Genomic DNA, 111249 nt, shown 5'->3' on the forward strand with positions numbered 1-111249 from the left:
CTTCGGCCTGCCTGTCATCGTCACGGGGATATTGGTCGATGCCTTGGGGCATGGCGTGGCGCTGACGCTTTTCGGCCTGACACTGCTCGCCGGGGCCGGCATCACCCTCGGCCTCCTCCACCGTGGTCAGCGCTTGGCCGAAGGGTGAGCCGGTGCGAGAACTTCAACCGGTCAGACCGTTACTTCGTACCACACCCACAGCCCGAACAGCACCAAACCCAGTATGCCAATGGTGCGGGCATGGCGTTTCCACAACCGCAGGGCGGCATCTCCCATCAGGGCCACCAGCACGGCAAGCCCGAAGTAGCGAATGCCGCGCCCCAGCATGGCCGCCAGTAGAAAGAGCGGATAGGGATAGTCGCTCGCCCCGGCCGCCAGCATGGCGATCTGAAAGGGAACCGGCACGATGCCGATGGTCAGCACGGCCATGAACCCCTCCTCCTGAAGCTGGGCGCGAAAGGCCTCGAAGGCCTCCTGACTGCCCGAAGAAGCCAATCAGCTGATCGCCCCACTGCTCCATGACGGAAACGCCCAGTGCATAGCCAAGCGAGGCCGCCGCCAGGTTGCCGGCCAGCGCCACGCCGGCAATCGTGCACTTGCGCTCCGGGTGGCACAGCATCCAGGGAATGAGGATGACCTCGATGGGAATAGGCACCAGCAAGGTCTCGAGCATCGAGGCCCCGAACAGCCACCACAGCGCGTGGCGGGAGTGATTCAATCGATCGAGCCAATCCCTGGCGGAAGTGAGATGAAGGCGTGACATGACCAATCCGCGTCCTTGCGAGTGGAAAGAGCTTGAGCATATACCACCGGGTAGGGCATGAAGCAGCGGATACGTGGCTAAATCGCCGAGGCATGGCTGTATCAAGAGGAGGGGCAATGCGTACAGAAAACAGTCCCGGCTCGCTTCTCTTGCGGCTGAAGCTGAGTGTAAGCAAAAAAACAGCTTTTGTTGAAGGTCCGCTTCTGGCCCGACAGGCGCCTCCATGCTGGCCATAGCCATCCATCCGTTTGACTCCCCCCGGTACGGTTACTAGTTTGAATCGTACCCCGATAACAGCAAGAACAACTCGATGGAGGCATGTCATGAATATCTTCCTCCGGCGGCATGGCCAGTACCGTGGTCGGTTTCTGACAGGCGCCATCCCCCTTGCCTTATTCATTGCACCTTCATTCGCTCATGCACAATCCACGGATACGGAGCCAACTCCGCGCCTGGAGTCCGCGGAGTGTGGTACCGAAGCGCTCACCGCGCTGGGCGCTGATTGCTACACCTTTCACGGACGCGAGAACTGGAACGAAACTGGCGGTAATCGGATCCAGTTGCCGGTGGCTGTGATTGAGCCGGAATCGGGGGAGACGGACGAAGTGCCGGTGTTCTTCTTCCCGGGCGGGCCAGGCTATTCTTCGCTAGACAACCGTGATTACTTGGAACAATTGCGAAAGGATATCGGCAACCGCACGCTGGTGACGATGGATCACCGTGGCTTCATCCATGCCGAACCGGCACTGGAATGCCCCGATTATGCGGCCGTGTCTCCCTACCACAACATCATCCACACCCCGGCGATCACCGCCTCGCTTAAGCCGATGGAACGCCTGGAGACGATTACCAGTGCTGTGGAAGCTTGCTACCAGAAGCTCACCGACGAGGACATCGATGTTGCACAGTACAACCAGTATGCCGTAGCGCGTGATGTCGACGAGATACGCCAACTGCTGGAATACGACGTCATCGACGCCTTTGGCTCCTCGACGGGGAGCGGCACAGTACTCTCCTTCATCCAGTACCACCCGGACAGCATACGCGCCGCGATCCTCGGCTGGCCCTGGTTCAACCATCTGCGCAACCGACCACCCGTCGATGAATTCTATACCGCCAAGCAAACGTTCACCGATACGCTGGCACAGTGTGTCGCCGAAGATGAGGCATGCCGTGAGATGTTGCCCAACTGGTTGCTGGCGATCGATCGGGCGCGCCGCACCCTGGACAGCAGGCCCTATGTGGCGGACGTTGAGGATGCAACCGACAATGCCGACACGCTCTACTTCGATGGGGCCGCCTTCCTCAATACACTCTATCTGATGCTACCCACAGCCTATGCGGAATTGCCGAGTCTCATCGCCGACATCGAGGCGGGAGACTATACGCGCCTCGAGGATTTCTTCTTGATCGGAGACTACGACTCCGAGCCGGCAGCCCCCAATTACGCACTCGGCTACTTCCTCGCTCATGTCTGCAGTGACATGGGCACTAACCGGCCCACTCAGAAAGACTCGATCGCCGCCGTGCAGCGCGAGCCAGCTATTCTGGGCTTCGAGCCTCCCTGGGTATGTGGCTGGTGGGGAGAAGACGGTGACGTGCCCAGTGAACACAATGACCCGCCGGCATCGGATACGCCGGCCCTGGCCATCCATGGCCAGCTGGATCCTTGCTGCGGGACACGCTGGAGTGAGCATGTCCGTGAGACCATGCCCAACCTGCAATTTGTCGAGTATCAGGGGTTGGGTCACAACCCTGTCAACGAGTGTCGCTCGACCATGATCGGTGCCTTTCTCGACGACCCATACGAGCCCGTAGATGATAGTTGCAAGAATGAAGTGGCACTGGAACCCTGGGTGATCGATCCACCACAATAGCGGAGCCCGAGTGGCTTTAGCTGAAGATCAGGCGAGAGGGAGCGAGCCGATGAAGCTGTGTGCAGTACGCCTCGGTAAAGGGCAAGCTACTTCTACTCGGCACATTTAAATGGTGAGAGAACTACTAAGCATTTCAAGCCGCAACGGTGCGTCATCTTGAAGGGATTTTCATCGGCGTGCTACACGCTGGTTGCGGCTACCTTGCAGTGTTCTTTGGACAACAGAACATGCAGGCACCACTGAAGGCAGAGGAAAAGATATTCACGCGACTCCTTGAGTTGAGCACAAAACCATCATCCGCGTTTTCCTCCGCTTCATCGCAAACCTCTGACGACGTGAGCGAGTAATGAAATTCTGCCTAACCAATCATTCCACCGGACCTGCGCGAAAAGCCGCGCAGGTCCGGTGAATTCAGACGTTAGGGCGAGAGGGGACTCCCGGACAATATGGCAAACACAGAGATTCCATATGAAGCAAGGCAGGCACAGTCAGTCGTTGAAAGTGTGCTTGGTGAGTCGATCGTCGGTATTTATCTTTTCGGCTCTGCTGTCGTTGGTGGTTTAAAGCGTGACAGCGACGTAGATGTCTTGGTCGTAGTCACTAACCCGCCTACCTTTTTGCAAAGGAAGGCCCTGGTTGCCCAGTTGATGAGCGTATCCGGAGCGATTGGGAATCCACAAGCCATCAGACCGGTAGAGCTGACGGTGATAACGGTTTCTGATGTTGTTCCCTGGCAATTTCCGCCTCGGGCTGAGTTTGTATACGGTGAGTGGTTACGAGAGCAATTCGAGGCCGGAAGCGTCCCGGCACCAGTCCATGATCCTGATCTTGCAATTGTTCTGAAAAAGGTGATCGATAACAGCCTCCTGTTGTATGGAAAAAATGCTGCTGAGGTTTTCGAGTCGGTGCCAATGGCTGATATCCGAAGGGCAATTCTTGATTCTTTGCCCAATCTCCTGGCGGAGGCAGCAGGTGATGAACGCAATGTGATTTTGACCTTGTCAAGGATGTGGCTGACCGCTGCTACTGGTGAGATTGCTCCAAAAGATGCTGCGGCGGAGTGGGCTGAGAAGCAAGCGCCTCCTAACCACGCGGCGTTATTGAAATACGCTCGTGAAGGCTATCTCGAAAAGATCGAAGACCGATGGGAAGGGAAGAAAAAGGAGGGGTTCGAGGCGCTTGTTTCTTATATGGAAAAATCAATTGAGGCGTGCCTTGATGTTTAGCAGTGAGAAACGCCCTAACAAGTTGCTGCACGCGGAAAAATTACTCGCTGCACTCACAATTTTCCGGTGAGCAAGGCGTTAGCTAGTTGGCAGACAAGGACATGAATAGTGGCAGAAAAGTATACTTTGATCACATCAACGAGAAGACTGACAGCTACTTACTCGAATATCCCCCGCCCGTTGGTTCAGTCCCCTTTGCCTCTCTCGCCGTGACATATATTGCCGACGTCACAAGTGAGAGGGTGGCCACAGACTTGGAAAATCTAACCAAGGAGTGTATCGCTCGCTATCCAGTGCCTGTCTGTCGCTGTGCCTGTGACTATTGCGATGATTGAGTTCTTTAGTCCCGTATGGCTATCGGTAATTGCTCTGGCTTATAGTTTTTGGAAAGCCTATCAGCAGTGGTTGAAATTGACAGGCAGGAAGGAAATATCAGATAGAGAAATCGAAAAGGAAGAGGACTCTCGTTTGAAAGAGCACCACCACTATCACTGCAAGTTGAATCCGGATGGTTTTTTGAAACTGGAAACCGATAACTTCAGTAAAATGGAAGAAGAGCAAATACAGCAGAAATATGACTCAATCTCCACCAGCAATTAATTAGTGCAGGGTGTCGGACAGGTACTCCGTTCGCTCTTGGCCGGGAGCTGATAGTCAAAAGTGCGCCATAAACTCGTCCGCCCAGAGTTCCTCTATTACGTAAGGCCCCAGAAATGCGCTATGTGGCGGGTCGATGAAATGCCAACTTCCAGCATATACTTGCCTTCTTCCCCGAGGCCCTTGTCCCCCCCGGCCATGATCGGCGTGCCGTGGCCCATTCCCTTGATGATGTATTCTTCGATCACCTCCTGCCCGTCCGCGTTGCACCAGACCTGTCGGGGAAAACCGTCGACCTTCTCTACTCGTGTCGGTGGTCCTTCGACCTTGTGGATCTTCTGCCACTGCCGGACGATGGAATCGGCGTTGGAATTGTCGACGGTCGAGTCGCTGTCGCCATGCCAGACCGAGATCGTTGGCCAAGGGCCGTCGAATGTCGAGGCTCCGCGCACAAGCGCGTCGAGCTCGCGATCCGACGGGCCGCCATACCCCTTCATGCGAGCCATCGCCTGCATCAGGGTGTGGGCGCTACGGTAGGGTAGTCCGGCGATGATCGCGCCTCCCGCGAACACCTCCGGATAGGTCGCCAGCATCACAGATGCCATAGCACCACCCGAGGACATCCCCGTGATGAAGACGCGCGATGGGTCGATGGCGTGATCATCAACGACCTGCTTGATCATATGACGAATAGATAGCGGTTCGCCGCCGCCGCGGCGGGTGTCGCCAGACTTGAACCAGTTGAAGCTGCTAAGTGGGTTGTTGGTTTTTCTTTGCTCCGGATACAGAAGCGCTATCCCGCATTCGTCGGCGAGAGCAGACCAGCCTGATCCGCGATTATAGCTCTCCGCCGATTGGATGCTGCCGTGTAGCACGACGACGAGCGGTCCGTTCTTTGGAAAATTCTTCGGGATATAGGTGTCCGCGTGCAACGATCCGGGGTCAGTTCCGAATTTTTTCAAGACGGTCAGACGATCGTGGCTCTCTGAAGAAGTCGGCATATAGCCTCCTTACCTTTAGTAGGGCGCATGATGCTGTCCGCAGCGAAAGTCAGCACAGCGGACTGAAGTGGGCAGTCGGGGCCGTTGGCCTCCTTGCCAGTCTAGTATGGCGGAACTTTTGCGAAGCCGCCGCGCTGCGTGAACGCTGGCGGCTTCCCCTCACGCCAATAAAAGTGCTGCGCGCTACGCCAAGCGCCCCATTCGCGACGAGAGTGCATACCAGAAGAAGCTCGCCATCACCCCAGTACCTGCGCCCGGATAGCAGCGTGCTGGAGTTCGGCTGCGGTACGGGGAGTACGGCGATACTCCCTGCACCCCATGTCAGGGAGATATCGCCGCGATCGAAGCAGCGGTTCGTGGTTAGAAGCCGGTGGTCTAGCAACACCATGCAGCGACGGCGCTGCGTCCGCCTTCAGTTCGTTCCTGTCCTGGCATAAGACGGTCAAATACCGGGCCCGCGCCGCTGCGCTTTCTGTTCACCTTTGCTGAAAACCGGCCCACGTAAGAGACTGCTTACATGGCGTAAGCATTTGCCCTCATCGACACGACCAAGGTCAAAAATGGAGTATCAATGCGAACCTGCATCGTACTTTTCCTCAAGATGCGGTTACGCATGCCGATGGTTCATTTAGTTAGCTGCATGTAATCACATGTCTCTAAGCAGGTTCTCATCCCGATGGAGGCATGTCGGCGGCCTATGACCGCCATGGAGGGGGCTGGTGACCGGCATCCCCTGGCGGTAGCGTGCCCGAATGTCTCGATATTTCCTTACCCCAGCTTCAGCGCCTGGTTCTGCGTGGCAGCTGCCACTTGGCGTTCCACTGCAAGGTGCTCCAGAAAGCTGCGTACCTCGGAGCCTCCCATGCTGGCAGGGTGGCGCACGCCATGGAAGCGAATGAAGTAGCGAATCCAGTAGCAGTAGGTTTTCTCGGTACGTGGGCTGTAGCGCTTCACTCGCATGGTGGCCTTCACCCGGTCCATCAGCTTCGGCGGTCTGATGTGCGTATCCATACGGCAGCTCCCTCATAATATGGATATAAATACAAAGTTATTGGCCGGCAAAACGCGCAACCGCGCGAATTCTGCTTAGGTGGCCGAACTATACTTAGGTGCATGAAAAATCAATGAATTGGAAGAAATGAAGTGCGTCGGATAATATTGTTGAACGCGCAGGGGTGTTCATCCAATATCAGGACGCGCAGTCCAATCACTGTTATGAAGAGATTCCAACTTAAGAGGTTTATATATGGTCTTTGGAAGGCTTTCAGGAAGGAACAAAAAAGACGAATCTATTTTTCTGGGTGCCCCCGAGGCCGAAGCGGAAGCATTGCCAAACTCTAGGATGCCTCTTGAAAAGGTGTACAAGGATTATTCAAACTTAATTGATGGGCTGTCTAACGAACGTTTTATTGTAGTTGGCCGGAAAGGTTCTGGCAAGAGCGCATTTGCAGAGCATATATGCCAAATCTCTCAGGGTGACTCGAATATCCACGCAAAGTTTATTCGGCAAGGAGAGTCAAATTTAGAGAAGATTGTTCAGTTTGGCGTTGAGGCCGGTCACGATATTGAGAAAGAAAACTTATATAAATGGTTGATATTAACTAACATACTTAAGCTATTTTCAGAAAACAAGGCAGTAGAGAATAGCAAAGATTATAATCTTTTGCGACAATTTATATCTAGGAATTCTGGCTACATAGATATCCGGGAGTCAGAAACAAAAGAATTGATAAGGCGACAAGGGTTTTCCGTAGATATAAATTATCTCCGGAGATTCTTTTCCAGCAAGATGAATAAAAGCATTGAAATAAAGCAGGAGCGTGCGCCGTTTTATAAGCTAATTCCTCACCTAAGGGAAGTTGTTTTAAAAGTTTTGAATAGTGATATAGAAAGGGAGAATGGAAATAGCTATGTTTTATTCTTTGATGATCTAGATATAAATTTTGATGCTAAAGATGAAGCGACGATTAATTCTCTTATTTCGTTGCTCAGGGTTTCTAAAGACATAAATAACGAGTTCTTCGCAAAAAATAATTTAGATTCGAAGGTGGTTGTACTGCTTCGAGACGATATGAGCAAGGCGCTTTCCGTGTATAGCTCAGACACAGCAAAGATCTTTTCTTCATATGCGATTCCTATCAAGTGGTATCAAGATGAGTATCATATGGGAGATGACGAAAAGACTCTCAATATTAGGAAGTTTATTAATGATAGAGTTAAATATGCTTTTGAAATTGAGACTCTAAATTTTGACTCGTCTGATCCTTGGCTATCATTGGTTGAAGATCCGTTTAGAGGCAATGAAGAGGCGCCCAAATCTAGCTTTAAATACATTCTTGATCATACATTTTTTCGGCCTCGGGACCTCCTCCTTTTCTTCAAGCCTCTTTCAAGTCATAGCTACAAACTTCCTCTCTCCAAGCGTGACGTTAATCATTTAATAGGTCGTTATTGTGATGAGGTTGTGAATGAACTAAAGAATGAGCTTTCTAGTTTTTATTCATCCGATCAAGTTGCAATGATATTTAACTCTTTTGGTGAAATGAGCAGCTTTTTGAAGAGCCCTAATCAAAGATCTATTCCGTTTAATGATGCGAGCAAGATAATATCTTCTAATTGTAGCGGAGTGAATGCATTATCTCTTTTGGAAGATATGTATTACCGATCTTTGATCGGTGGCATGGGCGACAATGGATTTGTTTATTTCAAGCACAGGGAGCCAAGTACTGATACCTATGAATTTGATAGGAGTCAAGGCGTTATAATGCACAGTGCCTTAAAGATTTACTGCTCGAACCGAGGCTATTCATAACAAATTGCTGCACACGGAAAAATCACTCGCTCCGCTCGCAATTTTCCGGTGAGCACGGCGTTAGGTAAGGCATGAAAATAACTTACAGCTCAGTCAGAGAGCCGCGATGGGCTAACCGCGAAAAGACGGCGATAGACTGCCTGGTGTATTTCGAACACCTGAAGTCTGAAGTGCCTCTCACAGCTTCTGCAACTGACGTTGAGCCGCACGGCCGAGAGATATTCGGCCGTTGTATACAGGGGGAGTTTGGAGAAATTGCTCCACCGATAGCCAGCACTAAGTCCCCCTCAAACTTTGAGGCTCCGCAGCTCCCTGCTGGATGGCATTGTAACCCTCCCCTAAAATAGCGGCATTCGCAATTAGAGTTCTCCGGCTTACACTAGCGCAAGATTCGAACAGGGGACCCCATCATTATGAGTGATGTGCTCTAACCAGCTGAGCTACGTAGCCAACGGGTGCGAATCATACCGATAAGCGCATGAAGCGTCAATGCTCCCAGGCGAGCTGGTCAACGCGAGTGATCCGCCTGCCAAGCCCGACGAAGCTCTGGCAGGCGGCGCGCCAATGGGGGCAGGCGCAGCAGCAACAGCAGGCCACCCGTGGCGGCATACAGACTCCACTGGCCGAGATCGGCGCGAACCACCCAAAGGTAGTGCAGCAGCACCAGGGCGAGGATGACGTAGCTCAATCGGTGCAACGGCTTCCAGCGCTTGCCGAGCTTGCGCATGGCATGGCGGTTCGAGGTGGCACCAAGAAGGGCGAGTCCCAAAAGTGCAAGGGCACCTACTACCATATAGGGGCGCTGGATTAGCTCGCTTCCCAGGCGGTGCCAGTCGAGGCCGAGAATGAAGAGTGCATAGCACAGCAGGTGCAGTGCGGCATAGGCGAGGGACCATAGCCCGAGTTGGCGGCGAATCAGTGTGAAACCCCGCCAACGGGTCAGGCGCGTGAGCGGCGTCAGTGCGAGCGTTGCCAGCAGCAGGCAGAGCCCTCCTTGTCCGGTGTTGAGTAGCAGATAATGACCAGGGTCGGGACCAGCCGCAGACTGGACGACCTGCCACGACCACCAGGCCAGCGGGGCGAGCGCGGCCAAGAATACCGCTATGCGCCACAGGCGCAGTGTGGTGCTGGTGCTCAAAAGTATCTCGCCAGGTCCATGCCGCGATACAGGTCGGCCACTGCATCGCCATAGCCGTTGAATGGCTGTGTATCGATGATGTTGGGATTGAATAGATTGTTGGGCAGGCGCCGCTCGGTGGCCTGGCTCCAACGGGGGTGATCCACGTCGGGGTTGACGTTGGCATAGAAGCCGTACTCTCGCGGTGCGATCCCCATCCACGAGGTGGTGAAGGGCTCCTCGGTCAGAGTGATGCGCACGATCGACTTGATGCTCTTGAAGCCGTATTTCCAAGGCACCACCAGGCGCAGCGGCGCGCCGTTCTGGTTGGGCAGCACGCGACCGTACATTCCCACTGCAAGCAGCGACAGCGGATGCATCGCTTCGTCGAGACGCAGCCCCTCAGTGTAGGGCCATTGAATCAGGCCGAAGCGTGAGCGCTGCGCCGGCATCTGCTCTGGATCGACCAGTGTTTCGAAGCGCACGTAGCGGGCGTTGCCGGTGGGGTCGGCACGCCGTATCACCTCAGCCAGAGGAATACCCATCCAGGGGATCACCATAGACCACCCCTCGACGCAGCGCAGCCGATAGATGCGCTCCTCGAAACGGTGGGGCTGCAGTAGATCCTCGAGGTCGTATTCGCCGGCGTGATGCACCTCGCCATCGAGCATGACGCGCCAGGGCGAGGTGACCAGGCTGCCGGCGCGGCGCGCGGGATCGCGCTTGTCGCTGCCAAACTCATAGAAGTTGTTGTAGTTCGTGGCGTCGCGGAAGGGAGTCAGAGCATCCTGCCTAGGATTCTCGGGAATCACCGCCCCCCACTCGGTACGCTCACGCTTGGCCTCGAACCACTCCGGTCCGGTGGCAGCCTGTATGTCATCGTACTCCTGTGCCAGCACGTGACGCGGCAGACTAGCGGCGAGGCCGATGCCGGCCAGCGTCCCGATGAACTTGCGGCGCGAAAGATAGACCGTTTCCGGGGTCACGTCGGCCTCGGTCAGCGCATGGGGCGGCGCGATCTTGATCAACATGGTGGTATCTCGTGATTGGCTCGGGCGGCGTCGGCACAAGTTCGGCGCCGAGACCGATGCGCGGGAGCGCGCTATTGAGAGTATAGTCATGCAAGTTGCGGCGAAGTTCCCGGCGTGCTGGCACATACACGAAGGCCGCCAATAGGCGGCCTTGAGCGGGGAGAGTGGAGATACGGGTGTCAGACGTTGAAGCGGAAGTGGATGACGTCGCCATCCTTGACCACGTACTCCTTACCCTCCAGGCGCCACTTGCCGGCATCCTTGGCGCCCTGTTCGCCGCCGAGCGAGACATAGTCGTCATAGCCGATCACTTCGGCGCGAATGAAGCCCTTCTGGAAGTCGGTGTGGATCACCCCGGCGGCCTCCGGCGCGGTGGCACCCACCTTGACGGTCCAGGCGCGCACCTCCTTCACTCCTGCGGTGAAGTAGGTCTGCAGGCCGAGCAGGGCGTAGCCGGCGCGAATCACCCGGTCCAGCCCTGGTTCCTCCATGCCCATCTCGTCGAGGAACATGGAGCGCTCCTCGTCGTCGAGCTCGGCGATCTCGGCCTCGATCTGATTGCAGACCGGCACCATCACGGCACCTTCCTCGGCGGCGATCTCGCTGACCACGTCGAGATAGGCGTTGTTCTCGAAGCCATCCTCGTTGACGTTGGCGATATACATCGTCGGTTTGAGGGTCAGGAAGCCGAAGCTCTTGAGCTGGTGCTTATCATCGTTGGAGAGACCGAAGCTGCGCAGCGGCATCCCTTCGGCAAGGTGAGGCTGGATACGCTCGAGGATCGCCTTGGAGGCGATGGCATCCTTGTCGCCGCCCTTGGCGACCCGGGTCAGACGCTGGATGGCGCGCTCGACGGTATCGAGATCGGCCAGCGCAAGCTCCATGTTGATGATCTCGATATCGGCGCGCGGGTCGACCTGGTTGGCGACATGGATCACATTGTCGTTATCGAAGCAGCGCACCACATGTGCGATGGCGTCGGTCTCGCGGATGTTGGCGAGAAACTTGTTGCCCAATCCCTCGCCCTTGGAGGCGCCGGCAACGAGCCCGGCGATATCGACGAACTCCATGGTGGTGGGCAGTACCTTCTGCGGACCCACGATATCGGCCAGGGCGTTCAGGCGCGGGTCGGGCATCGGCACGATCCCGACATTGGGCTCGATGGTGCAGAACGGGAAGTTCTCGGCATCGATACCGGACTTGGTCAGTGCATTGAATAGCGTGGACTTGCCGACGTTGGGTAGGCCGACGATACCGCAATTGAAACCCATGGTGTGATCCTGAAGGCAAAAGTCGAAAATCAATGGCGAGCATTCTACGTCAAAACGGCAGGGGCGACGAGTTGGGGTCAGGCTTCACTCTTGAAGCTGTGCAGCCGATTCATCGCTCGAGCCCAATCGCCGCGGATGGCATCGGGCAGGGTGGCCTGGATCTCGTCGAGGGAGGCATCGATGGCAGCGAGCTCGGCCTTGCCGGGACGTCCCAGCACGTAGTTGACCACCCGCCGAGAATCGCCGGGGTGACCGATGCCGATGCGCAGGCGGTGGAACGACTTGTCGTTGCCAAGCGCACTGATGATGTCGCGCAACCCATTGTGACCGCCATGGCCGCCGCCCTGCTTGTAGCGCGCGGTGCCCGGAGCGATATCCAGCTCGTCATGGGCGACGAGCAGCTCGTCGGGGGCGATCTTGTAGAACTGGCAAAGAGCGGCAACGGCGCCACCGCTGCGGTTCATGAAGGTCTGGGGATTGAGCAGGTGGACCTCCTGCCCGGCCAGCGAGACCTTGGCATAGTGGCCCAGGAACTTGCGCTCGGCACGTAGCGGCGCGTTGCCTTGCCTTGCCAGCGCCTCGACCAGCCAGGCGCCAGCGTTGTGGCGGGTCTGCTCGTAATCGGGCCCGGGGTTGCCAAGGCCGATGATCGCTTTTATCTCACTCATGCCAGGCTCCTATGCCGGTGTGACAAGCCTATCGCAGGCAAAAAAAATCAAGCGCCGAGGCGCTTGATCATTAGCATGAGGGCATTCCATCCATGATGGAATGCCCTTGGCGCTTGCGATTACTCGCTATCGCCGCTTTCCGCCGCTTCGCCGTCACCCGCGTCAGTGTCGTCAGTACGCACTTTGGCCTTGGTGATGCTCAGCACGGCATTGTCGTGATCGGCACCGTGGGTCAGCGCGACCAGGGTCACGCCGGCCGGCAGGCTCAGGTCGGAGAGGTGCAGGGTGATGCCCACTTCGAGGGCGCTGATATCGACTTCCAGATACTCCGGAAGATCCTTCGGCAGGCAGCTGAGCTCGATCTCGGTGGAGAGCACGTGCAGCTCGCCATCCTGATCCTTGATGCCGATGCACTTGTCTTCACCCACGACGTGCAGCGGAACGCTAAGCTTCATCTCATGGCTCGCATCGACGCGCATGAAGTCGGCATGTGTCACCAGCGGCTTGAACGGGTGGCGCTGCAGATCGCGAACGACCACTTGCTCCTTCTTGCCGCCCACGTCCAGCGTGATCAGCGAGGAGAAGAAGGCTTCGTCTTCGATGGCCTTGTAGAACGGGGCCTTGTCGATGGAGATCGACTGCGGTTCGGCGTTACCACCATAAATGATGGCGGGGATCTGAAGGTCCGCACGACGCAGGCGGCGGCTCGCACCTTTCCCCAGGTCGTTACGAACGCTGGCATTGAGAGTGAAATCTGACATAGGTGTGTAACCTCATGGTTAATCAAGGAGATGACACCGCCCGCGACCAAGCGATGTCCGCCCCGAAGCCCCGGACATGGCCGGGGCGCGTATCCGCGCGCTGTGCACTATACCCGGTAGGGACTTAGTGGAACATCGCGCTGACGGATTCTTCATTGCTGACCCGACGGATCGCCTCGGCGATCAGGCCGGCCACCGACAGCTGGCGGATCTTGCCACAGCGGCGTGCGGTCTCGGACAGCGGAATGGTATCGGCGACGACGACCTCGTCGAGCACCGAGCCCATGATGTTGTCGACGGCGGGGCCGGACAGGATCGGGTGGGTTGCGTAGGCCACCACGCGGCGAGCGCCGTGATCCTTGAGTGCCTCGCCGGCCTTGCACAGGGTGCCAGCGGTGTCGATCATGTCATCCACCACCACACAGGTGCGGCCTTCGATCTCGCCGATGATGTGCATCACCTGGGCCTGATTGGCCTGGGGGCGACGCTTGTCGATGATCGCAAGATCGGCATTGAGCTGCTTGGCGATGGCCCGGGCGCGTACCACGCCGCCCACATCGGGGGAGACCACCACCAGATCTTCGTAATTCTGGCGCTCGATATCGTCGAGCAGGATCGGCGATCCGTAGACGTTATCCACCGGCACGTCGAAGAAGCCCTGGATCTGGTCGGCATGCAGATCCATGGTCATGACGCGGTCGACACCGGCCTTGACCATCATGTCGGCGACCACCTTGGCCGAGATCGGCACGCGGGCCGAACGCACGCGGCGATCCTGGCGAGCGTAGCCGAAGTAGGGCACCACGGCCGTGATGCGTGCAGCGGAAGCCCGGCGCAGCGCATCGACCATGAGGATCAGCTCCATCAGGTTGTCATTGGTCGGTGCGCAGGTCGATTGCAGGATGAAGACATCCTTGCCGCGCACGTTCTCATTGATCTCGACTGCGATCTCGCCATCGCTGAACTGGCCGACAGTGGCATGGCCGAGGCGGTTGTCCAGCCCTTCGGCAATCTTGCGAGCGAGTTCGGGATTGGCATTCCCGGCGAAAACCATCAATTTTGACACGCGCAGCCACCTTTGGAGTCTGGGAATATCTGAGCGGGATATCGGCAGCCTGGTACAGCCTGATGGCGGTCGCCCGTGGCTAGCCGCCGCATCCCAGAGCCACATGGAGGGGGGAGATGTTGCAGCCGCGAGCCTTGAACGCCTGCCACTCCTGGGCAAGTTGGCTCAAGATCTCGTCGGCCTGCGCCTCGCTATCCACCTGTGCGAACAGGCAGGCGCCGGTGCCGGTCAGCATGGTCGGCGCAAGGCGCGATAGCCGATCGAGGGCATGGGCGACTCGTGGATAGAGCACGCATACCGTCGCTTCGCAATCGTTGCGCCAGGCCGGCGCGTCCCCCTGCAGTGCGCGCGCCATACTAATGGGGGGGGTGTCGCGTGTCAATTGCGGGGCCTGGAACACCGCGGCGGTGGCGACCTTCATGCCGGGATGGAGGACCACGAACCAGGGGGTGTCGAGAGTGACCGGCGTGAGGCGCTCGCCGACGCCCTCGGCCCAAGCGGCACGACCGCGAACGAAGACCGGCACATCGGCGCCGAGGCGCAGCCCAAGCTCGGCCAGCTGTTGCTCATCCAGGCCGAGCTGCCAGAGCCGGTTGAGAGCGAGTAGGACAGTGGCGGCATTGGAGCTGCCGCCACCCAGGCCGCCGCCCATGGGGAGCCGCTTGTCGAGACGGATGTCAGCACCAAGCGTCGCGCCGGTTTCGTGCTGAAGCAACCGTGCGGCACGCAGCGCCAGATTGTCCTCCATGGCGACTCCCGCAATATCACTGGCCAGGCTCAACTGGCCATCGTCACGCAGGCGGAGATGCAGGGTGTCGCCGATATCGAGAAACTGGAACAGCGTCTGCAGTTCATGATAACCGTCGGTACGCCGGCCAGTGATATGCAGCATTCGGTTGAGCTTGGCCGGGGAGGGCAGGCTGAGCCAGGCGTGATCGGGGCAATCGCGGTGAAGCCCCCGTTCACTCATCGACGGCCTCCGTCTGCCACTCATTGACCACCAGCGTGGCGCGAATCTCATCGTAGGTCATGACCAGACGCCGCGGTAACCATAGGTTGGATGTCTGGGTCCAGTCGAGGTAGTTGATCTCCCAGCCATCCTGATGCAGGGAGACCGGAAAGCCTCCGTTGTCGCGGGCGACTTCGTGCTCGCGACCAGGGGCCGGGAGGCCGCGTATCCAGTAATCGAGAGAGGAGACCGGCAGCGACCAACCGAGCTGGGCTTCCATCAGCGCCTCGGCGTTTTCGGCTTCGAAGCGCCCCTGGTTGCTGGTCATGCTGACGCGCCCCTCGCGCCCCTCGAGCACGCTGCGTCCGGCCCCGAAGGGGCCGCTGATCAACATCCGGAAATGATAGGGGCGTTGGTTCCAGTCGAGATTGGCACTGGTGGACTCCTGCGGCGTGCGCAATCCGACCTTGCCGGCCAGGCGCCACTCATCGAGGGCTTCGATGCGATCGGCCTGGGCATTCCATTGGCCTCGGCCCGTGGTGTCCGGGCCCGGCGAGGGAGTGGCACAACCGGCCAGCAGTAACAGAGTAAACAGGCAGAGTAAGAGTCGTCGCATGGGATCACGGGAATTGAAGGGTGGGTTCGGGCGCCAGTTCTGGCGTGCGGTATAGAAGGTCATCGATTACCGGGCGTTCGTCGTAACGCTCGAGGGCCTGCTCGATCAGCGCACGTGCCTGCGCTTCGTGGCCGAGTTCCCAGAGAACTTCGGCGAGGTGGGCTGCGACCTCCTGGTCGGGCATCATGGCATAGGCGCGCTCCAGATATTCGAGCGCACGCTGGTTGTTGCCGAGCTTGTAGTATCCCCAGCCCATGCTGTCGAGAATGGCCGGATTGGCGGGCTCCAGTCGATAGGCGCGCTCAATCAGCTCCATGCCCTCCTGGTGGCGATCGGTCATGTCGACCAGGGTATAACCCAGGGCATTGAGGGCCATGGCATGGTCGGGCTGCCGCTCGATCAGGCGCTGCAGATCCTCCTCCATGGCTGCCAGGTCGCCCATGGAGAAAGCGCGCATGGCGCGAAGATAGAGCAGCTCCTCGGCACCTGGCGAGCGGCGTAGCTCACGTTCGAGCAACTCATCCGCCTCATCTCCGAGCCCCTGCTGGTCGAGCAGTTCGGCCTCCAGGGCGGCAAGGCTAGCTGCCTGCTCGTCATGGCGAAGGCGCTCGGTATGCAGGAAGCTGCGAGCATCCTCGAGCCGATCGTCATTGATCAGCATGCGCGCCGCCAGCAGCCGAGCCTGGAGGAACTGGTCGCCGGCTGGCACCTGGCGGTAATAGAGCAAGGCATTGTCGACCTGGCCTTCCTGCTCGGCGATTGCGCCGAGCAGCGTATAGGCCATTGCCGGGGTATCGACTTCGCTGACCAGGGGGAGCAGTAGCCGACGGGCGGGGGCGGTATGGCCCTCTTCCAGATAGAGTTGTGCCAGGATCAGGCGAAGCTCGTGGCCGCCGACATGTCGCTCGATCAGAGCGTCGGTCTGGTTTTCCGCGGCGCTTATATTGCCCAGCAGCAGCTCGCTCTGAGCCAGCATCAGAATGAAGCGTCCATCCTCCGGGGCCACTTCACGTCCGCGCCTTGCCGCCTGGCGGGCGCTGGTGGGGTCGTCGGCGTCCAGCGCGATGCGCGCTTGGGCAAGCCACAGTTCCGGCAGTTCGGCATGGCTTTCGCCCAGGCGCGCCAGACGCGCCTGGGCCTGGGTGACATTCCCGATTGCCGCTTCGATGAGAGCGGTGGCGAGAACCGCATCGTGACGCTGCGGGTGAGCGGCGTCGGTCTCCACTAGGTATTGCGTGAGTCGCTCGAGCAGAACGGGCAGTGGCCCCCCCTCTTCAATGGCAAGCTCGGAGAAGCTGGCCAGTTCGCCATGTTCGCCGCGCTCGGCGAGCGCCAGGCGGTAGTCGAGGCTGGCCAGCCAGTCGCCGCGCTGCAACGCCAGGCTCGAGAGCAGGCGGGTCGGTGCCTCGGCTTGCGGCGCCAGGTCGTACCAGCGCATCGCCGTGGTTTCGAGCAGCGCCTGGTCGCCGCTGAAGCGTGCTGCCAGCGCGGCACGCTCGATCAAGGCCACCGAGCGGTAGCGCTCGCCGGTCTCCAGATAGCCACGCGTGGCACTGGCGTAGTCGCCGCGCTGGCCGGCGATCTCGGCGGTCAGGAGCGTGGCGAGGCCGACAGCATCCAGGCCGCGCCTGATGGGCGGCGCCGAGGCGATCGGGTCGGCCTGCTCGGCAATAGGTGACACCGCGGCGCTCTGGCAGGCAGCGAGCGGAAGCGCGGTGGCTACCGTCAGGGCGATGTGGATCAAGCGTGGGGCCATGGTTGTCTCGTTTACGGTGCCGAAGGTCCAGCATAACGACTTGGCTGGTCCGGGCAAAGCCATGTCGGGGCGTGCCCGTCTGTCATGCTGTGATAGAATCCTGTCTCTCGATGGACATAGACCACGTGTCTCCTACTAAGTCCCCTAGCGAAGACGCAGACTGCATGACGCTTCTGGCCCTTGGAATCAACCACAAGACCGCCGCCGTTGAGGTGCGCGAGCAGGTGGCATTTACCCCGACCCAACTGGAATCGGCACTGGCCGAGTTGCGCGCGCTGCCCGACGTGCAGGAAGCGGCGGTGCTATCGACGTGTAATCGTACCGAACTCTATTGCGTCACCGGCACGAATGGCGAGCGCGCCATCCTCGAGTGGCTGGGGCGATTCCATGGCCTCGAGAGTATCGATCTTTCCCGCTGTGCCTACCACTACCTGGATGGCGATGCGGCGCGCCACCTGATGCGTGTGGCGGCCGGACTCGACTCGATGGTGCTGGGCGAGCCGCAGATTCTGGGGCAGCTCAAGGAGGCCTACCAGATTGCGCGGCAGCACAAGGGGCTCGGGGGCGAACTCGAACGGCTCTTCCAGCACACCTTTGCCGTGGCCAAGCAGGTGCGCACCGAAACCGGCATCGGCGAGAATCCGGTGTCGGTGGCCTATGCCGCGGTCAGCATGGCCAGCCATATCTTCGATGACTTCTCGCGAGCCCGGGCCCTGCTGATCGGTGCCGGGGAGACCATCGAGCTGGTGGCCAGGCACCTACATGATGCGGGGGTCAAGGAGCTGATCGTCGCCAACCGCACCCTCGAGCGCGCCGCGCGCCTTGCCGAGCAGTTCAATGGCGAGGCGATCGTGCTCACCGATATTCCTCATGCCTTGGAGCGCGCCGACATCGTGATCTCCTCGACCGCCGCACCGCTGCCGATCCTCGGCAAGGGGATGGTCGAGCGGGCGTTGAAAAAAAGGCGTCATCGGCCGATCTTCATGGTCGACATTGCCGTCCCCCGCGACATCGAGCCGCAAGTGGGCGAACTCAGCGACGTGTTCCTGTACACCGTCGACGACCTGCATGAGGTCATCGAGGAGAATCGCCGCCACCGCCAGGTGGCCGCCAACCAGGCCGAAGCGCTGATCGAGCATGGCTTGGGCAGCTGGCAACATGAACGGAGGGTGCGTGGCGCCGGCGATCTGATTCGCCGCTACCGCGAGCAGGGCGAGGGGATTCGTGCCGAGGCCGAGGCTCAGGCGCTGGCTCAGCTAGCCCGCGGCGAGGATCCGCAGCGGGTCATTTCTCGATTGGCAAGCCAACTGGCCAATCGCCTAATGCATGGCCCCACGCTGCGCCTGCGTGAGGCCTCCGGGGCGGAGCGTCATGAGATAATCGCCGCTGCCGAAGCGCTGCTGTTCGACGCCTCGGCGCCCTCCCAGGACCCTTGATGTCCGTTTCACTCTCACAGGATCCTCAATGAAAGATACGTTGCGCCAGCGTCTGGACTCCTTCCATGAGCGTTTCGAAGAGCTCTCGGCCCTGCTCTCGGAGCCGGAGGTGATCGCCGACCAGAAAACGTTTCGCGACTATTCGCGTGAATACTCCGAACTCGAGGATCTGGTGGTGGCCTGGCGCGACTATCTCGCCACCGAGGGCGACATCGCTTCCGCCGAGCAGCTCACCGGCGACAGCGATGCCGAGATGCGCGAACTGGCCGAGATGGAGGTGGAGGAAGGGCGCGAGCGCCTCGCCGTTCTGGAGGAGGAACTCAAGCGGCTGCTGGTGCCGCGCGATCCCGACGATGGTCGCGACGTGTTCCTCGAGGTGCGCGCCGGGACGGGGGGCGACGAAGCGGCCCTGTTCGCCGGCGATCTGTTTCGCATGTACTCTCGCTACGCCGAAAAGCGCGGCTGGAAAGTCGAGATCGTCAGTGCCAACCATGGCGAGCAGGGCGGCTACAAGGAGCTGATCTCGCGGGTCAAGGGCGATGGGGTCTATGCGCGGCTCAAGTTCGAGTCCGGCGCGCACCGCGTGCAGCGGGTGCCGGCCACCGAGTCCCAGGGACGCATCCATACCTCGGCCTGTACCGTGGCGATCATGCCCGAGGCGGACGAGGTGGGGGATATCGACATCAACCCAGGCGACCTGCGAGTGGATACCTTCCGCTCCAGCGGAGCCGGCGGTCAGCACGTCAATACCACCGATTCGGCGATTCGCATCACCCACCTGCCCAGCGGCGTGGTGGTGGAGTGCCAGGAGGAGCGCAGCCAGCACAAGAATCGCGCCAAGGCGATGTCGCTGCTGGCGGCGCGCCTCAAGCAGAGTGCGCTGGACAGCCGGCACCAGCAGCAGGCCGATACGCGGCGCTCACTGGTGGGCTCCGGCGATCGCAGCGAGCGCATCCGTACCTACAACTTTCCTCAGGGGCGGCTGACCGATCATCGCATCAACCTGACGCTCTACAAGCTTGGCGAAGTGCTGGCCGGCGAGCTCGACGAGGTGGTCGAGCCGCTGATACACGAGTACCAGGCCGAGCAGTTGGCTGCCCTTCAGGAGGCGTGATGCGGCTCGATACGCTGCTTGCGCGGGCCAGTCAGCGGCTCGCCGAGAGCGGCTCGCCCAGCGCGCGCATGGACACCGAAGTGCTGCTCTGTCATGTGCTGGGCGTCGATCGTGCCTGGCTCTACACCTGGGGCGATCGTGACATCGGGCCTTGGGAGCGCGCCAGGTTCGAGGCGCTGGTGGCCGCCCGGGCCGCCGGCCAGCCGGTGGCCTATCTCACCGGCGAGCGGGAGTTCTGGGGAATGTGCCTGAAGACCTCCTCTGCGACGCTGATTCCGCGGCCGGATACCGAAACCCTGGTGGCGCATGCGTTGCACCTGGCCGGCAGGGAGCGGGGGGGGCTGCTCGATCTTGGCACCGGTACCGGCGCCATTGCTCTGGCGTTTGGTCGCGAGCGGCCCGGCTGGCACGTACTGGGCGTCGATCTGTCAGCCGAGGCAGTTGCACTGGCGCGCGACAATGCCCAGCGTCTGGCCATCGGCAATGTCGAATTTCTCATAAGCGACTGGTTCGCTGCGCTGGGCGAGCAGCGCTTCGAACTGATCGTCTCAAACCCGCCCTATCTGGCCGATGACGACCCACATCTCGCCCAGGGCGATGTGCGTTTCGAGCCACGTTCGGCGCTGGTGGCCGGAGAGGGCGGCATGGCCGACCTGATCGAGTTGGTGCATGCCGCTCGTCATTATCTGACTGACGGAGGCTGGTTACTGCTGGAGCATGGTCATGAGCAGGGGGCGGCGGTGCGACGAGCCTTCGCCTCTGCCGGTTACACTCACGTGGAGACGCTGCAGGATCTTGCCGGTCACGATCGGGTGACGCTTGGGTGCTGCGTTGAAGCCTGAGCGTTTTCAGCGCTGGAGCGGGGCTGGTGGAGTGTGGTATTAATTTCCTGTGTGCTTTTATTTGCGCTCTATTACTGTGAGAGCGTCCAGTTTTGAATTTTTCGACCAAAACAATCACCTGTTTTAGGTAAAAATCCTGGACCGTCTTTGACTCACCTGCCATTGGCCCGGACTGATTACTATAATGAAAGCCAAGACTCGTTCCCTGGACCGTATCGACCTCAAGATCTTGCGCTGCCTGCAGGAGAATGCCCGTATTTCCTACGTTGACCTGGCCGCCGAGGTGGGGCTCTCGACGACCCCCTGCCTTGAGCGAGTCAAGCGGCTCGAGCGCTCGGGCATCATCCGCGGCTACAAGGCACAGCTCGACCCCAAGGCGCTCAAGGCCAATTTGCTGGTATTCGTCGAGATCAGCCTGGAGACCCAGTCGCCCGCGGTATTCGATGAGTTCCGGCGTGCGGTCAGCAAGCTTCCCCAGATTCAGGAGTGCCATCTGGTCTCGGGGCAGTTCGACTACATTCTCAAGTGCCGGATTCCTGAGATGGCGGCCTATCGCCAGCTGCTTGGTGACGTGGTGCTGACGCTGCCAGGGGTCAAGGAGTCGAAGAGCTATGTGGTCATGGAGGAGGTCAAGGAGGAATTCTCGCTGCATATCCCTACTATCGATGAGATCAATGAGAAGTAGCTGCTCACAAGGTGCTGCATGCCGATGAACGACGAGGCGCTGCTGCGCTATAGTCGCCAGATCATGCTCGAGCCGATCGAGATCGCCGGCCAGGAGCGCTTGCTGGCCAGCCATGTGCTGGTGATCGGCGCCGGTGGGCTGGGCTCGCCGGTGGTGCTCTATCTGGCCGCCGCTGGAGTCGGACGCCTGACCATCGCTGATGCCGATGAGGTGGAGCTCTCCAATCTGCAGCGCCAGATAGCCCATGGCCAGGCCGACCTGGGCCGCAACAAGGCGCACTCCGCAGCTGCTAGTGCCCAGGAGCTGAACCCCGGGTGTGACGTCGTGGCGCTGCAGACTCATCTCGACGGCGAGGCGCTGCAGGCAGCCATCGAGGCGAGCGATCTGGTGATCGACTGCACCGACCGCTTCTCCAGCCGCTACGCGATCAATCGCGCCTGCCTGGCGGCCGACAGGCCGCTCGTTTCCGGGGCGGCGATCCGCTTCTCGGGGCAGCTGGCGGTGTTCGACCCGCGAGACGCCGAGAGCCCCTGCTACGCTTGCCTCTACCCCCCGGGCGAGGCAGGGGAGTCTGACGAGGAGCTGAGCTGCGCCGAGAACGGGGTGGTGGCGCCCCTTGTGGGAGTTATCGGTACCTTTCAGGCGCTGGAGGCGGTCAAGCTGCTCAGTGGCGCTGGAACGCCTCACCAGGGGCTTTCGACCTTCGATGGATTGCGCGGCGAGTGGCGCCGCTTCCGGGTGCCGCGGGATCTGCAGTGTCCTGCCTGCCGCCACCGCTGAGGCTTGCGCCGGAGACTCCCCATGGCTGATCGTCATCCCCCCCTGCCTGGCCGGGTCAGCGATTTCGACATCCGCCTGATCCGAGTCTTCAAGGCCGTCGCCGAATGCGGCGGCTTTACTGCGGCTGAGGTGGAGCTGGGCATCAGTCGCTCGGCGATCAGCCTGCATATGAGCGATCTCGAGAAACGCCTGGGGTTGCGTCTCTGCCAGCGCGGCCGCAGCGGCTTTGCCCTCACCGAAGAGGGGCGTCAGGTCTATGACGCTGGGCTGACGATGCTCGCTTCGCTTGAGACCTTCCGTACCGAGATCAACGGGCTGCACCGCACGCTGCGTGGTGAACTCAATATCGGCATTACTGACAATCTGGTAAGTATGCCGCAGATGCATATCACCCACTCGCTGGCGGAACTCAAGGTGCAGGGACCGGAGGTGCGCATCAATATCCATATGGATACGCCCGATGCCATCGCCCAGGGTGTACTCGATGCGCGACTGCATGTTGGTGTCGTGCCGGAGGTCAATCTGCTGGCCAGCCTGCAGCCTCTTCCCCTCTACAGCGAACGATCGCTGCTCTATTGCGCCAGTACGCACCCACTCCATGCACAGGATGGTGCGTCGCTCGAGGATGAGGCGCTGCAAGCCCACGAAGCGGTGGTGCCGGCCTATCCGTTGCCGGAAACGGCGCGCGAGCCGCACGCCCGTCTCAATGGCACGGCCACCGCTTCCGACCGCGAGGGGGCAGCGTTTCTCATTCTCACCGGCAGCTATATCGGCTATCTACCTGATCATCTTGCCGCGTCCTGGGTAGCGGCGGGGCGGTTGAAAGCGCTCAAGGGGGAGGCTTGGCAATACTTGACTCCCTTCGTCGCCATCACGCGGCGCGATCGGCGCCCTCATCGCGTGCTGGAAGCCTTCCTGGATGCATTGAAGCGCCATGCCTGACTCCCCTGATAAACCAGAGGCGGTACGTGCGTTATTGAATTCTTGACAGTGATCGGTACTGCAGTGGCAGACTGATGGATGAACATTCAATGATGATGGCAGGGTAGTGGTGCCACTGCCGATTAAGGAAATATGCATGGCTGCTTCCTCCCCGGAGAGCGTGAACTCCTACTACCGTGACTCCGTTGCGGTCACTCTCTCCCCCTGCGATGAGCTTGCGGGCGAGACGCGTGCAGATGTCTGTGTCATCGGGGGAGGCATCACCGGATGTTCGGCTGCGCTGCATTTGGCTGAGCGAGGCTACTCGGTGGTGGTGCTGGAGGCCGGTGAAGTGGGTCATGGCGCCTCGGGCCGCAGCGGCGGCCAGATCCTGCCTGGGCTTGGCACGGACATCGCCACCGTGGAGCGAGCACTGGGAATCGAGCGAGCGCGCGATATCTGGGAGATGAGTCGTGAGGCGGTACGCCTGACCGCCTCGCTCGTCGAGCGTCATACAATTCCCTGCGACCTCTCCTGGGGGTATCTGCATGCAGCGGTCAAGCCACGCCATGTACGTGAGCTCAAGGCGCTGCAGGAGCGGATGGCGGCCCGCTACGATTACATGGCGCTCGAGTGGCTCGAGGGCAATGCCCTGCACGAACGTGTCGCCACCCATGCTTACCCGGGGGCACTCTATGAGTCCGAAGGTGGCCACCTCCATCCTCTCAACTATACATTGGGCCTGGCCCGGGCGGCCCAGGCCGCGGGAGTGACGATTCACGAGCACTCACCTGCGCTGCGCATCCAGCGTGGCGAGCCGGTGAGGGTCGAGACGCCGCGGGGGTGTGTCACGGCGGATTACCTGGTGGTCGCCGCCAATGCGTACCTGAATGGGCTGGTACCGGAGCTCGAGGGGCGCATCATGCGCGCCGCCAATTATATGATCGCCACCGGCCCGCTAAGCGAGGCCCAGGTGGCGGAGGTGCTGCCCCGCAACGATGCCGTGTCGGATGCCAACTTCGTGCTCGACTACTACCGTCTCTCCGGCGACCGGCGCCTGATCTATGGCGGCGAGGTGAGCTACGACGGACGTGAACCGCCTCGGCTTCAGGCACGCATGGATGCCAAGATCGCGCAGCTGTTCCCGGTGCTTGAAGGCGTCCGAGTCGACTATCGCTGGGGGGGGGATGTGGCCATCACCGTCAACCGTGCGCCTGATTTCGGGCGTGTCACGTCCAATGTCTATTATGCGCAGGGGTACTCGGGGCATGGCATGGCGCTGGCCGGGCTTGCGGGAGAGGTGATGGCCCAGACCATTGCCGGACAGGCCGAGCGCTTCGACATCTTCGCCGCCATGCCACATCGCAACTTCCCCGGAGGGCGGCGAATGCGTATGCCGCTGCTGGTGCTGGCGACTCAATTCTACAAGTTGCGCGACAGGCTCTGACATGTGCCCGCTTGGCCATGGCGGATGCCTACCGACGCGAGGGCTGCATCGGCAGCGCCCCGACTGGAGGTTCCCATGAAGGATCTAGAGAGCTGGCTGAAGGAGAGGCACATCACCGAGGTGGAGTGCCTGGTCAGCGATATCACCGGCATTGCGCGAGGCAAGATCGCGCCGGTGTCCAAGTTCGTCGCCGAGAAGGGCATGCGCCTGCCGGAAAGCGTACTTTTGCAGACCGTGACAGGTGACTACGTCGAGGATGATATCTATTATTCGCTGCTCGACCCGGCGGATATCGACATGATCTGCAAGCCGGACATCACGGCGGCCTATTCGGTGCCGTGGGCGCTGGAGCCGACAGCCCAGGTGATTCACGACTGTTTCGACAAGCAGGGCAACCCTATCGAGCTCTCGCCGCGCAACCAGCTCAAGCGGATTCTCAAGCTCTATGCCGATCAGGGCTGGAAGCCGCTGGTCGCGCCCGAGATGGAGTTCTACCTGACCAAGCGCTGCGAGGATCCGGACCTGCCGTTGCAGCCGCCGATCGGGCGTAGCGGGCGCCAGGAGACTGGCCGACAGTCCTTCTCCATCGATGCTGCCAACGAATTCGATCCACTGTTCGAGGACATGTACGACTGGTGCGAGGCGCAGGGGCTGGATATCGATACCCTGATCCATGAGGAGGGGACCGCCCAGATGGAGATCAACTTCCGTCATGGTGATCCTCTGATGCTTGCCGACCAGGTGTTCCTGTTCAAGCGTACTCTGCGCGAGGCGGCGCTCAAGCATGACGTGGCGGCGACCTTCATGGCCAAGCCGGTCACCAACGAGCCGGGCAGCGCCATGCATCTCCACCAGAGCGTGCTGGATGGCGCCAGTGGCAAGAGCGTGTTCGCCAACACCGACGGTAGCCATAGCGAGCTATTCCTGTGGCACGTCGGTGGCCTGCAGAAGTACATTCCCGAGGCGCTGCCGCTGTTGGCGCCCAACGTCAACTCCTTCCGGCGTTTTCTGCCCGATACCTCGGCGCCGGTCAATGTCGAGTGGGGAGAGGAGAACCGTACCTGCGGCTTGCGTGTGCCGGACTCCAGCGCCCAGAACCGGCGGATCGAGAACCGCCTGCCGGGTGCCGATGCCAACGTCTACCTGGCGATCGCCGCCAGCCTGCTGTGCGGCTATATCGGCATGATACGCAAGATCGAACCCAGCGCACCGGTGCAGGGGCGGGCGTTCGAGCGACGCAATCTGCGTTTGCCCTTCACCCTCGAGCAGGCACTGGAGCGCATGGAGCAGTGCCCGGAGCTCGAGGAGTACATGGGGCGCAAGTTCGTGCAGGGGTATGTCGCGGTCAAGCGGGTGGAGAACGAGAACTTCAAGCGCGTGATCAGCTCCTGGGAGCGTGAATTCCTGCTGCTCAGCGTATGACGCCTGTGGCACGATACGACTTTTTTCACCGCGCTGATGCCTGGGGTGACGAGGCGTTTGCGCTAGCCGCTTGCCAGCCGTCGGGCTGACAATAACAACCCAAGAAGAGGTGCCACATGTTTCGTCAACACAAGCTTTCGGCAGCCATCGCGGCGGTCGCACTGGGTCTTGGCGCCGCCGCGGCGCAAGCCAACGAGGTGCGTGTCTACAACTGGTCGGACTATATTGCCGAGGATACACTCGAGAATTTCACGCGCGAGACCGGCATCCGCGTCATCTACGATGTCTTCGACAGCAACGAGGTGCTCGAGGCCGCGCTGCTCTCCGGGCGCTCGGGCTATGACGTGGTGGTCCCGTCGAACCACTACCTGACGCGCCAGATCAGCGCTGGGGTCTATCGGGAGCTCGATCACGACAAGCTGCCCAACATGGTCAACCTCGATCCGGAGCTGATGGACGATCTCGAGGCCGTGGATCCCGGCAGCCGCTACTCGATCCCCTATATGTGGGGCACCAACGGCATCGGCTACAATGTCGAGCGGGTCACCGAGATCCTCGGCGACGATGCACCGACCGACTCCTGGGCGCTGATCTTCGACCCCGAGGTGACCGGTGCCTTGAACGCTGGCGGTTGCGGCATCGCGATGCTCGATACTGGCGACGACATGCTCTCCGCCGGAATGGCTTATCTGGGACTTTCACCGCTCTCCGAGAAGACTGCCGACATAGAGGCGGCAGGCGAGCTGATCAGTGCGGTGCGCAACAACATCACCTATTTCCACTCCTCGCGTTACATCTCGGATCTCGCCAACGGCGACATCTGCGTGGCGGCGGGCTACTCCGGCGACATCTTTCAGGCCGCCGACCGTGCCGAGGAGGCCGGGCGCAACTTCACCATCGCCTACACCATTCCCAAGGAGGGGGCGGCGCTGTGGTTCGACATGATGGCGATTCCCGCCGACGCCCCGAATCCTGACAATGCCCACGCCTTCATCAACTACATCCTCAAGCCCGAGGTGGCCGCGGCGATCACCGAGTACGTGGTATACGCCAACCCCAACCTGGCAGCGAATGAATTTCTAGATTCGGAGATTCTCGAGGATACCGCGATCTACCCGGATCGCGAGGTGATGGAGAACCTCTTCATCCAGGAGGAGAAGACACTGTCCGTGCAGCGTGTGCGCACCCGTACCTGGAACCGCGTGAAGTCCGGTCGCTGAGCGTGCTGGCCTGTCGCTGCGAAACCTTTCACGGCGTAGCCTCTAGTTAGTGGCAAAGCCTACTGTTAGCGAAGCCCTGTCGTCGCTAAGTCCAGTCGCGACTTAGTCCCATGGTGAGATGGCCGGCCCGTTCGGGCCGGTCGGGAGAGGTCTTGATGAATGAAGGCCAGGCCAAGAGCCCCGGCAAATCCTCGCGTGTCGGCCACGATGTGCTGGTCGAGATCAAGCGTGTCAGCAAGCGCTTCGATGGCGTGCTTGCAGTGGATGATGTCAATCTGTCGATCCGGCGCGGCGAGATATTCGCCCTGTTGGGCGGCTCCGGCTCGGGCAAGTCGACGCTGCTGCGCATGCTGGCGGGGTTCGAGAAGCTCAGCGAGGGACAGATCCTGCTCGATGGCCAGGATATCGCACCACTGGCGCCCTACGATCGACCGATCAACATGATGTTCCAGTCTTATGCGCTGTTTCCGCACATGAGCGTGGAGCAGAACATCGCCTTCGGGCTCAAGCAGGACAAGCTGCCCAAGGCCGAGATCGCCACGCGTGTCGCCGAGATGCTCAAGCTGGTGCATATGCAAGCGTTTGCCAAGCGCAAGCCGCATCAGCTCTCCGGTGGCCAGCGCCAGCGTGTGGCGCTGGCACGCTCGCTTGCCAAGCGTCCCAAGCTGTTGCTGCTCGACGAACCGATGGGGGCGCTGGATAAGAAGCTGCGCACCGAGATGCAGCTCGAGGTGGTGGAGATCATCGAGCGGGTCGGGGTGACCTGCATCATGGTCACCCACGACCAGGAGGAGGCGATGACCATGGCCGACCGCGTGGCGATCATGAGCGATGGCTGGATCGCCCAGGTGGGCACGCCGATGGATGTCTACGAGAGCCCCGCAAGCCGCAAGGTGGCCGAGTTCGTCGGTACCGTGAACCTGTTCGAGGGCGATATCGTCGCCGACGAGACCGATCACTGCATCATCCAGTGCCCTTCGCTGGCCCAGGGCGTCTATATCAGCCACGGCGTGACCACCGAGGCGCACAATCGGCGGGTATGGGCGGCGATCCGCCCGGAGAAGACCTGCCTGAGCCGCGAGCGGCCCGAAGGCGACTACAACTGGGCGCCCGGCAAGGTCGAGGATATCGCCTACCTGGGCGGCTTCTCGACCTATTACGTGCGTATCGAGAGCGGCGCCCTGGTCAAGGTCAGTCTGGCCAATACCGAGCGGCGCGGCGAGCGTCCGAGCTGGGACGACGAGGTGTACGTCTTCTGGGACGACAGCAGCATCGTGGTGCTGCGCGACTGAGGAGCCGACTCATGAAGTCATCGTTACTGGCACGCCTGCCGCGTGCGCTGCGCCTCGGCCGCGGCTGGGTCATCGCCATCCCGCTGCTGTGGCTGACGCTATTCTTTCTGCTGCCGTTCGCCATCGTGCTCAAGATCAGCCTGTCGGAGGCGGCCATTGCCATGCCGCCGTTCTCGGCGATCTTCGACTACAGTGCCGATACGCTCAATATCGCGGTGAACCTCGGCAATTACCTGTTCCTGATCAGCGACTCGCTCTATGTAGCGGCCTACTGGGGCTCGGTCAAGATCGCGCTGCTCGCCACTGCGCTGTGCCTGCTGGTCGGCTATCCGATGGCCTACGCCATGGCGCGCGCGCCGGCGCGCTGGCAACTGGTACTGCTGCTGCTGGTGATGCTGCCTTCATGGACCTCGTTTCTGATCCGCGTCTACGCCTGGATGGGCATTCTTGGCAACAATGGGCTGCTCAACAACCTGCTGCTGTGGCTTGGCCTGATCGACTCACCACTGCGCATGATGAATACCAATTTCGCGGTCATCCTCGGCATCGTCTATGCCTATCTGCCGTTCATGATCCTGCCGCTCTACGCCAACCTTACCCGCCTCGACGGCTCGCTGCTGGAGGCTGCCTCGGATCTCGGCTCGCGCCGGTTCAACACCTTCCTCAAGGTGACCCTGCCGCTGTCGATGGGCGGCATCATCGCAGGCTCGATGCTGGTCTTCATTCCGGCGGTGGGGGAGTACGTGATTCCCGAGCTGCTCGGCGGGCCCAATACGGTGATGATCGGCAAGGTGCTGTGGGAGGAGTTCTTCAACAATCGCGACTGGCCGGTAGCCTCGGCACTGGCCATGGTGATGCTGGCGCTGTTGCTGATCCCGATCGCGCTGTTCCATCGCTATCAGTCACGTCAACTCGAGGAGTGAGTATGCGCAAGCCCAGTTTTACCACCCTCGTGCTGATCCTCGGCCTGGTATTTCTCTACCTGCCGATGGCGATTCTGGTCTTCTACTCCTTCAACTCGTCACGCCTGGTGACGGTGTGGGCGGGCTTCTCGGGGCGCTGGTATGTTGAGCTGCTTCGCGATCGTCAGATCCTCTCGGCGGTCTGGACCAGTCTGCGCATCGCCTTCTTCTCGGCCACCGCGGCGGTGGTGCTCGGCACCCTTGCCGCCTTCGTCATGACGCGCTTCCATCGCTTCCGTGGCAAGACCGCACTCTCCAGCATGGTGACTGCACCGCTGGTAATGCCCGAGGTAATCACCGGCCTGTCGCTACTGCTGCTGTTCGTGCACATGGCGCAGTTCATTGGCTGGCCCACCGACCGGGGCATGGTCACCATCTGGATCGCCCATACCACCTTCTGCAGTGCCTACGTGGCGGTAGTGGTGGCGTCAAGGCTGCGTGAAGTCGATCTCTCCATCGAGGAGGCGGCGATGGATCTTGGCTCCACGCCAGTCAAGACCTTCTTTCAGATCACACTGCCGATCATTTCGCCGGCCCTGGCCGCTGGCTGGCTGCTGGCCTTCACCCTGTCGCTGGACGACCTGGTGATCGCCAGCTTCGTTTCGGGGCCGGGCGCCACGACGCTGCCCATGGTGGTGTTTTCCTCGGTACGCATGGGCGTCTCGCCAAAGATCAATGCGCTGGCCACCCTGATCATTCTGATCGTGTCGCTGGCGACCTTCCTGATCTGGTACTTCATGCGGCGCAGCGAGGCCAAGCGCCAGCTTGCCATGAACGCCGCGATGGAGGAGCGTCACTAGCGCTCGATCAATTCCGTTAGTTATGTTGGAGACTGTTATGAGCCGCGAGCATGTGGCGTCCTATTATGCCGCCTCGGCCAATCCCGTGCCGCTCCGCCCAGCGCTGGAAGGGGAGGTCGAGTGCGACGTATGCGTGGTCGGGGCCGGCTTCACCGGCATCTCTTCGGCGCTGCACCTAGCCGAGCAGGGGCTGCGGGTGGTGGTGCTGGAGAGCGTAAAAGTGGGCTTCGGAGCGTCCGGGCGCAATGGCGGCCAGATCGTCAACAGTTACAGCCGCGACATGGATGTGATCGAGGCCAAGTGCGGCGCCGATACCGCCCGGGCACTCGGCGACATGGCCTTCGAGGGCAATCGCATCATTCGCAGCCGCATCGCCAAGTACGCCATCGATTGCGATCTCAAGGAGGGCAACCTGTTTGCTGCCTGCAACGCCAGGCAGCTCGAGGGGCTGGTTGAACACAAGGCGCTGTGGGAGCGTTTCGGCAACGACCAGCTGGAGCTGCTCGAGGGGCAGGCCTGCCGGCGCGAGGTGGCAAGCGAGCGCTATGTCGGTGCCTTGGTCGATCACTCTGGCGGCCATCTGCATCCGCTCAACCTAGTGCTCGGCGAGGCGGCCGCCTTCGAGTCGCTGGGTGGCCGCATCTATGAGCAAAGCCCGGTGCTCGAGATCGTGCATGGTGAACCGGTGCGGCTGCGCACGCACCGGGGGAGTGTGGTCGCCGAGCGCGTGGTGCTCGCCGGCAATGCCTACATGGAGAAGCTGATACCCTCGCTTGAGAGCAAGTCGATGCCGTGCGGCACTCAGGTGGTCGCCACCGAGCCGCTGGGCGAGCGTGGCCGCGAACTGCTGCCCAACGACATGGCGGTCGAGGATGGCAACTACCTGCTCGACTACTATCGGCTCTCTGCGGATGGCCGACTGCTCTATGGAGGCGGGGTCAACTATGGCGGCCAGGATCCGGCGAGCATCGAGGGAGTGATACGTCCCAAGCTGGAGAAGACCTTTCCCCAGCTCAAGGGAGTGAAGATCGATTACGCCTGGAGCGGGAACTTCCTGCTCACGCTCAATCGTCTGCCGCAGTTCGGTCGGCTCAATGCCAATGTCTACTACGCCCAAGGTTACTCCGGCCACGGGGTGACTTGCAGTCATCTTGCTGGACGGCTGATCGCCGAGGTGATCAGCGGCAACGGTGAACGTTTCGATGCCTTCGCTGGGCTGCCGCACCTGTCCTTTCCCGGTGGGCGCCTGCTGCGGGTACCGGCAAGTGCGGTCGGCGCGTGGTACTACCGTATGCGCGACGCTCTCGGGGTATAGCGGGCGGGACAGTGTCGGAAAGCGGCGACATGTAGAACCAAATTGGGAAACAGTGTTCAAGACCTCGCTCAACGCCTCTATTCCACGCATATAAGCATATACTTTTACTCTCTCATCGCGAGCCTGTCGGCACAGGAGGTGCCGGCGGAATCGCCATCGTCTGGAGTCGACTCAAAGAAAGATCCACGCTTGACGTGCATCTTCACTAATCAAGAAAAGTCGATACAAGACTTCAGGAGACGACGAATGAACAAGTCGATTGTGATTGGCGCCACACTGGCCGTATTCGGTCTCGGCGGTCTGGCGGTGGGGGCCTACCAAGTGCAGAACTACGCTGCGGCTCCGCAATATGCCGATATCCTGCGTGTCGATACGGTCTCTCGCACCGTCGAGACGCCCCGCGAGGTGTGTGAAAATGTCGTGGTCAGCCAGCGCGCGCCAGTGCAGGATCACCACCGCATTGCCGGCACGGCGGCCGGCGCGGTCGTGGGCGGTCTGCTTGGCAACCAGATCGGTGGCGGCAGCGGCAAGAAGCTGGCGACCGTTGCCGGTGCGGTGGGCGGTGGCTTTGCCGGTCGCGAAGTGCAGGGCCGAATGCAGAACGGCAACGTGACCACCACTACCCAGCGCCAGTGTCATACCGTGGTGGATAGCCAGGAGGAGTTCCAGGGCTACGATGTCGAATACCGCTACGAGGATCGTGTTTATAGCGTACGACTCGATGAGGCCCCGCAGGGCAGCCGGGTATTGATGGACAATGGGCGGCCGCAGTGGGGGCGTCTGGACGGCTGAGTCGTTTTGCCGGCACACTCAAACCCCGTTCCCGTCAAGGGAATCGGGGTTTTTCATTGAGGAAGATTGCCTACACCTGGCGCAGGTACCAGTCGTACTCCATCTGGCTGACGGCCTGCATGGCCTGATCGCGTTCGGCCTGACGGTTGGTCAGGTAGACGTGATGGAACTGCTCACCTAATGCCTTAGCCAGCACCTCGCTTTCGGCGAAGAGTTCCAGCGCCTGCTGCCAGCTATTGGTCAGGCTGGGTTCGCACTGATCGTAGGCGTTGCCGGTGATGGGCGCCGAGGGGATCAGTTCGTGTTCGAGCCCGTGATGGATCGACGTCAGCAGTGTGGCCATCAGCAGGTAGGGATTGACGTCGGCGCCAGCGACGCGGTGTTCTATGCGACGCGCCGCATTGGGCCCGGAGGGGATGCGCACGGCCACCGAGCGGTTATCGTAACCCCAGGTCGGCGCCATCGGCACGTAGAGCCCCGGCTGGAAGCGCCGAAACGAGTTGATGTTGGGAGCGAAGATCGCCATCGAGGCGGGCATCAATTCGAGTAGCCCGGCGATGGCGTGACGCAGCGCTGGCGTGCCCAGCGGCTCCTCGTCATCGGCGGCGAAGACATTGCGCCCCTGGCTGTCATTGAGGCTGATATGCACATGGGTACCGTTGCCGGCCTCGTCGCCATAGGGCTTGGCCATGAAGGTGGCCTCGAAGCCGTGCTGGATCGCCACCCCCTTGATCAGACGCTTGAGCAGCACGGCGCTGTCGCAGGCCTTGCGGGCGTCGTTGCAATGGGTCAGGTTGATCTCGAACTGGCCCGGCGCGCACTCCTTGAGTGCGGTATCCAGCGGCAGCCGTTGCGCCTCGGCAGCGGCCTGGATGTCCTCGAGGAAATCCACGTACTCGTCGAGTTCGTTGATCGAAAAGAGCTGACTCTGGGAAGCGCGCTCGCCGGTGGCAGGCGAGCAAGGCGGCTGGGCATAGCCGTGCGAATCGCGGCTGCGGTCGACCAGATAGAATTCGAGCTCCAGGGCGACGACCGGTGTCAGGCCAGCACGATCGAAATCCTCGAGTACGCGCCCGAGCACTTGGCGGGGGTCGGCGAAGAAGGGCGCGTCGTCGTCCTCGAACATGGTCATCAGAAGCTGTCCCTGGCGTCCCTTGCGCAGCCAGGGGCAGGGCATCAGCGTGCCGGGTACCGGCCGACAGACGCGGTCGCCATCGCCGCTGGAGAGCCCAAGGCCGGTCTCCTCGATGGTATTGCCGTTGATGTCGAGGGCGAACAGCGATGCAGGCAGATGAATGCCGTCGCGATAGGCCTTGAGCAGGTTGTCGCGAGGAATGCGCTTGCCACGCATCACCCCGTTGAGATCGCTGATCAGCAGGTCGATGCTGTCGATATCGGGATGCTGGTCGAGGAAAGCCTCGGCTTCTGCCATCGTCGCGGACGCCGACATAGGAGCACCTGTAAACCTATTGTTCATGATGATCATCTTTCCGACTGTGAAAATTGTTGTCAAATTATTTACGATTAGCGCGAGAGCCCGATGCCGAAGGGGGCGAATCCCGGCAGGGCCAGGATAGAGGAGTCTGTTGTGAAGGGAGTGCGGGAGAGTGGTGAGACGAAATTGGCATAAGGTTGGCGGGCAGGATATGTTGAGGAAATCATAACACCCTTCATCGGCGCTGTACCGGGGAGCTACGCATGACACTCTCTGGACTTGTCCATACGGACGATGCATAGCTTGCCCATAACGATACATGGATAGAAAGGAGAGACGCTCATGAGCGCATCCGGGAAACTCTCGGAGTGGCAGCGCATGGCCGCCGAGCTGAGTGTCGAGACGCACGCCTTTATCGACGACGACTTCGTCGAGGCGATAAGTGGCGAGCGTTTCGAAACGATCAACCCCGCCACCGGCGAGGTGTTGGCGCGCGTGGCAAGCTGTGATGCCGCCGATGCCGAGCTTGCCGTGACACATGCTCGCGCCGCCTTCGAACGTGGCGAGTGGTCGCGTCTCCCCCCCGGCAGACGCAAGCAGACGCTGCTACGCCTGGCCGAGCTGATGGAGACGCACAAGGCGCAGCTTGCGCTGCTCGATACGCTGGACATGGGTAAGCCCATCGCAAGCTCGCTTGGCGACATGAGCGGTGCGATTGCCTGTATACGCTACAACGCTGAATCGATCGACAAGCTCTATGGCGAGGTGGCACCCACCGGCGAGGAGGCACTTGCGCTGGTGCTGCGCGAGCCGCTAGGCGTGGTCGCCTCCATCGTGCCGTGGAACTTCCCGCTGATGATGACCGCCTGGAAGATCGGGCCGGCGCTGGCCGCCGGCAACAGCGTGATTCTCAAGCCTTCCGAGAAGTCGCCGCTCTCGGCACTGCGCCTGGCGCAACTGGCTCGCGAGGCCGGTATTCCACGCGGCGTGTTCCAGGTGCTGCCGGGCTTCGGCCATACCGTGGGCAAGGCGCTTGCCCTCTCCATGGAGGTCGATTGCCTGGCGTTCACCGGCTCCACCGCGGTGGGCAAGCAGCTGATGCAGTACGCCGGCCAGTCCAACCTCAAGCGCGTCTATCTGGAGTGCGGCGGCAAGAGCCCGAACCTCGTCTTCGCCGACTGTGCCGATCTCGATGCGGTGGCCAGGAGCGCTGCCGAGGCGATTTTCCACAACCAGGGCGAGGTGTGCATCGCCGGCTCGCGCCTGCTGGTCGAAAATTCGATTCGCGAGGCGTTCATCGAGCGCGTCCTCAAGGCCGCGCAGAACATGCAGCCCGGCGATCCGCTGGATCCTGGCAGCTTCATGGGCGCGATCGTCGACGAGGCGCAGCATCGGCGCATTCTCGACTATATCCATCTGGGCGTGGAGGAGGGGGCGCGATTGCGTGCCGGGGGCGAGGCGCAGCAGGGCAAGGGGCTATTCATCGGGCCCACGGTATTCGATGGCGTGACCGCCGAGATGCGGATCGGTCGCGAGGAGATCTTCGGCCCGGTGCTCGCGGTTTTCGGCTTCGACAGCGAGGAGGAGGCCATTCGCCTGGCCAACGACAGTGACTACGGACTCGCCGCCGGGCTATGGAGCCAGGACATCGACCGCATCATGCGCGTCACGCGGCGCCTGCACTCCGGCCAGGTGTTCGTCAACAACTGGGCCGGTGGCGACCAGACCGTGCCGTTCGGCGGTGTCAAGCAGTCCGGCAATGGCCGCGACAAGTCGCACCACTCGCTGGAGAAGTACTCGGAGCTGAAGATGGTGTGGATGTCGTTGAGGGCTGAGTGACTTGGCGCGCTGAGCACTGAACCGGCATCTGCCGGGTTCTTGCCGCTTAGTCCCGTGAAGGTCTCAAAAGGACTTGGCAGGCGTGCAGCAGCTCACCAGGCGGCAGTCGCTGTCGCCTGGGTTGCGAAAGCGATGGGGAACGTTGGTATCGAAATAGTAGGCCTCGCCGGGGCCAAGCAAGCGGATTTCGGCGCCGATGGTGATCTCGATGGCACCCTCAAGTACCACGCCCGCCTCTTCACCCTGATGAGCGATCATCTCGCGGCCGGTATCGCTGCCGGCGGGGTAGGTCTCGATCATGAACGAGAGTGCACGGCGCGCCCGGTTGGCGCCGACCAGCTTGTAGATCACATCGCTGCTGCCCATGTCGGTGAGTTCGGCGGCCGAATAGAAGACCTGATCGCGTGCCTGCAGCTCCATGGTGAAGAAATCGCCGACGCTGATGGGGATGGCATCGAGAATCTTCTTCAGCGAGCTGACCGAGGGGCTGACCTTGCCCTGCTCGATCAGCGACAGGCTGGAGTGGGTGACGCCGCAACGCTTGGCCAGCTCGCGCTGGGATATGCCACGCAGCGTGCGCAGGGCACGCAGACGGATACCGACTTCATCCGACATCGCACCACCTCCTTGCAAGCGACTAATAACGCCCCGAGGAGCGTTGGTCACCGGGTCAGGCCTGGTCCAGCTTCTCCTTGAGAAGCGCATTGACCTGCTGCGGATTGGCGGTACCGCGCGAGGCCTTCATCACCTGTCCGACGAAATAGCCGATCATCTTGTCGCGCTTGTCGGGCTCGGCATCCTGGTACTGGGCGACCTGGACCGGGCTGTCGGCGATCACCTGGTCGATCATCGCCTCGATGGCGCCACTGTCGGTAACCTGCTTGAGGCCCTTGGCCTCAATGATGGCATCGGCGGCGTTCTCGTCACTCCCGCCTTCACCATTCCACAGCGCCTGGAATACCTGCTTGGCTGCCTTGCCATTGATGGTGTCGTCGATCACGCGGCTGATCAATCCACCGAGCTGGGCGGCGTCCACCGGGCTCTGCTCGATGCCGAGGTTCTCGCGGTTGAGCGCACCGGCAAGTTCGCCCTGGACCCAGTTGGCGGCCAGCTTGGCATCCCCGCAGACCTCTTTCACCTCCTCGAAGTACTCGGCCATGGCGCGGCTCGAGGAGAGTACGGCGGCGTCGTAGGCGGAGAGCCCAAGCTCGGCGGTAAAGCGTGCGCGCTTCTCGGCGGGCAGTTCCGGCAGCGCCTTGCGGATATGATCGACATAGGCCTGGTCGAGCACCACCGGGAGCAAGTCAGGGCAAGGGAAGTAACGATAGTCGTTGGCCTCCTCCTTGGTGCGCATGCTGCGCGTCTCGTCCGCGTCGGGATCAAAGAGACGGGTCTCCTGCACCACCTTGCCGCCATCCTCGATCAGTTCGATCTGACGCTCGACCTCGTAGGCAATGGCGCGTTCGACGAAGCGGAAGGAGTTGACGTTCTTGATCTCGGCGCGGGTGCCGTACGCCTCCTGCCCCAGGGGGCGCACCGAGACGTTGACGTCACAACGCATCGAGCCCTCGGCCATGTTGCCGTCGGAGATGCCCAGGTAGGTGACGATCGAGTGGATCGCCTTGAGATAGGCAGCGGCCTCCTTGGCACTGCGCATGTCGGGCTCGGAAACGATCTCCAGTAGCGGCGTGCCGGCGCGGTTGAGGTCGATGCCGGTCATGCCCTGGCCTCTCGCATTGGAGAAGAGCTCATGCAATGACTTGCCGGCGTCCTCCTCGAGGTGGGCGTGATGCACACGGATGCGCTTGGTGGTGCCATCGTCGAGAGTGATCTCGACCGCGCCCGGGCCGACGATGGGGTGATACATCTGGCTGGTCTGGTAGCCCTTGGGCAGGTCCGGGTAGAAGTAGTTCTTGCGATCGAACACCGAGACTTCGGGGATCTCGGCGTTGATGCCCAGGCCGAACTTGACCGCCATGGCCACAGCGGCCTCGTTGAGTACCGGCAGCACGCCGGGCAATCCTAGGTCGACGGCGCACGCCTGGGTGTTGGGTTCGGCACCAAAAGCGGTGGAGGCGCCGGAGAAGATCTTCGAGCGCGTCGCCAGCTGCACGTGAACCTCAAGTCCGATCACGGTTTCCCATTGCATCATGCATTCTCCTCGGCGAAGGCGGGGCGGCGCTGGTGCCAGTCGGTTGCCTGCTGGAACTGATGGGCGACGTTGAGCAGCTGCGATTCGGCGAAGTGCGGGCCGAGTATCTGCAAACCCACGGGGCGGCCGCCGACCAGGCCGGCCGGCACGCTGATACCGGGAATGCCCGCGAGGTTGATGGCGATGGTGTAGATATCCTGCAGGTACATCGAGACCGGATCCTTGTTGGCGCCGAGATCGAAGGCCGGGGTCGGCGAGGCCGGCCCCATCAATACGTCGACATCCTCGAAGGCGTCCAGAAAATCCTGGCGGATCAGCCGGCGGATCTGCTGGGCCTTCTTGTAGTAGGCGTCGAAGAAGCCTTCCGAGAGCGTATGGGTGCCGATCAGGATGCGCCGCTTGACCTCGTCGCCGAAGCCCTCCGCCCGAGAGCGCTTGTAGAGGTCGATCAGGTCGGTCGGGTTGTCGCAGCGATGACCGAAGCGTACGCCATCGAAGCGCGACAGGTTGGAGGAGGCCTCCGCCGGGGCGATCACATAGTAGGCGGGGATCGCATAGTGAGTATGCGGCAGGCTCACCTCGCGTACGCAGGCGCCAAACGATTCGAAGACCTTCACCGCCTCGCGTACGGCGGCCTCGACCTCGGGCGCCAGGCCGTCGCCGAAGTACTCCTTGGGCAGACCGATCTTGAGCCCTGACAGCGACTCGCCGAGCTCGGCGGTGTAGTCGGGAACGCCGCGGGCGACGCTGGTGGAGTCATGCACGTCATGACCGGCGATGGCGCCGAGCAGCAGGGCACAGTCCTCTGCGGTGCGGGCCATGGGGCCGGCCTGGTCGAGGCTGGAGGCGTAGGCGATCATGCCGTAGCGCGACACGCGCCCATAGGTGGGCTTGAGTCCGGTGATGCCGCAGAAGGCCGCCGGTTGGCGAATCGAGCCCCCAGTGTCGGTGCCCAGGGCGGCGGGCACCAACCCCGCAGCAACAGCCGCCGCACTGCCGCCGGAGCTGCCTCCGGGCACCGCGGAGAGATCCCAGGGGTTCTTCACCGGCCCGTAATAGCTGTTCTCGTTGGAGGAGCCCATGGCGAACTCATCCATGTTGGTCTTGCCCAGGCTGATCATGCCCGAGGCGTTGAGCTTGTCGACCACGGTGGCGTTGTAGGGGGCAATGAAGTTGTCGAGCATCCTCGAGCCGGCAGTGGTCTTGATGCCCTGGGTGCAGAAGATATCCTTCAGCGCCAGCGGCAGGCCGGCAAGCGGTCCCGCATTGCCCTTGGCCCGGGCATCGTCGGCGGCGCTGGCGGCGGCCAGCGCGTGCTCGCGGGTCACGCTGATGAAGCTGTTGAGCTCGCCATCCAGGCGATCGATGCGCGAGAGCAGCGATTGGGTGATCTCGCGGCTGGAGTAGTCGCCAGCGGCAAGTCCCGCGGCGAGTTGAGTCAGTGTCTTGTCATGCATGGCGACGATCCTGAAGCGTTCCGTTGAGTCGTGAGCGCGTATCGTGATGAGCGAGAGGCGAGGGAGTCGCGGCAATAATGCCAGTCGCCTCGGTCGAGAGGGGCGTCACTCCACGACCCGGGGCACCAGATAGAGTCCGTTCTCGACGGCGGGTGCGCCCTGTTGGAAGTGGTCCCGCTGATCGCTCTCGGTGACTTCATCGGCGCGGAGCCGCTGAGTGGCATCCAGAGGGTGGGCTAGCGGGGCGACGCCTTGGGTGTCGACGGCCTGAAGCTGATCGACCATTTCGAGAATGCGGCCCAGGTCGTCGACGTAGCGGGCCGCATCGGCATCGTCCAGGGCGAGCCGGGCAAGGTGAGCCGCACGCTGGACGTCGGTTTGTTCGAGCGCCATGGTAAATTCCCCTGAGCAATGGTTCCCGGTGTCGGACTCGCTGGTCGACACCACTGCGAAATAGCCGCAGAAGGTACCATATATTGTCGTCCATGGCAGGTACTGCGGCTTGCTGCTTAGCGGTGGCGATGATACCGTTTGCATCCGCATAGGGTTCCGGTCTGCACTAGGTGAAAGACGTCCATGTTTAAACGTTTGAGGGGGCTGTTCTCCAGCGATCTATCGATCGATCTGGGAACCGCCAATACGCTGATCTACGTTCGCGGCCGGGGCATCGTGCTCGACGAGCCTTCCGTCGTAGCGATTCGCCAGTCCGGCAACATGCGCACCGTTGCTGCCGTGGGTGTCGACGCCAAGCGCATGCTGGGGCGCACGCCCGGCAACATCACGGCCATCCGTCCCATGAAGGATGGGGTGATTGCCGACTTCACCGTTACCGAACAGATGCTCCAGCATTTCATTCGCAAGGTGCACCAGAGCACGTTCCTGACGCCGAGTCCGCGCGTGCTGGTCTGCGTGCCGTGCATGTCGACCCAGGTCGAGCGGCGGGCCATCAAGGAATCCGCCGAGGGAGCTGGCGCCCGGGAAGTCTTTTTGATCGAGGAGCCCATGGCAGCTGCCATCGGCGCCGGGCTGCCGGTTGAGGAGGCACAGGGCTCGATGGTGGTGGATATCGGTGGAGGCACCAGCGAGATCGCCATCATCTCGCTCAACGGTGTGGTCTACTCCGAATCGATCCGCGTCGGTGGCGACCGCTTCGACGAAGCGATCACCGCCTACGTGCGCCGCCACTACGGTAGCCTGATCGGCGAAGCCACCGCCGAGCGTATCAAGGAGGAGATCGGTTGCGCCTACCCGGGAGCCGAGCTGCGCGAGATCGACGTGCGCGGACGCAACCTGGCCGAAGGCATTCCACGCAGTTTCACGCTGAACTCCCATGAGATCCTCGATGCCCTGCAGGAGACGCTGGCCTCGATCGTCACGGCGGTGAAGAGCGCACTCGAGCAGTCGCCGCCGGAGCTCGCCTCGGATATCGCCGAGCGTGGCCTGGTGCTGACCGGGGGCGGAGCGTTGCTGCGCGATATCGACAAGCTGATCGCCGAGGAGACCGGATTGCCGGTGATCGTTGCCGAGGATCCGCTGACCTGCGTGGCACGCGGTGGCGGCAAAGCCCTGGAGATGATCGACCAGCATACCTTCGAGCTGCTCTCTAGCGACTAGTCCCCCGGGGACATCTGGGCTGTCTTCGGGGAGAATGCCTATCAAACCGCTGTTCTTGCACGGGTCGGTGCCGGGATATCGCATGCTGCTATGTGCGATAGCCGCGTTCGCACTGATGTTCGCGGAACACCGCTTCTCGCGGATGGAAGATCTGCGTGCCCAGCTCTCCACGGTCGTGGCCCCCATTCAGTGGGTGGTCAGTGTGCCAAGCGATGTCCTTACCTGGGGCTCGCTTGCGCTCTCCGACCAGCGAGCCCTGGTGGAGGAGAACCGTCGCTTGCGCGAGCAGCTTCTGACCCTCTCCCATCGGGTGCAGCGCATGGCCAGCCTGACCGCTGAAAACGTTCGTCTTCGCGAGCTCCTCAACTCCGCCGAGAGTAGCGACATCCCCTATATTACCGCCGAGCTGTTATCGCTGGATTCCGATCCCTTTACCCATCAGATGGTCATCGATCGCGGCCGCCGAGACGGTGCCTTTGTCGGCCAGCCGGTGATGGACGCCTCCGGGCTGGTGGGACAGGTCACGGCGGTGTCCGCCTACTCCAGCCGCGTGCTGATGGTGGCGGATGCCAATCACGCCATGCCGGTGCAGGTGAACCGCAATGGGCTGCGCTTCATCGTCCAGGGGTCGGGGCGCTACGACACGCTCAATGTCATGCATGTCCCCGATACCGCCGATATCCGCGAGGGCGATCTACTGATCACCTCGGGCTTGGCTGGGCGTTTTCCGTTGGGCTACCCGGTCGCGCGGGTCAACGAGGTGGTGCACGATCCGGGACAACCATTTGCTCGGGTGACCGCCACGCCAGTGGCGCAGTTGCAGCGCTCCCGCCACTTCCTGCTGCTGTTCCCGCCTGCGCCGGATGAGTCGCCGCCCGATGAGCTGTTGTGGGACGAGACCTTCAACGTCATGCAGCCACCTTATGAGATCGTCAACTGATGACCATGGGATTGCGCGGTACGCTGCTGATCTGGCTGAGCCTGTTGCTGGCACTCTGCCTGCAGGTGATGCCGCTGGCCGATGTCTGGCTGATCTGGCGACCCGACTGGCTGGGACTGATCCTGATCTACTGGTGCGTGGCCACGCCACAGCGGGTAGGGGTGCTGCATGGCTTTGTACTGGGTATCCTGCTCGACTTGATCGAGGGGTCGCCACTGGGGCTCAACGCGCTGACGCTCTCGTTGCTGGCCTTCCTGAGTGCGCTGGTCTACCAGCGCATGCGCGCCTACTCGCTGTTTCAGCAGGCCATCCTGGTCTTCGTGCTGCTCGGCATCATCCAGCTGATCGAGCAGTGGCTGCGTACCCTCATGGGGCCCTTCTCCATCTATCTGGCCTTTCTGTTACCGTCGTTCATCGGGGCTCTGCTGTGGCCATGGCTCTTCACCATGCTCCAGGTGCTGCGTCGTCGGCTGGGGATTTCCTGACAATCTGGTTGCCCAGGGAGGAGTGATGGCTGCCTCGTTGTGTCTTGCATCGGCTTCGCCACGTCGCCGCGAACTGCTGGCCTCGATCGGAGTCGAGATAGAGGTGCGAGCGGTGGACATCGATGAAACACCACACCCGGACGAAGCCCCCCGCGACTACGTCTTGCGTCTGGCCCGTGACAAGGCGCGCGCTGTCTCCGATGCGACTCATCTGCCAGTGCTGGGCTCGGATACCGCTGTGATCCTCGACGGCCGGGTGCTGGGTAAACCTCGTGACCGAGCCCACGCCAGCGAGATGCTTGCGGCACTCTCGGGTACCACCCATGAGGTGCTGACCGGAGTGGCCGTCGAGGGGCCGGCAGGCCTGCTCGAGGTGTGCGTCGTCACCCGTGTCACGCTGAGGAAGATCGTCGCTGAGGAGATCGCGGCCTACTGGGAGACGGGCGAACCCGTCGACAAGGCGGGCGGCTATGCCATCCAGGGGTTGGCGGCGATTTTCGTCGAGCGCATCGAAGGCAGTTACTCCGCCGTGGTGGGATTGCCGCTGTTCGAAACCGCCGACCTGCTCATTCGCCAGGGGGTGCCGCTGTGGTCGGGGCGCGGTGCGGCTGTGTCATAATGACGAAATGAATTATCGATAAGGAAGCCTGCATGAGCGGTGAAGTACTGATCAATCTGACGCCGATGGAGACGCGTGTGGCAGTGGTCGAGAACGGCGTGCTGCAGGAGGCCTTCATCGAGCGTAGCCGGCGCCGCGGTATCGTCGGCAATATCTATAAGGGCAAGGTGGTCCGGGTGCTGCCAGGCATGCAGGCGGCCTTTATCGATATCGGCCTGGATCGGGCCGCCTTCATCCACGCTCAGGAGGTCTTGCCGGCCAACTCACCCAGTGACGAACAGGTCTCCATCAGCCAGTTGCTGCACGAAGGGCAATCGCTGGTGGTCCAGGTCACCAAGGATCCCATCGCCTCGAAGGGGGCACGTCTGACTACCCACCTCTCGGTACCCTCGCGATTTCTGGTCTACATGCCCGATTCGCCGCACAACGGCGTCTCCCAGCGTATCGAGGATGAGCGCGAGCGTGAGCGGCTGCGTGCGCTGACCGACGAGTGCCAGGCCGAGCAGACGCTCGAGGTTATCGGTGGTTTCATCATTCGTACCGCCGCCGAGGGAGTCGGCAAGGAGGAGCTGTTCGCCGACATGCACTTCCTACTGCGGCTGTGGCGCAAGGTCAGCGAGCGCCGAAGCAGCGCACCGGCGCCAAGCGTGATCTATGACGATCTGCCACTGTTCATCCGCACCCTGCGCGACGTGATGCGCGACGATATCGAGAAGGTACGCATCGATTCGCGCGAAAACTTCCTCAAGCTGGTCGAGTTTGCCAGCGAGTTCATGCCGGGCACCGAGTCGCGCATCGAGTACTATCCCGGCGAGCGACCGATCTTCGATCTCTACAGCGTCGAGGATGAAATCCAGAAGGCCCTGGGGCGCAAGGTGCAGCTCAAGTCCGGCGGCTATCTGGTGATCGACCCCACTGAGGCGATGACCACCATCGATGTCAACACCGGCGGCTACGTGGGGCATCGCAACCTCGAAGAGACCATCTTCAAGACCAATCTCGAGGCGGCTACCGCCATTGCCCGCCAGCTGCGCCTGCGCAATCTGGGGGGCATCGTGATCATCGACTTCATCGACATGGAGGATCCCGAGCATCAGCGCCAGGTGCTGCGAGTGCTGGAGAAGTCGCTCGAGCGCGATCACGCCAAGACCAAGTGCACCGGCGTCACCGAGCTTGGACTGGTGCAGCTGACCCGCAAGCGCACCCGGGAGAGCCTCGAACAGACCCTTTGCGAGCACTGCCCCACCTGCCAGGGGCGCGGCTCGCTCAAGACGCCGGAAACCGTCTGCTACGAGATCTTTCGTGAGATTCTGCGCGAAGAGCGCGCCTACAGCCCGGAGACCTACATGGTGCTGGCGTCGCAGGCGGTGGTGGACCGTCTGCTGGACGAGGAGTCCTCAGCGGTGGCCGATCTGGAGATATTCATTGGCAAGACGATTCGCTTTCAGGTCGAGGCGCACTACTCGCAGGAGCAGTACGACATCGTGCTGATGTAAGGTGATGACCCCAACCCGATTGGTGCTGCGCTGGACCTTGACGATCGTCGCCATTGCACTTCTTCTGCTGGCGTTGCTGCTGCTTGGGGTTCGCCTGGCGGCGAGCCAGATCGACGGCTGGCGAACTCAGGCGGAGTCGCTACTCTCGGCGCGTTTCAATGCCGAGGTCACGATCGGGCAGCTCGAGGCGGGGGTGAGTGGCCTTGACCCCTCGGCCAGCCTGCAGGGGTTGCGTATCGTTTCCGGCTCCCGGCCGCTGCTCGAAGTCGAGCGTGCCCAGCTGCGCCTGAACAGCCTGGCCTCCCTGCGCGACGGCTTTGCGGTGATAGAGGGCGCCCATGTGCGTGGCGTCACCCTGCATCTCTACCAGACCTCCGAGCGCACCTGGCACTGGCCGGAGCCTGCCGAACTGCCCCCCGAGCTGCAGGCCGATACGGAGTTCGATCTCGAAGATCTGGACTTCTGGGTAGGTGCGCTACTGCGCCAGCGTGTCGAGCTGCAGCACTTGCGCCTGGTGCTGCACGGCCTCGATCGTCAGGTCACGCTGGAGGCGCCTAGCCTGTTGATGACCGGCGATACCGACCATACCCATGTCGAGGGCTGGTTGCATGTCGAGGGACATGAAGAGGTTGCGCTCGAGGCGGCGCTCGAGATCCGCCCCGGTCGGCGTGGCCTGGCCGATTTCAATGCCGCGCTGCAGGCACGGATGGAACTCTCGAGCCTGGTCGGCTTGGCCGAAGTGCTGAGCCGCAACGATCCGGTGCGTATCGATGAAGCCGAGGGCTTGGCCCAGGTGTGGGGGCGCTGGCATCAGGGTGCGCTCGAGGACGTCCGTCTCGATCTCGATGTACAGCGCTTGGCGCTCAGCAATGCGCAGGCGCTTCTCGAGCTCGAGGAGATACACGCCCAGGGGCAGTGGCTTCGTGAGGAGCAGGGTTGGCAAGCCTGGTTGAGTCGCGAGCGAGCTGCCGATGACGATCTGCCGATGGGGCCGGCGATTCCCCAGCACTGGCATCTGCGGGGCGATGGCGAGGAGTGGTGGTTGAATACCAGTGGATTCGAGCTGGAAGCCTTGGCGGCCTGGCGAGACCGCATTCCCATGCCCGAAGGTCTGCTACGTGTGCTCGATGCTCTCGATCCCCGCGGGCATGTGGGTGGATTCGGTCTTGGCCGGCAGGCGGGCCAGTGGCGGGCGCGCGGCGCCTTTCACGATGTGGCGGTCTCCCCCTGGCAGAACGCCCCGGGTGGCGGGCCGCTGGATGCCTGGGTCGAAGCCAGCGATCTGAGCGGAGAGGTCACCTTCGTCGGACGTGAGGGGGCCACCCTCGAGTTCCCGCGGCTGTTTAACGGTCCCATGGAGCTGAACTCGTCGCGGGGCCGAGTCTACTGGGATTACCGCAACGAACGGGTCAGCGTGCGTGGCGAGGATATCGAGGCGGTATGGCGCAATGCCCAGGTACACGGCGAATTCGATCTTGAGCTCGGTGGCGAGCGTCCGGGCGAGCTTGGACTGGACCTTGCCTTTCGCGATGTCGATGCCGTCGAAACCCCCTTGGTCGACTGGCTGCCGGTCGGCATCTTCGGCGAGGCGCTGGTGGAGTGGTTCGCGCTGGGCGCTGCCGGGCGCGTCCCGGCTGGGACGCTGTCGTTGCGCCTGCCGCTCATGGAGGAAATGCAGCCAGAGGAGGTCGAGCTCGACCTGGCACTGGAGATTCGCGATGGCTATCTGCCCTTCGATGAGGAGTGGCCGGCACTCGAAAACGTCGAAGGTCGGCTGGCGATGGATGGCCTGCGTCTCGAAGCCTGGGTGGAGCGGGCCGAGAGCCATGGCCTACAGGCGCGCAATGGTCGTGTGAGCCTGATCGACGAGCGGCTGAACGTGCTCGGCGAGCTGAGCGGTAATACCGATCAGTTGCTCGCCTTTCTGGCGGCGATGCCGGTAGGCGAGATCGATACCCGAGACTGGGAGGGGCAAGGCGAGCTCGCCGGAGAGTTGGCGCTCGAGCTGCCGCTTGGCGAGCCCGATGGGTTCGATCTACTCATCGACACCGACGTCGATGTGCCCTACCTGCGCTACCTGCCGTTGGATCTGCCCATCTACAGCATCAATGGCGAGCTGGAGTATCGCCAGCAGGGCGAGACGTGGGGCTTTAACGGCGTGCTGGGCGCGCGTATCTTCGAGGGGCCGGTACTGGCGAGCTTCGACTCCGATGAAGGTGTCTCCTTCGAGGGGCGTGCGTTGGCGCATGGCTTGCTGAGCTCCGTCGGGCTCGACGAGCTGGCACCACTGCTGAGCGGCTACTTTCCCTATCGCGCCCGCCTGTCGCTTGAGGAAGCGGCGACGGGATTCACCTTCGAAAGCGATCTCGCAGGATTGGGCATCCATCTGCCTTTCCCTTTTGGCAAGTCGCTGGCGGAGCAGGTGCCGCTGCGCATCGAGGCTGACCTTGCGCGCAATGTCGTCGACGCTACGCTTGACGGTCGCGCGCGGCTGCGCTGGCGCGAGTGGGGCAGCGGTGCACAGGGCCAGTTATGGCTGGAGCAGTGGCCGAGTTCGATGGAGTGGCCCCAGAGGCGAGGCTGGGAAATAGATTGGAATACGCCGAACCTGGACGTGATGGCGTGGGTCGCGGCTCTCGAGGGTGTCGCGCTGCCTGCCCAAGGGGCGGATGAAAGTGCTGGCGCGGGGGGAGTGGCCGGACTCGACGGAGTAAGCGCGCTGCGTCTGAGCAGTGAGTGCCTCTACTACGATCAGCGCTGCCTGGGATCGCTCTCTGCCAGCGGCTACCCGCAGGAGGAGCAAGCCTGGCATCTGGATCTGGCCGGCACCCTGGCGGAGGGGAGTGTGAGTTATCGTCCCGGTGCCGCCGATATGCTGGACATTGCCCTGGCGCGAGTGACGCTTGATAGCCTGCTGGCCCAGAGCGAGGTGAGCGAGAGGCAGGGGTTAATCGATGAGATCGCCGTGGCACCGACCCCGGTCGCCTTTCCCAAGTGGGTGGCCGAGGTGCCGGATGGCAGGTTGCGTGTTGCCACGTTCGAGCGTCAGGGCCGGCGTTTCGGCCCCTTGACGGCTCGCTGGCGCACCTCGCCAACGGAGGTCAGAGTCGACCCGCTGGGGTTGACGATCGGTCATGTCTCGGCGCGTGGCGAGCTTGTATGGGAGGCATCGGGTTCCCAGGCGAGCCTGACACGCTCACGCCTGTCACTCGACGGAGGCAGCCTTGCCACGGTACTCGAGCGCCTCAACCAACCGATCGCCATCTCCAATGCCTCGACTCGTGTTCGCTCCCAGCTGGCCTGGCCTGGTGCACCGTGGCAATTTGGCCTTGAACGCTCACGAGGCAATCTTGATATCGACTTGCGCAATGGTCGCTTTCACCAGATGGACTCGACGCCCGTCAGGCTGATCGGCCTGCTCAATGTCGATAACCTATTGCGACGATTGCGTCTGGACTTTACCGATGTCACTCGGCAAGGGACCGCCTTTGACAGTGTGATCGGCGCCTCGACGCTGTATGGTGGCATTCTGGAAACTCGTGGCCCGGTGGTGATCGAAAGCCCGGCCACAAACATTCGTCTGGATGGCCAGGTCGACCTGGCTCGGCGTGAACTCGATCAACGTCTCAGTGTCACGGTACCCATCAGCCAGAACCTGCCCCTCGCGGCCCTGGTGGCTGGAGCGCCGGTGGTGGGCGGGGCGCTGTTCATTGCTCATCAATTGTTTGGCGGCGTCATCGATCGGGCGACGCAAATTCACTATCGCGTGCAGGGCCCCTGGACCTCGCCGCGGATTTCTCTGGAAGGTGCCGAATGAACCTACACTCTCGAAACCTGACGTCTCAGGAGATGCTTGACGGTGCCGCACAGACCCTGCTTGCACCGGGTGGCCTCGATCTCGACGCGCTGGACGCAGGACTCGGTCATGCGCTGGGTGGCGGCGTGGACTTCGCAGACCTCTATTTTCAACGCAGCTGGCAGGAGAGCTGGGTGTTGGAGGATGGCGAGGTCAAGGAGGGCAGCTACAGTATCGATGGCGGCGTGGGAGTGCGTGCCATGGCCGGTGAGAAGACCGGTTTCGCCTACTCCAACCAGATCAGCGCCGATGCCCTGGCCGATACCGGGCGCACGGCGGCGGGTATCGCGCGTAGCGGCGCCCGCCTGTCGCTGGCGCCACGCCGCCTGACCAGCGCCACGGAGCGCTACGCCGGCATCGACCCGCTGAGCGGTCTCTCGGAAGCCGACAAGATCGCCATGCTCAAGGAGGCCGACCGCGTCGCGCGAGCCGAGCACCCCGCCGTGACCCAGGTCAGCGTCTCGTTGAGCGGGGTGCATGAGGTGGTGCTGGTGCGAGCCAGTGACGGCACCCTGGCCGCCGACATTCGCCCGCTGGTGCGCTTCAACGTCAGCGTGATCGCGGTGCGCAATGGGCGGCGTGAGCGAGGCAGTGCCGGTGGCGGTGGCCGTTACGCGATGGCACGCTTGCGTGACGAGCAGGCACCGCAGCGCTTCGCCCGTGAAGCGGTACGCCAGGCACTGGTCAACCTCGAGGCGGTGGACGCCCCGGCGGGACAGATGCCGGTCGTGCTGGGGCCGGGCTGGCCCGGTATCCTGCTGCACGAGGCGGTGGGCCATGGCCTGGAAGGCGACTTCAACCGCAAGGGCAGCTCCGCCTTCGCCGGACGTATGGGCAAGCGAGTGGCGGCACCGGGCGTGACCGTAGTGGACGACAGCACCCTGGCGGATTGCCGAGGTTCACTGAGCGTCGACGACGAAGGCACCCCGGGCGCCTACACGCCGCTGATCGAAGATGGCATCCTCACTGGCTACATGCAGGACAAGCTCAATGCTCGGCTGATGGGCATGGCGCCTACCGGCAACGCGCGCCGTGAATCCTATGCGCATCTGCCGATGCCGCGCATGACCAATACCTACATGCTGGCCGGCAACGACGATCCCGCCGATATCGTCAAGAGCGTCAAGCGCGGCATCTATGCAGTCAGCTTCGGTGGTGGCCAGGTGGATATCACCTCGGGCAAGTTCGTCTTCTCGGCAAGCGAAGCCTACTTGATCGAGGATGGTCGCATCACCGCTCCCGTCAAGGGCGCCACGCTGATCGGCAATGGCCCCGAGGCGATGGGTCGAGTCTCGATGATCGGCCATGACATGGAGCTCGATAGCGGCATTGGTGTGTGCGGCAAGGAGGGGCAGGGGGTACCGGTCGGCGTAGGGCAACCGACGCTGAAGCTCGACGAGCTCACCGTCGGCGGCACCCAGTGAGCCATTGACTACAAGCCGGCGGTATCGCGAATCAGCTTGAACAACTTGCGAGCGCTGGTCGGAGGCTTCTCGCGCTGGCGCTCCTGCTTGGCATTGCGGACCAGCTGGCGCAGTGCCTGGCGATCGACATCCGGAAAATCGATGATGAAGGCTTCGACGGCCTCGTCGCCTTCGTCGATCAGTCGGTCGCGCCACTTCTCCAGACGGTGGAAGGCGTGGTCGCGCTTGAGCTTCTCCTGCTCGAACTCGTCGAAGGCTGCCTGGATTGCCGTCATGTCTTCGCGTCGCATCAGCTTGCCGACGTACTGCATGTGGCGCCGGCGCCCTTCGTGGGAGCGGATGCGCGTCGTCTCCTCGACGGCGTCGAGCATATCGTCGGAGAGCGGCAGGCGGGCGCGCTCGGCATCCGAAAGCGCGATGATTTTTTCGCCCAGGGCCTGCAGGGCTTGCATCTCCTGCTTGCGCTGGGTTTTGCTCTGCCAACCCTCGGGGTTGGCGGGGGATTCTAGAGACATGCCATTACCATCAGCATCGGGGTGTGAGGCGAGTATACCAGCCCGCCCCAGTCAAGGAGACCAAAGATGACTCAGGCTTTCGATGCCGCTGCCCAGCAGGAATTGCTGGAATCACGCGTCCAGGTGGCTCTGGAGCAGGCCCGGCGTCTGGGGGCCGACGCCTGTGAGGTCGGCGCCAGTGTCGACCAAGGGATGGAGATCAGCGTGCGCCTGGGCGAGGTGGAGACGGTGGAGCTCTCCCGCGATCAAGGAATTGCGGTGACTGTCTACCTGGGGGCCCGCAAGGGCAGCGCCTCGTCTTCCGATGCCGGCGAGGCTTCGCTGAAGGCAGCGGTGGAGAAGGCGCTGGCCATCGCCCAGTACACCGGGGAGGACCCCGCCGCGGGGCTGGCCGACCCTGAACTGATGGCGCGCGAGCTGCCCGATCTCAAAGTCTACCATCCGTGGCGCTTGAGTACCGACGAGGCGATCGAGCGGGCACTGGCCTGTGAGGCAGCGGGACGCGCGATTCCCGGTATCAGCAACTCCGATGGCGCTAGCCTCTCGAGTGGCGAGGCGGTACGCGTCTACGGCAACAGTCACGGCTTTCTCGGTAGCCTCCATGGTAGCCGTCATTCGCTATCATGCATGCTGATTGCCGAAGATGGTCAGGGCATGCAGCGCGACTACGACTACAGCAGCGAGCGCGACCCCTCGCGACTGCTCAGCGCCGAGGCGATCGGCCGTTCGGCAGCGCAGCGTACCCTGCGGCGCTTGGGTGCCAAGCGCCCGGCCACCGGCCGCTTCCCGGTCATGTTCGACCCATCGCTCGCCAGTGGCTTGTTAGGTCATCTGATGAGCGCCATCTCTGGCGGTGCCATCTACCGCGATGCTTCCTTCCTGTGCGATCGCCTGGGCGATTCACTCTTTCCCGAGTGGTTCACGCTGGGCGAGAAGCCGCGCGAGATCGGTGCCATGGCCAGTGCCCCCTTCGATGGCGACGGCGTATACACTCGCGACAATGTCTTCATCGACAGCGGACATCTGGCAAGCTACATGCTCTCGGCCTACAGTGCGCGTCGCCTGGGAATGCAGAGTACCGGTAATGCCGGTGGTGCGCGCAATCTGCGTATCGATGCCCCCTTGAGCTCCTATCGAGCGCTGCTGTCGAAGATCGATCGCGGCGTGTTGGTGACGGAGTTGATGGGGCAAGGGGTCAATGGCGTGACGGGCGACTATTCGCGAGGTGCGGCCGGCTTCTGGGTCGAGAACGGCGAGATCCAGTATCCGGTCGAGGAGTTCACCATCGCCGGCAACCTGCAGGCGATGTTCTCGGGCCTGGTGGGCGTGGGAGATGATGTCGACACTCGAGGCAGCGTACACAGCGGCAGCTGGCTGATCGACGAGATGATGGTGGCGGGAGGCTAGGCCTCTTCGTCGAAGCGAGCCTCGAATAGCGCTTCCAGGGCGTCGAGCGCTTGATCGGCGTCATCGCCCTCCGCCTGCAGGCGCAGTACCGTCCCGCAGGGTGCCGCCAGCATCAAAAGTGACATGATGTTGGCGGCGTCGGCATGGCGGCTCTCATGACTGACCGTGACCTTGGCGGTGAACGCGTGGCAGCACTGCACGAGACGTGTGGCAGCACGGGCATGCAAGCCTCGCTTGTTGATCAACGTCAGATAACGGCTTGGCATCCTCAGTGTCCTTGGTTGCCCTTGTCGGGAGTGGCAGCATGGTGGGTCATCGCGGTATGGATGCCCAGTTCGCGGTGGCGGAGCCGTACATTGGGATAGGTGCTGGCGAACTGCGCGGCGAGGCGTTCGGTGAGATAGACCGAACGGTGCTGGCCGCCCGTGCAGCCGATCGCCACGGTGACGTAACTGCGGTGGCTCGCCTGGTAAGAGGGCAACCAACGCTCCAGCCAGGCATGAATGTCGTTGGCCATGTCGCTGACGTCCGGGAAACTCTCCAGAAACTCGACGATCTCCGTGTCGCGGCCATTGAAGGGGCGCAGCCTTGGGTCCCAATAGGGATTGGGAAGACAGCGGGCGTCGAACACGGTATCGGCATCCAGCGGTACGCCACGCTTGAAGCCAAAGGATTCAAAGGTCAGCGTCAGCTGCTGATTGACATGCTGCGCCACCTGATCTGCAATCCGCGCACGTAATTCGTGTACCGAGAGTCGCGAGGTATCGATGATCAGGTCGGCGAGATCGCGAATGTCGGCAAGTGCCGTCTCTTCCGAGTCGATCGCCTCGGCCAGGGTCATCTCGCTTTCACGGGTCAGCGGATGCCGGCGCCGGGTGGCGGAGTAACGCTCCAGCAATATCTTGGGGTCGGTGGTGATATAGACCACTTGGCAAGCCACGCCACGCTTTCGCACATCGTCGAGCAGGCTCGGGAAACGCTCCAGGGCGGCAGGCAGGTTGCGGGCATCGATGCTCACGGCGATCGATGAGTGGGGCGATGGCCCGTTCTGTAGCTCGTCGACCAGGGCGCCGAGCAGCATGGCCGGCAGGTTATCGATTGCGTAGAAGCCGAGATCCTCGAGCGCCTGCAGCGCGATCGATTTGCCCGATCCAGAACGCCCACTGATGACGACGAGCTGCATGCGGATCTCCTATGAGCGGTCCGAACGGCCGCTCACGCTGGAGCGGCCATGATCGACAGTTGGACATAGAGTGAGTTCAGTGCTGAGCGCTAGAGCCGTCGTTGCGCAGCTTGGCAATGGCTTCCATGAGCGTATCGTAAAGCTGTCGCTGGCTGTCGCTCTTGCGCAATCGATGACGAGTATCGCTGTCGTTCATCACGCCGGCGACCTGGGCCAGGAGCGCCAGGTGCGTATCGTCAGCCTCTTCCGGTACCAGCAGTACGAAGACCAGATCGACAGGCTCGCCATCGATGGCATCGAAATCCACCGCCTCACTGAGCTTGAGAAAACCCGCCAAGGGGGCCTTGCAGTGAGGGCTGCGGGCATGAGGAATAGCAACACCGTTGCCGATGCCGGTACTGCCTAGGCGTTCACGTCCAATAAGCCGACTGAAGACTTCCTGGCTATCGAGACTTGGTGTGTTCTGGGCGATGAAGGTGCTGAAAAATTCCAGCACTCGCTTCTTGCTCCCCCCGGCGACACCATACAGCGTACGCTCAGGGGGTAGGATGGTTTGCAACGTCATGGGTAGCTCAGCGGGCACCGACGCCCTGGGCGCGTGCCTGTGCCTTTTCCTTGTGTTTGACCAACTGGCGATCGAGTTTATCGGCAAGGGCGTCTATGGCAGCGTACATGTCGCCATCCTCGGCATCGGCATGAATGTCTGCACCCGCGGCGTGCAGAGTGCTGGCTGCCTGCTGGCGCTCCCTCTCGATGGAGAGTGTAACCTGGACCGAGGTAATGTTGTCATAGTGGCGTTCGAGTCGAGCAAGCTTCTCGTTGATGTAAGCGCGCAGTGCATCGGTCAGTTCCACATGGTGCCCGGCGATATTCACTTGCATGACACTCTCCTGTTGCGGCGGGTTGCAGTTCGATTGTAACCCTTTTTGCCCTATTGCATACCCCTAGGCATCCGAGGATTTGACATGGATGCCCCTTCATTATTTTAGCTTATTTATTTCAATGTATTAGGAGTTAACGTCCATTGATACGCGCTTTGAGACATGGATTTCAGGAGAGTCTCTTGCGTTCGCTGGAGGGGGGGATGCCCATCGCTTCGCGGTACTTGGCTACGGTCCGCCTGGCCACCTTGATGCCGCTCGCTTCGAGGAGTTCGACGAGCTTGCTGTCGGAGAGCGGCTTGCGCGCTGGCTCCTCGCCAATCAGTTTCTTCAGGCGCGCGCGGATCGCTGTGCTCGAATGGGCATCGCCGCTGTCGCCAGTACCGCCGACATGGCTTGAGAAGAAGTACTTGAGCTCGAAGACGCCACGGGGCGTATGAATGTACTTCTGCGTCGTCACTCGCGAGATCGTCGATTCGTGCATCTCCACGGCTTGGGCGATATCGGCCAGTATCAATGGCTTCATCGACTCTTCGCCCTTTTCGAGAAAATCGATCTGACGCGCCATGATCTCCCGGCCTACGCGCAGCAGGGTGTCATTGCGACTCGAGAGACTCTTGATCAGCCAGCGCGCCTCCTGCAGGTGCTGCTTCATGAAGGTATTGTCATCGCTCTTGTCGGCGCGCTTGATCAGGGCGGCATAGTCGGGTTGGATGCGCATACGCGGCAGGGCGTCGGGATTGAGCTCGATGCGCCAGCCTTCACGGCCATGGCGGGCGATCAGGTCGGGAATGACATAGTCGTTGTCGCTTTCGCCGAAGGCCTGGCCGGGGCGGGGATCGAGTGAGCGAATCAGGGCGATGACCCGGTCGAGTTCCTCGTCCTCGAGGCGCAGACGCCGCTTCAGTAGTTTGCGATCGTCATTGCCAAGCGCTTCGAGGAACTGTCTGACAAGACGTTTCGCCTGGGGCAGCAGTGGTGTCTCCTCGGGCAGCACGCCGAGCTGGAGGAGCAGACACTCGCGCAGCTCTCGGGCGCATACGCCGGTGGGCTCGAACTGCTGCAGGCGCATCAGCACCTGCTCTACCTCGGTGCTCTTGAGTCCGGCCAGCCCCTGGTCGCGAAGGCCGGCGCACAGCTCGTCGAGAGCGCCGTTGAGATAACCATTGTCATCGACGGCATCGATCAGGCTCTCGGCGATGATGCGTTCGCGCTCGCTGAGATCGGTCATCGCCAACTGCCAGGCGAGGTGGTCGTGGAGGCTCTCGCCACTAGCGTTGCGCTCGAAATCCGGCCCCTCGCCCGAGCTGCTTCCACTGGGCGCCATGTCCTGGTAGGTGTCCGACCAGTCGCTGTCAGTAGAGAGCTCCTCGGGAATTTCGCTGTTCCACTCCTCTTCACGCGCTTCGGCGACCTCCTGCTCGCCGAAGCCGTCGTCCAGCTCTAGCATGGGGTTGGCTTCAAGCGCCTGTTGAATCTCCTGGCGCAGGTCGAGTGTCGACAGCTGCAAAAGGGCGATGGCCTGTTGGAGCTGCGGCGTCATGGTCAGGTGCGCGCCGACACGGAGTTGCAACGAGGGTTTCATGGCCATGGCAAGGGGTGTTCACTGACAAATGAGACGACACGTTAGCTCGCGCCGCAATCCCTTGCAAGACTCAATTGCGTGAAAACTGAGCAAGAAACATGCCATGCGCAAGTACCATGCCAGATTGGGCAGCGTAGAAAGTTTTCATGCGGTTGATGGCGGCCGCCGAGCAGTGGCGGCGTGCCGAAGGCTCTTGAACCTAGAGTCGGAAGTCTTCCCCGAGATAGACTTCGCGTACCCGTTGGTTGGTGAGAATCGCTTCGGCATTGCCCTCGGCGATGATCTGACCGTCACCGACGATATAGGCTCGGTCGCAGATGTCCAGGGTTTCGCGCACGTTGTGATCGGTGATCAGGACGCCGATTTCACGACGCTTGAGCTGTCTGATGACGCCCTTGATCTCGCCTACCGAGATCGGGTCGACCCCGGCGAACGGCTCATCGAGCAAGATGAAGGCGGGCTCCGTTGCCAGGGCGCGAGCGATCTCGACACGTCGACGTTCTCCCCCGGAGAGACTCATGCCCAGGTTGTCGCGGATATGGGTGATATGAAAATCTTCCAGCAACTGCTCGAGACTTGCGTGGCGACCCTCGCGATCGAGATCCTCGCGCGTCTCGAGGATCGCCATGATGTTGTCAGCCACGCTGAGCTTGCGAAATACCGAGGCCTCCTGGGGAAGATAGCCAATGCCCGCCTGGGCGCGGCGATGCATGGCCGCCTTGGTCAGGTCGAGGTCGTCGATGTGTACTTCGCCCGCATCGGCGCGCACCAGGCCGACGATCATGTAGAACGAGGTGGTCTTGCCGGCACCATTCGGCCCGAGCAGCCCGACGATGCTGCCCTGTTCGATGGAGAGGCTGATGTCATGGACGACACGGCGACGCTTGTAGCTCTTGGCCAGGTTCCGGGCACGAAGGGTCTTCATGGGCTGCCTTGGATCAGAAGTTAGTTCTGCTCGGGATTGAGGGTCATGCGCACGCGCTGGCGCTCGCTGCCCTCGACGTCGGCGCGTGCCTGAACCACGCGACGGTCGAGAAAATACTCCACATAACCGCCATCGAAGGTGTCTCGCGCCTGGTGCAGTTCGGCGCGATCGATCAGCTCCACGCGGCGCTGTGCGGCATGGTAGACGATGGTGCGACCCCATCCGCGTACCACGGGTTCGTCCGGGGCCGGCTGCTGCTCGATGTAGGCGCGCTCGCCGGTAGCGGTCAGGCGCGACACTTCGCCTGCGTCATTGCGCAGGATTTCGACGCGATTGCCGGTGAGCTGCATGCTACCTTGGCGAATCTCGACATCGCCGGTATAGATGGCGGTGCCGGCGCGATCGTCGAGATCAAGGCGATCCGCGGCCACTTCGATGGGCTGCTGAGCATCGCTCTCGAGCGCGAACGCCGGAAGGGCGGCCAGCATTGTCAGGCAAGCACCCATCATGCAGGCCATGAGGCGAGATGTCGGGGTGGGAGTGTCTCTCATGGTGCTGGTTCCTCATAGCCTTCGGGAGGATGGAAGCCTTGGACCTCGTCGGTCAGGCGTGCACGGTCCAGGTTGAGCCAGGCATCGAAGCGCTCACCTCGCATCCACTGGGGTGGTTGCTGCAGAAGTGCCGGGGTGTCGCTCCAGGCATGCCCGTTTACGGTATCGACATGCAGGATGTCGGTATCCAGCTGCCATCCTTCTTCGGGAGCATTGAGCCTGGCATTGCCCTCCAGGGTCAAGAGATCCCCGCCGGGACCGAGAATGCCTACATCGCCGTAGCCGAACCAGGTGCGGCCCTGACGATCGAAAATTCGTGCGACCGGTGTCTGGGCGCGTGTCACGTCGTCATGTGGCGTATGCGAGAGGCGCGGGCTGTCGAGGCGCTGGTGCGGAGCGCCACGCTCGTCGAAGCGGGTGAGGGTGGCATTTTCAAGGTAGTAGTCCGGCTCGCCGGCATCGTCACGCGGCACCGGGCCGGGGCCGAAGGTGTCGCGCTGATCGAGCAGCGCCAGGATGCCCCCCACTATCAGCAGGACCAGTACCAGCCAGAGTTTCGACGAGGGGCGCGGGAAGCGTGGACGCAAGGGCATAGAGCTCAACGCTTGCCGTGTAGATAGGTGTCGACGACAGCGCCCCAATGGCCCTGGGCCTGAAGAAGTACATCGCAGATTTCCCGCACTGCACCATGCCCGCCCGTCTGGGTAGTCACCCAGTCGGCGTGCTCGCGCACATAGGCCGGTGCGTTGGGCACGCTGATGCCGAGCCCGGCGCGCTTGATCGCCGACAAATCGGTAAGATCATCGCCAGCGTAGGCGACCTGAGAGAAGTCGAGGCCGAGCTCTTGGGTCAGCTCGCGCAGCACTTCGAGCTTGTCGTCACGCCCCTGCTTCACATGTTCTATACCAAGGGCGGCGGCGCGGCGGCTGACGATCGGCGAATCGCGGCCGGTCACCAGTGCGATGCTCAGACCAGCCTGGCCCAGCAGTTTGATGCCTAGCCCATCCTGGGTATGGAAGGCCTTGATTTCGCTGCCATCTTCGACAAAATAGAGGCGTCCATCGGTGAATATACCATCCACATCCAGCGCCAACAGGCGTACCTGGCGGGCTTGCTGAATCAGGTTGGGGGGGAGTGAAGGTGCGGTAATGGTCATGAGCTCTCCTAGATGACGCCGCTGATCAGCAGGTCATGCATATGTAGTGCGCCCACCGGACGGCTATCATCATCCACGACGGCCAGCGCGGTGATGCGGTTGTCTTCCATGATACGCACGGCCTCGGCGGCCAGCATGTCGGCGCCAATGCGCTTGCCGGGGCGGGTCATGACATCGTCGACCTTGAGTGTCCTGAGGTCGGCATGCTGATCAAGCGTACGACGTAGATCGCCATCGGTATAGACGCCGATCAGATAGCCCCGTTCATCGACGACACAGGTGAAGCCAAGCCCCTGGCGGGTAATCTCCAGTAACGCATCGCGTAGCGGACTGCCCAGTGGAACGCTCGGCAGGCGCTCGCCCTGATGCATGAGATCGGAGACTCTCAGCAATAGGCGACGCCCCAGGCTCCCTCCCGGATGCGACAGCGCGAAATCCTCGGCAGTGAAGCCGCGCGCCTCGAGCAGGGCCACCGCCAAGGCATCGCCCATTGCCAGGGCGGCAGTGGTCGAGGAGGTGGGCGCCAGATCGAGCGGACAGGCTTCGCGTTCGACGGCGGTGTCGAGGTGTGCATCGGCATGTGTTGCCAGTGTCGATCCCGGGCGTCCGGTCATGCTGATTAAGGGCGCGCCCATGCGCTTGAGTAGCGGCAGCAGCGCCGTCACCTCGGCGGTCTCACCGGAGTTGGAGAGGGCAAGCACGATATCGCCGGGTGTGATCATGCCCAGGTCGCCATGGCTGGCCTCGCCGGGGTGGACGAAGAAGGCCGGCGTGCCGGTGCTGGCAAGGGTGGCGGCAATCTTGCCGGCGATATGGCCTGACTTGCCCATGCCCGTCACCACCACACGTCCCTTGCAGCCCAGGATCAGCTCGCAGGCACGGTCGAAGTCGATACTCAGCTTGGCGCCAAGCGCGGCGATCGCCTGCTGCTCGATATTCAGCGTGCGCAGGGCGCTGGCGCGATAGAGGGAGTCGTCTGCAGTCATGGCATGAATTGTTGCCGCTTAGGGCATTTCTCTCAAGTGTGGCCGCGGGATAGGGGCTGGCTGAGATGGGCTTGGCGGGTTGTTGATCATGTGCCGAGCCCGACGCCAAGCCAGCCTAGATAGAGCAGGTAACAGAGTAACAGAGCCGCGCCCGGTAAGCGCCCTAGCGTGCCGCGCCGCTGCCACAGCAGCAGGGCGCCAAGTGCCAGTGTCAGCGCCAGCATGGTGGGGAAGTCGCGGCTAGCCGCGGCAGGATCGATGAGGCCTGGAGCGAGAATGCCGGGAATGGGCAGTACCGTCAGCATGTTGAACAGGTTGGAACCGATGACGTTGCCGATGGCGATGTCGTGATGGCGCTTCAGTGCGCTGGCAACGCAGGCCGCCAGCTCAGGCAGGCTGGTGCCGATGGCGACGATGGTAAGGCCAATTACCAGCTCGCTGATGTTGAGTCCACGCGCCAGTTCGGTGGCCCCCCACACCAGCAGCCGGGAGCTGGCACCGAGTAGCACCAAGGTAAGCAGTAACCAGAATAGCGCCTTGGGCAAGCGCATGGTGGGGATCTCGCCACCCGCGGAAGCGCTGTCGGGGGTGTCGGCTCGAAACAGCCACCAGACGCTGAAGATCAGCAGCGCGACAAGGAAGAGTGCATCGAAACGTCCAAGGATGCCGTTGGCCAGCGCATAACCGGCAAGGCCGGTTGCGCCGAGCAGTAATGGCAGCTCTCGACGCACGATCGAGAAGCGCACCGGAATCGGCGCCACGAGGGCCGTGACGGCGAGTACCAGCCCGATATTGGCGATATTCGACCCCAGTGCATTGCCGATGGCCAGGCTCGGTGCCCCGTCCAGCGAGGCCATGATCGAGACGATGATCTCGGGTGCCGACGTGCCCAGGGCAACGATGGTCATGCCCACCAGCATGGCGCTCATGCCGGCGCGATGTGCAGTGGCGGCCGCGGCGCCCACGAAGCGGTCGGCACTCCACAATAGCCCGATGAAGCCGACGAGAACGGTGATCAGGGGTACGAGCATAGGGGGCGAGACCATCCTGCGCCTGGGAACGGAGCGCCAATTAAACGCGTCTGGTGAAAATGACGCAAGCTAGCTGCCAGCGAGAGTCGCCATACGCAACAACTCCCGCTGGCGACAGGCGTTTAGGTTAAGATACAATGTTCGATAATTTCTTTGGCTACGGGGTGTCATGAGCGACTCGTCCTTTGTCACTGTCGAGGGGCTGCACTTTTCGCGTGGCGATAAGGACATCTTTCGCGGCGTGGATCTGGCGATCCCGCGCGGCAGGATCACCGCTATCATGGGTCCCAGCGGCACCGGCAAGACCACTCTGCTCAAGCTGCTTGGCGGCCAGCTCGCCCCGGACGCCGGCCGGGTGATCATCGATGGCCAGGATGTCCATTCGTTATCGCGCAAGGCGCTCTTCCGTCTGCGACGGCGGATGGGCATGCTGTTCCAGAGTGGTGCGCTCTTCTCGGATCTGAGCGTATTCGAGAATGTTGCCTTCCCGCTGCGGGTACATACAGACCTTCCCGAGGCGATGGTGCGCGACGTGGTGTTGATGAAGCTCGAAGCGGTTGGGCTGCGCGGTGCTCGCGACCTGATGCCGGCGGAGCTCTCCGGCGGCATGGCGCGTCGCGTGGCGCTGGCCCGGGCGCTGGCGCTTGACCCTGAGCTGATTCTTTACGATGAGCCGTTCGTCGGCCAGGATCCCATCTCCAAAGGCGTGCTGGTGCAGTTGATCAAGCGGGTCAACGAGGCGCTGGGCCTCACCGCGGTAGTGGTCTCCCACGACATTCAGGAGACGTTGTCGATTGCCGACTATGTCTACGTGATCGCAGATGGCCAGGTGATGGCCCATGGCACCCCAGATGCACTTGATGTCGAGCAGGACGCCCGGGTGAGCCAGTTCATACATGGCAAACCCGACGGCCCGGTTCCCTTCCACTACCCGGCGGCCGACTTCCAGCACGACATTCTGGATGCCGGAGGTCTTGCATGATCGACTACTTGATTCGGCTCGGCCGGCGTGGCTGCGAGGTGCTCGAGGCGCTGGGGCGAGCTGGGCTGTTTCTCGCCCAATCTGGCGTGGGAGTGCCCTCCCGGGAGGGGCTTGGTCTCTGGGTGCGGCAGATGCACTTCGTGGGCGTACTGTCGCTTGCCATCGTATTGGTATCAGGACTTTTCATTGGCATGGTGTTGGCGCTTCAGGGCTACACCATCCTAGTCGATTTCGGCGCCGAACAGGCGCTGGGGCAGATGGTGGCCCTGTCGCTGCTGCGTGAGCTGGCGCCGGTCGTGGCGGCCCTGCTCTTTGCCGGCCGTGCAGGCTCGGCACTGACGGCCGAGATCGGCCTGATGAAGGCCACCGAGCAGCTCACCAGCATGGAGATGATCGGGGTCGACCCGCTACGGCGTATCGTGGCGCCGAGACTATGGGCCGGCTTCGTCTCACTGCCACTGCTGACCATCGGTTTCAGCGTGGTGGGAATCTATGGCGGTTATCTGGTGGGCGTCGAGTGGCTGGGTGTGTTCGAAGGCTCCTATTGGGGCAATATGCAGGCCAGCGTTACCTTCCTCAATGATGTCGGCAATGGCCTGATCAAGAGCCTGGTGTTCGCGCTGGTCGTGACCTGGATCGCGGTATTCCAGGGGTATGACCTGATTCCGACCTCGGAAGGGATTTCCCGTGCCACCACGCGCACGGTCGTCTACTCCTCGCTGGCGGTGCTGGGGCTGGACTTCGTGCTTACCGCGCTGATGTTTGGAGGATTGGGATGAAGCGCAGCAAGATGATGGAACTGGGCGTCGGTCTGTTCATGCTGGCGGGAATCGTGGGATTGATCTTTCTCGGGCTGCGTGTCAGTGGGCTTACGATGGAGCCCGCCCGCAATACCTTTACGCTGCAGGCCAACTTTTCCAATATCGGAGGGCTCAGGCCGCGTGCTCGCGTTACCATGGCTGGTGTCAATGTGGGACGCGTCACGGCCGTCGAGCTGGACACCGACTGGTACGATGCCCGGGTGATCATGGAGATAGACGGCTCGCTGGAGGGGCAGCTCTCGCGCGATACCACGGCGGCGATCCTCACTTCCGGGCTGCTTGGCGAGCAGTATGTCGGGCTTTCGGTGGGCGGCGATCCCGATACCCTCGGCGATGGCGATACCATCCGCGATACCCAATCGGCACTGGTGCTGGAAGAACTTATCCAGCAATTCGTGTCGAACATGATCAGTGATTGAAATCCTTACCTCAGGAGGCGTTATGACGCATCTTCTCCCCCTCGCCGCTGGCAGGCGGCTATCGTCGGCCATTGCGCTCACGCTGGGGCTCTGCCTGAGCTTGATGGCAACGCTTGCGTTCGCCCAGCAGTCCCAGAGCGCCCCAGAGCAGTTGATTCGCGACAGCATCGATGAGCTGATGGGACAGATCGAAGGGCGTCGGGACTACTATGCCGCGAATATCGAGGAGCTCGAGGCGCTGGTCGACGAAAGTCTCGACGATATCGCCGACTTTCGCTACATCGGTGCAAGCGTCATGGGGCGCTACTTCAACAACGCCACTTCACAGCAGCGATCGCGCTTTGCCCAGACCTTCCGTCAGACCCTGATCGACACCTATACCCGAGGACTGGTCACGTTCGACTATCGTGAGTTGCGGGTGCTGGACTCGCAGCGCGAGTCGCGCCATGAGGACCAGGCAAGCGTTGCCATGGAGGTGGTCGCCACCAATGGCCAGGTCTATCCGGTCAGCTATTCGCTGCGCCTCTCCAACGGTGAGTGGAAGGTGGTCAACGTGATCGTCAATGGCATCAACCTAGGGCTTACGTTCCGCAACCAGTTCGACCAGGCCATGCGTGAGCGCAATCGAGATTACGATGCCGTGATCAGCAACTGGTCGCCCGAAGTGGGTGTCGAGGAGCTGGAAGAGGGCGGCAATGCATGATACTCCTGCTCGATGAGCAAGGTGCCCGCCTCGAGGCTGATGGCCGGCGGCTGACGGTCTCCGGCGAGGTGGATTTCGACGTGGCAGCGGCGCTTGCCGCCGCTGGCAGTCTCTGGCTTGGTCAGCAGCGGCCCGGTGAGACATTGTGTCTCGACCTCACCGGTGTCGACCGCGTCAGCAGTGCTGCGCTCAGCATACTGCTGGAGTGGACACGCCAGACCCGTGCAGCTGGGCTCGAGATCGGCAGTGTGCGGCTTTCACCCCCGCTGGCACGGCTCACCCAGGTGGCGGGTCTCGATGCGCTGTTGCCTGTCGTCGCTGGCGACTGACTCCACTATTCCCCTTCTATATTCCTTCGAACCGACCGCCGCCATCGCCATTGGCGGCGGTTTTGATTACCATGGGGGCCATTTCGCCTCATGGTCCGGCCCCTCAGCGCCTCGGGACCCGAATCTGAACAAGGAGACTGCTTCGCATGCAACCCAGCGACGTCAAGGCACTGCTCGAGACTCGTATCGATGGCTGTGACTTCCATATCCAGGGTGAAGGCTGCAATTTTCAGGTCGTCGCCGTGGGCGATGTCTTCGAAGGCCTGAGCCCGGTCAAGCGTCAGCAATTGATCTATGGCGCGCTCTCCGACGAGATCGCCAGTGGCGCTCTCCATGCCGTCAGTATCAAGACCTATACTCCTTCACAATGGCCTGATGCACCCGAAAATGGCTCTGCACAGAGCCTGGGCGCCTGACGACGGATTTCAATGGATAAGCTGATCATTACTGGAAACGGCCCTCTGGATGGCGAGGTCTGGGCCAGCGGTGCCAAGAATTCGGCGCTACCGATACTCTGTGCCACCCTGCTTGCCGATGGCCCCGTCACCATTGGCAACCTGCCGCACCTGCAGGACATCACTACCACGCTGGAGTTGCTGGGCCGTATGGGCATCGAGCCGGTGATGGGCGAGAAAATGACCATCCAGCTCGACGGTTCCCAGGTGCGCGACTGTCATGCGCCCTATGAGCTGGTCAAGAAGATGCGTGCTTCGATCCTGGTGCTGGGCCCGCTGCTTGCGCACTTCGGCAAGGCGGATGTCTCTCTGCCAGGCGGCTGCGCCATCGGTTCGCGTCCGGTCGATCTGCACATTCGCGGCCTGGAGGCGATGGGCGCCGAGATTCGCGTCGAGGCGGGCTATATCCGGGCGAGCGTCGATGGCCGGCTCAGGGGGGCCACGATCTTCTTCGATACGGTCACCGTGACCGGCACCGAAAACTTGCTAATGGCCGCGACCCTGGCCGATGGCGTCACGACCCTCGAGAACGCGGCCCGCGAGCCAGAGGTGGTCGATCTTGCCGAGTGTCTGATCGCCATGGGTGCGGACATTCGCGGTCACGGCAGCGACACTATCACCATTCATGGCGTGGAGCGCCTGCATGGCTGTCACTACGATGTCATGCCCGATCGCATCGAAACCGGCACTTTCCTGGTGGCTGCGGCAATCAGTAGTGGCCGGGTGCGGGTGCGCAATACGCGTGCCGACATTCTCGAGGCGGTATTGGCCAAGCTCGAGGAGGCCGGCGCGGCCATCACCAGCGGCGAAGGCTGGATCGAGCTCGACATGCGGGGCCGTCGTCCCAAGGCGGTCAACCTGCGTACCGCCCCCTATCCGGCCTTTCCCACCGACATGCAGGCCCAGTTCGTGGCGCTGAACGCCGTTGCCGAAGGCACAGGGCGAGTGGTGGAGACGATCTTCGAAAACCGCTTCATGCACGTTCAAGAGCTCAATCGCATGGGGGCGCAGATTGCGCTTGAGGGCAACACGGCGGTGATCACCGGTGTCGAGCGCCTCTCCGGGGCGCCAGTGATGGCCACCGACCTGCGCGCCTCCGCGTCGTTGGTGGTGGCGGCGATGGTGGCGGAGGGCGAGACGCTGGTCGATCGCATCTACCATATCGATCGCGGCTACGAGTGCATCGAGGAGAAGCTGCAGCTGCTGGGCGCCAAGATTCGTCGCGTGCCGGGCTGACCGGCCGGGTCAAGCGAAATAGAGTGAGCCGATGAACAAGCAATTGATTCTGGCCCTGTCCAAGGGCCGTATTCTCGACGAGACGCTGCCGCTGCTGGCCGAGGCGGGCATCGAGCCTGCCGAGGAACTGAGCAAAAGCCGCAAGCTGCTCTTCGACACCAACCTGCCCGACGTGAAACTGGTGATCATTCGCGCCACCGACGTGCCTACCTATGTACAGCTGGGTGCTGCGGATCTCGGTATTGCCGGCAAGGATGTGCTGCTCGAGCATGGTGCTGAGGGCCTCTATGAACCTCTCGACCTCGAGATAGCCAAGTGCAGGCTGATGACCGCCGGCGTGTGTGACGCCGAACCGGGCAGGGCCCGGCGCCGGGTCGCCACCAAGTTCGTGCAGGTGGCCAGGCGCTACTACGCCGAACAGGGCATCCAGGCCGAGGTCATCAAGCTCTACGGTGCGATGGAGCTCGCCCCGTTGATGAATCTCGCCGACGAGATCGTCGATATCGTCGATACCGGCAACACGCTGCGCGCCAATGGTATGGAACCGCGTGAAATGATCGCCGAGATCAGCACCCGGCTGGTGGTCAACAAGGCTTCGATGACCATAAAGCACGAGCGGTTGAAGCCGCTGATCGCACGCCTGCGAGACGCGGTGGCAAAGCGCCGCCATGGCGAGACTGCCTCGACTTGATAGCGCCTGCACGCTTGCCCGCCGCCAGGCAGCGTCACGAGCTGCGATAGGTTTTACGTTTGTCACGAGAGATCCACATGACCGATAACGCCACTGCGATACCCGACATCGCCAGGCTCTCCACCGCCGCTGACGACTTCGATGAGCGCCTCGAGGCCTTGCTCGCCTGGGAAAGCGTCTCGGACGCCGATCTCCAGGCACGGGTCGATGCGATCATCGACGCCGTTCGCGAGCGGGGCGACGCCGCACTGATCGAGTACTCCAACCGCTTCGACCGTCTCTCGGCGAATGCCATGACTGAGCTGACCCTGAGTGCGGAGCGCATGGCGCAGGCCTATCAGGGCCTGCCCGCGGAGCAGCGTGACGCGCTGGCGGCTGCGGCGGAGCGCATTCGGCTCTATCACGAGCGTCAGAAGCCCGAGTCGTGGTGCTACACCGAAGCCGATGGTACCGTGCTCGGCCAGCAGGTCACGGCCATCGATCGTGCCGGTATCTATGTACCGGGTGGCAAGGCGGCCTATCCTTCGTCGGTGCTGATGAATGCCATTCCGGCGCATGTCGCCGGGGTGCGCGAGATCATCATGGTGGTGCCGACGCCGGATGGGGTGCTCAACGAGCTGGTGCTGGCGGCGGCGCATCTGGCAGGGGTCGATCAGGTGTTTACCATCGGTGGCGCTCAGGCGGTGGCGGCACTGGCCTACGGCACCGAGACGGTACCGCGCGTCGACAAGATCGTCGGTCCCGGCAATATCTATGTGGCCACGGCCAAGCGGGCGGTATTCGGTCAGGTTGGTATCGACATGATTGCTGGACCCTCCGAAATCCTCGTGGTATCCGATGGCGTCACCGATCCCGATTGGCTGGCCATGGATCTGTTTTCCCAGGCTGAGCATGACGAAGATGCCCAGGCAATCTTCATCACCTGGAATCGCGAGCACCTCGAGGCGGTGGCCGCCTCCATCGAGCGGCTGCTACCGACCATGGAGCGCGAGGCGATCATCCGTGCCTCGTTGAGCGGGCGGGGCGCGTTGATCCAGTGCCGCGATCGTGACGAAGCGCTTGGATTGATCAATCGTATCGCTCCTGAGCATCTCGAGCTCTCCATGGCCGATCCCGACGCGTTGCTGCCCGAGGTGCGCCACGCTGGCGCCATCTTCATGGGCTCCTATACCGCCGAGGTGTTGGGCGACTATTGCGCTGGTCCCAATCACGTACTGCCGACATCAGGCACGGCGCGCTTCTCCTCGCCACTTGGCGTCTACGACTTCCAGAAGCGTTCGTCGATCATTCACTGTTCGGCGCAGGGCGCCTCCCGGTTGGGGCGTATCGCCTCGACCCTGGCGCGTGGAGAGTCGCTGACCGCCCATGCCCGCTCTGCCGAGTACCGGCTGAGCGAGAAGTAACGACCGGCTCGTCGCCATGCAATGGGTCACAACGCGACCGGCCCCGCCATGGCGGGGTCGGTCGCGTCGAAGATGCGGTTGGTTAGGGCGCGGGTTGCGGTTGGCGTGACAGCGGGGCGGGTCGTTCGCCGACGGCAAGCGTCACTTCGAGGGTTTCGCCACTGCGAATGACTCGTAGTGGCAGGCTGGAGCCGGGCTCGATGGCGGCAATGTTGGACATCGCCACGCGGCCATCGAGAATCGGTCGGCCATCGACCTCAAGCAGTACGTCGCCTGGCCTCAGGCCCGCCTCGTCCGCCGGGCCGCCGGGCACCACGCCGGCAATCACCACGCCCCCCGGAGTGTTGAGTCCGAAGGATTGCGCCAGCTCCTGGCTCATCTCCTGCGCTTCGATCCCCAACCAGCCGCGTATCACGCGCCCTTGGGTCACCAGCTCGTCGAGAATGTTGCGGGCCAGGTTGGCGGGGATCGCGAAGCCGATGCCCTGGGAGCCGCCGGAGCGAGAGAAGATCGCCGTATTGATGCCGACCAGTGCGCCTTCGGCATTGATCAATGCTCCCCCCGAATTGCCGGGATTGATCGCGGCATCGGTCTGGATGAAGTCCTCGTAGGCATTGAGGCCGAGGTGGCTGCGTCCCGTCGCACTGATGATCCCCATGGTGACCGTCTGACCCACGCCGAAAGGGTTGCCGATAGCCAGCGCCACATCGCCCACTGCGATATAGGAGGAATCGGACATCGAGATCACCGGCAGGTTGTCGAGCTCGATGCGCAGTACCGCAAGGTCGCTTTCGGGGTCGGTGCCGACTACTTCGGCGAGGGTTTCGCGCCCGTCACGCAGCGCCACCTGGATCTGGTCGGCGCCGCTGATCACGTGATGGTTGGTCAACACGTAGCCATCGTGGCTGACGATGACGCCGGAACCCAGACTCGACAGCATGCGCTGCCGGCTGGTGGTGTTGTCACCGAAGAACTGTCGGAAGAAGGGATCCGACATCAAGGGATGCTCCTCGCGCTCGACCATCCGCGACGAATAGATATTGGCGACTGCGGGCGCAGCACGCTCCACCGCCTCGGAGTAGCTGGCTGGTCCCTGCTCCCGGGCAAGCGGAGGAGCGCTCTGGATGTCGGGAGGCGGGCGGGAGCTTCCCTCACCGACGCTGCGCGTGGGTTCAGCCTGTTGGGTCGAGGTCGTTTGATCGCCCCAGAGGAAGGCGGGAGGTCTGCCCACCAGTTGCGGAAAGGCGTAGAGCAGCACGATGGCAAACAGGATGCCGGCAATGACCGGCCAGACGAAAGGCCATAGGGACGGCAGGGTTCGACGCATTCAGTATTCCTTGTCGACGGCGGTCGCTGGGAGGGGCCTTGATCGTTACAATCGTTGCCTATTATATCACTGCTGCTTTCACTCTGTCTGGAGGTGAGAATGATCAGTCGCGACGATCTGGTGGCGGCCTGCGACAATGAGTTGCAGGCCAGGCGTTTCAAGGATTATACCGTCAACGGCCTGCAGGTGGAGGGACGTCCGCGTATCGCCAGATTGATGACTGGCGTGACAGCCAGTCAGGCGCTTGTCGAAGCGGCGGTGGCCTGGGGTGCCGATGCGCTACTGGTCCATCATGGCTATTTCTGGAAGAACGAGCCGGTTGCCGTGACGGGGATGAAGCGTCGCCGGCTCGCGGCGCTGTTGACCCACGATATCAATCTGCTTGCCTACCATCTGCCGCTGGATGCGCATGTCCGGCTGGGAAATAACGCCCAGTTGGCCGCAAGGCTGGGCTTCGAGGTGATAGGGTGTGTCGACGGTGAGCTTGGCGAGGGGCTGTTGTGGCTGGGGAGTCCCCCGGCTGGCCTCGATGATCGTGGGCTTGCTGCAAGGCTCTCCGTGGCGCTGGGACGTGAACCGCTGTTGATCCCGGGCCATGGCGGGGAGCTTTCTCGCATCGCCTGGTGCACGGGAGGGGCTCAGGACATGATTGCCAGCGCCCAGCAGGCCGGTGCGCAGGCCTTTATCTCCGGCGAGATCTCCGAACGGACCACTCACATGGCGCGGGAGATGGGGATCAGCTACCTCGCGGCAGGTCATCATGCCACCGAGCGTTGGGGGATCGAGGCGCTAGGCGAGTGGCTAGCCGAGACCTATGGCATTGCCCACCGATTCATGGATATCGACAACCCGGCATGAGCCGGCATCAGAAATGCCGGGCTGGCTGGTGGGGTGTGCGCCTCAGTAGCGAGGCGGTTGTGTCTGGCCGCTGGTCAGGTCGTTCTCTTCGCGGCGCAGCCCGAAATCTTCAGATAGCGTGCCGCGATCGCCGTCGGCATAGTCGCGGGGGATGTCCGGCGAGCTTTCCTCTTCCGGCGGGAGCGCTTCGCTTGCAGTGAAGCGACGCTTGATCTGCAGGTCGTCGCAGAGGCGGTCGGCACCTTGCGACAGTTGCTGCTCGAGTTCCAGGCTTTGGCGTTGAATGCTTGAGACCAGGTCGGCCGCGCGGGAAAAGTGGTCGTTGATCGCTTCCTTGACCTGGCTGAGCTCCAGCTCGGTCTCCGCCAGACGCTGGCGGACCTTCTGGTTGCGGGCCTGATTGGCATTCAGCAGGTGATAGCCCAAGGCGCCGATGCCGATGCCGGCAAGCCCGCTGACGATGGCCAGAATCCAGTCGATGTTGCTTTCGTACACGTCATTCCCCTCCGGTTCATTGCGCAGCGACAGCCGGTTCGTCTCGTCGCTATCGGTACCGATGGCTGAGATGGCGCTGTCGGAGACGGCCCATTATAGGCGGCACTTCGAGATCAAGGTCAACGCAGGGCGGGATAAAGTCTTGTAACGGTGGCGGTAACATGGCCGTTTCGCACATGCGAAAAGAGTGCGGTCGGCGTATAATGGCCGACTCGATGACACGAGTCCGAGGTAAGCTAGACCCCATGTGTGCGACAACGACATCCCCGAGTCAACGCCAGGTTGGTACGCCCGATACCCCGATAGGGCGCTATCGGGCCGATCTGGAGCGCGATGACTTCCAGTACGATGCCGCCCAGGAACAGGCCGTCCAACATCTGCAGCGGCTCTATAACGAACTTGTGACCACGTCGCGTGACCCGGCGCGGCCCACGGGTGCGCCTGGCAAGGGGCTCAAGTCACGTATGGCCGGACTGTTCGGCAAGAAGCCGGCAGCATCGCCCTTCGAAGCGCCTCCTGCCGTCATGGGGCTCTATTTCTGGGGCGGTGTCGGCAGGGGCAAGACCTATCTTGTCGATACCTTCTATGAAGCCTTGCCCTTTTCGGACAAGATGCGAACGCACTTTCACCGCTTCATGCAGCGCGTGCACAATGAGCTCGAGCACTACAAAGGCGAGAAGAATCCCTTGAAGCTGATCGCCGCCAAGTTCGCCTCCGAGGCGCGAGTGATCTGCTTTGACGAGTTCTTCGTCAAGGACATCACCGATGCGATGATCCTGGCCAATCTGCTCGAAGCGCTGTTCGAGCATGGGGTGGTGCTGGTGACGACCTCCAATATCGTGCCGGATCAGCTCTACAAGGATGGACTGCAACGGGCGCGCTTCCTGCCGGCCATCGAGCTTCTCAATCGCCACTGCGAAGTCGTCAATGTCGATTCCGGGATCGATTATCGACTGCGCGCCCTTGAGCGTGCGAGTATCTTTCACTCGCCTCTGGATGCTGATTCCGAGGCGGAGCTGTCACGCAGCTTCGGCGAAATTGCCGGCGCGCAGGGGGAGTGGGACGCCCCTATCGAGATCAACCACCGAGTGCTTCAGGCGCGTCGCCTGCATGACGACGTGGTGTGGTTCGAGTTTCGCGAGCTGTGCGACGGGCCGCGTAGCCAGAACGACTATATCGAGCTTGCCCGTGAATTTCATACTGTACTGGTCTCCAACGTGACGCGCATGGGACGCAGCACCGATGACCAGGCGCGGCGCTTCATCAACATGGTCGATGAATTCTACGATCGCGGCGTCAAGCTGCTGATGACGGCTGAGGTGGCGATCGAGGAACTCTATGACGAGGGCAACCTCTCGTTCGAGTTCGATCGCACGCTCTCGAGATTGCAGGAGATGCAGTCCCACGACTATCTGGCCCTGCCCCACAAACCCTGACAAGGATGCGTTCCTTTCGGGTAAAAGGTCATGTACAATGCGCGCTCGCTCGACCGTTGTGCCATTTGTCCACCTGCTGGACGGTACAACCAAGAAAAATAGGGATGGTCCCGTGCCGTTATACTGGCGCTGCGACCCAATACATCGAATTTGGTGATTCAATCCATGAAGACGTTCAGTGCTAAGCCGCAGTCCGTCCAGCGCGACTGGTATGTCGTCGACGCCACGGACAAGACGCTCGGTCGTCTAGCTACCGAGATCGCTCGCCGCCTGCGTGGCAAGCATAAGCCCGAATACACTCCGCATGTCGATACCGGCGACTATATCGTCGTGGTCAATGCCGAGAAAGTGAAGGTGACCGGCAACAAGACCCAGGCCAAGACCTACTATCGCCATACCGGCTATCCGGGTGGCCTGCGCTCCATGACATTCGACAAGATGCTCGACCATGCGCCAGAGCGCATCATCGAGTCCGCCGTCAAGGGCATGCTGCCGAAGGGCCCGCTGGGCCGCGCCATGTACACCAAGCTCAAGGTCTATGCCGGTGCCGAGCATCCGCACGTTGCCCAGCAGCCGCAAGAACTGAATATCTAAGGGATTCTTCGCCATGACACAACAGTATTACGGTACCGGGCGCCGCAAGACTTCGACCGCCCGTGTGTTCCTCAAGCCGGGCTCCGGCAAGATCACCGTCAATGATCTCGATCTCAATAGCTACTTCGGCCGCGTGACCGGTCGCATGGTGGTGCGTCAGCCCCTCGAGCTGACCGAGACACTGAACCAGTTCGACGTCTACGTGACCGTCAAGGGTGGCGGTGGCTCCTCGCAAGCCGGTGCCATTCGTCACGGCATCACTCGCGCGCTGATGAACTATAACGAAGAGCTGCGTAAGCCGCTGCGCGCGGCTGGTTACGTGACTCGCGATGCGCGTGAAGTCGAGCGTAAGAAGGTTGGCCTGCGCAAGGCTCGCCGTCGTCCGCAGTTCTCCAAGCGTTAATACGCAAGGGTGCGGCAAAAGGGCGCTCAGACTCTCCAGGTCTGGGCGCTTTTTTTTGAAATTCAATAGGTTGGCCGTGGATGTAACAAGAAGAAAGGCGGCTTGATCTTGTGTTAGAGGATGCGTTTTTTTAACATAGGCGCATTTTGATCCGTGGGGTCGCGGATATCCTTCCGCGGGACTACAGCGGGCAAGTTGATGGGGAGAAAACACAATATGGCAGATAACGGCGTAAACAAGGGAAGGCGCCGTTTCCTCGTTGGTGCCACTACCGTCGTGGGGGCGGTGGGTGCTGTCGGGGTTGCGGTTCCCTTTGTAGCTTCCTGGCAGCCGAGTGCCAGAGCAAGGGCGGCGGGTGCGCCAGTGCGTGCCGACGTATCCAAGCTCGAGCCGGGGCAGCGAATGACCGTCGAGTGGCGAGGCCGTCCCGTCTGGATCATCAACCGCACGCCCGACATGGTCGAGCGTATCGAGAACACTGACCCATCGAGACTGGCCGATCCCGAGTCGACCACCGAGCAACAGCCGTCCTATATCACCGGTCCGCTGCGTTCGGTTAGACCCGAGATCGGTATCTTGATCGGCATCTGCACCCACCTGGGATGCTCGCCGCTCTACCGTCCCGAGCCCGATGCTGCGGAAGGGGGCGACGACTGGCCAGGTGGCTTCTTCTGCCCTTGCCACGGCTCCAGTTTCGACCTCGCGGGTCGCGTGTTCCGGAATGTTCCGGCACCGACCAACCTCGAGGTTCCGCCCTACCGCTATGAAAGCGACGATATCATCATCGTCGGCGAAGATGAGGAGGCTGCCTGATGGGTAATCCGAATCGCGTGAAGGCAGAGAGCGGAGTCATGCGCTGGGTCGATGACCGTTTTCCCGCCACGCAGCTGTGGCAGGATCATCTGTCGAAGTATTACGCGCCCAAGAACTTCAACTTCTGGTACCTGTTTGGCTCTCTCGCCCTGCTGGTGCTGGTCAATCAGATCTTGACCGGTGTCTGGCTGACTATGAGCTACAACCCGTCGGCCGAAGGTGCGTTTGCCTCCGTCGAGTACATCATGCGCGACGTCGAGTATGGCTGGCTGATCCGCTACATGCACTCGACCGGTGCCTCGGCGTTCTTCGTGGTGGTCTATCTGCATATGTTCCGCGGCCTGCTCTATGGCTCCTACAAGGCCCCCCGCGAGCTGGTGTGGATCTTCGGTATGACCATCTACTTGCTGCTGATGGCAGAGGCCTTCATGGGCTATCTGCTGCCTTGGGGGCAGATGTCCTACTGGGGTGCTCAGGTCATCATCTCGCTCTTCTCGGCGATACCGGTCATCGGTCCCGATCTCGCCCAATGGGTGCGTGGCGACTTCCTGATCTCCGGCATCACGCTGAACCGCTTCTTCGCTCTGCATGTCGTGGCCCTGCCGATCGTCATCCTTGCGCTGGTGGTGTTGCATCTGATCGCGCTGCATGAAGTGGGTTCCAACAACCCCGATGGCATCGACATCAAGGACAAGACGGACGAAACTGGCAAGCCGCTGGACGGTGTGCCGTTCCACCCCTACTACACCGTCAAGGACATCTTCGGTGTGGCGATCTTCCTGTTCGTGTTCTGCGTGGTACTGTTCTACTTCCCGGAAGGGGGCGGTTACTTCCTCGAACGGCCCAATTTCGAGCCCGCCAACCCGATGGTGACGCCCGATCACATTGCGCCGGTGTGGTATTTCACGCCTTTCTACGCGATGCTGCGTGCCATTACCTTCCCGCTGTTCGGTCTTGATGCCAAGTTCCTGGGTGTCGTGGTCATGGGTGGAGCGATCGCTATCCTGTTCGTGCTCCCCTGGCTGGATCGCAGTCCGGTTCGCTCGATGCGTTACAAGGGCTGGCTGTCGAAGATCATGCTGCTGCTGTTCGCCATCAGCTTCGTGATCCTGGGCGTGCTGGGTGCGCTGCCGGCCACACCGACACGCACGTTGGTATCGCAGGTCTGCACGGCGATCTACTTCGCCTACTTCCTGCTGATGCCAATCTATACAAGGCTCGAGACAACCAAACCCGTTCCGGAAAGGGTGACTGGCAAATGAAAAAGCAACTGTTCGCACTGCTGTTTGCGTTGTTGCCGATGACGGCAATGGCAGCGCCGGCAGCCGATGTGCCTCACTCCATGACCCCTGATCTGAACAACCAGGAGTCGCTGCAGCAAGGCATGCAATTGTTCGTCAACTACTGCATGGGCTGCCACTCGCTGGAGTTCCAGCGCTTTTCGCGTGCCGCTGAGGATCTGGGCATGCCTCAGGATCTGGTCGAGGAAAACCTGATCTTCTCGTCGGATCTGGCCTATAACGACCAGATGCGTCATGCCATGTCGACCGAGGATGGCGAGAACTGGTTTGGTGCCGCGGCCCCGGACCTGACGCTGCATGGCCGGTTGCGCGGTAGCGACTGGATCTACTCCTATCTGTTGAGCTTCTACAAGGACCCGTCGCGTCCCACCGGCGTCAACAATGCCGTGTTCGACATGGTGGCCATGCCCAACGTGCTCGAACCGCTGCAGGGAGTGCAGGAGATGGTCTGCGCCGAGACCGATCGGCCCGTGGCGGGTCAATCACCGGACTCGCTTACTGGCAGGTACCAGTCCTGCGAAGTGCTGCAGGTGACGCAGCCTGGCCAGATGGAGCCCGAGCAGTTCGAGGAGGCGGTCTACGATCTGACCAACTTCCTCACCTACGTGGGTGAGCCTTCCAGGCTGCACGCTCAGACGCTGGCTCCCAAGGTGTTGATCTTCATCTTCATCTTCGGCGTCATCGCCTATCTGCTCAAGCGTGAGTACTGGCGCGACGTTCACTAAGTCGCTGGTGCTTGTCCATGGGGCGTATGGCCGAAACGGCTATGCGCCCCATATTTATCTGAGAGTGACCTGTCCCTTCGGCCGATACGATGCGGAGAGCAGGAGAGCGTTGTCGCGGTCGGGAGTGGCGCGGCATGTTATGATCATGGTTCGAATTGATGCGAGGATTGTTTCATGGGTGTAGTGGCCAAGCGTTCGTCGATGACGTTCTACTCCGGCAATGATGATCACCTCAGTCATCGGGTGCGTATCGTGCTGGCCGAGAAGGGCGTTGCCGTCGACATTCTGGAAGTCACTGAAGAGCGTCATCCGGAAGAGCTCGCGGATCTCAACCCCTACAATAGCGTGCCGACGCTGGTGGATCGTGATCTTGTGCTTTACGAGTCAAAGGTAATGATGGAGTACCTTGACGAGCGTTTCCCCCATCCGCCGCTGCTGCCCGTCTATCCGGTGGCAAGAGCGCAGAGCCGTCTATGGATGCACCGCATCGAGCGCGAGTGGGCGCCTCTGCTCGAGCAGATCAGCAGCGGTAGCAAGAAGGATGCCGAGAAGGCTCGTAAGGAGTTGCGTGAAAGCCTGGTAGGCATTTCACCGATCTTCGAGGAGATGCCGTTTTTCATGAGCGAGGAGTTCTCGCTGGTGGATTGTAGTCTGGCCCCCTTGCTATGGCGCTTGCCGGCACTCGGTATAGAGCTGCCGGAAAAGCAGGTCAAGCCTCTGATGGCTTACATGGAACGTCTCTTCTCGCGCGACTCCTTCAAAGCCTCGCTGACCGAGAGCGAGCGTGAGATGCGTACCTGAATCCAACAAGTGGAGCTGCCGTTCGCGGCGGCTTGTAGGAGGGCATGATGCTTTCGAGTCGCCCCTATCTGGCCAGGGCTCTGTATCAGTGGCTGCTGGATAACGATCAGACGCCCTATATCGTCGTCGATGCCGAGCATGACGGTGTCGTGGTGCCGGGCCAGTTCGTTCAGAATGGACAGATCGTGCTCAACGTGGCGCCAAGTGCGGTACGCGACCTGTTGATGGAGAACGATGGCATAACCTTCAGTGCGCGCTTCAGTGGGCGGCCTATGCAGGTCATCGTGCCGAGCCAAGCATTGATCGCGCTTTATGCTCGCGAGAATGGCGTAGGGATGGTATTTGGCCATGAGCCGGTGATGCCGGGCTTCGATCCTATCACCCAAGCGGAGAAGGAGGAGATCAATACGCCGATGCCCCCCTCGCTTTCCAGTGTCGACAGCGAGACGCCAGAAGAGGAGGCCTCGTTGGAAGGGGAAGACAAGGAGGCGCCACGCAAGAAGCGGCCTTCATTGCGCATCATCAAGTAGTGTGGCATCACCTCATACGTAAAACGGCAGACCTCCCGGTCTGCCGTTTTGCATTGCGCGGTTCCGAGTTCCTGTCAGTGAGTATCAATCGAGATATTCGAATGCCTTCACGATGCGCTGGATGCCGCCGAGCTGTGATACGACCGAGACGATCTGATCGCTTTCGGCACGCGTCACGATGCCCATCAGATAGACGCTGGCATTTTCGGTCACCACACGGATCCGACCGGCGTCGATATTCTCGTTGGCAATCAGGTTGGTGCGTATGCGCGTGGCAAGCCAGGTGTCGGAGGTGCGCTGAGCAAGGGGAATATTGGCAGCCACGGTCAGTTCGTTATGCACGCGACGTACATGCTGTGCTTCGCTTGCGATCGCTTGCGCCTTCTCCTTGAGCTCTTCGCTTGGCACCTGGCCCGTCATCAGCACGATGCCGTTGTAACTGTCGATATTGACCCGAGCGTCATTGAAGCGCGCATCCTGCCGCGAGAGATTGCTCTTGATACGGTTTTCGATCCCTTGGTCCTCGACCTGCATGCCATAGGTGCGTTGACCGTGGTCTTCAGGACCGCCACCCATCTGGGCGCAGCCAGCGAGCCCTAGCGTGAGGCTCAGCATGATGGTGGCGATGAAAGGTGTCTTGATAGTCAATGGTTAGCCCTCGCTGCTTCCGAAAAGTTGTTCGTCGATCAGATCGCACAGACAGTGAATCACTAGCAGATGAACCTCCTGGACACGCGCAGTGGAGGTGGCCGGTACGCGAATCTCGCAATCATCCTGGCCAAGTAGCGAGGCCATGTTGCCCCCGTCGCGTCCGGTCAGGGCGACCACGGTCATATCGCGGTCGTGGGCGGCCTGAATGGCCTGGATGACGTTGGCGGAGTTACCGCTGGTCGAGATCGCCAGCAGAATGTCGCCGGGCTGGCCAAGGGCGCGGATCTGCTTGGAGAAGACTTCGTTGTAGCTGTAATCATTGGCAATCGACGTGAGCGTCGACGTGTCGGTGGTCAACGCCAGGGCTGGCAGGCTGGGACGCTCCCGTTCAAAGCGGTTGAGCAGTTCCGAGGAGAAGTGCTGGCTGTCGCCGGCGCTTCCGCCGTTGCCGCAGGCGAGAATCTTGCCCTCGGTCACCAGGCACTGAACCATCATCTGACTGGCGACCTCGATGAAGGGCGGCAGCACTTCGCTGGCGTAGGTCTTGGTGTCGATGCTGTCGTTGAAGTGTCCGAGTATGCGTGATTGGAAATCCATGCTGGCTTCCTGGTCCTGGCTTGGTGAACGGGTCAATACGCGTCGAAGGCGGCCGGTACCCACAGGAACTCCAGATCCGGGGGTGAACCTGTCACAGCGACTACATCGAAACGGCAAGGACATGATAACCGCTTGCGCATGAGATAAAAACGCGCCGCTTTTATCAAGCGGCGGCGCTTGGTGGCGGTCACGCTCTCGAGGGGGTGGCCATGGCGATGATCCGCACGGTGCTTGACCTCGACGAAGACCAGCACGTCCCCTTCGCGCATGATCAGGTCCAGCTCGCCCCCCTTGGCGTGCTGGTTGCGGTCGACCAGCACCAGGCCGCGTTCCGACAACCAGCGTGCCGCGGCGTCTTCGATACTGGCGCCGCGCCTTCTCGCGTCAGCGGGCCCGGCCATCATCGAGGGATAGTCCATTGTCGATCGTCATGCCCGTTGGCAGGCGAAGCGGGGGCTGCGGAGTGCCGTTGGTGAACTGGGCCCAAGGGAGTTCACGCTCGACACGGCCATCATTGGCGACTCTCAATGTGCCCGTGGCTCCATGCACCTCACTGCCGGCAATGGCGCGGAACTGCGGCAGGCGACGCCCGAGCTCATAGGCATCGACTCCCATCGCGGTCAGCTTGAACAGGGCGGGCTCCTCGATATCGCTCAGTTCCATGTAGCTGTCGAAGAAGGGGAGAGCGTTCTCGCCCCCCACCGCCGCGTTGGGGATCACCCAGGGAATGTCGACGAACATCACGTCATTCAGATCATGGTCGACACGCGGCTGAGGACGCCCTTCGAAGAGATGCGAGGTGGCGTAGATCGGCAGGTCACCCGCGTAGTAGTAATCGAGAGTAGGTGGCACCTGACGGGCATAGCTTGGCAGCGCCAGCAGGAACAGCATGTCGACATCGCTCAGACGTGCCCGATTGCCGCTCACGTTGAGCAGTGGACGCACTGCGCTTGCCACCGCGCCTTGAGGGTTGTAGCGCACCGAAGAGCTGATGTCGCCACCCTGGCGTTGCCACTCACGACGGAAGGCTTCGCCGACCCGGTTGCCCCACTCGTTGTCGGGCACTAGAACTGCGCTGCGACGGTGGCCATCCAGGTAGGCGCGGCGCGCCACCTGGCGTGCCTCGTCCTCGGCCGACAGGCCATACTGGAAAAGATCCCTGGCGTGATTGCGCTCACCATAGCCATAGTTCAAGGCCAGTGTCGGGATCGGCACGCTGTCGCGGTTCTCAAGCTCGGTCACCTGATCCTTGTCCAGCGGACCGATGACCACCTGAGCACCGGCCATGCTGGCCTCGGCATAGAGGCTCTGCAGATCGCCACGGCTGGCATCGATGAAGACCATCTGCGGGGTGCTCTGGCCCCCGTTGCCGGCTTCCATGTGGCGAGCCTGGATGCCGCGGCGAATTTCACTTGCCACATTGGCCAAGGGGCCGGATTCCGGCAGCAGAATCGCCATGCGCCGCACCTCCTGCCCGCGCAGATCGCGTAGCGCGGCAAACTCGGAGGGGGGGCGGCGAGCCGCGGGGTGGTTGCCGTTACGGTCGCGCCAGTTGGCGTAGAGCGTCAGGAAGCGCTCGATGTCGCCACCGCTTTGGCGTTGCAGCTCGACAAGCTCGATCCAGCCCGCGGTAACGAGGTCAGCCTCGCGGGCGAGCTCATCGAGCGCCTGGGGGGGGAGTCGTGACATCAGGCGCCAGATGTCGTCATTGAGGTCGTTGCGTTCGGTATCTGCCTGCACGCCAAGCAGCGCGGCCGCGGCGGCTTGATACTCGCCGACCATGCCGAGCGCAAGGCCTTTGCGGTAACGTAGGGTGTTGTGATCGTCGCGGCCAATCTGGATCCCTTCGTCAAGCACCTGGGTGGCCTCGAGGACGGAAGTGGCATCCTCCTGCTCGAAGGCCAGGCGCGAGAAGAGCAGGGCCCACCGGACACGCTCCTCGCCGGAGAGGAGACTGTCGTCGAGTTGCGAGGCGACCTCGAGAGCCTGCGACTCATCGCCTTGACGTGCTAGGATGGCGGCCGCTTCCAGACGCGAACTGGCCGCCTGCTCCGGCGGTTGCTCCTGCGCTTGAGCGAGCAGCTCCTCCGGCTCGGTGTCGGCAAGGCGGTCGACCATGGCGGGTGGAGCCGCGCAGCCCGCCACGAAGAGTGCCAGAAGGGCAGCCAGTAGCAGGCTGCGTGGCGAGTTGTCCATAAATCCTTTTCCTTGTCTGTATGCCTTGCTTTGGAACCGGTATGACAAATGCAATCTATGGCGCATTGTACGTGGTCGCCACGCCGATTGGGAATCTTGACGACCTTTCGCCTCGTGCGGCGCGCGTGCTTGGCGAGGCGAGCGTGATCGCCGCCGAGGATACTCGGCATAGCGCCAAGCTGCTGCGCCACCTGGGCATCGAGCGCCCGTTGATCTCCTTGCATGAGCATAACGAGGCGGGGCGTGTTGCGCAGATCGCCGAGCGGCTCGCCCTGGGGCAGGATGTGGCGTTGATCAGCGATGCCGGGACGCCGCTGATCTGCGATCCTGGATTCGTTCTGGTGCGTGAGTTGCGTGACATGGGGCACCGTGTGGTGCCGATTCCTGGTCCCTGTGCGCTGATAGCAGCGCTGTCGGCGGCTGGGCTGCCCACTGATCGTTTCCTGTTCCTGGGATTCCTATCCGCCAAGTCCGGTGCCCGGCGCGCTCGCCTGCAAGCGCTGCTGGAGCGCGACGAGACGCTGATCTGCTACGAGTCGCCTCACCGCATCCGCGATACGCTGGCCGATATCGCCGATCTCTTCGCCGATCGTCGAGTCGTGCTCGCCCGCGAGCTGACTAAGACTTTCGAGACGTTTCTCGACGGCACGGCGGCCACTCTCATCGACAGGATCGAGGCTGATCCCGATCAGGCGCGAGGAGAGTTCGTGATGATGCTGTCGGGCGCGCCAAAGCGCAGCGAAAGTGAGCACGCCACCATCGACGCCACGATGCTGTTGACCAGCCTGCTTGACGAAGGCGTCGGCGTGAAGCAGGTCGCGGCGGTGGCCGCGCGGATGCTCGGAGGGCCCAAGAAGCTCTGGTATGCGCGAGCGCAAGCGATCAAGGGCGACGGTTGAGTTTGTCAGTGGCGCCTTGAGAGGGGGGCGCCACGCTGGTATTCTCCCCGGCTTGGGAGTTGGCTAGACAGTCGCCGCCGAGCGCGCTTGCTTGCAAGTGTGGTCGGGGGAGGAAAGTCCGGGCTCCATAGGGCAGGGTGCCAGGTAACGCCTGGGCGGCGCGAGCCGACGGCTAGTGCAGCAGAGAGTAGACCGCCTACGTCTCCTTCGGGAGGCCGGTAAGGGTGAAAGGGTGCGGTAAGAGCGCACCGCGCGCCTGGTAACAGTGCGTGGCATGGTAAACCCCACCTGGAGCAAGACCAAATAGGAACCCACTGGCGTGGCCCGCGCTGGGTTCGGGTAGGTCGCTTGAGGGGCGCGGTGACGCGTCCACTAGATGAATGGCTGTCCACGACAGAACCCGGCTTACCGGCCGACTCCCTCCCATTTCCCGTCGCGGTTCTCCGCGACACCTGGCCACCGCTTGCTGTCACCGAGAGTTCCATGTCTCCAACCGATAATGCCGCGGTCCCTCCCGCCTATCGCCACGCCAGCGTACTGCTCGACGGCGCCGTGGAGTCGCTGGTTCACGATCCCGGTGGCGCCTATGTCGATGGTACCTTCGGCCGGGGTGGTCACTCGCGCCGCATTCTCGAGCGTCTCACGGATAGGGGACGGCTGCTGGCGATCGATCGCGACCCCCAGGCGCTGGCCGAGGCAGCCACGTGGAACGATGCTCGCTTCATTGTCGAGGGGGGTGAGTTCGCCCGACTTGGCGAATTCACCCAGCGTCATGGCCTGCATGGACGCCTGGCAGGAGTGCTGCTCGATATCGGTGTCTCTTCGCCGCAGCTTGACGATCCCGAGCGTGGCTTCAGTTTTCTTCGTGATGGACCGCTCGACATGCGCATGGACCCGACCCAGGGTGAGAGTGCCGCGGCGTGGCTTGCCCGCGCCGCCGAGGCCGATATCGTGCAGGTCTTCAAGTCCTATGGCGAGGAGCGCTATGCCAAGCGCTTGGCCCGCGCCGTTGTCGAGCGGCGTCGGGAGCGTCCCTTCGAGCGTACCGGCGATCTCGCCGAGGTGATCAAGACCGCACACCCCGCCTGGGAGAAGGGCAAGCACCCGGCGACCCGTGTCTTCCAGGCGCTGCGCATTCACGTCAACGGTGAGCTCGAACAGCTCGATCTGGCCTTGGAGGCCGCTCTGGAAGCACTTGCCCCGGGTGGCCATCTGGTAGTGATCAGCTTCCACTCGCTGGAGGATCGTCGCGTCAAGCGCTTCATTCGTGAGCACGTGCGTGGCGATACACACTTGCCTCGTGGCATGCCGGTCCGTGACGATCAGCTCAATCGCCGTCTCGAGTCGCTGGGCAAGGCGCAGCGCCCCGGTGCCGATGAGATCGCCGATAATCCCCGTGCCCGCAGCGCCGTGATGCGCATGGCGCGCAAGCGGGGGTGAGGAGAGGTCATGGCTCGGGATAGGCTCTTCCCTTCATTGCTCGGCAGTCAGCGCCGCTTTCGGCTGAAACTGCTGCTCGTGACGCTACTGGTGCTGGCGACCCTGGCCAGTGCGATGGCGGTCATTACCTCGAGCCATCTGACTCGGGTTCAGTACGCTCGCCTGCAGCAGCTGGAGCGTGAACAGAATCAGTTGCAGACCGAGTGGGGGCAACTGCTGCTCGAGGAGAGTGCCTGGTCGTCGCCGGCTCGCATCGAGCGGCTGGCCATCGAAAGGCTCGAGATGCGCGTGCCGGATGTCAATGAAGTGGAGGTCATACGGCCATGAGAGCCGATGCTCGCGATGCAGTGACGCCGCGCCGCCCCCCGCCGATCGAGCCGCTTGGCAAGGGACGCTACCTATTGATCGTGGTGCTGGTGTTGATTGGTCTGGGAGCGCTGTCGCTGCGCATCGTCAACCTGCACGTCATCGATCGCCCCTTCCTGCAGGGGCAGGGAGATGCACGAACCCTGCGTGTCGAGGCGATCGGCGCGCACCGCGGCATGATCACCGACCGTAATGGCGAGCCACTGGCGATCTCGACGCCGGTGGTCAGCCTCTGGGCCAACCCCCAGGAGTTGCCGGAGGACAATATCCAGCGCCTGATGCTGGCACAGGCGCTGCGCTTCGATCTCGATGATTTCAATGAGCGCATCGAACGCTTCTCGGCGCGCGAGTTCATGTATCTGCGCCGCCAGTTGACCCCGGAAGCGGCCCAGCGGGTGCTCGATCTGCGCCTGGCGGGGGTCTATGCCCAGAACGAATATCGACGCTACTATCCCTCGGGCGAGGTGACGGCCCAGCTACTTGGAGTCACCAACGTCGACGATATCGGACAGGAGGGGCTCGAACTTGCCTATCAGCCCTACCTGGCCGGAGAGCCTGGCCAGCGACGGGTGCTCAAGGATCGCCGTGGGCGTCTGGTGCGTGATCTGCACATGCTGCGCGAGGCACGTCCCGGTGGGGATCTGACTCTGGCGATCGATCAGCGCCTGCAGTACATGGCCTATCGCGAACTCAAGTCCGCCGTGGCCGAGCATGGCGCCGATGGCGGTAGCCTGGTGATGATGGATGCCCGTACCGGCGAGGTGCTGGCGATGGCCAATCAGCCCTCCTACAACCCCAACAACCGTGCCGGGCTCGATCCCCGCGGCCTGCGCAACCAGGCCATCGTCGATGTCTTCGAGCCGGGCTCGGTGATGAAGCCGCTGGCCATGGCAGCAGCGCTTGAGACGGGGCGCTATCACCCCGACACGGTGATCGACACCTCACCCGGCTGGATGCGCATCGACCGTTTCACCATCCGTGATTTTCGCAACTATGGCCCACTCGACCTGGCTGAAATTCTGGAAAAGTCCTCCAATATTGGCATGTCGCGCATCGTGCTCGAACTCGATGAGACGCTGATCCCCGATAAGTACCGCTTGCTGGGTCTCGGACAGAGTTCCGAAACCGGCTTTCCCGGCGAGGCCGTCGGCAGTCTTCCTGCCCCGGTGCGTTGGTCGCGCAGTCAGCGGGCGGCGCTCTCCTATGGCTATGGCCTGTCGGTGTCGGCGCTCCAGCTGGCCAGTGCCTATACGGCGATCGCCAATCGCGGCGAGCGCTTGCAGCCTTCACTGCTCAAGCTCGACGAGGCGCCGCAGGGCATTCCCGCCATCGAGCCACGGGTCGCCTACGACCTGTTGCGCATTCTCGAGGAGTCGGTGCAACCTGGCGCGGGGGGACGCCGCGCCGGTGTCGCGGGATACCGGGTCGCCGGCAAGACCGGTACCGTGCGCAAGACCTCCAGCAGCGGCTATCAGGAGGATGCCTACCGCAGCGTATTCGCCGGCATCGCGCCGGTGTCCGATCCACGTATCGTGACGGTAGTGATGATCGATCATCCGCGTGGCGGTGATTATTACGGCGGCGCCGTGGCGGCGCCAGTCTTCTCGAGGGTGACGGGCAACGCCCTGCGTCTGCTGGACGTGCCGCCGGATCAACAGGTCATTCGATGAGCATATTCGCATTCACTGCAGGCAATGTCTGTCGCGTGATAGAAGGGGAGTCCATGCGGGTTAGCAGACAGCATCTGATCGATAGCTTGGCGAGACGTTGGCCAGATGCGGTTGCCGAACTGGCCCAGTTGGCACCGAAGAGGCTGCAAGAGCGTGTGCGGCTGACGCTGGACAGCCGTGACGTGACCCAGGGCGACGTCTTCATCGCACTGCCCGGCGTGGCGGTGGATGGGCGCGACTATATCGATGGCGCGCTTGGCGGCGGGGCGGGCCTGGTACTGTGTCATGCCGATCCTGGCGCGGAGTCGAGTGGCGGCGGCGCGGAACGGCTGGCGGTGCTGGCCCTGCCAGGATTGCGCGAGCAGCTCGGCGATCTGGCGCGGGAGCTGTTCGGTGTGCCCGATGATCTTGAGCTGATAGGGGTGACCGGAACCAATGGCAAGAGCTCCGTGACCCACTACATCGCTGCGCTCAGTGAAGCGCTCGGCACCCCCTGCGGGCTGGTCGGAACGCTTGGCGTCGGGAGGCTCGGTGCGGGGGAGCTTGTCGATATTGGCCAGACTACCCCCGGGGCGATGGCGCTGCAGGCGCAACTGGCCGCCCTGTCCGGTCAGGGGGTGAAGCGCGTGGCAATGGAGGTCTCCTCCCACGCCTTGGAGCAGCACCGTCTGGATGGATGTCGCATGCATGCCGCGGTGTTCACCAACCTGAGTCGCGATCATCTCGATTATCATCCGAGCATGGCGGCCTATGCGGCAGCCAAGGCGCGGCTGTTCAAGCGCGACGAACTGGCCCTTGCCGTGGTCAATGCCGATGATGCGTTGGCACGCCTGATGCTGGCCGGGCTGACCAAGGGGGTGAGAGTGCTGGCGTGTGGTGAGCAGGAGGCCACGACGCTGCGGGTGGTCGAGTGGCAGCCCCACGCCGCGGGGCAGCGTGCCCTGATTGCCACCCCCCAAGGCGAGCGAGTGTTCGAGCTTACCTTGATGGGACGCTTCAATCTCGACAATGTTCTGCTGGCGATCGCGACCCTGTATGGCCTCGGGGAGGGGCTCGATACGCTGTTCGATGCCGCCATGCACCTCGCTGCGGTACCGGGACGCATGCAGCTCATCAAACGTCCCGGCATGCCCAGTGTGGTGATCGATTACGCCCATACGCCGGATGCGCTGAGCAATGCCATTACCGCCCTCAAGTCGCACCTGGGTGAGACCGGCACGCTGTGGTGCGTGGTGGGGTGTGGCGGCGATCGCGACCGCGGCAAGCGCCCACTGATGGCAGCCGCCGCGGAGGCCGGCGCGGGACGGGTGGTGATCACCGATGACAACCCCAGGAGCGAAGAGGCCGCCGAGATTCGCCGGCAGATGCTGGCAGGCCTTGCCCGGCCCACTGACGAACGGGTCTGGAACGTCGCTGGTCGCGCCGAGGCGATCGCTCGTACCATTGCGGCGGCCGAACCTGGCGACATCGTCTTGATCGCCGGCAAGGGGCATGAATCCTATCAGGAGATTGCCGGCATCAAGCACCCCTTCTCCGATGTCGCCGAGGCCGAGGCAGCACTGGCGCTCAGGGCCTTGCATGCTAAGGGAGCCTCGTCATGAGTCGCTGCGGCCTGGAAACCCTGGCGGCGCTGGCCGATACGCTGGGGGCCGAGACGTGTGTGAAGAGCGACGAAGCCAGCGAGCAGCGGGTGGGTGCGATTGTCACCGACACGCGCAAGCTCGCCTCGGGTGACGTCCTGGTTGCCCTGGTCGGCGAACGTTTCGATGCGCACGACTTCATTGCCGAGGCACGCAAGGCAGGTGCTCTGGCCGCGGTGGTGTCGCGCCGCGTAGAAGATCCTCTGCCTCAGCTCGTGGTCGCCGATACCCGGCTGGCGCTGGGCCTGCTGGCACAGGCCAGGCGGCGTGCCTGGAGTGGACGTGTAGTAGCCGTCACCGGCAACAGTGGCAAGACCACCGTCAAGGAGATGCTTGCCACGCTGCTGAATCAGCGTGGCGACACGCTGGCTACCCATGGCAACCTCAACAACGATATCGGCGCCCCGCTCACGCTGCTGGCGCTTGAGCCGCGTCATTGCCAGGCCGTGATCGAGCTTGGCGCCAACCACCTTGGCGAGATCGCCTGGACGACTGCCTTGGCGATGCCCAATGTGGCGGTGATCACCAACGTGACGGGAGCGCATGTCGGGGAGTTCGGCGGCATGGGGCAGATTGCCCAGGCCAAGGCCGAAATTCTTGCCGGCCTCTCAAGCGATGGTGTCGCCGTGCTCAATCGCGACGATGCCTTCTTTCCGGTGTGGCGGCGGCTGGCGATGGCGCGCGAGGTGCTCGATTTCAGTATTGGCGATCCGCGTGCGCGTCTGAGCGCGCAGGCGCTGGTGTGTGATGGGCAGGGGCGCTATGCTTTCACGCTGTCGCTCGATGGGCAGGAGCTTGGGCGCGTGCAACTGGCGCTGCTGGGTCGCCACAACGTGGCCAATGCATTGGCGGCGGCGGCGGCTGGAATCGCCATGGGACTCGACGGCTCCCTGGTGATGAGCGGACTTGAAGCGGTACGGCCCATGCCAGGGCGCATGGCCATCGTGCCGGGAATTCGTGCGACACGATTGATCGACGATACCTATAATGCCAACCCCGGCGCGGTAAAGGCGGCGATCGACCTGCTGGCCGACCTGCCGGCACCTCGTTGGTGCCTGCTGGGCGCCATGGCGGAGTTGGGCGAAGCGACCGAGCGGCTGCATGCCGATGTCGGCCACTACGCACGGGAACGAGGGATCGACTTTCTCGGCACCACGGGGTCGCTTGCCAAGGCGGCTTCCCATGCCTTCGGGGAAGGCGGGTGTCATTTCGACGACTGGGAGGCGCTGGTGCGCCATGCCCATAACCATCTGCCGTCAGGGGCCAGCGTGCTGGTCAAGGGCTCGCGCAGTGCCGGGATGGAACGAATCATCGCCGCACTGGGCGCCGATGTATCAAGGTGAACGCGACACATGCTGCTTTATCTGGCCAACTTTCTGGCGCAATTCCACAGCGCCTTCAATGTCTTCAACTACCTGACTCTGCGCATGATCCTGGGGACCCTGACGGCCCTACTGTTGTGCCTGCTGCTGGGACCGCTGATGATCCGCCATCTGGTGGAGCGTCAGATCGGCCAGGCGGTGCGCGACGACGGTCCGCAGTCGCACCTCTCCAAGGCGGGAACGCCGACCATGGGCGGTGCGATGATCCTGATGGCAATCGCCATCAGTACCCTGCTGTGGGGTGATCTTGCCAACCACTATGTTTGGATCGTGTTGACGGTCACGCTGGGTTTCGGCGCGATTGGCTGGGTCGACGACTACCGCAAGGTGGTGGAGAAGAATCCGCGAGGCCTGCCGGCGCGCTGGAAATACCTCTGGCAGTCGGTGATCGGTCTGGCGGCCGCGATAGTGCTTTTCCTCACTGCGGCAGGGCCGGTCGAAACCAGCCTGATCGTGCCGCTGTTCAAGGATTTCGTGCTTCAGCTCGGCATCTTCTACATCGTCCTGACCTACCTGGTGATCGTTGGCAGCTCCAATGCCGTCAATCTCACCGATGGACTGGATGGGCTCGCCATCATGCCGACCGTACTGGTGGCGATCGGTCTTGCCGTCTTCGCCTATGCCAGCGGCAACGCGGTCTTTGCCAACTATCTGCAGATACCCCACATCCCGGGCGCCGGCGAGCTGACGGTGTTCTGCGCCACCATCGCCGGTGCTGGGTTGGGCTTTCTATGGTTCAACACCTACCCGGCCCAGGTCTTCATGGGCGACGTGGGGGCGCTGGCGCTGGGTGCGGCGTTGGGTGTCGTGGCGGTGATCGTGCGCCAGGAGATCGTGCTGTTCATCATGGGCGGTATCTTCGTGATGGAGACGGTGTCGGTGATCCTGCAGGTCGGCTCCTACAAGCTCACGGGGCGGCGCATCTTCCGCATGGCGCCGCTGCATCATCACTATGAGCTCAAGGGATGGCCGGAGCCCCGCGTCATCGTGCGCTTCTGGATCATCACCGTGGTGCTGGTGCTGATGGGACTGGCCACCTTGAAGATTCGCTGAGCATGTCTCGGTGGGGAGCGATTTGATGGTCAAGGTGCCTCAAGGAATGACACTGGTAGTCGGCCTCGGCGTATCCGGGCGTGCCATCTGCCGGCACTTGGATCGTGAGGGCACTCCCTTCATGGTGGCCGATACGCGACCGGCGCCGCCCGGTGTCGACGACTTCCGTGCGACGCATCCCGGTGTCGCGATCCATTGCGGCGCGCTGACCGAGCTCGATCTCGAGGCGGTGGAGGAGGTCGTCTTGAGCCCTGGGGTCGATCCCCGTACCCCCGGGCTCGAGTGCCTGACGGGTCGCGTGCGCGAGGCGACTGGCGAGCCAGTGCTGGTCGGTGAGATTGCACTGTTCGTGCGCCGCTGCCGCTCGCCGATTGCTGCCATTACCGGCTCCAACGCCAAGTCGACCGTGACCACGCTGCTCGGTGAGATGGCGCGCGCCGCCGGCCGTCGGGTGGCGGTAGGCGGCAACCTGGGCACGCCGGCGCTGGATCTGCTGCATGATGAGCCGGACGCTGACTTCTATGTGCTTGAGCTATCGAGCTTCCAGCTCGAGATGACGCCGCGGCTAGGGGCCGAGACGGTGGCCTTTCTCAACCTGTGCGAGGACCATCTCGATCGCCACGGCGACATGCAGGGCTATCGGCTTGCCAAGCAGGGTATTTTTCGCGGCGCTCACCACGCCGTGGTCAATGCCGACGACCCCCTGAGCTGGCCACTAGAACCGATGAAACGCGTCGAGTGCTTTACCTGTCATTCGCCCGAAGAGGGGGAGTGGGGGGTCGGGCTCAATGAAGCTGGCGGTAGTGCAGCTCCCTGGCTGCTGCATGGCCAGATACCGCTGCTGCCTTGTGCCGAAGTGAAGCTCAAGGGGCGTCACAATCAGGCTAACGCCTTGGCCGCTCTTGCCATGGGGCATCGCCTGGAGTTGCCTATGGCAGCGATGCTTGACGTACTCAGGCGCTTTCCCGGCTTGCCGCACCGTGGTGAGCTGATTGCCGAGATCGATGGCGTCGACTGGATCAACGACTCGAAGGGCACCAATGTGGGCGCTACCTTGGCGGCCATCGTCGGGCTCGGTCCCACTCTTTCCGGCAAGCTGGTACTGCTCGCCGGTGGGATGGGCAAGGGGGCGGATTTCACGCCACTGGCAGCGCCGCTTGCCGAGCATGCGAGGGCCGTACTGACCTTCGGGGTGGATGGCGAGCGTCTGGCGCGCGCTCTACGTGGGAGGGTGAGCGTCCATGAGGTCGAGGATATGATGTCGGCCATGGCGCAGGCGAAGACTCTTGCCGAACCGGGCGACTGTGTGCTGCTGTCGCCGGCCTGTGCCAGTCTCGATCAATTTTCCAGCTACCAGGAGCGCGGCGAAGTATTCCGTCGCTGGGTTCAGCAACAGCAGGGCCGGGAGAGGGCATGAAACTTCAACGCTGGCGTGAGCGCCTGTCCACTGCGGATCAGCCTTTCGATGGCTGGTTGCTGCTGGCGGCGCTGACGCTGTTGCTGGTGGGATGGGTGATGGTGACCTCGGCTTCCACCGAGGTGGCCTCCGGCCTTACCGGAAACCCCTACTATTTCAGTATCCGCCACGGCATCTTCGTGATCATGGCACTTATCATTGGTGCGCTGGTGACGCGTGTCCCGCTGTTGTGGTGGAAGGTCAATGGCCCCTTGTTACTGCTGGTCGGCATCGTACTGCTGATTCTGGTGCTATTGGTGGGTCGCGAAATCAATGGCAGTCGTCGCTGGCTGTCGGTTCCTGGCATCCCGTTCAATCTGCAGGCATCGGAAGTTGCCAAGTTGTGTCTCATTGCCTACATGGCCGGCTATCTTGAGCGCTTCCTGCCCCAGGTGCGCCGCGAGTGGGGCGCGTTCGTGCGCCCATTGCTGGTGATGGCGGTCATCGCTTTCCTGCTGATTCTCGAGCCGGACTATGGCGCCGTGGTGGTGATGACCGGCTGTGTGATGGGCATGCTGCTGTTGGCAGGCGCACCGCTGTGGCGCTTCGGTCTGATGTTGATTGGGGTGGTGGCGCTGGGGTTTTATGTAGCGATCGCCGAACCCTACCGGCTCGCGCGCCTGACCAGCTTTGCCGATCCCTGGGCGGATCAGTTCGCCAGCGGCTATCAGCTGACCCAGGCGCTGATCGCCTATGGCCGGGGACACTGGCTGGGGCTGGGGCTTGGCAACAGCGTCCAGAAACTCTTCTACCTGCCGGAGGCACATACCGATTTCGTCTTTGCGGTACTGGCCGAGGAGCTTGGCATGTTTGGGGCAATCGCTGTCATTGGCCTGTTCGCGCTGCTCGTGTGTCGGGCGCTTGCCGTGGGGCGTCGCGCAGAGCTGGCAAAGCAGCCCTTCGCCGCTTATCTCAGCTATGGCATTGCCCTGATCATCGGCTCGCAAGCCTTCATCAACATAGCGGTAAGTACCGGCATGCTACCCACCAAGGGGTTGACGCTGCCGCTGTTGAGCTACGGTGGTTCGAGCTTGGTGGTGAGTGCGATCATGGTTGCCATGCTGTTGCGAGCCGATGTCGAGACGCGCCAGGCGCTGCGCCGCTCGCGCCCCACCGCACCACGTGCGACGCCGGGCCCCGCCGTGTTCCCGACAGGAGGTCGATAGTGAATCGAGTGCAGGGGCGGCGCGTCCTGATCATGGCGGGTGGCACGGGGGGGCATGTCATCCCGGCGCTCTCCCTTGCCAAGGGGCTCGCCGAGCAGGGAGTCGAGGTGCAGTGGCTGGGCAGTCCCAGGGGGATCGAGAATCGTCTGGTACCCCAGGTCAACATTACGCTGCACTGCATCGACATCGCCGGTCTGCGCGGTAACGGAGCGTCGGGTTGGCTGATGGCGCCAATTCGGTTGGCACGTGCCATATGGCAGGCCCGGCAGGTGATCAAGCGCGTCGATCCGCAGCTGGTGGTGGGGCTAGGTGGCTTTGCCAGTGGCCCCGGTGGGCTTGCGGCCTGGATGATGCGTCGTCCGCTGGTCATCCACGAGCAGAATGCCGTGGCGGGTCTGACCAATAGAGCACTGTCGCGGCTGGCCAGGCGAGTCTATGCCGCTTTTCCGCAAGCCTTCGGTGAGCGAGCCGAAGTGGTGGGCAACCCGGTGCGCGATGAGATAGCCGTGCTGGGCGAAACACCGCGTCGTGCCGAGCAGATGCAGGAACGTCGCCTGCGGCTGCTGGTGGTGGGTGGTTCGCTCGGTGCCAAGGCACTCAACGATACCCTGCCGCTCGCCCTGGCTCGGCTCGATGTCGCGCTCCGCCCGGAGGTGAGGCACCAGGCGGGGCGCGACAAGGAGCAGGTGACGCTGGCGCTTTATCAAGCTCAGGGAGTGGAGGCCGAGGTGAGCGCCTTCATCGATGACATGGCCAGTGCCTTCGATTGGGCCGACCTGGTCGTGTGTCGTGCTGGAGCGCTGACCGTCGCCGAGCTTGCCGCGGCCGCCAAGCCGTCGCTGCTGGTCCCCTTTCCACATGCGGTGGACGATCACCAGACCGCCAACGCCCAGGCACTGGTCGAGGCCGGCGCGGCGCGCCTGATGCCCCAGCCAACGATGACCGACGAGACGCTCGCCAACTGCCTGATTGAGATACTGAACCCCGATACCCTTGCCGCCATGGCGAGCCGTGCCCGGGCCGATGCCCAGTTGGATACGGTCGCCCGCCTGGTGGCCGGCTGCATGGAGACAGGTTTTGAGTGATATTTTCCCTTCCGCACTGCCGAGCCCTGCCAATGCTGGACTCGGCATGCGGCGTATTCGCCGTATCCACTTCGTCGGTATCGGTGGCGCCGGCATGTCCGGTATTGCCGAGGTGCTGGCCAACCAGGGGTACGCCGTCAGTGGCAGTGACCTTCGCGAGTCGAGCGTGGTAAGGCACCTGCGCGGCTGCGGCATCGAGGTCGCCATCGGTCACGACGCCCGCCATGTGACGCATGCCGATGTGGTGGTGGTATCGACGGCCGTGGATAGCGAGAATCCCGAGATCCGCTGGGCCCATGAGCATCGCATACCGGTGGTGCGGCGTGCCGAGATGCTTGCCGAGCTGATGCGCTTTCGCCACGGGATCGCCGTGGCCGGTACCCACGGCAAGACCACGACCACCAGCATCACCGCAACGCTGCTGGCCGAAGGCGGGTTCGACCCGACCTTCGTGATCGGTGGAAAGCTGACCAGTGCCGGCACCAACGCACGCCTGGGCGAAGGGGACTACTTGGTCGCCGAGGCCGACGAGTCGGATGCCTCCTTTCTCCATCTGCAGCCGATGGTCTCCATCGTCACCAATATCGATGCCGATCACATGTCCACCTATGGTGGCGACTTCGAGCGTCTGAAGAGTACCTTCATCGAGTTTCTGCACAACCTGCCGTTCTATGGGCTGGCGGTGCTGTGCATCGATGACGAGCATGTACGTGGACTGCTTGGGCAGATCCATCGTCAGTTCGTCACCTACGGGTTCAGCGAGGATGCCGACTACCGTCTGGCCGACTTCGTGCAGGAGGCCGGGGAGGTACGTTTCACTGCTCACCGCCCGGATGCGCTGGCGCCGCTTGTGGTGCGGCTGGCGATGCCCGGACGTCACAATGCCCTGAACGCCATGGCAGCGATTGCCGTGGCCACCGATGCCGGTGTCAGCGACGAGGCGATCCTGCGCGGCCTGAGAGGATTTGCCGGCGTTGGTCGGCGTTTCCAAGTACATGGTCACTTCGCCACCCCCAAGGGCGATGGCGAAGTGATGTTGGTCGACGATTACGGTCACCACCCCCGTGAGGTGGAGATGGTGATCAGGGCGGTGCGTGCCGGCTGGCCCGACCGCCGTCTGGTGATGGTCTATCAGCCGCACCGCTATTCGCGTACCCGCGACCTCTATGAGGACTTCGTGCGCGTGCTCTCCGGTGTCGACATGCTGCTGCTGCTGGATGTCTACAGTGCGGGTGAGGCGCCGATCGCCGGTGCCGAAGGGCGTACGCTGGCGGGCTCCATCCGGCAGCGCGGCAAGATCGATCCGCTGTTCGTGGAAGCCAAGGCCGAACTGCCGGCTCTGCTCTCCAGCGTATTGCGCCCCGGCGATATCCTGATTACCCAGGGGGCGGGGGACGTTGGCAGCATCGCCCTGCGCCTGGCCGACAGCCACTTGCGCCTTGATGAGGTAGTGCTATGAGTCATTTCGACAGCTCATCACCCCCGCTTGCCAGGCCCGCGGGTGAGTATGGTCGCGTGGTGCTGCTTTACGGTGGCAGTTCCGCCGAGCGTGAGGTGTCGCTGGCGAGTGGTGCGGCTGTACTGGCGGCTCTTCAGCGAAGCGGCCTCGACGTGCACGGCTACGATCTGGCCGAGGGTGGCCTGGCCGGGCTTGAGGCGCTGGCGCCGGATCGTGTGTTCATCGCCATGCATGGGCGGGGCGGGGAGGATGGCACGCTGCAGGGGGCACTTGAGCTGTTGGGCGTTCCTTATACTGGCAGTGGCGTGCTGGCCTCCTCGCTGGGTATGGACAAGCAGCGTACCAAACTGCTGTGGCAGGCGATGGGGCTGCCGACACCCGAGAGCGTGACCCTCGATGCCCAGGCGGACTGGGCGGCCGTGTGCGATGAGTTGGGCTTGCCGCTGATCGTCAAGCCCGTGCATGAAGGCTCGACCCTCGGCATCAGTATCGTCGATAGTCGCGAAGCACTTGAGGCTGCCTATCACGAGGCAGCGCGCTTCGATGCTCAGGTCATGGCCGAGCGCTTCATCGAGGGCCCGGAGTATACCGTGTCGCTGCTCGACGGCTGCGTATTGCCGCCGATCCGGGTGGAAGTGCCCAGCGGCTTTTACGATTACGAGGCGAAATACCACTCCAACGAAACCCTCTACCATCTTCCCAGCGGGCTCTCCGAGCAGGACGAAACGGCGCTAGGTGAGCTCTGTCAACGCGCCTTCGAGGCGATCGGTGGCGAGGGGTGGGGGCGTGTCGATGTGATGCGCGATGCACAAGGACGCTTCTGGCTGCTTGAAGTGAATACCTCGCCAGGCATGACGGACCATAGCCTGGTGCCGCAATCCGCCGCCTATGCCGGGCTCGATTTCGATGCGCTGGTACTGCGCATTCTCGACACCACCCTGGAGCGCTGAACGGCATGAGCGGCAAGCGTGGCTCTCTGGTTGGCCTGATTCTGTTCGTGGTGTTGATGGGGGCAGGAGGCAAGGCGCTCTGGCTGTGGCTGGACCGACCCATCGAGCGGGTATCGATCAGTGGCGAGTTCACATACGTGAGTGCGGCCTACCTTCGCGAAGAGCTCTCTCCGCTGATTCAGGGGCAGACCTGGCTCTCCGTCGACCTGGGCGATCTGCGCCAGCGTGCACGCGAGATCAGTTGGCTCTCCGAAGTCACGGTATCGCGGGAGTGGCCCAATTCGCTCTCCTTCGAATTGGCCGAACAGATTCCGGCGGCGCGCTGGAACGACGAATTCCTGATCAATCCGGATGGAGAGCCCTTTGCCATCGGGCCGGTAACGATGCCCGAAGGCTTGGCGGATCTGGCGGGGCCGGCGGGCAGCGGTCCCGAAGTGCTGGCTTATTTCGACCATCTCTCCCGGCGTCTTTCGACGCTTGGCCTGGATATCACGCAGCTCAGGCTCGAGGCCCGCGGCGCCTGGCGTTTACAATTGAACGATGGCGCTTGGGTCATGCTGGGACGCAATGATCGTGAGGCACGTTTATCGCGCTTGAGCGCTGCCTGGCAACGTCAATTGGGTGCGCAGGCATCCTATATACGCTACATCGATTTGCGTTATCCGAATGGAGTGGCCGTTGCCTGGCATGGCGAAACGGATGCCGGCGAATCGGAGGAGCCGGAAAATACCTGACAACGTTAATTGCTGATTATCACAAATGGCATGCGAGGGGTATTTCTTTTGGTTAAAAAGGCCCGTATTCTTTGTGCTGTTTTAGGCTTGTCCTCCCGAACAAGCAAAGTAGTTCCTATAAGTGGGCCAAGTTTCTTATCTCGCCCTTATAAAGGACTCTCAAATACGGATAAGATTGAGGAGTGATCCCGACCCATGGCAGTACAATCCAACGCTTCCAATATGGTAGTCGGGCTGGATATCGGAACATCCAAGGTCGTGGCGATCGTTGGGCAGGCTACCGATGATGGTGGAATAGAAATTGCCGGTATCGGTTCACACCCTTCGCGTGGCATGAAAAAAGGTGTCGTCATCAATATCGAGTCCACCGTGCAGTCAATTCAGCGCGCCGTGGAAGAAGCCGAATTGATGGCGGGTTGCGATATTCATTCGGTCTATGTCGGCATCGCCGGCAGCCATATCAGCTCTATGAACTCCGATGGCGTAGTTGCTATAAAAGAGCGTGAAGTGACGCCATCGGATATCGATCGAGTCATCGACTCTGCTCGTGCTCGTGCCATTTCCGAAGGGCAACGGGTGCTGCATGTATTGCCGCAGGAGTTCGCCATCGACAAGCAGGAGGGGATTCGTGAGCCCTTGGGCATGTCGGGCGTTCGACTGGAGGCGCGCGTACACCTGGTCACGGCAGCGCTCAATGCTGTACAAAATATAGAGAAATGCGTACGTCGTTGCGGGCTCGAAGTGGATGCCATCATTCTTGAGCAGCTCGCCTCGAGCCACGCCGTACTGACCGAAGACGAGCGCGAGCTCGGCGTATGCATGGTCGATATCGGTGGTGGCACGACGGACATTGCCGTGTTCACCGAGGGGGCAATCCGCCATACGGCGGTGATACCGATTGCCGGCGACCAGGTCACCAACGATATCGCCATGGCATTACGTACGCCGACCCAGTACGCTGAGGAGATCAAGGTCAAGTATGCCTGCGCCCTGACGCAACTAGCGTCGAGCGATGAAATGATCAAGGTGCCCAGTGTCGGCGAGCGTCCCGCTCGCGATCTGTCACGACAGTCGCTGGCCGAGGTGGTGGAGCCGCGCTACGAGGAGCTTTTCACACTGATTCGCGAGGAGCTGCGTCGTAGCGGCTATGAGGATCTGGTCGCTGCCGGGGTCGTGCTGACCGGTGGCACCTCGCGGATGGAGGGTGTGGTCGAGCTGGCTGAGGAAATTTTTCACATGCCGGTACGTATCGCCAGCCCGCAAAACGTCAGGGGGCTAGCCGACGTGGTGCGTAACCCGATTTATTCTACGGGGGTCGGTTTGCTACATTACGGTATGCGTGACGCCAGGAACAGTCATGGCCTCCAGGGACCTGGGCGAGTAGTGTTGCCCCCGCCCAGAAAGGAGGACATCTCCCGGCGCAGCTTCAAGGACGGTTTTCCGGCACTGGACAAGATCAAGGGCTGGTTCAAAGGAAATTTCTGACACGGGCCGCATGCGGTCCAGGAGATGGGGCTTATGTTCGAACTGGTAGATAACGCACCCTCAAGCAGTGCCATCATCAAGGTGATCGGTGTCGGCGGCGGCGGCGGCAACGCGGTCAACCACATGGTCGAGAGCAAGATCGAGGGCGTGGAATTCATCTGCGCCAATACCGATGCTCAGGCGCTCAAGCGGGTGTCCGCCAAGACCGTCCTACAGCTGGGCGGCGAGATCACCAAGGGATTGGGGGCGGGTGCCAATCCTGAAGTGGGTCGCCAGGCGGCAATGGAAGATCGCGATCGCATTGCCGAGCTGATCGAGGGGGCCGACATGGTCTTCATCACCGCTGGCATGGGCGGGGGCACCGGCACGGGTGGTGCGCCGGTAGTGGCTCAGATCGCCAAGGAGCTGGGTATCCTGACCGTGGCCGTGGTCACGCGTCCGTTCCCCTTCGAAGGGCCCAAGCGCATGCGGGCGGCCGAAGAGGGGATGAAGGAGCTCTCGCAGTACGTCGACTCTCTGATCACCATTCCCAATGAGAAGCTGCTTGCCGTGCTTGGCAAGAACGCCAGCTTGTTGACTGCCTTCAGTGCCGCCAATGACGTATTGCTGGGTGCGGTGCAGGGGATTGCCGAGCTGATCACCAGCCCGGGCATCATCAACGTCGACTTTGCCGACGTGCGTACCGTGATGTCCGAAATGGGCATGGCGATGATGGGCACTGGCGGCGCCACGGGCGAGAACCGCGCTCGTGAGGCGGCCGAGAAAGCGATTCGCAGCCCGCTGCTGGAAGACATCGATCTTCACGGCGCCCGCGGTATTCTCGTTAACATCACTGCCGGTCCGGACCTCTCCATCGGAGAGTTCAACGATGTGGGGGCTACCGTCCAAGAGTTCGCATCGCAAGATGCCACCATCGTGGTGGGAACTTCCATCGATATGGAGATGTCCGACGAACTGCGCGTCACCGTGGTTGCCGCTGGCCTTCAGGGGCGCCAGGAGAAAGCCGCACCGCGCGAAACGGCGGCGGTTCGACCCGAGTCGACGGATTATCGCAAGCTGCAACAGCAGCCCGCAGTGATTCGTCAGCAGGCATCCAAAGCGGAGCAGGAGTCGGCTGCCAAGGCGCGCGCCGACAAGCGCAAGTCTCAAGAGCTTGACGATTATCTCGATATCCCCGCGTTCCTGCGCCGACAGGCCGATTAGGCTTGCTATTGTCAGAAGTAAGTAGCCGGGGATTTTTTTTGTTAAAGCGCGAGTTCACTGTTATAGTGAACAGTGTTTGATAACTAATGACGGCCTGGCTACTGCCCATGATTAGACAACGTACTCTCAAGAACACGATCCGTGCCACAGGTGTAGGCCTGCACTCTGGCGAGAAGGTCTATCTGACGCTTCGCCCGGCACCGGTCAATACTGGCATCATGTTCGTGCGTACCGACCTGGAGCCGCAGGTGACGATTGCCGCTCGCGCCGAGAATGTGACGGACACCATGATGTGTACGGCGCTCTCTCAGAATGGCGCCAAGGTGGCGACGGTCGAGCACCTCATGTCCGCCTTCGCGGGGCTGGGCATTGACAATGCGTTTGTCGACGTCAGCGCTCCTGAAGTGCCGATCATGGATGGTAGTGCCAGCCCTTTCGTCTTCTTGATCCAGTCGGCGGGCATCGATGAACAGGAAGCCGCCAAGAAGTTCATTCGCATCAAGCGCGAAATCGTGGTGCGTGAGGGTGACAAGGAGGCGATGTTCCTCCCTCACAATGGCTTCAAGGTTTCCTTTGCGATCGACTTCGATCATCCTGTCAGTGAGCTTCGTCAGCAAATGACGGTAGTCGACTTTTCCACTACTTCCTTCGTCAAGGAGGTGTCGCGGGCGCGTACCTTCGGCTTCATGCGCGACTTGGAGCTTCTTCGTTCTCAGAATCGGGCATTGGGCGGCAGTCTCGACAATGCCATCGTGGTGGACGACTACCGTATCCTCAACGAGGGCGGGCTTCGCTACGACGATGAGTTCGTCAAGCACAAGGTACTTGATGCCATTGGCGATCTCTACCAGCTCGGCTACAGCTTGATCGGCGAATTCCGTGGTATCAAATCCGGTCATGCGCTCAACAATCAATTGTGTCGCGCAATGTTAGCCCAGCCAGAGTGCTTCGAAATTGTGACCTTCGAGGACGAAGCGCAGCGCTCGCCGATCTCCTACGCTGCACCGGCCATGGCGTAAGCCCGGCGATCACTCAAGCCGTCAAACATTGACGCCGTCTCCTCCGCGAGACGGCGTTTCTCGTTCAGGGCATGAACACTGCAGGATGCCGTTACTGCTGGCGCTGGGCGTGTGCGGCGAGACGCTGCAGGGCCTGCTTGAGGCGCGGGTTCTCGGTGTCGTCGGCGCAGAGTGAAATCTCGTCGGCGGCACTTGGCGACAGTTGGCGTGTCTGGCGCGGTAGGGCCTTGTGCGGACGAATTGGCCTCACCTTTAGCGTGAATCCCAGTACCGCCTCGAATTCGGGCAGACGGCGCAGCAGGGTCAGCAGCCGTGGCTGTTCGTAGCGCAGCCAGGTGAGCCAGACCGCGCGGTCGGTGATCAGGGTCAGCTTGCCTTGGCGGTATCCACCGACAAAGACATGCGGGCGCACCTCTTCAGGTAGGTGGTAACGCAACTCCTGCTGGGCATGATCGATGAGACTGGCCATGCGCATCAACCCGCCCAACTCGCCGTTACCGGAAAGCAGTCGGGTCACGGGCTGGGCGCGGAAACGCTTAACCTTTATACTCATGGGCTTGCACTTTGATCAATTGACGGTAGCGCGCAATCTATCATGCCCCGGAGTTCACCAACAGCATGAGCCAAGCAGGCCCGGAGTCGATGCTCACCCCCCATGGTGCTGGCGTTCAAGCGTCCCGCCACCGCGTGCGCGCACGCTGGTGGCTGGCGGGGCTGCTGGTGGGTTGCCTGTTGCCGGCAGGGCTTGCTCAGAGCGACGCCGTGCGCCTGGTCAACCGGGTGGTCCAGATCTGCTGGCTGGTACCCGAGACGATTCGTGCCGAGAGTCGACGCCTGGCGCGGCGCTGCCGCTGGCAGCCCCGACGTCGCCATGGCGCGGATCATAGGCGACGCCTGATCCGCATTGCTAGTCCCCCGCCGTCTTTCTGTGCCGGCCTCGATGTGCTGACGCGACGTGGCCCTCCCGCCATCCTACGCAATTTCGCCTAGCCGCCCATCGGGCGCCGGTTAGTCGTGTTCGCGACTCTCCGCTTCGTTTTGGCAACAGCACATAGTGGACTTTTCATGATCAATTCTCTGTTACGCAAGGTGGTCGGTTCCAAGAACGACCGCGAAGTCAAACGCCTGAGCAAGCCGGTCACGCAGATCAACGAGCTCGAGCCGCGCTTCGAGGCCCTCGACGATGCGGCGCTTAAGGCCGTTACTGGTGAGTTTCGCGAACGTATCGCTGGCGGCGAGACGCTGGACAAGCTATTGCCGGAAGCCTTTGCCGTGGTGCGCGAGGCGAGCAAGCGCGTCATGGGCATGCGCCATTTCGATGTACAGATGATCGGCGGCATCGCCCTGCATCGTGGTCGTATCGCCGAGATGAAGACCGGCGAGGGCAAGACGCTGGTCGCCACGCTCGCGGTATATCTCAATGCCCTGCCCGGCAAGGGCGTACACGTGGTCACCGTCAATGATTACCTGGCGACCCGCGACGCCGAGTGGATGCGCCCGCTCTACGAGTTCCTCGGATTGTCGGTGGGTACCATCTACGCCGGCCAGGATAGCGGCCAGAAGCGCCAGGCCTACGCCTGCGACATCACCTACGGCACCAACAACGAATTCGGCTTCGACTATCTGCGCGACAACATGGCCTTCTCGCTGGAGGACAAGGTTCAGCGCAAGCTCAACTACGCCATCATCGATGAGGTCGACTCGATCCTGATCGATGAGGCGCGCACGCCGCTGATCATTTCGGGACCGGTGGAAGAGAACACCGAGATGTACAAGGTGGTCGACCGCCTGGCTCAGCAAGTGGTCAAGTGCAGCGATCCGGAGGATCCGGCCAGTGGCGACTTCCTGCTCGACGAGAAACAGAAGCAGGTCGAGTTGACCGAAGAGGGGCACCACAAGGTCGAGGCACTGATGCGTGCCGAAGGCCTGCTGGGTGAAGAGGATTCCCTGTACGCCGTACAGAACCTCAACCTGCTCCAGCACATGCATTCGGCGCTGCGTGCGCGCCATCTCTACCAGCGCGATGTCGACTATATCGTCAATGATGGCCAGGTGGTGATCGTCGACGAGCATACCGGGCGCAGCATGCCGGGGCGCCGCTGGTCCGAAGGATTGCACCAGGCGGTGGAGGCCAAGGAAGGGGTAACGGTGCAACGCGAGAGCCAGACGCTGGCCTCGACGACGTTCCAGAACTATTTCCGCCTTTATGACAAATTGGCCGGCATGACCGGGACTGCCGACACCGAGGCGTTCGAGTTCCGCCAGATCTATGGCCTGGACGTAATGGTGATCCCCACCAACCGTCCGTTGGGGCGTCGCGATCTCAACGACCTCGTCTACCTCTCCACCGAAGAAAAGTTCGAAGCGATCATCAAGGATGTCCAGGCCGAGACGGCGGCGGGCAGGCCGGTACTGGTCGGTACGGCTTCCATCGAGAGCTCCGAGTATCTGGCCCGCCTCATGAAAGAGGCCAACCTGACATTCAACGTGCTCAATGCCAAGCAGCACCAGAGCGAGGCGGAGATTATCGCCCAAGCTGGGCGGCCGGGGGCAATCACCATCGCCACCAACATGGCCGGCCGGGGTACCGATATCGTGCTGGGGGGTAACTGGGAAGCCGAGGTGGCCAAGCTCGAGAATCCCGACCAAGCGCAGATCGATACTGCCAAGGCGGCATGGCAGGAGCGTCACGAGGCGGTATTGGCAGCGGGCGGTCTGCATGTGATCGGCTCCGAGCGTCACGAGTCGCGGCGCATCGACAATCAGCTGCGTGGGCGCTCCGGCCGTCAGGGTGATCCGGGCTCCACCCGCTTCTTCCTGTCGCTGGAAGATAGCCTGATGCGGCTATTCGGTTCCGATCGCGTTCAACGCATGATGAAGGCGCTGGGGATCGAGCGTGGCGAGGCGATCGAGCACAAGATGGTCTCAAACGCAGTGGAGCGTGCCCAGAAGAAGGTGGAGGGCCGCAACTTCGATATCCGCAAGCAGTTGCTCGAGTACGATGACGTGGCCAACGCCCAGCGTCGCGTGATCTACGAGCAGCGCGACGAGATCCTTGGCGCCGAGGATGTCTCCGCCAACGTGCGTGGCATCCATGAAGAGGTGCTGGAGCAGGCGATCAGCGATTTCGTCCCGCCCCAGAGCCTGCCCGAGCAGTGGGATCTGGAGGGATTGCAGGCGCATCTCAAGACCGAGTTCAACCTCGAGGCTCCGCTGCTGGAGTGGGCCGAAGCGGATGAGCATTTTCACGAAGAGCAGTTGCGCGAACGGCTGCAGGCCCAGCATCGCGATGCCTATGCTGAGAAAGTGAAGAGTGTGGGCGAGGAGTTGATGCGCCGTTTCGAGAAGCAGGTCATGCTGCAGGTGCTCGATACCCGTTGGAAGGAGCATCTTCAGGCCATGGATCACCTGCGCCGGGGTATCCACCTGCGAGGTTACGCGCAGAAGAATCCCAAGCAGGAGTACAAGCGCGAATCCTTCGAGCTGTTCCAGATCTTGCTGGCCAATATCAAGGCCGATATCACGCGCATCCTCAGTCATGTCAAGGTGCGCCGTCAAGAGGAGGTCGAGGAGCTTGAACGCAAGCGCCGTGAGGCGCTCGAGCGCGAGAAGGCCGCGGCCGCCAGCCGTCATGACGAGTATGATACCTCTCCCGAAACGCCGGCCGCTGGCGAAGCCGCACCGGGGAGCGACGGAAAACCGCTGCGTCGCGAGGGGCCCAAGGTCGGACGTAACGACCCCTGTGTCTGCGGGTCGGGCAAGAAGTACAAGCAGTGCTGTGGAAAACTCAACTAGGGAGATCGCATCATGGCGGTGGGCAAGGCGTTTTTTCCGGCAATGCCAGCGATCGATGGGGTACGGCTCGGCACGGCCATGGCCGGTATCAAGAAACCGGGCCGCCGTGACTTGGTCGTCATCGAGATCGCCGAAGGTGCCTCGGTGGCGGGAACCTTTACGCGCAATGCCTTCTGTGCGGCGCCGGTGCATGTCGCCAAGCGCCACCTTGGGCTCGATACGCCACGCTACCTGGTGATCAATACCGGTAACGCCAATGCCGGTACCGGTGATATCGGCATGCGAGACGCCGAAGCCAGCTGCGCTGAGCTCGCGCGTCTCGCTGGGGTGCCGGGCACCACGGTACTGCCGTTCTCTACTGGCGTGATCGGCGAGCCGCTACCCATGGAACGCCTGCTGGCGGGGTTGCCGGCGGCCCTCGAGTCACTGGAGGCACGTGGCTGGGAGGCGGCGGCACAGGGCATTCTCACTACCGATACGCGCCCCAAGGGTGCCTCGAGGCGTCTCAAGATCGGCGGTCAGCAGGTCACCATCAACGGCATCAGCAAGGGCTCGGGCATGATCAAGCCCAACATGGCGACCATGCTGGGCTTCGTTGCCACCGATGCGGCCATCGGGCAGGGGTTGCTCGAACGGTTGCTGCGCGAGGGGGTGGAGCGCTCCTTCAACTGCATCACCGTCGACAGCGACACCTCGACCAATGATGCCTGCATGCTGATCGCGACGGGGCGCGGCGCCAGTATATCCACCGAGGAGCAGGTCGCCTTGTTCCGGGCAGCGCTCGATGAGGTGCTGATGGAGCTGGCCCAGGCGATCATTCGGGATGGCGAGGGGGCGACCAAGTTCGTCACGCTCGAGGTGAGTGAAGCCAGCTCCCGAGAGGAAGCGCTCGAGGTGGCCTTCACGGTGGCGCACTCACCACTGGTCAAGACTGCCCTCTACGCCTCGGACGCCAACTGGGGGCGCATCTTGGCAGCGGTGGGCCGTGCTCCGCTCGAGGCGTTCGATGTCTCGCAGGTGGTCATCGAGCTTGGCGACGTGCGGCTAGTGGAGCATGGCGGCAGGGCCGCGAGCTATACCGAGGAGGCCGGCAGTACCGTGATGGCCGGCGAGGAAATCGTCATTGGAATTCGCTTGGGACGCGGTGAGTCCTCCGCTACGGTGTGGACCTCCGATCTTTCCCATGACTATGTCTCAATCAACGCCGAATACCGTAGCTAGTCCGCGCGGATAGGACGTTGCCCTTGATGGAAAGGTTGTGAACGAAATGGTGAAGAGACGGGTACATGTGGCAGCCGCCGCCATCGTCAGCCGTGATCGGCAGCAGGTATTGATTGCCCGACGCCCTTCGAGCGTGGATCAAGGGGGGCTGTGGGAGTTTCCCGGTGGCAAGCTGGCGCCTTACGAGACTGGCTTCGAAGCCCTCAAGCGCGAGCTGCATGAAGAGCTGGGCGTGGAGATCCAGCGTGCTCAACCGCTGATACGCGTGCATCACGAGTATCCGGACAAGCATATTTTGCTGGATGTGTGGCAGGTGCATGCCTATGCCGGTGAGCCTTTCGGTCGCGAGGGGCAGGCGGTACGCTGGGTGGGAATGGATGAGCTGTTCCAGTACCCGTTTCCGGCCGCCAATCTGCCAATCCTGCGCGCAGTGATGCTACCCACCGAATACCTGATCACGGCCGAGGAGAGCGACGACGAGCTGTTCATGACGCGTCTGGAGCGTGCCCTGCGCGAGGATGGCATTCAACTGGTGCAGCTGCGCGCCAAGCAGCTAGACGAGAGCGCCTATCGGGTGCGTGCCGAGCGGGCGCTTGCGCTGTGTCGCGAGTATGGGGCGCGCCTTCTGCTCAATGGCGAGCCTGAGCTTCTCGAGTCGGTGGATGCCGATGGCATCCACTTGACCAGCGAGCGGCTGATGGGGCTTGAGCGCCGGCCCATTGCCGATGGTAAATGGCTCTCTGCCTCGACCCATGATCGGGTACAGCTCGACCAGGCGCGACGTATCGGCTGCGATTTCGTGACGCTCTCTCCGCTGCGCACCACGCCGACGCATCCGGATGCCGAGCCGCTGGGCTGGCACGATTTCCAGCAGTTGGTGGAGACCGCGGCGATGCCGGTCTTCGCCTTGGGCGGCATGACCCGCTTCGATGCCAACCATGCGCGTGCGGTGGGGGCGCAGGGGATCGCCTCGATTCGCGATTTTTGGAAATAATCCACCAACAAAAACCCGCCATATGGCGGGTTTTTTGTGGCATGCGATGGCAGGATCAATCGCGATAACGGCGAGTCAGGTCGCCATAGGCATCGATGCGACGATCGCGCAGGTAGGGCCACATGCGCCGAATATACTCGCTGCGGCTCATGTCGAGCTCGACGAGCAACTGCTCGGACTCCTCCCCGGCATGCGCCAGAAGCTCCCCTTGCGGACCACAGATGAAACTGCCGCCCCAGAAGTTGATACCATCGCTGACGCCGGAGTGATCGGGCTCGAAGCCGACCCGGTTGGCGACTAGTACCGGCAGGCCGTTGGCCACGCCATGCGAGCGCTGGATCAGCGTCCAGGCCTCCTTCTGGCGGCCCTTCTCGGGCAGGTCATCGGGCGGATGCCAGCCGATGGCTGTCGGGTAGAGCAGCAGCTCGGCGCCGGCCAGGGCCATCAGGCGTGCCGCTTCCGGATACCACTGGTCCCAGCAGACCAGCACGCCCAGGCGACCCACCGAGGTATCGATGGGGGTAAAGCCTCGCTCGCCGTCGGCATCGCCTGGGGCGAAGTAAAACTTCTCATAGAAGCCCGGGTCATCAGGGATATGCATCTTGCGGTAGTGGCCTACACGTCCCTGCTGGCGGTCGTAGACCACTGCGGTATTGTGGTAGAGCCCCGCTGCGCGCCGCTCGAACAGCGAGCCCACCAGCACAATGTCCAGTTCGGCTGCCAAGTGCGCCAGGCGCTGGCCGGTGGGGCCGTCGAGTGGCTCGGCGAGGTCGAACAGCTCGGCATCTTCGTACTGGCAGAAGTAGTGGGTGGCATGCAGCTCCTGCAGCAGAACCAGTTTGGCGCCCTGGGCGGCGAGTTCGCGCACCCCGGCCTCGCTCTCGTCCAGGCTTTTGGCCTTATCCGGCCAGGCCGCTTGCTGGACCAGTCCGACCTTGAGGGTCTTGCTCATTGGGTTTTCTCCTCGTCAACGCAAAACGGAGTCAGGGTGCCGCGTGGTAACTGCATGGTCAGGCAGTGAAGGCTGCCATGTTGACGAATCACGGCGCGACAGTCGATGGGGATGATGTCGCGATCGGGAAACGCCTCGTCCAGGGCCGCCAGCGCCGCGGCGTCGGCGGCATCGGCATAGGTCGGCACCAGCACTGCGCCATTGATGATCAGGAAGTTGGCATAGGTCGCCGGCAGGCGATGACCATCCTCAGGATCGAAGCAGGGGCGTGGCCAGGGTAGCGCGATCAGCCGATAGGGCTGGCCATTGACCTGGCGCAAGGCACGAAGTTCCGACTCCATGGCCTTGAGTGCCGGGTAGTGAGCGTCGCGCTCATCGTCGCAGCGAACATAGGCGATGGTCTGCGGGTCACAGAAGCGTGCCAGCGTATCGACATGGCTGTCGGTGTCGTCGCCCTCCAGATGGCCATGGGCGAGCCACAACACGCGCTGGGCGCCGAGCTCGTCGGCCAGGCGCGTCTCGACATCGGCCCGGGCCAGGGTCGGATTGCGGTTGGGATTGAGCAGGCAGGCCTCGGTGGTGAGCAGGGTGCCCTGGCCGTCGCTCTCGATGGCGCCTCCTTCGAGTACCCAGTCGTGGCTCTCGATGGGCACCTGGTAGAGGCCCGCCTGTGCCAGGTTGGCGGTCACTGCGTTGTCGCGCGTCGCCGCGAACTTGCCGCCCCAGCCGGTGAAACGGTAATCGAGCAGGCACGGGCTGCCGTCGCGCTCCACGGCGAGGGGGCCGAAATCGCGGGTCCAGGTATCGTCACTGGCAACGATCGCCAGGCGCAACCGCTCGGCAGGCACGCCCAGGCGTGCGAAGCTGGCCACCAGTCGCTCACGGGTTGGCATGTCGGCCACGCCGATCACCACCGCCTGGTAGCGAGCAATGGCCACCACCAGCGCTTCCAGGGTTGCCTCGATGCGTTCGAGGATCTCCGACCAGTCGCTCTCTGCCGTTGGCCAGGTCAGTTGCACGGCATCCTGGGGATGCCATTCGGGGAACATGCGATTCACTATGACGCTCTTCTCACCGTTGTGTGGTATACGCTGGACGGCGCAATGTAGGGCGCCGGGGAGGCGGATGCAAGCCCACCGACGATGCAGATTGAATGAAAAAAACGTACCATGAGCGCCCTCTGAAAAGGAAACGATCGTAATGCTCGACCGCTTGCCCCTGATGCTTGGCCTGCGCTATGTCCGCGCCAAGCGACGCAATCACTTCATCTCCTTCATTTCATTGACTTCCATGCTGGGCCTGATGCTCGGGGTGGCGGTGCTGATCCTGGTGCTGTCGGTGATGAACGGCTTCGATCATGAGCTGCGCACTCGCGTGCTCGGCATGGTGCCGCATACCAAGATCGAGCAACGCGGGGGCATGACCGATTGGCAGCCGCTGGCCGAGCGGCTGGTTCAGCGCGAGCGGGTACTCGGTGCCGCGCCCTACGTCGAGCAGCAGGGGATGTTTTCGGTGGGCGGACGCAACGAGGGCGCCATGGTCAATGGCATTCAGCCCGAGTACGAGGATCGCGTCTCGATCATCGGTCGACACATGCAGCGGGGCAACCTCGACGACTTGGCCCCCGGCGAGTGGAACATCGTGCTCGGCTCATTGCTTGCACGTAATCTCGGTGTGGGCGTAGGCGACCGGGTCACGCTGCTTGTGCCCGAGGCCTCGATCACCCCGGCCGGTGTCTTCCCAAGGCTCAAGCGCTTTACCGTCAGTGGCATCTTCAGTGTGGGAGCCGATCTGGATGCCAACCTGGCCTACGCCAATATCGAGGATATGCAGACCCTGGCGCGGATGGGCGATGCCGTCGGCGGACTGCGCCTGGAACTCGATGATCTGTTTGCCGCCAACAGCGAGACGCGCGCGATCATCGATGAGCTCGGTGCCGGCTATCGCGGCCTCGACTGGACCTTCTCGCATGGCAACCTGTTCCAGGCGATCCAGATGGAGAAGCGCATGATTGGTCTGCTACTGACCGTCATCATTGCCGTGGCGGCGTTCAATATCGTCTCGACGCTGGTGATGGTGGTGACCGATAAGCATGCCGATATCGCCATCCTGCGTACCATTGGCGCCACGCCGCGCTCGATCATGGGTATCTTCATCGTCCAAGGGATGGCCATCGGCATCATCGGTATCCTGATCGGACTGATACTTGGAGTGGTTCTGGCACTGACGATCTCCGATATCATCAGCTTCTTCGAGTCGGTGCTGGGCATCCAGTTCCTCGATGCCAATGTCTACTTCATCAGCTATCTGCCCTCGCGCCTGAACTGGGAAGACGTGGGCAATATCGTACTGGCCGCCTTTGTATTGACGTTCCTATCCACCCTATATCCGGCCTGGCGTGCGGCCCGGGTCCAGCCTGCCGAGGTGCTTCGCTATGAGTGAGATGGCCGCGATGAGAGAGCAAGATGGCGCACTTGGCGAGGTGATGCTGCAGTGCCTCGGCCTGACGCGGGTCTATCGGGAGGGGCCGCAGGACATCACCGTACTGCATGAGCTTAACCTCGAGGTGCGCGCCGGGGAGCGTGTCGCCGTGGTCGGCAGCTCCGGCTCGGGCAAAACGACCCTGCTCAACATGCTCGGCGGGCTCGACAAGCCCAGTGGTGGCAAGGTAATGGTGGCCGGTCGGTCGTTGGCCGAGCTGGGCGAGGCGGCGCTGGGCAAGTTTCGCAATCGGCATATCGGTTTCGTCTACCAGTTCCACCACCTGCTGGCCGAGCTCACTGCGTTGGAGAACGCCGCGTTGCCGCTGATCGTGCGCGGAGAGCGCAGCAAGCAGGCCAAGGCAAGAGCGCTCGAGATTCTCGAACGGGTGGGGATGGGACCGCGGGCGGAGCACAAGCCTGGCGAGCTCTCTGGAGGGGAGCGGCAACGCGTGGCGATCGCGCGCGCGCTGATCGCCGATCCCAGCCTGGTATTGATGGACGAGCCGACGGGGAATCTCGATCAGGCTACTGCGGCGAGCATTCTGGCGCTGATGGACGAGTTGGCGCGCGCAAGTGCCTGTGCCTTCGTGATCGTCACCCACGACCCCGCGCTGGCGGCACATCAGGATCGCGTGCTGCGCCTCGATGGCGGGCGCCTGACGCCTGACTGACCTCCTCAGCAGTTGTCGTCGTAAGGTCCCCGAAAGTGGTTGCGCCGCCGTCTACGATGGCGGCGCTTCCAGTTGCGCGCGACCTGCCAGCGCCACAGCAGACGCACCACCAGGTTCGCGATAAGCCCGAGCACAACTGCCGAGACTAAAGAGCCCACCACCAGGATGGGCAGGATCTCGACCATCTGCTCGGCGATCCAGCGTGTCGATATCTCAGTGGGAGCCTCCCTGACCGGAGTGCTCATCAGCCAGGAACCGAGCCGATAGTTGCCATAGAAGATCAGCGGCATGGTCAGCGGGTTGGTGATCCATACCAGGCCTACCGAGAGCGGCAGATTGCAGCGCAGCAGCCAGGCGCCGAAGGCCGCAACCACCATCTGAAAGGGAATCGGCAGCAGGGCGCTGAACAGCCCCACCATGAAGGCGTTGGCGACCGAGCGACGCGACAGTACCCATAATGATGGGTTACTGATTAAATGCCCCATGAAGCGCAGGGAGCGATTGCGCTTCAGGGTGTCCGGATGGGGCATATGGCGCTGGAGAAGTCGGCGCAGCATGGGCTCGGTGGCAAGACTCAATGAATGGCGATTCGGGTATTATCCATACATGCTACGTGCCCCGCCATGCCTCACCGGCCTGGAAAGCGGAATCACTGGTTGGCGGGGAGGCATGAGCATGGGCTGGGCCATGCCCTTGAGTGGCGCCGTTTTGCTGGGGATCGTCCTGGGTTACCTGGCCCCGGTGGCACTCTTCGAGCTCTGGGCGCTGGCCCTGCTGCTGGTCTGGCGCTGGCGCGGCGTACGGCTGCTTGTCATGGCGATGCTGCTGCCGATGGTGTCGATACTCGCCTCCAGCGGCGCCGTCTTGCCCCAGGGACTATCACGGGAAGACCTTTCCATCGTCGGGGTGGTCACTCAGGTCGATTCCGAAGGGGATGGAATGAGTCGCCTTCATCTCGATATCGCTGAGTGCGCTCCCCTTGCGGTGCGCAGAATGCCTTGCGACGGCCTGCGTCATGTGCGCCTGAGCGTATTTGGTTACGAAACGTTCAGGGTCGGAGAGCATTGGGCCTTGACGGTACGTTTGCGACCTCCCGCGGGGTTCAGTAATCCAGACACCTTCGACTTTCAGCGCTGGCTGTGGCGCGAGGGGATAGACGCGACGGGATACGTGCGCCAGGAGCCGGCGCCTCGACGAGTCGAGCAGGCCGCTGTATCCCTTCGCGACAGTGCGCTTAAACTGCTCGATGCGCGCCTACCCGATGGCACGTCGCGACGTTGGTTGGCGGCCCTGACGCTGGGTGCCGGTGAGCGGCTCAATGATGTCGATTGGGCGCTACTCAATGCCAGCGGCACCACCCACCTGGTAGTGATATCCGGCCTGCATGTCGGGCTGGTAGCAGCCTTTGCGCTGCTTGCCGGTCGCGGGCTGGCACGCTTGACGATGCCGGGTACCTGGCGACTCGTCACCTGGCCATGGTGGTTTGCCGCCATGGTGACGGTCGGGTATGCGCTCCTGTCCGGTTTCGGTCCCCCGGCTCAGCGCGCCATGATCATGACCCTGGTCGGCCTGTGGGTGGCCAGCGGTCGCCACGCTCCCGGCCCTTGGCAGGCGTGGTGGCTGGCACTGGCGCTGGTACTGCTGGTCGACCCGCTGTCGTTGTGGCGCCCGGGGCTGTGGCTCTCCTTCGTTGCCGTGGCGCTGCTGATCGTGATCTGGCAGGGCCGCACGAAACCGGGGGGCATCAAGGGCTGGTGGTGGGCGTTGCTGCGTACCCAGCTTCTGCTTGCCCCGCTGATGGCCGGGGCGGTGCTGCTGGCCTTCGATCGACTGGCACCGGCGGCGCCGCTGGTCAACCTGATCGCCGTTCCGCTGGTCAGCCTGATGATGGTGCCGCTTGGCTTGCTGGGGTGGCTGTTCGTCTGGCTACCGCCGTTATCGGCGCTGTGCTGGTGGTTGTTCGCAGCGCTGGTCGAAGCGCTTTATGGATTGCTCAAGTATTCGGTCGAGTGGTTGCCACTCTGGTCTCCCGAGCCCTGGCAAGTATGGCCCCTTGCCTTGGCCTTGGCCTTGCTGGCACTACTCTGGGCGCTGCCGGCCCTTGCCGTGTCGCTGCGCGTTGCCGGCAGCCTAGTGCTTGCCGTGCTGCCTTTCAGCCTGCCGGCGCCTGAACTTCCTCACGGCATGGTTCAGGTACGTGTGCATGACGTGGGCCAGGGCCAGCTGGTCGACCTGCGTACGGCGCAGCACCGCTTGCTGTATGACACGGGGCCGCGCTTTCGCT

Annotated in this window: 108 protein-coding genes and 1 other RNA gene (2 of these 109 running past the window's edge); 70 read left to right on the forward strand and 39 right to left on the reverse strand. The window is 62.1% G+C overall.

All coding sequences use genetic code 11. The annotated features are described in order from the left end of the window. A protein-coding gene (locus HJD22_RS15670; RefSeq protein WP_208654596.1) for an MFS transporter crosses the window boundary here: on the forward strand, positions 1 to 148 show its 3' end. It extends 1001 nt beyond the left edge of the window; 148 of the gene's 1149 nt are visible here — the last part of the coding sequence; its start codon lies beyond the left edge, outside the window; it ends in the stop codon at positions 146 to 148. A 23-nt stretch (positions 149 to 171) separates the two neighbouring features. On the opposite strand, the gene HJD22_RS17945 is transcribed toward HJD22_RS15670, so the two are convergent. Further along, complete coding sequence (locus HJD22_RS17945) at positions 172 to 495, reverse strand: YqaA family protein (RefSeq protein ID WP_248730288.1); 324 nt, start codon at positions 493 to 495, stop codon at positions 172 to 174. Between the two features lie 591 nt (positions 496 to 1086). Here HJD22_RS17945 and HJD22_RS15680 point away from each other — a divergent pair. The 3 genes from HJD22_RS15680 to HJD22_RS15690 all read left to right on the forward strand — a co-directional run bounded on the left by HJD22_RS15680 (position 1087) and on the right by HJD22_RS15690 (position 4466). After that, positions 1087 to 2640, forward strand: coding sequence for an alpha/beta fold hydrolase (locus HJD22_RS15680; protein ID WP_208654597.1), 1554 nt, complete (start codon positions 1087 to 1089; stop codon positions 2638 to 2640). A gap of 446 nt (positions 2641 to 3086) precedes the next feature. Then, positions 3087 to 3866 carry an aminoglycoside adenylyltransferase family protein gene (locus tag HJD22_RS15685; RefSeq protein WP_208654598.1) on the forward strand — a complete coding sequence of 260 codons (780 nt, stop codon included), beginning with the start codon at positions 3087 to 3089 and terminating at the stop codon, positions 3864 to 3866. Between the two features lie 327 nt (positions 3867 to 4193). Then, on the forward strand, positions 4194 to 4466 hold the full coding sequence (locus tag HJD22_RS15690; RefSeq protein ID WP_208654599.1) for a hypothetical protein: 273 nt from the start codon (positions 4194 to 4196) through the stop codon (positions 4464 to 4466). A gap of 95 nt (positions 4467 to 4561) precedes the next feature. Here the strand turns inward: HJD22_RS15690 and HJD22_RS15695 are convergent, their stop codons facing one another. Both HJD22_RS15695 and HJD22_RS15700 read right to left on the reverse strand, forming a co-directional pair. Then, positions 4562 to 5464, reverse strand: coding sequence for a PHB depolymerase family esterase (locus HJD22_RS15695; RefSeq protein ID WP_208654600.1), 903 nt, complete (start codon positions 5462 to 5464; stop codon positions 4562 to 4564). Positions 5465 to 6232: 768 nt separating this feature from the next. Then, the gene (locus tag HJD22_RS15700) at positions 6233 to 6475 is read right to left on the reverse strand and encodes a site-specific integrase (RefSeq protein WP_208654601.1); all 243 of its coding nucleotides are present in this window, start codon (positions 6473 to 6475) and stop codon (positions 6233 to 6235) included. A gap of 235 nt (positions 6476 to 6710) precedes the next feature. Between HJD22_RS15700 and HJD22_RS15705 the strand changes: the two genes are divergently transcribed. Then, positions 6711 to 8276, forward strand: coding sequence for a hypothetical protein (locus tag HJD22_RS15705; RefSeq protein WP_208654602.1), 1566 nt, complete (start codon positions 6711 to 6713; stop codon positions 8274 to 8276). 508 nt (positions 8277 to 8784) lie between these two features. On the opposite strand, the gene msrQ is transcribed toward HJD22_RS15705, so the two are convergent. From msrQ to HJD22_RS15750, 9 genes are all read right to left on the reverse strand, one after another. Next, a complete protein-coding gene (gene msrQ / locus HJD22_RS15710; RefSeq protein ID WP_208656224.1) occupies positions 8785 to 9414 on the reverse strand; it encodes a protein-methionine-sulfoxide reductase heme-binding subunit MsrQ in 630 nt (209 codons plus the stop codon). Next, a complete protein-coding gene (gene msrP / locus HJD22_RS15715; RefSeq protein WP_208656223.1) occupies positions 9411 to 10424 on the reverse strand; it encodes a protein-methionine-sulfoxide reductase catalytic subunit MsrP in 1014 nt (337 codons plus the stop codon). Before msrP ends, msrQ begins: the two co-directional genes overlap by 4 nt. Positions 10425 to 10603: 179 nt before the next feature. Further along, on the reverse strand, positions 10604 to 11695 hold the full coding sequence (ychF, locus tag HJD22_RS15720) for a redox-regulated ATPase YchF (RefSeq protein ID WP_208656222.1): 1092 nt from the start codon (positions 11693 to 11695) through the stop codon (positions 10604 to 10606). 77 nt (positions 11696 to 11772) lie between these two features. Then, positions 11773 to 12363, reverse strand: coding sequence for an aminoacyl-tRNA hydrolase (gene pth / locus HJD22_RS15725; protein ID WP_208656221.1), 591 nt, complete (start codon positions 12361 to 12363; stop codon positions 11773 to 11775). Between the two features lie 119 nt (positions 12364 to 12482). Beyond that, complete coding sequence (locus HJD22_RS15730) at positions 12483 to 13124, reverse strand: 50S ribosomal protein L25/general stress protein Ctc (RefSeq protein WP_208656220.1); 642 nt, start codon at positions 13122 to 13124, stop codon at positions 12483 to 12485. A gap of 124 nt (positions 13125 to 13248) precedes the next feature. Continuing rightward, on the reverse strand, positions 13249 to 14190 hold the full coding sequence (locus tag HJD22_RS15735; RefSeq protein ID WP_208656219.1) for a ribose-phosphate pyrophosphokinase: 942 nt from the start codon (positions 14188 to 14190) through the stop codon (positions 13249 to 13251). A gap of 79 nt (positions 14191 to 14269) precedes the next feature. Further along, a complete protein-coding gene (gene ispE, locus HJD22_RS15740) occupies positions 14270 to 15160 on the reverse strand; it encodes a 4-(cytidine 5'-diphospho)-2-C-methyl-D-erythritol kinase (protein ID WP_208656218.1) in 891 nt (296 codons plus the stop codon). Further along, a complete protein-coding gene (lolB, locus tag HJD22_RS15745) occupies positions 15153 to 15755 on the reverse strand; it encodes a lipoprotein insertase outer membrane protein LolB (protein WP_208656217.1) in 603 nt (200 codons plus the stop codon). The genes ispE and lolB overlap by 8 nt, the downstream gene beginning before the upstream one ends. 4 nt (positions 15756 to 15759) lie before the next feature. Next, entirely contained in the window at positions 15760 to 17511 is a 1752-nt protein-coding gene (locus HJD22_RS15750) for a tetratricopeptide repeat protein (protein WP_208656216.1), read from the reverse strand. 164 nt (positions 17512 to 17675) lie between these two features. On the opposite strand from HJD22_RS15750, the gene hemA reads away from it, so the two are divergent. The 14 genes from hemA to HJD22_RS15820 all read left to right on the forward strand — a co-directional run bounded on the left by hemA (position 17676) and on the right by HJD22_RS15820 (position 32539). After that, positions 17676 to 18947 (forward strand): glutamyl-tRNA reductase, encoded by a 1272-nt coding sequence (hemA, locus tag HJD22_RS15755; RefSeq protein WP_208656215.1) that lies wholly within the window; start codon positions 17676 to 17678, stop codon positions 18945 to 18947. Positions 18948 to 18975: 28 nt separating this feature from the next. Continuing rightward, a complete protein-coding gene (gene prfA, locus HJD22_RS15760; protein WP_208656214.1) occupies positions 18976 to 20061 on the forward strand; it encodes a peptide chain release factor 1 in 1086 nt (361 codons plus the stop codon). Further along, a complete protein-coding gene (prmC, locus tag HJD22_RS15765; RefSeq protein WP_208656213.1) occupies positions 20061 to 20903 on the forward strand; it encodes a peptide chain release factor N(5)-glutamine methyltransferase in 843 nt (280 codons plus the stop codon). Before prfA ends, prmC begins: the two co-directional genes overlap by 1 nt. A gap of 184 nt (positions 20904 to 21087) precedes the next feature. Continuing rightward, positions 21088 to 21588 (forward strand): Lrp/AsnC ligand binding domain-containing protein, encoded by a 501-nt coding sequence (locus HJD22_RS15770; RefSeq protein ID WP_208656212.1) that lies wholly within the window; start codon positions 21088 to 21090, stop codon positions 21586 to 21588. A 24-nt stretch (positions 21589 to 21612) separates the two neighbouring features. Next, complete coding sequence (locus HJD22_RS15775) at positions 21613 to 22368, forward strand: HesA/MoeB/ThiF family protein (protein WP_208656941.1); 756 nt, start codon at positions 21613 to 21615, stop codon at positions 22366 to 22368. Positions 22369 to 22389: 21 nt separating this feature from the next. Then, positions 22390 to 23310, forward strand: coding sequence for a LysR family transcriptional regulator (locus HJD22_RS15780; RefSeq protein ID WP_208656211.1), 921 nt, complete (start codon positions 22390 to 22392; stop codon positions 23308 to 23310). A gap of 136 nt (positions 23311 to 23446) precedes the next feature. Next, entirely contained in the window at positions 23447 to 24736 is a 1290-nt protein-coding gene (locus HJD22_RS15785) for an FAD-binding oxidoreductase (RefSeq protein WP_208656210.1), read from the forward strand. Between the two features lie 75 nt (positions 24737 to 24811). Further along, on the forward strand, positions 24812 to 26158 hold the full coding sequence (locus HJD22_RS15790; RefSeq protein WP_208656209.1) for a glutamine synthetase family protein: 1347 nt from the start codon (positions 24812 to 24814) through the stop codon (positions 26156 to 26158). Positions 26159 to 26274: 116 nt separating this feature from the next. After that, positions 26275 to 27378: a polyamine ABC transporter substrate-binding protein gene (locus HJD22_RS15795; RefSeq protein ID WP_208656208.1), complete on the forward strand. Its 1104-nt coding sequence runs from the start codon at positions 26275 to 26277 to the stop codon at positions 27376 to 27378. Between the two features lie 155 nt (positions 27379 to 27533). Further along, positions 27534 to 28670 (forward strand): polyamine ABC transporter ATP-binding protein, encoded by a 1137-nt coding sequence (gene potA / locus HJD22_RS15800; RefSeq protein WP_208656207.1) that lies wholly within the window; start codon positions 27534 to 27536, stop codon positions 28668 to 28670. Positions 28671 to 28681: 11 nt separating this feature from the next. Next, a complete protein-coding gene (locus HJD22_RS15805; protein ID WP_208656206.1) occupies positions 28682 to 29593 on the forward strand; it encodes an ABC transporter permease subunit in 912 nt (303 codons plus the stop codon). Positions 29594 to 29595: 2 nt separating this feature from the next. After that, positions 29596 to 30432 (forward strand): ABC transporter permease subunit, encoded by an 837-nt coding sequence (locus HJD22_RS15810; RefSeq protein ID WP_208656205.1) that lies wholly within the window; start codon positions 29596 to 29598, stop codon positions 30430 to 30432. A 37-nt stretch (positions 30433 to 30469) separates the two neighbouring features. After that, a complete protein-coding gene (locus HJD22_RS15815; protein WP_208656204.1) occupies positions 30470 to 31747 on the forward strand; it encodes an FAD-binding oxidoreductase in 1278 nt (425 codons plus the stop codon). Positions 31748 to 31993: 246 nt separating this feature from the next. Beyond that, positions 31994 to 32539 (forward strand): glycine zipper 2TM domain-containing protein, encoded by a 546-nt coding sequence (locus HJD22_RS15820; RefSeq protein WP_208656203.1) that lies wholly within the window; start codon positions 31994 to 31996, stop codon positions 32537 to 32539. 70 nt (positions 32540 to 32609) lie between these two features. Here HJD22_RS15820 and HJD22_RS15825 read toward each other — a convergent pair whose 3' ends face one another. Beyond that, complete coding sequence (locus tag HJD22_RS15825) at positions 32610 to 33989, reverse strand: glutamine synthetase family protein (protein WP_208656202.1); 1380 nt, start codon at positions 33987 to 33989, stop codon at positions 32610 to 32612. Positions 33990 to 34316: 327 nt separating this feature from the next. On the opposite strand from HJD22_RS15825, the gene HJD22_RS15830 reads away from it, so the two are divergent. Further along, the gene (locus HJD22_RS15830) at positions 34317 to 35813 is read left to right on the forward strand and encodes an aldehyde dehydrogenase (RefSeq protein WP_208656201.1); all 1497 of its coding nucleotides are present in this window, start codon (positions 34317 to 34319) and stop codon (positions 35811 to 35813) included. 63 nt (positions 35814 to 35876) lie between these two features. Here the strand turns inward: HJD22_RS15830 and HJD22_RS15835 are convergent, their stop codons facing one another. The 4 genes from HJD22_RS15835 to gatC all read right to left on the reverse strand — a co-directional run bounded on the left by HJD22_RS15835 (position 35877) and on the right by gatC (position 39815). Further along, positions 35877 to 36428, reverse strand: coding sequence for a cupin domain-containing protein (locus tag HJD22_RS15835; RefSeq protein WP_208656200.1), 552 nt, complete (start codon positions 36426 to 36428; stop codon positions 35877 to 35879). Between the two features lie 55 nt (positions 36429 to 36483). Then, on the reverse strand, positions 36484 to 37962 hold the full coding sequence (gene gatB, locus HJD22_RS15840) for an Asp-tRNA(Asn)/Glu-tRNA(Gln) amidotransferase subunit GatB (RefSeq protein ID WP_208656940.1): 1479 nt from the start codon (positions 37960 to 37962) through the stop codon (positions 36484 to 36486). Further along, the gene (gatA, locus tag HJD22_RS15845; protein WP_208656199.1) at positions 37962 to 39422 is read right to left on the reverse strand and encodes an Asp-tRNA(Asn)/Glu-tRNA(Gln) amidotransferase subunit GatA; all 1461 of its coding nucleotides are present in this window, start codon (positions 39420 to 39422) and stop codon (positions 37962 to 37964) included. The genes gatB and gatA overlap by 1 nt, the downstream gene beginning before the upstream one ends. 105 nt (positions 39423 to 39527) lie before the next feature. Then, positions 39528 to 39815, reverse strand: coding sequence for an Asp-tRNA(Asn)/Glu-tRNA(Gln) amidotransferase subunit GatC (gatC, locus tag HJD22_RS15850; RefSeq protein ID WP_208656198.1), 288 nt, complete (start codon positions 39813 to 39815; stop codon positions 39528 to 39530). Positions 39816 to 39998: 183 nt separating this feature from the next. Here gatC and HJD22_RS15855 point away from each other — a divergent pair, with 183 nt between their 5' ends. Genes HJD22_RS15855 through tldD form a run of 7 tightly spaced genes read left to right on the forward strand, consistent with a single transcriptional unit; the run spans position 39999 to position 49856 of the window. After that, entirely contained in the window at positions 39999 to 41036 is a 1038-nt protein-coding gene (locus HJD22_RS15855; protein WP_208656197.1) for a rod shape-determining protein, read from the forward strand. A 34-nt stretch (positions 41037 to 41070) separates the two neighbouring features. Next, positions 41071 to 41976 (forward strand): rod shape-determining protein MreC, encoded by a 906-nt coding sequence (mreC, locus tag HJD22_RS15860; RefSeq protein ID WP_208656196.1) that lies wholly within the window; start codon positions 41071 to 41073, stop codon positions 41974 to 41976. Between the two features lie 5 nt (positions 41977 to 41981). After that, complete coding sequence (gene mreD / locus HJD22_RS15865; RefSeq protein ID WP_208656939.1) at positions 41982 to 42461, forward strand: rod shape-determining protein MreD; 480 nt, start codon at positions 41982 to 41984, stop codon at positions 42459 to 42461. A gap of 25 nt (positions 42462 to 42486) precedes the next feature. Continuing rightward, positions 42487 to 43080, forward strand: a complete 594-nt coding sequence (locus tag HJD22_RS15870) for a nucleoside triphosphate pyrophosphatase (protein ID WP_208656195.1) — start codon at positions 42487 to 42489, stop codon at positions 43078 to 43080. A 32-nt stretch (positions 43081 to 43112) separates the two neighbouring features. Further along, on the forward strand, positions 43113 to 44576 hold the full coding sequence (rng, locus tag HJD22_RS15875) for a ribonuclease G (protein WP_208656194.1): 1464 nt from the start codon (positions 43113 to 43115) through the stop codon (positions 44574 to 44576). 4 nt (positions 44577 to 44580) lie between these two features. After that, positions 44581 to 48393: a YhdP family protein gene (locus HJD22_RS15880; RefSeq protein WP_208656193.1), complete on the forward strand. Its 3813-nt coding sequence runs from the start codon at positions 44581 to 44583 to the stop codon at positions 48391 to 48393. Further along, complete coding sequence (tldD, locus tag HJD22_RS15885) at positions 48390 to 49856, forward strand: metalloprotease TldD (protein ID WP_208656192.1); 1467 nt, start codon at positions 48390 to 48392, stop codon at positions 49854 to 49856. The genes HJD22_RS15880 and tldD overlap by 4 nt, the downstream gene beginning before the upstream one ends. 8 nt (positions 49857 to 49864) lie before the next feature. Here tldD and yjgA read toward each other — a convergent pair whose 3' ends face one another. Next, positions 49865 to 50371: a ribosome biogenesis factor YjgA gene (yjgA, locus tag HJD22_RS15890; RefSeq protein ID WP_208656191.1), complete on the reverse strand. Its 507-nt coding sequence runs from the start codon at positions 50369 to 50371 to the stop codon at positions 49865 to 49867. A 66-nt stretch (positions 50372 to 50437) separates the two neighbouring features. Here yjgA and pmbA point away from each other — a divergent pair, with 66 nt between their 5' ends. Next, on the forward strand, positions 50438 to 51778 hold the full coding sequence (gene pmbA, locus HJD22_RS15895) for a metalloprotease PmbA (protein WP_208656190.1): 1341 nt from the start codon (positions 50438 to 50440) through the stop codon (positions 51776 to 51778). Here pmbA and HJD22_RS15900 read toward each other — a convergent pair. From HJD22_RS15900 to HJD22_RS15950, 11 genes are all read right to left on the reverse strand, one after another. Continuing rightward, positions 51775 to 52044 carry an HPr family phosphocarrier protein gene (locus tag HJD22_RS15900; protein ID WP_208656189.1) on the reverse strand — a complete coding sequence of 90 codons (270 nt, stop codon included), beginning with the start codon at positions 52042 to 52044 and terminating at the stop codon, positions 51775 to 51777. The two genes, pmbA and HJD22_RS15900, sit on opposite strands and share 4 nt — an antisense overlap. Positions 52045 to 52046: 2 nt before the next feature. After that, positions 52047 to 52961, reverse strand: coding sequence for an RNase adapter RapZ (gene rapZ / locus HJD22_RS15905; RefSeq protein ID WP_208656188.1), 915 nt, complete (start codon positions 52959 to 52961; stop codon positions 52047 to 52049). Between the two features lie 76 nt (positions 52962 to 53037). Further along, a complete protein-coding gene (locus HJD22_RS15910) occupies positions 53038 to 53526 on the reverse strand; it encodes a PTS sugar transporter subunit IIA (RefSeq protein WP_208656187.1) in 489 nt (162 codons plus the stop codon). A gap of 7 nt (positions 53527 to 53533) precedes the next feature. Further along, positions 53534 to 53842, reverse strand: a complete 309-nt coding sequence (gene raiA, locus HJD22_RS15915; protein WP_208656186.1) for a ribosome-associated translation inhibitor RaiA — start codon at positions 53840 to 53842, stop codon at positions 53534 to 53536. A gap of 169 nt (positions 53843 to 54011) precedes the next feature. Next, positions 54012 to 55433: an RNA polymerase factor sigma-54 gene (locus tag HJD22_RS15920; protein WP_208656185.1), complete on the reverse strand. Its 1422-nt coding sequence runs from the start codon at positions 55431 to 55433 to the stop codon at positions 54012 to 54014. 193 nt (positions 55434 to 55626) lie between these two features. Beyond that, on the reverse strand, positions 55627 to 56352 hold the full coding sequence (gene lptB, locus HJD22_RS15925) for an LPS export ABC transporter ATP-binding protein (RefSeq protein ID WP_208656184.1): 726 nt from the start codon (positions 56350 to 56352) through the stop codon (positions 55627 to 55629). Positions 56353 to 56372: 20 nt separating this feature from the next. Further along, the gene (gene lptA / locus HJD22_RS15930; RefSeq protein ID WP_248730294.1) at positions 56373 to 56840 is read right to left on the reverse strand and encodes a lipopolysaccharide transport periplasmic protein LptA; all 468 of its coding nucleotides are present in this window, start codon (positions 56838 to 56840) and stop codon (positions 56373 to 56375) included. Between the two features lie 59 nt (positions 56841 to 56899). Then, the gene (gene lptC, locus HJD22_RS15935; RefSeq protein WP_208656183.1) at positions 56900 to 57496 is read right to left on the reverse strand and encodes an LPS export ABC transporter periplasmic protein LptC; all 597 of its coding nucleotides are present in this window, start codon (positions 57494 to 57496) and stop codon (positions 56900 to 56902) included. A 5-nt stretch (positions 57497 to 57501) separates the two neighbouring features. Then, positions 57502 to 58059, reverse strand: coding sequence for an HAD family hydrolase (locus tag HJD22_RS15940; RefSeq protein WP_208656182.1), 558 nt, complete (start codon positions 58057 to 58059; stop codon positions 57502 to 57504). An 8-nt stretch (positions 58060 to 58067) separates the two neighbouring features. Next, positions 58068 to 59045, reverse strand: coding sequence for a KpsF/GutQ family sugar-phosphate isomerase (locus HJD22_RS15945; RefSeq protein WP_208656181.1), 978 nt, complete (start codon positions 59043 to 59045; stop codon positions 58068 to 58070). Between the two features lie 86 nt (positions 59046 to 59131). Beyond that, positions 59132 to 60076: a calcium/sodium antiporter gene (locus tag HJD22_RS15950; RefSeq protein WP_208656180.1), complete on the reverse strand. Its 945-nt coding sequence runs from the start codon at positions 60074 to 60076 to the stop codon at positions 59132 to 59134. A gap of 169 nt (positions 60077 to 60245) precedes the next feature. Here HJD22_RS15950 and HJD22_RS15955 point away from each other — a divergent pair, with 169 nt between their 5' ends. The 9 genes from HJD22_RS15955 to hisD all read left to right on the forward strand — a co-directional run bounded on the left by HJD22_RS15955 (position 60246) and on the right by hisD (position 67115). After that, positions 60246 to 61058 (forward strand): ABC transporter ATP-binding protein, encoded by an 813-nt coding sequence (locus tag HJD22_RS15955; protein WP_208656179.1) that lies wholly within the window; start codon positions 60246 to 60248, stop codon positions 61056 to 61058. Beyond that, entirely contained in the window at positions 61055 to 61837 is a 783-nt protein-coding gene (gene mlaE / locus HJD22_RS15960; RefSeq protein ID WP_208656178.1) for a lipid asymmetry maintenance ABC transporter permease subunit MlaE, read from the forward strand. Before HJD22_RS15955 ends, mlaE begins: the two co-directional genes overlap by 4 nt. Further along, positions 61834 to 62298 (forward strand): outer membrane lipid asymmetry maintenance protein MlaD, encoded by a 465-nt coding sequence (gene mlaD, locus HJD22_RS15965; RefSeq protein ID WP_208656177.1) that lies wholly within the window; start codon positions 61834 to 61836, stop codon positions 62296 to 62298. The genes mlaE and mlaD overlap by 4 nt, the downstream gene beginning before the upstream one ends. A gap of 103 nt (positions 62299 to 62401) precedes the next feature. Then, positions 62402 to 63001, forward strand: a complete 600-nt coding sequence (locus HJD22_RS15970; RefSeq protein WP_248730295.1) for a phospholipid-binding protein MlaC — start codon at positions 62402 to 62404, stop codon at positions 62999 to 63001. Beyond that, on the forward strand, positions 62998 to 63330 hold the full coding sequence (locus tag HJD22_RS15975; protein WP_208656175.1) for a lipid asymmetry maintenance protein MlaB: 333 nt from the start codon (positions 62998 to 63000) through the stop codon (positions 63328 to 63330). The genes HJD22_RS15970 and HJD22_RS15975 overlap by 4 nt, the downstream gene beginning before the upstream one ends. A gap of 146 nt (positions 63331 to 63476) precedes the next feature. Then, complete coding sequence (locus HJD22_RS15980) at positions 63477 to 63746, forward strand: BolA family protein (RefSeq protein ID WP_208656174.1); 270 nt, start codon at positions 63477 to 63479, stop codon at positions 63744 to 63746. Between the two features lie 12 nt (positions 63747 to 63758). Beyond that, positions 63759 to 65021, forward strand: a complete 1263-nt coding sequence (murA, locus tag HJD22_RS15985; RefSeq protein ID WP_208656173.1) for a UDP-N-acetylglucosamine 1-carboxyvinyltransferase — start codon at positions 63759 to 63761, stop codon at positions 65019 to 65021. A gap of 31 nt (positions 65022 to 65052) precedes the next feature. Beyond that, complete coding sequence (hisG, locus tag HJD22_RS15990) at positions 65053 to 65712, forward strand: ATP phosphoribosyltransferase (RefSeq protein WP_208656172.1); 660 nt, start codon at positions 65053 to 65055, stop codon at positions 65710 to 65712. A 77-nt stretch (positions 65713 to 65789) separates the two neighbouring features. Beyond that, a complete protein-coding gene (gene hisD, locus HJD22_RS15995) occupies positions 65790 to 67115 on the forward strand; it encodes a histidinol dehydrogenase (RefSeq protein WP_208656171.1) in 1326 nt (441 codons plus the stop codon). 82 nt (positions 67116 to 67197) lie between these two features. Here hisD and HJD22_RS16000 read toward each other — a convergent pair whose 3' ends face one another. Further along, the gene (locus HJD22_RS16000; RefSeq protein ID WP_208656170.1) at positions 67198 to 68442 is read right to left on the reverse strand and encodes a Do family serine endopeptidase; all 1245 of its coding nucleotides are present in this window, start codon (positions 68440 to 68442) and stop codon (positions 67198 to 67200) included. A gap of 99 nt (positions 68443 to 68541) precedes the next feature. Here HJD22_RS16000 and HJD22_RS16005 point away from each other — a divergent pair, with 99 nt between their 5' ends. Next, the gene (locus tag HJD22_RS16005; protein WP_208656169.1) at positions 68542 to 69300 is read left to right on the forward strand and encodes a Nif3-like dinuclear metal center hexameric protein; all 759 of its coding nucleotides are present in this window, start codon (positions 68542 to 68544) and stop codon (positions 69298 to 69300) included. A gap of 42 nt (positions 69301 to 69342) precedes the next feature. Here HJD22_RS16005 and HJD22_RS16010 read toward each other — a convergent pair whose 3' ends face one another. Further along, the gene (locus HJD22_RS16010; RefSeq protein WP_208656168.1) at positions 69343 to 69795 is read right to left on the reverse strand and encodes a YhcB family protein; all 453 of its coding nucleotides are present in this window, start codon (positions 69793 to 69795) and stop codon (positions 69343 to 69345) included. Positions 69796 to 70040: 245 nt separating this feature from the next. Between HJD22_RS16010 and zapE the strand changes: the two genes are divergently transcribed. From zapE to HJD22_RS16050, 8 genes are all read left to right on the forward strand, one after another. Further along, positions 70041 to 71231, forward strand: coding sequence for a cell division protein ZapE (gene zapE / locus HJD22_RS16015; protein WP_208656167.1), 1191 nt, complete (start codon positions 70041 to 70043; stop codon positions 71229 to 71231). 165 nt (positions 71232 to 71396) lie between these two features. After that, positions 71397 to 71825, forward strand: coding sequence for a 50S ribosomal protein L13 (rplM, locus tag HJD22_RS16020; RefSeq protein WP_208656166.1), 429 nt, complete (start codon positions 71397 to 71399; stop codon positions 71823 to 71825). A 13-nt stretch (positions 71826 to 71838) separates the two neighbouring features. After that, complete coding sequence (gene rpsI, locus HJD22_RS16025; protein WP_208656165.1) at positions 71839 to 72228, forward strand: 30S ribosomal protein S9; 390 nt, start codon at positions 71839 to 71841, stop codon at positions 72226 to 72228. Positions 72229 to 72444: 216 nt separating this feature from the next. Next, positions 72445 to 73041, forward strand: a complete 597-nt coding sequence (petA, locus tag HJD22_RS16030) for a ubiquinol-cytochrome c reductase iron-sulfur subunit (RefSeq protein ID WP_208656164.1) — start codon at positions 72445 to 72447, stop codon at positions 73039 to 73041. Further along, positions 73041 to 74303, forward strand: coding sequence for a cytochrome bc complex cytochrome b subunit (locus HJD22_RS16035; RefSeq protein ID WP_208656163.1), 1263 nt, complete (start codon positions 73041 to 73043; stop codon positions 74301 to 74303). Before petA ends, HJD22_RS16035 begins: the two co-directional genes overlap by 1 nt. After that, positions 74300 to 75067 carry a cytochrome c1 gene (locus HJD22_RS16040; protein ID WP_208656162.1) on the forward strand — a complete coding sequence of 256 codons (768 nt, stop codon included), beginning with the start codon at positions 74300 to 74302 and terminating at the stop codon, positions 75065 to 75067. The genes HJD22_RS16035 and HJD22_RS16040 overlap by 4 nt, the downstream gene beginning before the upstream one ends. A 174-nt stretch (positions 75068 to 75241) precedes the next feature. After that, the gene (sspA, locus tag HJD22_RS16045) at positions 75242 to 75868 is read left to right on the forward strand and encodes a stringent starvation protein SspA (RefSeq protein WP_208656161.1); all 627 of its coding nucleotides are present in this window, start codon (positions 75242 to 75244) and stop codon (positions 75866 to 75868) included. A 47-nt stretch (positions 75869 to 75915) separates the two neighbouring features. Next, positions 75916 to 76398, forward strand: a complete 483-nt coding sequence (locus tag HJD22_RS16050; RefSeq protein WP_208656937.1) for a ClpXP protease specificity-enhancing factor — start codon at positions 75916 to 75918, stop codon at positions 76396 to 76398. Between the two features lie 84 nt (positions 76399 to 76482). Here HJD22_RS16050 and HJD22_RS16055 read toward each other — a convergent pair whose 3' ends face one another. The 4 genes from HJD22_RS16055 to HJD22_RS16070 are packed head-to-tail and all read right to left on the reverse strand — an operon-like array spanning position 76483 to position 79842. Then, entirely contained in the window at positions 76483 to 77046 is a 564-nt protein-coding gene (locus tag HJD22_RS16055) for a BON domain-containing protein (protein WP_248730291.1), read from the reverse strand. 3 nt (positions 77047 to 77049) lie between these two features. Then, the gene (locus HJD22_RS16060) at positions 77050 to 77646 is read right to left on the reverse strand and encodes a phosphoheptose isomerase (RefSeq protein ID WP_208656160.1); all 597 of its coding nucleotides are present in this window, start codon (positions 77644 to 77646) and stop codon (positions 77050 to 77052) included. Positions 77647 to 77678: 32 nt separating this feature from the next. Continuing rightward, positions 77679 to 78047: a YraN family protein gene (locus tag HJD22_RS16065; protein WP_208656935.1), complete on the reverse strand. Its 369-nt coding sequence runs from the start codon at positions 78045 to 78047 to the stop codon at positions 77679 to 77681. Next, the gene (locus HJD22_RS16070; protein WP_208656159.1) at positions 78031 to 79842 is read right to left on the reverse strand and encodes a penicillin-binding protein activator; all 1812 of its coding nucleotides are present in this window, start codon (positions 79840 to 79842) and stop codon (positions 78031 to 78033) included. Before HJD22_RS16070 ends, HJD22_RS16065 begins: the two co-directional genes overlap by 17 nt. 41 nt (positions 79843 to 79883) lie before the next feature. Between HJD22_RS16070 and rsmI the strand changes: the two genes are divergently transcribed. The 17 genes from rsmI to lpxC all read left to right on the forward strand — a co-directional run bounded on the left by rsmI (position 79884) and on the right by lpxC (position 98849). Continuing rightward, positions 79884 to 80741 carry a 16S rRNA (cytidine(1402)-2'-O)-methyltransferase gene (gene rsmI / locus HJD22_RS16075; protein WP_208656158.1) on the forward strand — a complete coding sequence of 286 codons (858 nt, stop codon included), beginning with the start codon at positions 79884 to 79886 and terminating at the stop codon, positions 80739 to 80741. Between the two features lie 55 nt (positions 80742 to 80796). After that, an RNA gene (gene rnpB, locus HJD22_RS16080) (RNase P RNA component class A) lies at positions 80797 to 81165 on the forward strand. A 59-nt stretch (positions 81166 to 81224) separates the two neighbouring features. Further along, a complete protein-coding gene (gene rsmH / locus HJD22_RS16085) occupies positions 81225 to 82181 on the forward strand; it encodes a 16S rRNA (cytosine(1402)-N(4))-methyltransferase RsmH (protein WP_208656157.1) in 957 nt (318 codons plus the stop codon). Between the two features lie 9 nt (positions 82182 to 82190). Then, positions 82191 to 82508 (forward strand): cell division protein FtsL, encoded by a 318-nt coding sequence (gene ftsL / locus HJD22_RS16090; protein WP_208656156.1) that lies wholly within the window; start codon positions 82191 to 82193, stop codon positions 82506 to 82508. Then, positions 82505 to 84217 (forward strand): penicillin-binding protein 2, encoded by a 1713-nt coding sequence (locus HJD22_RS16095; RefSeq protein ID WP_208656155.1) that lies wholly within the window; start codon positions 82505 to 82507, stop codon positions 84215 to 84217. Before ftsL ends, HJD22_RS16095 begins: the two co-directional genes overlap by 4 nt. A 53-nt stretch (positions 84218 to 84270) precedes the next feature. Continuing rightward, positions 84271 to 85818: a UDP-N-acetylmuramoyl-L-alanyl-D-glutamate--2,6-diaminopimelate ligase gene (locus tag HJD22_RS16100; RefSeq protein ID WP_208656934.1), complete on the forward strand. Its 1548-nt coding sequence runs from the start codon at positions 84271 to 84273 to the stop codon at positions 85816 to 85818. Continuing rightward, positions 85815 to 87200, forward strand: coding sequence for a UDP-N-acetylmuramoyl-tripeptide--D-alanyl-D-alanine ligase (gene murF, locus HJD22_RS16105; protein WP_208656154.1), 1386 nt, complete (start codon positions 85815 to 85817; stop codon positions 87198 to 87200). Before HJD22_RS16100 ends, murF begins: the two co-directional genes overlap by 4 nt. Positions 87201 to 87209: 9 nt before the next feature. Beyond that, the gene (gene mraY / locus HJD22_RS16110; RefSeq protein ID WP_208656153.1) at positions 87210 to 88292 is read left to right on the forward strand and encodes a phospho-N-acetylmuramoyl-pentapeptide-transferase; all 1083 of its coding nucleotides are present in this window, start codon (positions 87210 to 87212) and stop codon (positions 88290 to 88292) included. A gap of 25 nt (positions 88293 to 88317) precedes the next feature. Next, positions 88318 to 89709, forward strand: coding sequence for a UDP-N-acetylmuramoyl-L-alanine--D-glutamate ligase (gene murD / locus HJD22_RS16115; RefSeq protein ID WP_208656152.1), 1392 nt, complete (start codon positions 88318 to 88320; stop codon positions 89707 to 89709). After that, the gene (ftsW, locus tag HJD22_RS16120) at positions 89706 to 90914 is read left to right on the forward strand and encodes a putative lipid II flippase FtsW (RefSeq protein ID WP_208656151.1); all 1209 of its coding nucleotides are present in this window, start codon (positions 89706 to 89708) and stop codon (positions 90912 to 90914) included. Before murD ends, ftsW begins: the two co-directional genes overlap by 4 nt. Before the next feature lie 32 nt (positions 90915 to 90946). Continuing rightward, on the forward strand, positions 90947 to 91999 hold the full coding sequence (gene murG, locus HJD22_RS16125) for an undecaprenyldiphospho-muramoylpentapeptide beta-N-acetylglucosaminyltransferase (protein WP_208656933.1): 1053 nt from the start codon (positions 90947 to 90949) through the stop codon (positions 91997 to 91999). A 46-nt stretch (positions 92000 to 92045) separates the two neighbouring features. Next, positions 92046 to 93458, forward strand: coding sequence for a UDP-N-acetylmuramate--L-alanine ligase (murC, locus tag HJD22_RS16130; RefSeq protein ID WP_248730296.1), 1413 nt, complete (start codon positions 92046 to 92048; stop codon positions 93456 to 93458). Further along, positions 93455 to 94408 (forward strand): D-alanine--D-alanine ligase, encoded by a 954-nt coding sequence (locus HJD22_RS16135; RefSeq protein ID WP_208656149.1) that lies wholly within the window; start codon positions 93455 to 93457, stop codon positions 94406 to 94408. Before murC ends, HJD22_RS16135 begins: the two co-directional genes overlap by 4 nt. Positions 94409 to 94413: 5 nt before the next feature. Beyond that, positions 94414 to 95142 (forward strand): cell division protein FtsQ/DivIB, encoded by a 729-nt coding sequence (locus tag HJD22_RS16140; protein WP_208656148.1) that lies wholly within the window; start codon positions 94414 to 94416, stop codon positions 95140 to 95142. A gap of 195 nt (positions 95143 to 95337) precedes the next feature. Beyond that, on the forward strand, positions 95338 to 96627 hold the full coding sequence (gene ftsA / locus HJD22_RS16145) for a cell division protein FtsA (RefSeq protein ID WP_208656147.1): 1290 nt from the start codon (positions 95338 to 95340) through the stop codon (positions 96625 to 96627). Between the two features lie 33 nt (positions 96628 to 96660). Further along, the gene (gene ftsZ / locus HJD22_RS16150; RefSeq protein WP_208656146.1) at positions 96661 to 97830 is read left to right on the forward strand and encodes a cell division protein FtsZ; all 1170 of its coding nucleotides are present in this window, start codon (positions 96661 to 96663) and stop codon (positions 97828 to 97830) included. Between the two features lie 107 nt (positions 97831 to 97937). Then, complete coding sequence (lpxC, locus tag HJD22_RS16155; protein ID WP_208656145.1) at positions 97938 to 98849, forward strand: UDP-3-O-acyl-N-acetylglucosamine deacetylase; 912 nt, start codon at positions 97938 to 97940, stop codon at positions 98847 to 98849. A 91-nt stretch (positions 98850 to 98940) separates the two neighbouring features. Here the strand turns inward: lpxC and HJD22_RS16160 are convergent, their stop codons facing one another. Beyond that, positions 98941 to 99402, reverse strand: coding sequence for a DUF721 domain-containing protein (locus tag HJD22_RS16160; RefSeq protein WP_208656144.1), 462 nt, complete (start codon positions 99400 to 99402; stop codon positions 98941 to 98943). A 65-nt stretch (positions 99403 to 99467) separates the two neighbouring features. On the opposite strand from HJD22_RS16160, the gene HJD22_RS16165 reads away from it, so the two are divergent. The 4 genes from HJD22_RS16165 (at position 99468) to HJD22_RS16180 (ending at position 104859) form a co-directional block, all read left to right on the forward strand. Next, positions 99468 to 99839, forward strand: a complete 372-nt coding sequence (locus tag HJD22_RS16165; RefSeq protein WP_248730292.1) for a hypothetical protein — start codon at positions 99468 to 99470, stop codon at positions 99837 to 99839. Between the two features lie 75 nt (positions 99840 to 99914). Next, positions 99915 to 102644 carry a preprotein translocase subunit SecA gene (gene secA, locus HJD22_RS16170; protein WP_208656143.1) on the forward strand — a complete coding sequence of 910 codons (2730 nt, stop codon included), beginning with the start codon at positions 99915 to 99917 and terminating at the stop codon, positions 102642 to 102644. Between the two features lie 12 nt (positions 102645 to 102656). Continuing rightward, the gene (gene argJ / locus HJD22_RS16175; RefSeq protein ID WP_208656142.1) at positions 102657 to 103865 is read left to right on the forward strand and encodes a bifunctional glutamate N-acetyltransferase/amino-acid acetyltransferase ArgJ; all 1209 of its coding nucleotides are present in this window, start codon (positions 102657 to 102659) and stop codon (positions 103863 to 103865) included. Between the two features lie 46 nt (positions 103866 to 103911). Then, positions 103912 to 104859, forward strand: coding sequence for a Nudix family hydrolase (locus HJD22_RS16180; protein ID WP_208656931.1), 948 nt, complete (start codon positions 103912 to 103914; stop codon positions 104857 to 104859). Positions 104860 to 104914: 55 nt separating this feature from the next. Here HJD22_RS16180 and HJD22_RS16185 read toward each other — a convergent pair whose 3' ends face one another. Both HJD22_RS16185 and HJD22_RS16190 read right to left on the reverse strand, forming a co-directional pair. After that, positions 104915 to 105811: a carbon-nitrogen hydrolase gene (locus HJD22_RS16185; RefSeq protein ID WP_208656141.1), complete on the reverse strand. Its 897-nt coding sequence runs from the start codon at positions 105809 to 105811 to the stop codon at positions 104915 to 104917. Next, positions 105808 to 106872, reverse strand: a complete 1065-nt coding sequence (locus tag HJD22_RS16190) for an agmatine/peptidylarginine deiminase (RefSeq protein WP_208656930.1) — start codon at positions 106870 to 106872, stop codon at positions 105808 to 105810. The genes HJD22_RS16185 and HJD22_RS16190 overlap by 4 nt, the downstream gene beginning before the upstream one ends. A gap of 139 nt (positions 106873 to 107011) precedes the next feature. Between HJD22_RS16190 and HJD22_RS16195 the strand changes: the two genes are divergently transcribed. Both HJD22_RS16195 and HJD22_RS16200 read left to right on the forward strand, forming a co-directional pair. Next, positions 107012 to 108253, forward strand: coding sequence for a lipoprotein-releasing ABC transporter permease subunit (locus HJD22_RS16195; protein WP_208656140.1), 1242 nt, complete (start codon positions 107012 to 107014; stop codon positions 108251 to 108253). After that, a complete protein-coding gene (locus tag HJD22_RS16200) occupies positions 108246 to 108965 on the forward strand; it encodes an ABC transporter ATP-binding protein (protein WP_208656139.1) in 720 nt (239 codons plus the stop codon). Before HJD22_RS16195 ends, HJD22_RS16200 begins: the two co-directional genes overlap by 8 nt. A gap of 5 nt (positions 108966 to 108970) precedes the next feature. Here HJD22_RS16200 and HJD22_RS16205 read toward each other — a convergent pair whose 3' ends face one another. Next, entirely contained in the window at positions 108971 to 109522 is a 552-nt protein-coding gene (locus tag HJD22_RS16205) for a DUF2062 domain-containing protein (protein WP_208656138.1), read from the reverse strand. Between the two features lie 118 nt (positions 109523 to 109640). Here HJD22_RS16205 and HJD22_RS16210 point away from each other — a divergent pair, with 118 nt between their 5' ends. After that, positions 109641 to 111249 carry the 5' portion of a DNA internalization-related competence protein ComEC/Rec2 gene (locus HJD22_RS16210; protein WP_340163049.1) on the forward strand. It continues 653 nt past the right edge of the window, so only the first 1609 of its 2262 coding nucleotides appear in the window; its start codon is at positions 109641 to 109643; its stop codon lies beyond the right edge, outside the window.

It is taken from the genome of Halomonas sp. TA22, assembly GCF_013009075.1.
Classification (GTDB): Bacteria; Pseudomonadota; Gammaproteobacteria; order Pseudomonadales; family Halomonadaceae; genus TA22.

What these genes read in the sequence shown, in the direction of transcription:
- rapZ (WP_208656188.1), bottom strand. Translation starts at nt 52,961, where the DNA reads ATGCAGCTCGTCGTCATCAGTGGGCGTTCTGGATCGGGCAAATCGATC.
- lolB (WP_208656217.1), bottom strand. Translation starts at nt 15,755, where the DNA reads ATGCGACGACTCTTACTCTGCCTGTTTACTCTGTTACTGCTGGCCGGT.
- ftsZ (WP_208656146.1), top strand. Translation starts at nt 96,661, where the DNA reads ATGTTCGAACTGGTAGATAACGCACCCTCAAGCAGTGCCATCATCAAG.
- HJD22_RS15775 (WP_208656941.1), top strand. Translation starts at nt 21,613, where the DNA reads ATGAACGACGAGGCGCTGCTGCGCTATAGTCGCCAGATCATGCTCGAG.
- argJ (WP_208656142.1), top strand. Translation starts at nt 102,657, where the DNA reads ATGGCGGTGGGCAAGGCGTTTTTTCCGGCAATGCCAGCGATCGATGGG.
- HJD22_RS16005 (WP_208656169.1), top strand. Translation starts at nt 68,542, where the DNA reads ATGATCAGTCGCGACGATCTGGTGGCGGCCTGCGACAATGAGTTGCAG.
- HJD22_RS16040 (WP_208656162.1), top strand. Translation starts at nt 74,300, where the DNA reads ATGAAAAAGCAACTGTTCGCACTGCTGTTTGCGTTGTTGCCGATGACG.
- HJD22_RS16135 (WP_208656149.1), top strand. Translation starts at nt 93,455, where the DNA reads ATGAGTCATTTCGACAGCTCATCACCCCCGCTTGCCAGGCCCGCGGGT.
- yjgA (WP_208656191.1), bottom strand. Translation starts at nt 50,371, where the DNA reads ATGTCTCTAGAATCCCCCGCCAACCCCGAGGGTTGGCAGAGCAAAACC.
- msrP (WP_208656223.1), bottom strand. Translation starts at nt 10,424, where the DNA reads ATGTTGATCAAGATCGCGCCGCCCCATGCGCTGACCGAGGCCGACGTG.
- HJD22_RS16180 (WP_208656931.1), top strand. Translation starts at nt 103,912, where the DNA reads ATGGTGAAGAGACGGGTACATGTGGCAGCCGCCGCCATCGTCAGCCGT.
- pth (WP_208656221.1), bottom strand. Translation starts at nt 12,363, where the DNA reads ATGAGTGAGATAAAAGCGATCATCGGCCTTGGCAACCCCGGGCCCGAT.
- ispE (WP_208656218.1), bottom strand. Translation starts at nt 15,160, where the DNA reads ATGAGTGAACGGGGGCTTCACCGCGATTGCCCCGATCACGCCTGGCTC.
- HJD22_RS15780 (WP_208656211.1), top strand. Translation starts at nt 22,390, where the DNA reads ATGGCTGATCGTCATCCCCCCCTGCCTGGCCGGGTCAGCGATTTCGAC.
- petA (WP_208656164.1), top strand. Translation starts at nt 72,445, where the DNA reads ATGGCAGATAACGGCGTAAACAAGGGAAGGCGCCGTTTCCTCGTTGGT.
- HJD22_RS16100 (WP_208656934.1), top strand. Translation starts at nt 84,271, where the DNA reads ATGCGGGTTAGCAGACAGCATCTGATCGATAGCTTGGCGAGACGTTGG.
- HJD22_RS15920 (WP_208656185.1), bottom strand. Translation starts at nt 55,433, where the DNA reads ATGGCCATGAAACCCTCGTTGCAACTCCGTGTCGGCGCGCACCTGACC.
- HJD22_RS15900 (WP_208656189.1), bottom strand. Translation starts at nt 52,044, where the DNA reads ATGCCAAGCCGTTATCTGACGTTGATCAACAAGCGAGGCTTGCATGCC.
- gatA (WP_208656199.1), bottom strand. Translation starts at nt 39,422, where the DNA reads ATGCATGACAAGACACTGACTCAACTCGCCGCGGGACTTGCCGCTGGC.
- pmbA (WP_208656190.1), top strand. Translation starts at nt 50,438, where the DNA reads ATGACTCAGGCTTTCGATGCCGCTGCCCAGCAGGAATTGCTGGAATCA.
- rplM (WP_208656166.1), top strand. Translation starts at nt 71,397, where the DNA reads ATGAAGACGTTCAGTGCTAAGCCGCAGTCCGTCCAGCGCGACTGGTAT.
- HJD22_RS15975 (WP_208656175.1), top strand. Translation starts at nt 62,998, where the DNA reads ATGATACTCCTGCTCGATGAGCAAGGTGCCCGCCTCGAGGCTGATGGC.
- HJD22_RS15795 (WP_208656208.1), top strand. Translation starts at nt 26,275, where the DNA reads ATGTTTCGTCAACACAAGCTTTCGGCAGCCATCGCGGCGGTCGCACTG.
- lptA (WP_248730294.1), bottom strand. Translation starts at nt 56,840, where the DNA reads ATGCTGGCCGCCCTTCCGGCGTTCGCGCTCGAGAGCGATGCTCAGCAG.
- HJD22_RS15730 (WP_208656220.1), bottom strand. Translation starts at nt 13,124, where the DNA reads ATGTCAGATTTCACTCTCAATGCCAGCGTTCGTAACGACCTGGGGAAA.
- HJD22_RS16050 (WP_208656937.1), top strand. Translation starts at nt 75,916, where the DNA reads ATGCTTTCGAGTCGCCCCTATCTGGCCAGGGCTCTGTATCAGTGGCTG.
- HJD22_RS16200 (WP_208656139.1), top strand. Translation starts at nt 108,246, where the DNA reads ATGAGTGAGATGGCCGCGATGAGAGAGCAAGATGGCGCACTTGGCGAG.
- mreD (WP_208656939.1), top strand. Translation starts at nt 41,982, where the DNA reads ATGGGATTGCGCGGTACGCTGCTGATCTGGCTGAGCCTGTTGCTGGCA.
- HJD22_RS15810 (WP_208656205.1), top strand. Translation starts at nt 29,596, where the DNA reads ATGCGCAAGCCCAGTTTTACCACCCTCGTGCTGATCCTCGGCCTGGTA.
- ychF (WP_208656222.1), bottom strand. Translation starts at nt 11,695, where the DNA reads ATGGGTTTCAATTGCGGTATCGTCGGCCTACCCAACGTCGGCAAGTCC.
- mlaD (WP_208656177.1), top strand. Translation starts at nt 61,834, where the DNA reads ATGAAGCGCAGCAAGATGATGGAACTGGGCGTCGGTCTGTTCATGCTG.
- hisD (WP_208656171.1), top strand. Translation starts at nt 65,790, where the DNA reads ATGACCGATAACGCCACTGCGATACCCGACATCGCCAGGCTCTCCACC.
- HJD22_RS16095 (WP_208656155.1), top strand. Translation starts at nt 82,505, where the DNA reads ATGAGAGCCGATGCTCGCGATGCAGTGACGCCGCGCCGCCCCCCGCCG.
- raiA (WP_208656186.1), bottom strand. Translation starts at nt 53,842, where the DNA reads ATGCAAGTGAATATCGCCGGGCACCATGTGGAACTGACCGATGCACTG.
- tldD (WP_208656192.1), top strand. Translation starts at nt 48,390, where the DNA reads ATGAACCTACACTCTCGAAACCTGACGTCTCAGGAGATGCTTGACGGT.
- HJD22_RS16060 (WP_208656160.1), bottom strand. Translation starts at nt 77,646, where the DNA reads ATGGATTTCCAATCACGCATACTCGGACACTTCAACGACAGCATCGAC.
- HJD22_RS15770 (WP_208656212.1), top strand. Translation starts at nt 21,088, where the DNA reads ATGAAAGCCAAGACTCGTTCCCTGGACCGTATCGACCTCAAGATCTTG.
- prfA (WP_208656214.1), top strand. Translation starts at nt 18,976, where the DNA reads ATGAAAGATACGTTGCGCCAGCGTCTGGACTCCTTCCATGAGCGTTTC.
- HJD22_RS15910 (WP_208656187.1), bottom strand. Translation starts at nt 53,526, where the DNA reads ATGACGTTGCAAACCATCCTACCCCCTGAGCGTACGCTGTATGGTGTC.
- HJD22_RS15705 (WP_208654602.1), top strand. Translation starts at nt 6,711, where the DNA reads ATGGTCTTTGGAAGGCTTTCAGGAAGGAACAAAAAAGACGAATCTATT.
- gatC (WP_208656198.1), bottom strand. Translation starts at nt 39,815, where the DNA reads ATGGCGCTCGAACAAACCGACGTCCAGCGTGCGGCTCACCTTGCCCGG.
- HJD22_RS16065 (WP_208656935.1), bottom strand. Translation starts at nt 78,047, where the DNA reads ATGGCCGGGCCCGCTGACGCGAGAAGGCGCGGCGCCAGTATCGAAGAC.
- HJD22_RS16140 (WP_208656148.1), top strand. Translation starts at nt 94,414, where the DNA reads ATGAGCGGCAAGCGTGGCTCTCTGGTTGGCCTGATTCTGTTCGTGGTG.
- HJD22_RS15970 (WP_248730295.1), top strand. Translation starts at nt 62,402, where the DNA reads ATGGCAACGCTTGCGTTCGCCCAGCAGTCCCAGAGCGCCCCAGAGCAG.
- HJD22_RS15830 (WP_208656201.1), top strand. Translation starts at nt 34,317, where the DNA reads ATGAGCGCATCCGGGAAACTCTCGGAGTGGCAGCGCATGGCCGCCGAG.
- mraY (WP_208656153.1), top strand. Translation starts at nt 87,210, where the DNA reads ATGCTGCTTTATCTGGCCAACTTTCTGGCGCAATTCCACAGCGCCTTC.
- hemA (WP_208656215.1), top strand. Translation starts at nt 17,676, where the DNA reads ATGACGCTTCTGGCCCTTGGAATCAACCACAAGACCGCCGCCGTTGAG.
- HJD22_RS15950 (WP_208656180.1), bottom strand. Translation starts at nt 60,076, where the DNA reads ATGCTCGTACCCCTGATCACCGTTCTCGTCGGCTTCATCGGGCTATTG.
- HJD22_RS15945 (WP_208656181.1), bottom strand. Translation starts at nt 59,045, where the DNA reads ATGACTGCAGACGACTCCCTCTATCGCGCCAGCGCCCTGCGCACGCTG.
- ftsA (WP_208656147.1), top strand. Translation starts at nt 95,338, where the DNA reads ATGGCAGTACAATCCAACGCTTCCAATATGGTAGTCGGGCTGGATATC.
- HJD22_RS16195 (WP_208656140.1), top strand. Translation starts at nt 107,012, where the DNA reads ATGCTCGACCGCTTGCCCCTGATGCTTGGCCTGCGCTATGTCCGCGCC.
- potA (WP_208656207.1), top strand. Translation starts at nt 27,534, where the DNA reads ATGAATGAAGGCCAGGCCAAGAGCCCCGGCAAATCCTCGCGTGTCGGC.
- HJD22_RS16185 (WP_208656141.1), bottom strand. Translation starts at nt 105,811, where the DNA reads ATGAGCAAGACCCTCAAGGTCGGACTGGTCCAGCAAGCGGCCTGGCCG.
- mreC (WP_208656196.1), top strand. Translation starts at nt 41,071, where the DNA reads ATGCCTATCAAACCGCTGTTCTTGCACGGGTCGGTGCCGGGATATCGC.
- lptB (WP_208656184.1), bottom strand. Translation starts at nt 56,352, where the DNA reads ATGAAGACCCTTCGTGCCCGGAACCTGGCCAAGAGCTACAAGCGTCGC.
- HJD22_RS15790 (WP_208656209.1), top strand. Translation starts at nt 24,812, where the DNA reads ATGAAGGATCTAGAGAGCTGGCTGAAGGAGAGGCACATCACCGAGGTG.
- HJD22_RS15835 (WP_208656200.1), bottom strand. Translation starts at nt 36,428, where the DNA reads ATGTCGGATGAAGTCGGTATCCGTCTGCGTGCCCTGCGCACGCTGCGT.
- HJD22_RS16070 (WP_208656159.1), bottom strand. Translation starts at nt 79,842, where the DNA reads ATGGACAACTCGCCACGCAGCCTGCTACTGGCTGCCCTTCTGGCACTC.
- zapE (WP_208656167.1), top strand. Translation starts at nt 70,041, where the DNA reads ATGTGTGCGACAACGACATCCCCGAGTCAACGCCAGGTTGGTACGCCC.
- rsmH (WP_208656157.1), top strand. Translation starts at nt 81,225, where the DNA reads ATGTCTCCAACCGATAATGCCGCGGTCCCTCCCGCCTATCGCCACGCC.
- HJD22_RS16035 (WP_208656163.1), top strand. Translation starts at nt 73,041, where the DNA reads ATGGGTAATCCGAATCGCGTGAAGGCAGAGAGCGGAGTCATGCGCTGG.
- HJD22_RS15940 (WP_208656182.1), bottom strand. Translation starts at nt 58,059, where the DNA reads ATGACCATTACCGCACCTTCACTCCCCCCCAACCTGATTCAGCAAGCC.
- HJD22_RS15680 (WP_208654597.1), top strand. Translation starts at nt 1,087, where the DNA reads ATGAATATCTTCCTCCGGCGGCATGGCCAGTACCGTGGTCGGTTTCTG.
- HJD22_RS15820 (WP_208656203.1), top strand. Translation starts at nt 31,994, where the DNA reads ATGAACAAGTCGATTGTGATTGGCGCCACACTGGCCGTATTCGGTCTC.
- HJD22_RS15785 (WP_208656210.1), top strand. Translation starts at nt 23,447, where the DNA reads ATGGCTGCTTCCTCCCCGGAGAGCGTGAACTCCTACTACCGTGACTCC.
- HJD22_RS15825 (WP_208656202.1), bottom strand. Translation starts at nt 33,989, where the DNA reads ATGTCGGCGTCCGCGACGATGGCAGAAGCCGAGGCTTTCCTCGACCAG.
- HJD22_RS15855 (WP_208656197.1), top strand. Translation starts at nt 39,999, where the DNA reads ATGTTTAAACGTTTGAGGGGGCTGTTCTCCAGCGATCTATCGATCGAT.
- ftsL (WP_208656156.1), top strand. Translation starts at nt 82,191, where the DNA reads ATGGCTCGGGATAGGCTCTTCCCTTCATTGCTCGGCAGTCAGCGCCGC.
- hisG (WP_208656172.1), top strand. Translation starts at nt 65,053, where the DNA reads ATGAACAAGCAATTGATTCTGGCCCTGTCCAAGGGCCGTATTCTCGAC.
- HJD22_RS15695 (WP_208654600.1), bottom strand. Translation starts at nt 5,464, where the DNA reads ATGCCGACTTCTTCAGAGAGCCACGATCGTCTGACCGTCTTGAAAAAA.
- mlaE (WP_208656178.1), top strand. Translation starts at nt 61,055, where the DNA reads ATGATCGACTACTTGATTCGGCTCGGCCGGCGTGGCTGCGAGGTGCTC.
- ftsW (WP_208656151.1), top strand. Translation starts at nt 89,706, where the DNA reads ATGAAACTTCAACGCTGGCGTGAGCGCCTGTCCACTGCGGATCAGCCT.
- HJD22_RS16165 (WP_248730292.1), top strand. Translation starts at nt 99,468, where the DNA reads ATGAGCCAAGCAGGCCCGGAGTCGATGCTCACCCCCCATGGTGCTGGC.
- lptC (WP_208656183.1), bottom strand. Translation starts at nt 57,496, where the DNA reads ATGCCCTTGCGTCCACGCTTCCCGCGCCCCTCGTCGAAACTCTGGCTG.
- prmC (WP_208656213.1), top strand. Translation starts at nt 20,061, where the DNA reads ATGCGGCTCGATACGCTGCTTGCGCGGGCCAGTCAGCGGCTCGCCGAG.
- HJD22_RS15815 (WP_208656204.1), top strand. Translation starts at nt 30,470, where the DNA reads ATGAGCCGCGAGCATGTGGCGTCCTATTATGCCGCCTCGGCCAATCCC.
- HJD22_RS16205 (WP_208656138.1), bottom strand. Translation starts at nt 109,522, where the DNA reads ATGCTGCGCCGACTTCTCCAGCGCCATATGCCCCATCCGGACACCCTG.
- HJD22_RS15870 (WP_208656195.1), top strand. Translation starts at nt 42,487, where the DNA reads ATGGCTGCCTCGTTGTGTCTTGCATCGGCTTCGCCACGTCGCCGCGAA.
- murF (WP_208656154.1), top strand. Translation starts at nt 85,815, where the DNA reads ATGAGTCGCTGCGGCCTGGAAACCCTGGCGGCGCTGGCCGATACGCTG.
- HJD22_RS15955 (WP_208656179.1), top strand. Translation starts at nt 60,246, where the DNA reads ATGAGCGACTCGTCCTTTGTCACTGTCGAGGGGCTGCACTTTTCGCGT.
- murA (WP_208656173.1), top strand. Translation starts at nt 63,759, where the DNA reads ATGGATAAGCTGATCATTACTGGAAACGGCCCTCTGGATGGCGAGGTC.
- gatB (WP_208656940.1), bottom strand. Translation starts at nt 37,962, where the DNA reads ATGCAATGGGAAACCGTGATCGGACTTGAGGTTCACGTGCAGCTGGCG.
- rpsI (WP_208656165.1), top strand. Translation starts at nt 71,839, where the DNA reads ATGACACAACAGTATTACGGTACCGGGCGCCGCAAGACTTCGACCGCC.
- HJD22_RS15700 (WP_208654601.1), bottom strand. Translation starts at nt 6,475, where the DNA reads ATGGATACGCACATCAGACCGCCGAAGCTGATGGACCGGGTGAAGGCC.
- HJD22_RS15690 (WP_208654599.1), top strand. Translation starts at nt 4,194, where the DNA reads ATGATTGAGTTCTTTAGTCCCGTATGGCTATCGGTAATTGCTCTGGCT.
- secA (WP_208656143.1), top strand. Translation starts at nt 99,915, where the DNA reads ATGATCAATTCTCTGTTACGCAAGGTGGTCGGTTCCAAGAACGACCGC.
- HJD22_RS15805 (WP_208656206.1), top strand. Translation starts at nt 28,682, where the DNA reads ATGAAGTCATCGTTACTGGCACGCCTGCCGCGTGCGCTGCGCCTCGGC.
- lpxC (WP_208656145.1), top strand. Translation starts at nt 97,938, where the DNA reads ATGATTAGACAACGTACTCTCAAGAACACGATCCGTGCCACAGGTGTA.
- HJD22_RS15880 (WP_208656193.1), top strand. Translation starts at nt 44,581, where the DNA reads ATGACCCCAACCCGATTGGTGCTGCGCTGGACCTTGACGATCGTCGCC.
- murC (WP_248730296.1), top strand. Translation starts at nt 92,046, where the DNA reads ATGCGGCGTATTCGCCGTATCCACTTCGTCGGTATCGGTGGCGCCGGC.
- HJD22_RS15750 (WP_208656216.1), bottom strand. Translation starts at nt 17,511, where the DNA reads ATGGCCCCACGCTTGATCCACATCGCCCTGACGGTAGCCACCGCGCTT.
- murD (WP_208656152.1), top strand. Translation starts at nt 88,318, where the DNA reads ATGGTCAAGGTGCCTCAAGGAATGACACTGGTAGTCGGCCTCGGCGTA.
- murG (WP_208656933.1), top strand. Translation starts at nt 90,947, where the DNA reads ATGGCGGGTGGCACGGGGGGGCATGTCATCCCGGCGCTCTCCCTTGCC.
- rng (WP_208656194.1), top strand. Translation starts at nt 43,113, where the DNA reads ATGAGCGGTGAAGTACTGATCAATCTGACGCCGATGGAGACGCGTGTG.
- HJD22_RS15685 (WP_208654598.1), top strand. Translation starts at nt 3,087, where the DNA reads ATGGCAAACACAGAGATTCCATATGAAGCAAGGCAGGCACAGTCAGTC.
- HJD22_RS16000 (WP_208656170.1), bottom strand. Translation starts at nt 68,442, where the DNA reads ATGCGTCGAACCCTGCCGTCCCTATGGCCTTTCGTCTGGCCGGTCATT.
- rsmI (WP_208656158.1), top strand. Translation starts at nt 79,884, where the DNA reads ATGACAAATGCAATCTATGGCGCATTGTACGTGGTCGCCACGCCGATT.
- HJD22_RS15980 (WP_208656174.1), top strand. Translation starts at nt 63,477, where the DNA reads ATGCAACCCAGCGACGTCAAGGCACTGCTCGAGACTCGTATCGATGGC.
- sspA (WP_208656161.1), top strand. Translation starts at nt 75,242, where the DNA reads ATGGGTGTAGTGGCCAAGCGTTCGTCGATGACGTTCTACTCCGGCAAT.
- HJD22_RS16160 (WP_208656144.1), bottom strand. Translation starts at nt 99,402, where the DNA reads ATGAGTATAAAGGTTAAGCGTTTCCGCGCCCAGCCCGTGACCCGACTG.